Genomic DNA, 115,343 nt, shown 5'->3' with positions numbered 1-115,343 from the left:
AGCGTCATGTTTGCCGCCTTTATGATGCTTACCCTTGCCATGACCTTTATGATGTTTGCCATGGCCTTCATGATGCTTACCATGGCCTTTATGATGCGCTTCGTGTTCAGCCATTGGGGCTGATGTCGGGCCATTTTGGAGTGACTGGGCTTTTGCCACAGTAGCAGCATACTCTGAGTCTGAAATACGGCTAGCGCTGATACCGCTGTCTTGCGCTGATGCGACACCAGCTAGGGCGACCAACGAGGTAAAGACGATTGCATGCATTTTTTTCATGAAAAAACTCCTTGTTTAAGGTGAGTGAAAAATAAATACGATTACATCTTCTGGCTAATACATATTACTGGTTAAAAGTGAAAGTGACCATGATGTTTTGCAACAAATAGCAAAAAAATCACATTTTTATTGTGGTCTGCGATAGAGAGATCGGATTATTCCTGTTGTGTATCGCTGCATAGCTCATAGCCGCGTGTTTTTATATCATCTCTCAAATGCAGAAAGATGGGGAAAGAGCTAACTACGATCGAGCTCTAATTGCTGCCATAGTCGTGATAAATAAACATCGTCAAAACCTTCTTTGCGCAGCCCTTCCAGCGTATGCCATAAATAATCCCGTGAAGAGCCGTATAAGCCAGACGCATCGCGTAAGTGCGCAACCACGGTCGAATCGGGCAGGCGCCCGCAATAGCCGGGATGCTGGCGGTTCATGACAAAAGTGAGTGCTTTAACCTTGATGGCGTGTCTGCCATTCTGCTCAAAAAGCCGCAGTGGCAACCAACGCGGGAGGTAAGCACCTGTCAGCATTTCACGTCGCCATAACATTGGTAATTCGGTTTCTAAACTGGCCGCAGGAATGCGAAAGGCGATACCGCAGCAACTGCCGCCGCGATCCAGGCCCAGCACTAAGCCCGGATTGTCATGCGTTCCTCGATTGATACGTGAATATAAGTAGAAGCCGCGATGATAGCCGTGCAACCTGGCCGGACAGCGTTCGGTATGCTCCACCATCGGGTTCCAGATCAGTGAGCCATAACCAAACAGCCAGATATCTTCATGTGGTGCGGGGAGTGAGGTTAAAGCATTACGCCAGGATGCCTCTAAAGCATCCTCGCTGAGCAAGGCGGGCGCTCCGGGCGTGTTGTCCAGCATGGTCCGTATGCGGTTTTGTTCGAGATCTTCGCGAGTGATGCGTGATGGGGGACGGTTCATGCTCTATAGCATATGTCAAAAATCACATAAGGTAAAAATGCAGGTCAGAAAAGCCTGGTACCTTCCGACCTGCGCGATATCATTTTGCTGATTCTAATACTGTTTTTACTTGTGCCGCCTGCGGGATCGGTGCTACTGCACCATATCCGGTCGTTGATAGTGCTGCCGTCACATTGGCATAACGTGCTGCAGTAAACGGATCATCACCCGCCACCAGGCGCGCGATGAATGCGCCGCCAAAGCAATCTCCTGCGCCGGTGGCATCGATTGCATCGACCATGTAAGCCGGCACCAAACGACGCTCGTTTGGCGTAGCGACATAACAGCCTTCAGCGCCGAGTTTGAAGGCGATTAAGCCTATGCCATAGGACAATAGTTCATCCACAATGGCATCACGATCATCAAGGCCGGTGAGGGTGTTGATGTCATCCCAGCTTGGAAGGCAAATGTCGCACAGGGAAAACGCTTCGCGCATTTTGATACGAGCACGTTCTAGTGGCCACAAGCGTAGTCGCAGATTAGTGTCTAGCGAAGTTTTCACGCCATTTGCCCGCGCATGTCGCATTGCTGCCAAACCAGCATCGCAGGCGCTTTCGCTAATTGCCAGGCTGATGCCGGAAAGATGCAAGACCTTGGCCGCAGCAATGGAGTCCAGCGGCAATTGTGCGGCGCCATACAAACTGGCGGCCGAGCCTTTGCGCAAATAATCAAAGTGATGCCCGTCTTCCTGGTGCGAGACAAAATACACGCCAGTCGCGGCATCCGGATTAGTCTGGACATGCTGGTAATTGACTTGTTCATCCAGCCACAGCTCGCGCAATTTTTCACCAAAATGATCATTGCCAACAGCGCTGATATACCCTGTACGAGCACCTTGACGCGCAGCAGCGATGCAGAAATTAGACGTGTCGCCACCAAAACCTTGCAAGTACATTAGCGCATCGGTTTTACGCTGATTGAATTCCACCATAGCTTCGCCGTAGGCCAAAATATCTATAGTGGAACCGCTGTTATGTTTATTCATTTTATTGCTCGGACAGTTCATTTAATAAAGTGTAAAAAACGATTTGAATGTCAAATACAAGCTCAACAATTAAAACCTTCACCGTCATCCTCGCGTATGCGGGAATGACGATGGTTTTTAAATCGAAGATTCAAGCTTATTTAAAAGAAGGTCTGCACCACATCAATCACGTCATATTGCGGATTAATCACGGAAATTTGACGCCATTTGTCGAAGGTTAAACAAGGGTGAGAGATATCAAAGGCAATCATGTCGCCGACTTTAATATCGTCACCATCAGCCACTGTCATGTAAGCATGCTGATCCATCATGCCCGTTACCGCCCAATGCGATGGCGTGGCGCTGGGCGCAGAATTGCCGGGGCGATAGTGCAATGCCGGCAGCGGTAATCCTGCATCAAATGCGGCATCGCGTTTACCGAGAGCGATGATGGCTTTGCCAGATTCCGGAATGGATTGCACGTAGGCCCATAACTGCAATGCCGGTTGCAAGGTGCTGCGCATTTTGCGTGCGATGGGATTGCGAGTTTGAATCTGCTCTTGTGATGCACGATAGACGCCAACGTCGTGGGTTAAATAGCAGCCGGGACGTAGCACCACATCCAGTGGCAAACCTATGTCGGCTTTAGAAAACTCATCGGCCACAACGTCGTACCATGCAGTGCCTGCACCAGTCAAAATCACCGGAAGCTGTGCCGCATGTTCTGCAAATTTTCCTGCTTGCGCTAATTCTTTGGCGCAGTTGACGGCACGCTGTAAAAATTGGCGAATTTCTGCTTCTTCTTTCAATACGCCTTCATAAATTTCAATACCCGCCAGAACGACGTGGTCTTTCCAGCGTGCGATGGCTTCCAATACAGCGCTTTGTTGCTCAGCTGTGCGCACACCAGTGCGGCCGCCAACCGGACCCAATTCCAATAGCACGGATATTTTCTGCTGGTGCGCCTTGAAGAAGGCGCCGAGTAAATCCACGCCTTCAACTGAATCCACCAGGCAGTAAAAAGCGAAGGACGGATCCTTTAACAAATCCGCAATTACCGTCATATTTTGTTTGCCAACCAACTGATTGGCCATAATGATGCGACGCACGCCGTGTTGATAAGCGACACGGGTTTGATGCGCGGTTGCCAAGGTGATGCCCCAGGCGCCGCCGGCTAATTGGCGGGCGAATAATTTTGGCGCCATGGTCGTTTTGCCATGTGGTGCCAGTTTGACACCATACTCGGTGACGAACTGCTGCATCCACTCCAAATTGTGCTGTATGCGCTCTTCGTACAAGACCGCAGTTGGCAAGCTCACTTCTTCTCGCAACAAATTCCACTGTAATGATTTGACTTCGGACGCCGCCAGTGGCGCTTGATAAGCCCCTAAACCTTTGTGTAGCGGATCGATTACCGGATGTTGGTACGTGTCTTGGTAGTTTGTATCATTCATGATGAATTTCTCTTTTGCTGGTAAGGAGTGAGAATCAATGAGGAGTATTTTTCCTATGGGAAAAATTGAAATATCAGATCAATATAGTATATGTTACAAAGTAACACAAAGCTACTCGAGCATGCTAAAGTTCGGCCTCATAAGGCTTGTGCTTATGCAAAATTGCCGCAACGGCGTTAATCCTCTTCGTCGTACTTGAAGTATCGTCTTAGTAGTCGTGTCTTGCTGGAACAATTTTGCGTACGCCCTAACCATACGAATGAATGCCATGTCCGATATTCCTTCTCCAAACATTGCTGTAGACATCGTTTCGCGCATTTCCGCGCGTAGCGGGCAATTGCGTCTGGCGGAGCAAAAAGTAGCGCAAGTTATTTTAGGCGATCTACCGTTTGCCGCCAGTGCCAGCATTAACGTTTTGGCAAAGCAAGCCGATGTTAGTGTCGCCACTGTCACGCGTTTTGCCAAGGAGATGGGTTGCCGCGATGTGCGTGATCTGAAGTTGAAGCTGGCGCAGGCGGTCGCCATTGGCCAACGCTTTCTGCAAACAGAAATCCCACTGTCCGATGGTGAAGTGCCGCAGCCTGCACACCTGGCCGATATTATTTATGGCGACATTGCCGACATATTGGCAGTCAATCGCGCCATGCTGAATCAGAATGTTTTACAACGAGCCGCGCAATGTTTGCTGGAAGCGCGCATGATTTATAGCTTCGGCATGGGTGGTGGTTCGACCATGTTGTCTGACGAAGCACGTTATCGTTTGCTGCGTTTGGGGCGTCCAGTGGCAACTTATCACGATGCCATGTTGCAGCGTATGGTGGCTGCGACGATAGACAAAAGCGACGTGATATTAGTGCTGTCGACCACTGGAAATGTGCCTGAGCTACTTGCCAGTTGTGCGATTGCTAAAGAATATGGTGTGCAATTGATTGCCATTACTGCGCTGGGTTCGCCATTGGCAGCGATGGCCGATGTGTTGTTGCCGGTGAAATCGTTGGAAACCGATTTTATTTTCAAACCATCTTCATCGCGCTACGCCATGATGATGGTGCTTGACGTCTTGATGACAGAACTGGCTTTGCTGCAAAAAGAACATAGTCAGGAACTGCTGCGACGTCTGAAATTCACTTTAGATACGCATCGTGGCGTTGGCGGCAATGGCAACCGAGAGCCATTAGGAGATTAAGATGATGAAGACCAGCTCACAATTGGAAAAAACGTACGACACCATCATTCGTAACGTTACGCTGATCGACGGTAGCGGTGCTGCGACGAATGTGTCTGCCGATGTCGCACTGGCTGATGGCCGAATCAAACATATTGCGGCAGCAGGCGCAATGCATGACTGGCAAGCTACTCATCAAGTCGATGGCAGCGGTAAAGTGCTCAGTCCCGGCTTTATTGATGTCCACACGCATGACGATACCAATGTCATTCGTCAACCAGAAATGCTGCCGAAATTGTCGCAAGGCGTCACCACGGTCGTGGTCGGTAATTGCGGCATTAGCGCAGCGCCAGTCAGTCTGCAAGATCCGCATTCGATACCGCCTGATCCTATGAATTTATTGGGGACGGCAGCAGCGTTCAGCTACCCAACTTTTGCCAGCTATGTTGCAGCCGTCAATCAGGCGCAACCCTCTATTAATGTTGCCGCCCTGGTTGGTCACACGGCTTTACGCAGCAACCACATGGACAAATTAGATCGCGCCGCGACCGATGATGAAATTGCAGCGATGTGCGCACAATTAAGCGAAGCACTGACGCACGGTGCATTAGGTCTGAGCACCGGTCTGGCTTACGGCAATGCGATCAATGCTCCGACTTCGGAAGTGATGGCATTAGCCGCACCTTTGGCGGCCGCAGGCGGTATTTACGCCACGCATTTGCGTAGTGAGTTTGCCGATATTCTGGAAGCCATGGAAGAAGCTTTTCGCATCGGCAAACACGCACGTGTATCCGTGGTGATTTCGCATATGAAGTGTGCTGGCGTAGAAAATTGGGGACGCAGCGGTGAAGTGATGGCTGCGCTGGAGCAAGCACAGCGTTATCAGGTAGTTGGCTGCGATTGCTATCCCTATACTGCCAGTTCCTCCACGCTGGATTTGAAACAAGTGACAGACACCATAGATATTCAAGTCACATGGTCAGAACCTCATCCGGAAATGGGCGGAAAAATGCTGGCGGTGATTGCATCGGAGTGGCAGGTCGATTTGCTCGAAGCGGCGAAACGTTTGCAACCTGCTGGCGCGGTGTATCACTGCATGCAAGATGACGATGTCAATCGCATTCTCAGCCACCCGGCAACCGTGGTCGGTTCCGACGGTTTGCCGAATGACCCATTACCGCATCCACGCTTGTGGGGCGCATTTCCGCGGGTATTGGGTTATTACAGTCGTGAACAAAAATTGTTTCCGCTGGCGGTCGCCATTAACAAAATGACGGGTATGTCGGCCGAGCGATTTGGGCTGAAAGAACGTGGTTTGGTTCGGGTAGGTTATTGGGCCGATTTGGTGTTATTCGATGCAGACACGGTACGAGATGCGGCGACGTTTACCGACCCGATGCAGCCCGCCGACGGAATCGAAGCTGTATGGGTTAACGGTGTGTTGTCTTATCGCGGCGGTGCGGAGAAAGCCGCGACGGGCGATAGAGCAGGGCGGTTTTTAGCGCGGCAGTGAAAGTGTGAAAATTGACTGATTTAGTCCTTCTTCAAAATAGGGAGAAGGATTTGTTTTTATTTAACAGGAGAGAAAAAATGTCTATCAAACGCTACGGTGTAGAAGGTGGTTCCGGTACAGGCGGTCAGCATTTGCCATTTGCCCGCGCTGTCGAAGCCGACGGCTGGCTGTATGTGTCAGGTCAGGTGGCGATGGTCGATGGCGAAGTGATTGACGGCGGCATCGTCGCTCAGTCGCATCAAACGATTAAAAATGTCTTGAAAATTTTAGCTGAAGCTGGCTACGGACCTGAACACGTTGTCCGTTGTGGCGTCTGGCTTGACGATACTCGTGATTTTCAATCGTTCAATAAAGTGTTTAAAGAATATTTTGGTGCTAATCCTCCAGCGCGCGCTTGCGTACAATCGGCGATGGTTGTTGATTGCAAAGTGGAAGTGGATTGCATCGCATATAAGAAATAATTCGAAATAATTCGAAGCAGTTCGAATTATTTTGAATGAATTTTAAAAATTGATACGAAAAATAAACCGTATTGCATATAGCCAGTAACAACAAAAGCAAGACTGGCGTATTCAGACAGAGGAGAGGGTTATGGAGATGGTGCAAGGGAACATGTTGTTATTGTATGCACTGATCGCAGTCATGGCGTTGGTGGTACTGATCGCAAAATTCAAGATGAATCCATTCATCGTATTGATCGTGGTGTCGATTATTTTGGGCGCCGCAGTTGGCATGCCGATGGCTGGTATCGTCAAGTCGTATGAAACCGGGGTCGGCGGCGCGCTCGGTCATATTGCTTTGGTGGTCGGGCTGGGAACGATGTTCGGCAAAATGATGGCTGAATCAGGCGCTGCTGAACGTATCGCGAATACCTTGATCGGTGCCTTCGGTGAAAAAAACGTGCATTGGGCCATGATGGTGGTGGCCTTGATTGTGGGTTTGCCGGTATTTTTCGAAGTCGGATTCGTGCTGTTGATACCGATCGCATTCAACGTTGCCAAGCGCACTGGAACTTCGATGATTTTAGTTGGCATTCCTATGGTTGCCGGTTTGTCGGTAGTGCACGGTTTGATTCCGCCGCATCCGGCTGCCTTGTACGCCGTCACGGCATATAACGCTGACATTGGTCACACCATTTTGTTTGCGTTGATCGTCGGTATTCCAACCGCTATCATTGCCGGACCTGTATTCGCTAAACTCGTTTCGAAATTTGTTTTCCCAAATCCAGAAAATCCACTCCTGGCGCAATTTGTTGAAAAAGATAGCAATCGTGATTTGCCAGGTTTAGGTATCACTTTATTCACGATTTTATTGCCGGTTGTGTTGATGTTGTTAGGTAGTTGGGCAGACGTATTCTTCGCCCCAAAAACGTTCCTCAACGATTTTCTGCGCTTGATTGGCAATTCGGTTATCGCCTTGCTGATCGCTGCACTGGTGAGTTTCTACACCTTTGGTAAAGCCCGTGGTTTTGATCGCGAAGCGATTCTCAAATTTACCAACGAGTGTCTGGCGCCAATCGCTGGAATTACCTTGATCGTTGGCGCTGGCGCCGGCTTTGGGCAGATTCTGAAAGACAGCGGAATTTCAACGGCTATCGTTGCGCTCGCTACGCATGCCAACTTGTCGCCGTTATTGCTAGGTTGGTTCGTCGCTGCATTGATTCGTATCGCCACAGGTTCTGCCACTGTTGCCATGATTACCGCTTGCGGTATTGTGGCGCCGATTGTCGCAAGCGTTGGCGGCACGCGTCCTGAGTTGATGGTGCTGGCTACTGGTGCCGGCTCGTTGATTTTGTCGCATGTTAACGACGGTGGATTCTGGCTGGTCAAAGAATATTTCAACATGACTGTTGCTGAAACATTCAAGACATGGACAGTGTGTGAAACCTTGATTTCGGTATTAGCGCTGTTGTTTACGTTGGCGCTGTCTATGGTGGTGTGATCAACACCATCGATGATTGAGGAGTAGTTGTTATAGAGACCTGCAGTATGTGAGTACTGCAGGTCTTTTTACATCTCGCCCCAAATTGCATTCAATGCCGTCAGTGCCGCTAACCCGGCAGTTTCGGTGCGCAAAATACGCGGTCCCATCGCCAGCATGATGACGCCTTGCGCACAGGCGACATTTTCTTCTGCTTCAGTAAAGCCACCTTCAGGGCCGATCAGTAATGAAACCGATTGCGGCGGTTGATGACGCGCCCAACTCGATAGCGATTCTTCGCCGCGCGGCGAAAGCAATATGCGTTTATGCAAACCTTGCTGCGACACCCAATCGTTGAAAGAGGCTAACGGCGCCAGATGCGGCAAGCGATTGCGACCGCTTTGTTCGGCGGCAGAGACGATCACCGCTTGCCAGTGTGCTTGTTTTTTCTCAGCACGCTCCGCATTTAAACGGACTACGCAACGCTGCGCAGAGAGTGGTTGGATCGCCGTTGCGCCTAACTCAACTGATTTTTCGATAATCCAATCCAGCTTGGATGCTTCGGGCAGCGCTTGTGCCACAGTGATGGCATAGGGTAGCTCGACTTCACGTGATGAGAAATTTTTAATTTCAACGCTGACACGTTTTTTTTCTAAAGTACTGATGACCGCCGTGTATTCGCCGCCCTCGCCATTAAATAAAGTGATGGGGGAGCCGATGGCTAAGCGCAGGACTTGAATATGGTGAGAAACAGCCTCTGGTAATGGCAATGTGTTGCCAATTTCTAAAGTATTCTGGATGTAAAAACGGGGCATGGATAGATAATCAGATAAATAGTTAGGGTGCTCTAGGGGATGGTAGCGCAGAATCGGCCCGAGGTTAGCGGGGGTTTGGTAAAATAACGGACTTTGCGGCACGTTCGTAATTTGTGTTGTGCTGCGATTTGTCAATTTACCGTCTTCACCTTAAGATTATTCAGCGAAAAATGACCACCACCACACTCCCGACTACAAAGATGGCCAATGCGATCCGCGCTTTGGCAATGGATGCTGTACAAAAAGCCAACTCCGGTCATCCCGGTATGCCGATGGGTATGGCCGAAATCGCAGTGGCTCTGTGGGCCAAGCACTATCGCCACAATCCTGCCAATCCAAAATGGATTAATCGCGATCGCTTTGTATTGTCAAATGGTCATGGATCTATGCTGCAATACGCTTTATTGCACTTGACTGGTTATGACTTGTCTATGGACGAGATCCGTAATTTCCGTCAAATGCATTCCAAAACGCCAGGTCATCCAGAAGTTGACGTTACACCAGGTATCGAAACTACCACCGGTCCTTTGGGTCAAGGTTTGACCAATGCGGTTGGTATGGCGTTGGCGGAGAAACTGTTGGCGGCAGAATTTAATCGCCCGGAATTTTCAGTCGTCGATCACCATACTTATGCCTTCGTCGGCGATGGTTGTTTGATGGAAGGTATTTCGCACGAAGCTTGTTCATTGGCAGGCACGTTGCGTTTGTCGAAATTGATCGTTTTATATGATGACAATGGCATTTCCATTGATGGTCATGTTGAAGGCTGGTTCAAAGACGACACTCCAAAACGTTTTGAAGCGTACGGTTGGAACGTCATCCGCGCGGTTGACGGTCACAACGTTGAAGCGGTTAATGCGGCAATTCATCAAGCAAAATTGGCTGATAAGCCAACCTTGATTTGCTGCAAAACGGTGATCGGTCAAGGTTCGCCGAATCTGGCTGGCACAGATAAAGTTCACGGTGCTGCCTTAGGCGATAAAGAAATCGCCGCAGTACGTGCAGCGATCGGTTGGGAATACCCGCCGTTTGAAGTTCCAGCCGATGTATACGAGGCATGGGATGCGAAGAAACAAGGGCAGCAATTTGAAGGCGAATGGAATGCGCAATTTGCCGCGTACAGTGCTGCATTTCCAGCGCAAGCTGCAGAATTAACGCGTCGCATGAAGGGCGAATTGCCAGGCAATTTTGACGCAACACTCAGCGCTTATATTGCTACCTGCGTAGATAAAAAAGAAACCATCGCTACACGCAAAGCTAGCCAAAATGCGATCCAAGCGTTGGCACCAATTTTGCCAGAGTTTCTTGGCGGTTCGGCCGATTTGACCGGCTCCAATTTAACCAACTGGAAAGAATGCGTTGCAGTACGCGCAGATCAGTGGGGCAATCACATCAATTATGGCGTGCGTGAATTCGGTATGAGCGCAATGATGAACGGTATCGCGCTGCACGGCGGTTACATTCCTTTTGGCGCAACATTCCTGACTTTCTCTGACTACAGCCGCAATGCTTTGCGTATGGCTGCGTTGATGAAAGTGCGTTCGCTGTTTGTGTTCACGCACGATTCAATTGGTCTGGGCGAAGATGGTCCCACCCATCAATCAGTTGAACATGTTTCTAGTTTGCGTTTGATTCCGAATCTGGATAACTGGCGCCCATGCGACACGACTGAATCCGCGGTAGCGTGGGGTTACGCAGTCAAGCGTCACGATGGTCCAAGCACCTTGATTTTCTCGCGTCAAAACTTGCCATTCCAAGAGCGTACAGCAGCGCAAATCGCTGATATTCAACGCGGTGGCTATGTGTTACGAGATGCTGAAAATGCAAAAGCAGTGATCATTGCGACCGGCTCAGAAATTGAATTGGCGGTTAAAGCAGCGGATGCCTTAAACGCTGAAGGCATCGCCGTGCGCGTTGTATCGATGCCAAGCACCGACGTATTTGATCGCCAGGATGCGGCTTACAAAGCCAGCGTGTTACCACGTGGCGTGCCACGCGTAGCGATTGAAGCGGGTGTGACATCGTACTGGTACAAATACGTTGGTTTGGAAGGCGCAGTAGTTGGTATCGACACTTTCGGTGAATCGGCACCAGCTGGCGTGTTGTTCAAGCACTTTGGCTTTACGGTTGAAAACGTTGTGGCCAAAACCAAGATGATTTTGGCATGAACGTAGCTTCCAATAAAAAGGTCGCTAAAGACATCACCAATATCGTCGGAAACTTTACGGTACGCCGCGCCACTGTTGATGATGCCGAAGACATCGCGGCAGTGCGCATCGATAGCTGGCGTGTGACTTATCGCGGAATCATTCCAGATGCCTATCTGGACGGCATGACGCTGGCAGACAGCACAGCTATCTGGACGCGTGTATTAAGCGCTTCTTCAGATGCTGCTTGTGTTTTTGTGGCTGAAATTGAAGGCGAGATTGTCGGCTTCGCGGCAGGACATACGTTGAAAGAATCCAAGCTCGGCTATGACGGAGAGTTATCCGCCCTGTACCTGATTCCATCAGTACAACGCGCAGGCATCGGTCGCCGTCTGGTGGCACACGTTGCCACCGCACTGGCCGCCGCTGGAGCGAATAATATGTTGGTATGGGTGCTGACAGAAAACAAAATCGCTCGTGATTTTTATCTCAAGCTCGGCGCTGAGTTATTAGTCGAACAAGCATTTAATTGGGATGGACTGGATTTGAAAGAGGCAGGCTACGGCTGGCGCACCATCCGTGCTTAAACTGACGCAAACTTGCCCCGGCGGCGTTATCGCTCCTGGCCGTACGTTTGTACTGCCGTCGTCGGTCTGCCTTGCTGGGACAAGTTTGCGCAAGTTTTAATTTAGTTAGAAGATTTATTTTTACCTTAGGAGAAACAGCATGACAATTCGCGTTGCAATTAACGGCTATGGCCGTATCGGTCGTAACATCCTTCGCGCTCATTACGAAGGTGGCAAAAAGCACGATATCGAAATCGTCGCCATCAATGATCTGGGCGATCCAAAAACGAATGCGCATTTGACACAATATGACACCGCCCACGGAAAATTTCCTGGCACAGTGACAGTTGATGGCGATGCGATTGTGGTCAACGGCGACCGTATCAAAGTTTTTGCACAACGTAATCCAGCTGAATTGCCATGGGGCGAGTTGAAGGTTGATGTCGTGTTGGAATGTACCGGTTTTTTCACCACCAAAGAAAAAGCCAGCGCGCATATCCACGGCGGCGCCAAGAAAGTCATCATCTCCGCACCAGGCGGCAAAGATGTCGATGCAACCGTAGTCTATGGCGTTAATCACTCTGTCCTGAAAGCGACAGATACAGTGATTTCGAATGCATCATGCACCACCAACTGCCTGGCACCATTAGTTAAGCCATTGAACGACAAAATCGGTATCGAAAACGGTTTGATGACCACTATCCATGCCTACACTAACGATCAAGTATTGACCGACGTGTATCACGAAGATCTGCGCCGCGCCCGTTCTGCAACCATGAGCATGATCCCAACCAAAACCGGCGCAGCCGCTGCGGTTGGTCTGGTGTTGCCAGAACTGAATGGCAAGCTGGATGGTTTCGCGATTCGCGTGCCAACCATCAACGTTTCGCTGGTCGATTTGTCTTTCGTTTCAACGCGTGAAACTACGGTTGATGAAGTCAATGCGATTCTGAAAGAAGCATCAGAAGGCGCGTTGAAAGGTGTATTGACTTACAACGTTGAGCCGCTGGTTTCTGTCGACTTTAATCACAACCCTGCATCGTCGAACTTCGATGCAACGTTGACTAAAGTTTCCGGCAATCTGGTCAAAGTATCCAGCTGGTATGACAACGAGTGGGGTTTCTCCAATCGTATGCTCGATACAACCGTAGCGCTGATGTCTGCTAAATAAATGCTTTGGCTGCATACAATATGCAGCTAGTTCTATCAAGTGACAGAACATAAAAACGCCCCACAAGTTGGGGCGTTTTTTTATGGATGCGAATTTAATTTATCGTGCATAAGTGATCCAACGTAATCAATTTTAAAAATCCGTCATTCCCGCGAACGCGGGGACAACGCAGATTGGATTGAGGTAATTTTTATTAAACTGACTACGCTGCCTTACTTAGCATGTTTGTTTTTTATTTAAAATAAAACATAAAGCATATTTCATCGAAAAAACAGCAAGCGCGTAGCAAACGTATAGTCTGCCTCAGTTGCCATCAATCCCACCAGCACCAGCAAGCACAACGGCGGTATCAAAATGGCGAAGATCAACGCCAGTCTTTCCCATGCCATATGCATGAAAAAAGCCACGATCAGAGCCGCTTTCATTAGCATCAAAATCAAAATCAGGCCCCAGCGCAGATAGCTGTGGAAGTTGAAATAATCAACCAGATAGGAGAACGTACTGAGGACGAAGAGCAGCCCCCAGATTTTTAAATAAAAGCTGATCGGATGATCTTGTGTGTGCTGTTCTGCAGGCAGTTCGGCGGGCAGTTTAGTATCGGCGCTCATGATGATCACCTCCTTACCATAGATAAAACAACGCAAAAATAAATACCCACACCAAATCGACAAAGTGCCAATACAAACCAGCGATTTCAACTATCTGATATTTGCTACTGTGTTTGCCCGAACTGGCTCCCGCGTCCGATACGGTTTCATAGCGACCACGAAGCAAACGCGCTGCAACCACAAACAGATAGATCACGCCTGCGGTGACATGCAGACCATGAAAGCCGGTGATCATAAAAAAAGTTGAACCAAATTGTGGCGCACCCATGGGATTTCCCCACGGTCTGACACCTTCAACAAAAATCAATTTCGACCATTCAAATGCCTGCATGCCGACGAAAATCTCGCCAAAAACAGCGGTGGTGATCATTAAAGTCGCCGCATTAATGCGATCGCCTCTATGTGCAAAATGCACTGCCATCGCCATCGTGCCACTTGAGCTGATCAGGATGAATGTCATGATCGCTATTTGCAGTAATGGCACTGGCGTACCGCCTATGCTGAGTGAAAATACTTCACTTGGAACCGGCCATGCTGCTGGGCTGGCGATGCGCACGGTCATGTAGCCGGTTAAAAAACAACTAAAGATAAAAGTATCTGATAGCAGAAAAATCCACATCATCGCCTTGCCCCAAGATACCTTGAAGGCTTGCTGATCGGATGACCAATCCGCTACTAACTGGCGCCAGCCGGTGGTGGCTGTTCTGGTGGATGCAACAGTACTCGTATTCATGTGAACTCCTTGCTGCAGAGATCTGATTACAAATTCGACACAGTAAACGCCATCTTCGGCCTGTGTAAAAAGGGCGCTTCCTTTATGCCGTGCCGCAAATAATACGCACCAAATGCGGTGTCAATCCGCTCAACATTGCAAACAAAACCAACCAAACAATCAGTAAAAAATGCCAATACCGCGCACAGAGTTTGATACGCAAAGCCGACGGTGTTCGTATCGTGATGAACAATGCCACTAAACCGCCTAATACATGCAAACCATGCATCGCAGTCAGCAAATAAAAAAAGCTCGCGGCCGGATTGCCGCTGGCCGTGATATGTGAAGCCTGCAGTACTTTCCATACCCATAACTGGGCAAACAAAAACAGCACAGAGGAGCCCCAGCTTGCCATTAGCGGATAAGGTTTTTTTGTTCTATTGGCGACTGCTAGCAACGCGCTAGTGAGTGCGAGTAAGCCGGTACTCAGCCACAATTGCCAAGGTAACTTGATCATGGACCAGTCATTGCCATTCATTCGCATCACATAAGCGGCGATGAACAGCAAAAATAAGGAGCTGGCAACGGCAATGAAAAACCATAAAGCGACGCTGGTGTTGGTTTGTTTTCCTATGGTTAAAGTTGCGTTCGCGCTCATGCCAATACTCCCGCAGTATGGACCGCTTCATCATCAACGCCCGGCGCATTTTGAGGGATGAAATCTTCCGCCGCACCCGGTACGCTGTAGGTATATGGGCCGCGATACACCACTGGTAATTGCGGGCCCCAGTTACCGTGTTTGGGTGGGGTATCCGGTGTTTGCCATTCCAGCGAAGCTGCGCGCCAGGGATTGCTGCTGGCGCGTTGACCGCGGAAGGTGCTCCAGATCAGATTGAAGATGAATAGCAGCTGCGCCGTGGCGACGATCAGTGCAATAACGGTAATGAAGGCGTTAAGCGATTGCGCTGATTTCGGAATAAATTGATAGCCTTGATATGCATAATAACGACGTGGCATACCGAGAATGCCGAGATAGTGCATAGGGAAAAAGATCGCGTAAGTACCTAGAAATGTCATCCAGAAATGGATCTTGCCCAAGGTATCGTTGAGCATACGGCCAGAAACTTTTGGAAACCAATGATAGATGCCACCAAAAATTACCAGCAACGGAGATACGCCCATCACCATATGGAAATGCGCGACCACGAAATAGGTATTGGAAAGCGGAATGTCGACACTGACATTGCCCAGAAATAGTCCGGTCAAGCCACCGATCAAAAACGTGCTGATAAAGGCCAGTGCAAACAGCATCGGCACTGTCATATGTATGTCGCCACGCCATAGCGTCAAGACCCAGTTATAGACTTTGATCGCAGTTGGCACGGCAATGATCAATGTGGTGGTGGCAAAGAAAAAACCGAAGTAGGGATTCATCCCACTGACAAACATATGATGTGCCCACACCACCACCGAGAGCACGCCAATTGCCAGAATCGCCCACACCATGGTGCGATAACCGAAGATGCATTTGCGGGAGTGGACGCTGATCAAATCGGAGACGATGCCAAAGGCGGGCAAGGCAACAATATACACTTCCGGATGGCCAAAAAACCAGAACAGATGCTGGAACAAGAGTGGGCTACCACCTTTGTAAGCGCTGACTTGTCCCATTGAGACTAATGCCGGCATAAAAAAACTGGTGCCCAATGTGCGATCCAGTAGCATCATGATGCCGCTGACAAACAATGCAGGAAATGCCAGCAGCGCCAAAATAGTCGCCACAAAAATCCCCCACACTGTCAATGGCATACGCAGCAAAGTCATGCCTTCAGTACGCAGTTGTAAAACGGTGGTGACGTAATTCAAACCGCCCATGGTGGCCGCTACGATAAAAATAAGTAGCGAAATGAGCATCAAAATAATACCCCATTCATACCCAGGTGTTCCTGGCAAAATCGCTTGCGGCGGATACAAAGTCCAGCCTGCACCGGTAGGGCCGCCGGGCGCAAAAAAACTGGACATCAATACGATCACCGACAATAAATACACCCAAAAACTGAGCATATTCAGATACGGAAAAGCCATGTCGCGTGCGCCTATCATCAATGGAATCATATAATTGCCGAAGCCACCAAGGAACAAAGCCGTCAATAAATAAATCACCATAATCATGCCGTGCATGGTCATGAATTGATAGTAATGTGCAGCGTCGATAAATGCGAAACGCCCTGGAAATCCTAGCTGCAAACGCATCAGATTAGACAAGCCGACACCCACCAATCCCGCCAGAATAGCGACACTGGCATATTGGATCGCAATCACTTTATGATCCTGGCTCCACACGTATTTGGTCCAGAAACTCTGTGCATGGTGTGTGCTGCTATCGCTGTAGCTCATGGCTTTCCTTGTCGATTTGCGAACCACTGTTTAAGTCCGTCTCCCGCTTGCGGAAGGCGGACTTAAACATTCATTGTTTTGCAATATCTGCAGTTTGTTTAGTTTCAGACTTAATCCCATACGATTTAATCAATGCGATCAATGCTGCCAATTCCTCATCACTCATCTCTATCTTAGGCATGATGGGTGAATAACCTTTCACCGTGCGTGCTTGCGGGTCGTGGATGAAGTTGCGCAGATATGTTTCGTCGACCATGGCCGTTGAACCATCGGCCATGGTTTCAGTTTTGCCATATAAGCCTTTCCAGCTCGGCCCGACTCTGGCACTGCCATCGAGTGAATGGCAAGAGACGCAAGCTTTGGCGTTGTATAGCGCTTTGCCTTTTTCTATCAGTGGATCATTAGACATCGCAACATTTTGTGCTGCAGCCAAAGTCATCGCAAAAGTCGGCTGTTTTTTTAGCCATGCCTGAAATGTCGCGGGATCATCGACCACCACATAAGCGCGCATGTTGTAATGACCGACGCCACACAGTTGTGCGCACAGGACTTCAAAGCGCCCGGTTTTTGTGGGTGTAAACCAGAATGACGTAATCATGCCCGGCACCATATTCATACGTGCACGAAATTGCGGTACAAAAAAATCGTGCAGTACATCTTGCGAATGCAATAGCATCCGCACCGGTTGATTCAGTGGCAGATGCAATTCATTGGTCATGATCAGAATATTGTTTTGACTGATCGCATCGTGTGGATCCAGGCCAAATGGATTGCTGGCGCTGACCAACGCTACGCTGGTGCGTCCTAATTTTCCATCGGCACCAGGAAAGCGGAAATGCCATTGCCATTGTTGGCCAAGCACCTCTACATCGATAGCATTGGCAGGCGCTTTGATGTACGCCGCGTAAACAAATAAACCTGGCGCCAGCAAGCCGATGATGGCGATGCTGGTGATGGCGATGAGCCAGTATTCGAGTTTTTTGTTTTCCGGCTGGTAGGCGGCGCGATGATTGCTGCCCTTGCTATTCAGTTGAGCAGCATCGCCTTCTTTGCGATGACGAAAGCGCAGCAGGGTGTAGATGATGAATATATTGATGGCGACGAAGAAGATGCCGGTGATGGCGAAGGTGATGGTGAGGGTGTTGTCCATTTGCTGCCAGTTGGAGGCTAATGGGGTTGCCCACCATGGGGTGTAAAAATGGAATAGTAGGGTTGCGGCGACTATTATTATGAGGGAGATGGCCATTAGCATAGCAATTCTCTTTTCTCTTATCGCGGTTAGAGTTATTTAATACTTCTTCTACTCCGTGGTGCCATGCCGGTGGTAGACCGGCGGCTACTCACTTTCTTTGCTTCGCCAAAGAAAGTAAGCAAAGAAAGGCGACCGACAGCCGTTGCCCGCCGTAGGCGGGTTCCCAAAAGCGCTGATACTTATTCGGGAGGAAAGACCAACTCGCTACGCTCAAACATGTCTTCCCTCTTTTTCCGAATAAGTATCAGCGCTTTTGGCAACGTCAGCATCGGGGTACTTCAAAAGCAGCAGCAACTTCAACGGCTTTGTTGATTCAATTATCTTCTACCTATTTTTTTACCTCTCGTGGTTCCAATCTCCAATAAATCGCGGCGGTTGCTATCCCGAAAATCAGGTGCGCAATCAATGCTGCCCAACCTCGCATTTCGGCGAACCATGGGAACATGAATGACATGCCGTAAAAGTTGAAGAAGTACAGTAGTAATCCGAAAATCGCACCTGCCACGGCCGCTGCGCCCAGGCTGGAGTCCATGTGGAAAGGAGCGATGATCGCGCACAGTATCATGCCGAAAACGATACCCAGAACGTAGTGATTGATGAGTGCTATCGCGACGACCATGAGATTAAAATCGTTCGATACCAGAATGTCGCGTCCCATCACCATTGCAGCTATGGCGTGTGATGCCCCCCATGGTCCGGTATCGCTAACCACAGCGGACCACAGTAATTCGAGCACCATTAAAATTGCCCCAGCGGCAAATCCAGAAATCGCCGCTACTGTCCAGTTCGGCAAGCGACGTTCCAGATGGTGGGAATCCATATGCAGTTCCATGACAACCTCCTGAAGAAAACAGTCACCACAAAATCGGCGCGTATTTCAACTAGTCATAGGCTAAAGCGATATAGCTGTAAACCGTCATGCCTATGAACGGCAGTGTGGTGGTGTTAGTGTAGTACAGAAACAGTTTGATGACAGGAGGTAACTATCGTGCGCCGCAATATTTTGATCATATTTGATGATAGTTTGATACATGTCATCAAGCTAACTCGCAAGTCATCGCATAGGGTGGTTTGCCAGTTTGTCGCATCACCTCTACTTCAATTCCCAGGCTGTCTCTGATCAACGCCGGTGTCATGGTGATTTCCGGGGTGTCTTGGGCCAGCAGTGTGCCGTTTGCCAGCCACGCTAATTGATCGGCATAGCGTGCCGCAAGATTGGGATCATGCATGATTGCTAATACCCCGATATTCCACTCGGTGGTCAGTTTGCGTAGCGTTGTCAGCAAATGATGTTGATGTGCTAAATCGAGTGCCGCGGTGGGCTCATCCAATAGTAAATAGCGGGGTGCGTTGGCGCTGCTATCTGACGGTCGCAATTGCGCCAGTACCCGGGCAAATTGCACACGTGCTAATTCACCGCCGGATAAAGTGGTGACATCGCGTTCTGCTAATGCTGCTGCACCTGCTAACGCCAATACTTCCAACGCAATTGCGCGATCAGCCCAACTATCGCCGCCGCCATGCGGATACCGCCCGAGCAGTACAATTTCCATCGCCGTAAACGGAAAAGCAAACTGCACACTTTGCGGTAAGACTGCCCGCGCTTGCGCTAAGGCCTTGGCGCTAAAGCTATGTAGTAAAGCGCCATTGAGTGAAATGGCACCATCGAGTTGCACCTCATTGCCGGGCAATGACGGTTGAAATTCTCCAGACATCGCTTTGAGCAAAGTACTTTTTCCTGCTCCATTGCGTCCTAACAAGGCGACGATTTGGCCAGGCGCTATTCGTAGTGTTACCTCGCGCAAGATGTCACGTTTGCCGCGACGAATCGAAATGTTGGTGGCGATTAGCATGTGATCTTTCCCTTTAACTTTACAATCCTAATTGTCCGCGGCGACGCCACAGCAATACCAGAAAGAATGGCCCACCCAACAGCGCAGTCAATATACCCAATGGCATTTCAGCCGGCGCAGCAACAGTACGCGCCACCAGATCAGCCAGTAAAGTCAATATCGCACCAAACAACATCGCACCTGGTAGCACGACGCGTTGGTCTGGGCCGCAAGCGAGACGTATGCAATGTGGTGCGACTAAACCGATGAAACCGATAGTGCCGGTAGCCGAGACCAATGCGCCTATGCACAGTGCGCTAGCGATAAGGATGTGACGTTTGATAGTCAACACTGCGACACCTAAATGGAGAGCTTCAGTCTCACCCAACAACATGGCATTAAGCGCTGCGGAATGGCGTGCCAAAGCAGCCAAACAAAGTAAAACCACAGGAGTGGTAACGGCAATCAACTGCCATTGCGCACCCGCCAAACTGCCCAAATTCCAGAATGTCAGTGTGCGCAATTGATCATCGCTGGCGATATAAACTAGCAGGCCGATGGCCGCACCAGCAATGGCATTGATGGCGATACCCGCTAGCAGCAACAGCGGTAATGCAAGGCGTCCACGATTGGCGGCGATTCGATAGACTAGCATCGCCACAACCAAAGCACCGACAAAAGCGGCCACCATGGGCGCATAAATACCTGCGAAGATTAATGCTGCTGGCCACAACGCGGTTCCTAATACGATGGACAATGCCGCGCCCAGTGCTGCACCGCTGGAAACCCCAATCAAACCGGGATCGGCCAGAGGATTACGAAACAACGCCTGCATCGCACTGCCTGCCGCACCAAAACCACAGCCAACCAATATCGCTAGCAGCACACGCGGCATGCGGATATCCAGTAAAACTGCGCGGGCCTGGCTTTCTGCAGCGCTTAAGTCGTTACCCGGCCACAGTAAATAGGGAATATCGAATGGATTGATTTTGTATGCGCCGACAGCAGCACAAAGCAGGGCGGTTGCCAATAGTAGAAATAGTAACGACCACAAGATGATGCGTTGTCGCTGGTGGCGATTGGATAGTGTTAGTGTTGGCCGTGCAGTTTGGTGTTGCAGCGGCATAGTGATGGTGGATGGCATGGAAATAAAAGTAAAAATACCCCGTCATCCCCGCGCAAGCGGAGATACAGGGTTGCGCAAACATGGATTCCCACATTCGTGGGAATGACGTTTATGAAGCATAAATTTGCTTCGACAATTGCATCACCGCTTGCGGTAAACGCGGCCCAAAACCTAACAGTAACAGTGAGTCCATTTCTGCCGCAACTCGACGATTTTTGGCTGCAGGCGTGATGGAGATGCCGGGCGATTTAACTAATTTATCGACGCCACCAATCGCCGCCAATCCTTCGCGCGTAATCAACAAAACGTCGGGGGCAGCGGCGACGGCGCTTTCTGCCGTCAGCGGTTTGTAGCCTTTGAAGCCATCGTCGCCGCCAAGTACATTGACTGCGCCAGCGTAGCGGATCATGGCATCGGCCGCAGTGTCGCGTCCGGCTACCATCGCTTGTGTTCCACTGTTACTAAGAATGAACATCACACGTAATGGCTTTGCCGATTTATTTCTGTCCACTTCAGCTAAAGTTGCCTGCCACTCCATATCGAAGCGTTGCAGTAAATTTTTCCCGCATGGAGATAAATTCAAAGCCGCGGCCGTACCGCGTATCCGATCGCGCACGGTTTGCACATCATGGCCATTACCTAACTTGATCACTTGCACGCCGGCCGCGGCAATCTGCGCCAACGCTGCCGGCGGCCCGGCTTCGGCAGACGTTAATAAGAGATCGGGGCGCAAGGACAGCACGCCTTCTGCTGATAAAGCACGTTGATAGCCGATCTTCGCCAGAGACTGCGCGGCAGCGGGCCAGGTGCTGGTGGTGTCAGCACCGATCAACAATTTTTGCGCGTCTAGTGCATACACCACTTCGGTGATGGCACCGCCGGCGACGGCGACTCGCTGTGGCGTGATGGTAGTGGCTGAAGTGATGGGAAGCGCGGTGGCAGTCGATGCGGCACTTTTAGTCGCGGCCGTGACGACGCTAGGTAATGCCATGGCCACACCAAGCGCGCCGCTTGCCAGCAGCAAGCTTCGGCGTTGCTGAAACAGGGTTGAGTTCATGCTGATACTGATGTTGTTGTTAGCTCAGGCAAAGCAGCCACCATCTCGCGCCATACAGGCAATTCGGCTTGCCCCGGTTTGCGTACGCCGAATAGCATGGCGATGGTTTGTCCATCACGATCGAATAATTCCAACGAAGTGACGATGCCATCCAGAGTTGGTTTACTCACTACCCAGCTGCCAGCGATCATGTTTTCGCGCAGATGTAAATTGAATCCAGTATCCAGCACATTGATCCACGGGCCCATTACTTTGATGTTATTGACCGGACCGGAATGGATTTGAATCATGCCGCTATTACCGACAAACACCATGATCGGTAATGCTATTGCAGCGGCATTTTCTAAGATGGTTTTTAGCGCATCGTGATTTACCTGACGCACAAATTGCGGCGGTGCCAGACGCAATGCTTGCGTGCGGCTGAGTCTGAATTTGTTCAACAAGCCAAAGAATTGATGGGTGTCAGTCATTGCATTCCAGGCGGCCTGAAATGCGGTGACATCAACTTCACTATTTGGAATTTCTGCTTCAGTGGAAGGTTTTTCTTCTACCGAGATACCGGGCTGTTGATTGCCATCGCGATATTGCTGAACCAATTTTTCATAGGCTTCATGCTGACTATGTTCACGCAAAAATACTTTGTGTACTGCCGTGCCATGCCGATCGAAAAATTGCAGGCTTTTTTGGATGCCGCGTGGCGTTTCCTCGATGACTGCGCAACCGAATTTCCATTGGCTATAAAAAATTCTCAGATCGATGGCTTCACCTAACGCCAGGCCAACGTGGCCGTTGTGGCTCATCTTTAGGTACGCTCCATCTTTTTCATGGACTGCGCTGTCGTTGCGGGTGAGGGCCATGACGGAGCCTAGTTGTGGGACTTGCTCCATGATGTTGATGAAGTCAGGTTTCAGGCGAATGACTTCTGTGTTGTCGTGTTTGCCTATGCAGGTGGCGATGGCTTCGGCTTCGGAGATGCCGATTAGTGCGGCGGCTTCTCGGTTGCGGAGGTTTTGGGAGGATTTGGTTTTTAGGAAGGTGGTGCGTAGGGTGGTGTTTTGTGTAATGTTCATTTTTTCTCCTTGGATTGATTTATTCGGTAATTAATACGAGTGGTGCTCCGTGGTGCCATGCCGGTGGTAGACCGGCGGCTACTCACTTTCTTTGCTTCGCCAAAGAAAGTAAGCAAAGAAAGGCGACGCAGAGCCGTTGCCCGCCGTTGGCGGGTCCCCAAATGTGCCAACTGTCATTCGGATGGAAAGACCAACTCGCTGCGCTCAAACATGTCTTCCCATAATTCCCGAATGACAGTCGTCACATTTGGCAACGTCCAATGCGGGGCACTTCAAAAGCAACGGCAACTTCAACGGCCTTGATGATTCGACTAACTCTATTTTTTAATACTGCAATTTCAACCCCACATTAAAACTACGTCCGGGTGCTGTGTAAGCGTCTTTGACTGTTGAGCTGTCGGCCAGGCCGCGGACGTCTGACCAGTTCCAGTATTTGTTGTCGAACAGGTTGGATATGCCGCCGTATAACGTGGCGTATTTGTTGATGTTGTAGCCTGCGCGCAGATCCATGACCGTGGCCGATGGTGGGGCGAAGTCGGTTTTTACGGACATGTCGCTGCGATTTTTTCCTGCTTGGTATCTGATGTCAGCTTCGGTGAACCAGCGTTCGGTTGGTGCGTAGCGCAAACCTAGTACGGCCATGAATGGATTGATGGTGTCTAGCGGTTGACTGACGCCTTTGAGCTCGGTGGTGCCTTTGGTGTAGGCCATACCGGCTTTGACACCCAGGCCGTTGGCGAATTGCCAGTCTAGCCTTGCTTCCAGTCCGCTGATGCGAGCGTTGCTGGTGTTGATGTATTGAAAAACGAAGGGATCGACATAAGGGCGACCGCTGCCGCTAATGATCTGTTGTGAGATGAAATTGTTGTAGTAGCCGGTGAAGACTGCGGTGCTGTAGCGTATGACGCTGCGGGTATTGTCACCTTCGCCATCGTTGATTTTTCCACGCAAACCTAATTCAAACGTATTGCTGGTTTCTGGTTTCAGATCAGGGTTGCCGATAGTGACATAACCATATGTCGGGTTACCGAAGCTGTTGTTAACCTGATCTGGCGTCGGCGTACGGAAGCCACGTGCGTATTGTGCATACGGGATCAACGCCGGATTGATTTCATACATCACCGCTAAACGTGGCGATACTGCCTGTCCGCTGGACTTGGTCGGCGTGCCATCATATTCAGCATCGTTCTGTTTTGGTGTCAGACGATATGCGTCGAAACGGATACTCGGAATGAATGAGAAAGCACTGGCGGGAGCAAAGCGGATTTCATCTTGTATGAAAGCACCAAACAGGCTGTAGTCGGTATCAGGAAAGGCCTTGCTGGGGAAGGGTGCTTCGCCGACACCTGGCACGGTACCGTTGCGCAAGCCGCTGATTTGAGAGGTGCTGGCGTCAAAACCATACACCAATTTGTGCTCCAGAGACCCAGTGCTTACTGCGCTTTCTGCTTGTGCCGATCCACCGAAAATATTCTCGTCATAGCTATTGTCGCGGGTACGACTGGCTGCAGGCTTACGTTGTTCGTATGAAAATTGATTGTTACTGGCCTCTTGATAATAGATTTGTGCATGCGCTTTTTGGAACCATATGTTATCGCTGTCGGTGAAGCCGTAATCGAGGCTATAACGATTGCGTTCCAGTTTATCATCCGCGTTCAGCGCCAGAGTAGTTGGCGTGATGGCGGATAACACATTGGTGGTGGTTTCCTGTTCGTGATGCTCTACCGTTAAAGTCAGTTTGTCGCGCGCACTAACGTTCAATACCAACTTGCCAAGCAGCGAGGTTGCGCTGGCATCTTGCGGATTGGCGGCATCACGATTGGGGCCGACGATATCACGCTGGCCTTGCGATTTGACTTCATGCCCATCGCGTTTATTGGCGATCAACATACCTTGTATTTGTTCGTTACCAAATGCTGCAACAGCCGTGGTGGAAGTGCTGCGATTACTAGAATCGTAGGATGGACTGATCGAGAAATACGTGGACTTGTTGAAGATATTTAAAAAGTCGGATGGGTCTTTGGTGATGAAATTAACCGCGCCGGTCAGACCATCGCTGCCATACATGGTAGATGCCGGGCCACGCAAAATTTCGACTCGTTTGTACAGATCCATTTCGCCAAAATCGCCGCGCCCTGACTCCAATGGGCCGAACGAAAACGCACTCGGCAAGCGTATGCCATCTTCCATCAACAAAATCCGATTGCCCTCTAAGCCGCGAATATTGATGCCTTCATTGCCGCCGCGGCCGCCGGCTGTGGCTGCCGATGTTGGCCGATAAGGTGCACGCCGCACGGTGATACCGGCTTCATAGCGTAGTAAATCCTTGATGTCTTTTGCTTGTTGCTCTTCGATTGTTTCGGCGTTGATGACGGAAATGCTGCTGGTGGTGCGTGACACCGGCGTTTCTGAACGCGTAGCAGTGACGGAAATTTCATCCATTGCATGGTCCTGCATATTCGCGTTGTAAGCGTAAGTCGCCGGCGTAGCCGTTTGTGCGACTGCTGGCAAGCTTGCGGCAGTTGCTGACAGGATCAATAAACGTGCAGCAATAGCAAGTTGCGATGGTGTTGACGATGTTGACGATTTCGATGAGGGCGCTCGAAAGGGCGAATTGGTGTTGCAAATGGGCACAGCGTACTCCAAAGTCAATAATGGGCTTATTGGCTGGCGGCGCTGATGGGGCGGGGCTGGCTGAGGGTGATGCCGGTGAACTGGCGTGTCGAAATTTATTGCAAATGATAATGGTTATCATTTGCAATGGTAATAATGAACAATAAAAGCTTGATAACTAATACATCGGCAGCATCTTGAGGAAGCAATAGAGTTACGTTTGAAGGGCGAAGTACATTTTTCTAAAACAATTGAAGAATAATGGGGCGCAAATGAACGAAAACAAGCCAGTCAGTGGATTGACTATGCCAGTCTCCGAAATTGGCAGGACTAGCCCATTTCGATTTTTGATGCCCGCATGGAAAATGCTAGTTGCATTGTTTTCGACGAAGAAATCCTTAACCGATATTGCTTATACCAATCAGGAAGTAGCAGCACTTTTTCTAGCCGTTTCCAATAATGGCGAAGGTTGCGTGGATGATCAAACCTGGAAGGATCTCGATCTTGAGAAATATTGTGCAAGTCTGACATCTGGAGTCAGCATTCTCGGCCAACAAGGAATTCATTTGCGCCTACGGAAAAGGAGCGAGGATGATAATGCCATCGTTGCCTTACTAGACGATGCTGAACTGCGAGGCAATCTGAAAAATGCGTTTGACGCTATGCGCGGCCTTGAGTTTGATGTCAGCCCACTTGTGTTTGCCTCTCCAAAAGTAGCGATACCTTGGTGGGTAAAATTTTTACTTCCTTTTCAAATATTGCTGCTCCTTGCCATGCTGGCGCCGTCTTTATCGCTAATGATGTTGATACCTTTGGCGGGGCTTATTCTATTCACTTTCGTAATACAAGCATCATGGCTCACGCATATTGAACGACATGATGAAAAATTATTCGCGTTACGCACCATTCTTCATACTGGCTTGACACTTGCAAAGTTAGCCCCGCAACGTAACTATCCGATACTGCATTCCTTTTTGTCTCAGATCAATGACATTCAAAAAATCAAGCGCGATTTGAGTCGGCCAATAGTTGAAACAGGGAGTCAAATTACCAAACTGTATGCCGATTGGTTTTTCTTGAGAAATATCAGTCATCATTTCAAAGCAACCAGAATCATCAGGGAGAATCAGGGGCTATTGCGGCGCTGGTATTTATTGATTGCTAATCTGGAGGCTGATCTGGCGATGGCGAATCACATCAGCATGCAATCGCATTTTTGTTGGGCCACGCCACATCCCGGAAATTCGATATTGCTGAAAGACGTGATCAATCCGTTGCTTGTGAATGCATCGGCAGTTTCTTTTGCGACCGATGAAATGGGCGTCTTTTTATCTGGACAAAATGGCGCAGGGAAAAGTACTTTCTTGCGTACTCTTGGTTTGAATCTGCTGGTTGGACGTGCGTTTGGGTTCTGTTATGCCGACAAAGCGACTATTGCTATGCGTCTGGTGTACACCAGTATTCAAATTGAAGACTCTATGGCTGACGGTGAAAGTTTATATGTTGCAGAACTTAACCGTGCAAAAAAATTACTCGAATCGAGTAGGGGAGAGCACTCTGGAATATATATTATTGACGAGATTTTTCGCGGCACTAACCATTTGGAATCTGTTTCGGTTGCCGCAGCTTTGATCCATAAATTGACACAACATGCATTAGTGATTGTGTCATCTCACAATCTTGTTTTAGCACCGCTCCTGGCTAAATACCTTATTCCCATGCAAGTCATATCTGAGACTGGTGGTGTGGTGATTAAGCCGGGTTTACTAGAGAAACCAAATGGCATTGCATTGCTCGATACGATAGAAATGGATGAAAGTATTTCGAATAATGCACGCAGCGTATCTATCTGGTTAAGTTCGTATTTGGCACATCCGAAAAATTGTCCCGATTTGCTGCAGTAAACGAAGAGGTCGGAAAAGCCTGGCGCCTTCCGACCAACCTGATTCGACTTACGCAATATCCGTCACATTACAACAAAAAATCCAACTCACGATGCGCGTTCGCATACTGCGGAAATACTTGCTGCAACTTATTATCACCAATCCGCATATGCTTTTCCGATAGCGTTGCCAGCACCGAACGGAAGTCGGTGGTGACCGCAAGATCGCGTCCTTCGTTCAGCGATTTATCGTCTATCCCAGGCCAGTTGCCGTAAATTTTCCGACCGCGCACATTGCCACCTAATAACCACATCGCGTTGCCGTGACCGTGATCGGTGCCGCCGTTGCCGTTTTCACGGAAGGTACGACCGAATTCTGAAATGACGACGATGACCATATCGTTGAACGCCGGACCAAGTTCACGCGCCAGAGTGCTAAGGCCTTCTGCCAGTGGTTTCAGACGATTGGCCAACTGACCGGCGCCATTACCTTGATTGACGTGCGTGTCCCAGCCACCGACGGCGACAAAACCCAAACGAATGGCGGGATTGTCGCGCATTAAATTACCGAGTCGTGCGGTATCGATTGCCAAGCCATTCGGCAATGGTGCGCCGTTGTTGGCCATACGCTGTTCTGAGCTGTTGAGGTCAGCGAGAATTTCTTTGCGGGCCGCTAAACCATCCTGGAATGATTTTCCCAGCACGGCATCTTGTTGGTATAGCGCGCCAAATGCCTGTTGGAATTGTGGCTTATCGATTTGCGTCAGCCGCGTGGCGTCGCGGCCGGTCGGCATGTTGGCGACAACTGCTTTACCGGTCAGGATGCGCGGCATGGCTTCGCCCAAGGTTAATGCCTGCATCATTGAATCGTTATGCGCGGCACGAGGTGTATCGCTAAGCAAACGATTCATCCAGCCATCGGGAATATTGTGCTGGCCCGGTACGCCAGTTTCCATATAGTCCTGCGCCTCAAAATGCGAGCGGGACATGTCGGGCGAACCAGACGCATGGACGAAGGCCAATTGACCGCCGTCCCAATACGATTTCAACGGTTGCAAGGCTGGATGCAAACCAAAATAACCAGTCAAATCAATCGCGCCATTATTTGCACCGGGACGAGCAACGGCGATGGTTGGACGTGCCTGATAATAATGATGGTCACCATGCGGCACGACGACATTTAAGCCGTCTACCGCACCGCGCAGAAACACCACAATCATGCGCGGTGTGCCATCGCCGGCTGCAACAGCACGCGACGGCGAACTGCCATATGACAGTGGAGCATCAATTGGTGTGGCACCGCCGCTGGTAGCGGATTTTTTTCTGGCTTGTTGGTTCGGTGGCGCAACGACGCAGCCAGATAAGCCGACCGGAAGCAAAAGAGCACCACTGCCGATCAGTCCGAGTTGACGAATAAAATCACGGCGGCTTGTATGTTTGTTGTGTGGATTATTCATAGCTTACCTCTTCATGAATGCAGGGCCGCCAAGGATCATGCCGGCTTGCAGATTCGCCGGCGCGTCATTGATAATGGTCAGGCTACGTTGATCGAAAGTGGGCGTTAGTGTCTGAATTAATTGTTGCGGATTAAGCGGCACAGCATTGGCGATGTCAGCACTCGGTGGATTGCCATAGGCGATGGGAGATTTTCCATTGCTTAAACTAGTGACGAAATTAATCCGACGTAGTAGCGCATCCGAATTAAGCCAGGCTTCTTCAGAATATTTATAGCCTTCTGGCGTTAGCCAGCCATATAACGGTTGTCCCAACTGGTTGAGGACGTTATCAATCGGCTTGATATTGTTGACCGGTGTGGCGCTGGCACGTAGTGCAGAGACGACAAATTGATACGGTGTTTTAAATTGCGTCTGATAGTTTTCACGTGCCCAGAACTGCTGGCTGTCGAACAAGGTTTGCAGTACTGCTTTGATATCACCGTTAGTGCTTAAAAAGCGTTGCGCCAGTTTATCGACCAAGGCCGGATCAGGTTTGTCGCTGACAAAATATTGCACCAGTTTGGTTGAAATGAAACGTGCCGTGGCGGGCTGTTTCGCCAAAATATCGAGTGCTTGTTCGCCTTCCTGGACACCTGCTGGTCCGGTGCGGCCTTTGATGACCTGACCGAGGAATACTTTGTCGCTACTATCGTGTCGGCGTGGCGCAAAAACAAACGCAGGCTGGCTAGGATCATCTTTCATTGCTTTGTTATCGATAGTCCAACCGCTCAATATTTTTGCCAGCGCGATCACATCGGCCTGGGTATAGCCACCGTTGACACCCAAGGTATGAAGTTCTAATAATTCACGACCATAGTTTTCGTTCAAACCTTTGAATTGGCCTTTTGATTCTGGCGCGTTATTGCCGCTGCTGCGCCAGTTGTCGAGGTAATACAACATGGCCGGATGATGTGCAACCGATCCCAATAGTTGACGGAAATTGCCCAGCGCATTAGGACGCAGCGTGTCTTTTTCGTACTCAGCGTTCCAATAACGTACCCATTCCTTAGGCTCGTAAACGTTGAAGTGATTAAACCAGAATTCCGTCATCACTTCTTGTAGTTGACGTGGACTTTCAGTAGCTTGCAACAGTCGGGCCTGATGCGTTTGTGGCGTGATTTCTTGATTGGCGCGTTGACGTGCTTTATTTTTTTCCTCAGGCGTGGCGCCGTTGGGTGGGAAGGAAGGAGGGCCGTATTGTTGGAATAACTGACCTTGGGAAAGCTGATAGGTCGGCAAGCTGGCGAGTTGTTCCGCCAATGGTATCGGCAATGGAATACTGTCCGGTGCGAGCTGCTCGGCAATATAGCGTTTGACGCCCAGCTTGCGCACCGCATCGACATCGCCGGGGCGCGGCCCGTAAGCTAAACGGTTCAGCACGTGCAGCGCTTTTTCTTCTTCCGTCAGTGGTGCTGAATACGTTGCAGTTCCAGCATGCGCATTCAAGACACTGAACAACAGTGCACCACATATAACCGTCATAGAAATCAAGCGTAACGGCGGAGATGGCGGGCGACATTTTTGTGCGATAGACATGATATTTTGCATGCTAAACCATCCTTCTTAGTGTGATTGTTTAGCTTAACGTGTCAGATGGTTTTTAGTAGACAGCTAGTGTGTAACGCACTGTAAATGTTGATGTGATCGTTGGAAGTTTTAAGATTTACGTTATATAAATTTCAAAATAGACAATCAAATCTATGTGCATGGCTTGCTCATGAGTTAGTAGGGAATGCTATTCTTTGATGATATTTTGAATTTTGCTTTTCACTTCTTTTATATGGAGCGACACCATGTCATCACCCAACGAAGCGCGCCCACCATTTCCACCATTTACCCGTGAGACGGCAATACAAAAGGTGCGAATGGCCGAGGATGGCTGGAATAGCCGGGACCCTGTGCGCGTTTCTTTGGCATATACCAGCGATAGCAAATGGCGAAATCGCGCCGAGTTTCCGCAAGGACGCGCAGAGATCGTGCAGTTCCTCACGCGTAAATGGGAACGTGAACTGGAATATCGCTTAATCAAAGAACTGTGGGCGTTTGATAACAACCGGATTGCCGTGCGTTTTGCATATGAATCGCATGACGCGGCAGGGCAGTGGTTCCGTTCTTACGGAAATGAAAATTGGGAATTTGATGAGCATGGATTAATGCGATGTCGATTTGCCAGTATTAACGATCTGGCGATTGCGGAAGCCGACCGCAAATTTCATTGGCCGCAAGGACGTCGGCCAGATGATCATCCTGGACTAAGTGAACTGGGTTTGTAGGGTTAATAACCTAGTACGGCGTAAACGTCTTGCCGTTGGTGTAGTGGTGCTGAATGACGATCCGCGGGAGCCACGAATCCGATATGCTGGCCAATATCAAATTCATCTCGCGCTCGTTCAGAACACCAAGGCATGCAACAGCAGGATACTTTGAGGCAGGCTTGATAACATCTTTACGCGGCGTGCCGGAATTGAGCTCTGGCAAACCGCGCGGTTATATGAGACAGGAGTAGAATCAACGCCAAGAACGGCTTTGGTTGCAGGGTCAAAATATCACACGTCTATGTGTGCTTGATATTCCCCAAAGCCGTTTTGAAACGCGTACCCGCCAATCTCAAATGACCCTCAACATGACTTGATGCAAAAATGTCCTTTCTTTATCTTTCTTATGTGGAGATAACATGAAAAACTTTACTCTTTTGCTTGCTGTTGCCACTCTGCTTGGTGGCTGCGTAGTTCCTCCATATGGGCCAAGAGATGGCGGCGACCAGCATGGACATTATGACGACAGAGGTGGTTACGATCACAACGACAGAGGTGGTTATGATCGCGACGGTAGAGGTGATTATCCCAACGGGGGACAGGAATCCAACCATTAATAACTAAACATCCATGGTTTAAGACCCACTTCAATAAGTGGGTTTTAATTGGAAAAGAGTTATTTCCTAAGCTTCTTTGATACTGCGATGATTATTGCCGGGAGCGCAGGATGGACTCCCGCTAATTTCGTAGACGTTTTTCCGTTTCCGCGATCAGTTTGAACTGCATTGAATTACTGCGGCAGACGATTTGGCACTGCTATCGCGGATGTACCTGTTTTGAAATAACGCTTGCGATAGCCACGCATCGATTTCAATTCTGTGTAACGCGAATTACTCCGCATGCCATCCCAGTTTCGCGCAAATCGCCATGCGCACGAAGACTGTCATCAATGTCTTTTTCAATTTGATAGCGCCATCATTTTCTTGCGCAGCAGGGCAGCTCTTGCGACGACTTGGCTTACCTTATATTTCTAAGCGCCGGGCAAGCTCAATAACGCCATGACCGCGTTCTGTTATCCGTTTGATTGCTTCAATTTCAATTCTTCGATATTTCGCTTGTCTCCCATTACTCCTTTCTCTTTTCAGTATCAGCATTTTTAAATGTCTACTGAATCAGAAAGGCGTAGTCATGCGGTAGTCATCGTCAGATTGAGGAGCGACGGGATTGTTTCAAAGGCAAAAAAAATAAACGCGACTGTTGCGCTGGTTTGAGTCACGCATATTTTTCTATTATTTTCCGCACCATGCGGCATTTTTTGCTGTAATATTTTGCAAAAAACCGAACAATCAATCGGTTTTGTGTTTTTTGCGGATAGGCGCCTAGGTGAAATGCTGCTGCATTTCATTATTTGCGCTCACTTCAGAGTGACACCCTGATCTCGTCCTGCGGTCAACCTGGCCGGCGGGGCAATAACTAAGCGAAAAGGAGCAGTACATGAAAAAGAAGGCAATCATCGCCATCCTAGGTGGCGCAGGTATGATGGGGCAGGGCATTATTCGCGACCTGCTGTCAGACCGAACGATCATCGACATCGCCGAAGTACGGTTGTTTGATACCAATCGCGAACGGATGGCAGCGTTGCGTGAGCAGCTCGATGATTCCCGTCTCACGCTGCACGATCTGGATGTGGCCGATCCTGCAGCGCTGGCGCGCTCGCTAGCTGGTGCTGACATTTGCATCAACTCCGTCCCTACTTTGGCCGGGTTCCAAATGGATATCTTTGGTGCCGCACTGGCTGCAGGTGTCGACTATGTTGACCTCGGTGGACTGGGTACTTACACCGTCAAGCAGTTGGAATGGCAAGAGCGTTTCCGCCAGGCTGGCGTGGTGGCGGTACTGGGTGTGGGCGCCGATCCGGGCATGTCGAATGTGATCTGCCGCGCGGTAGCGGACGAGCTTGACGAAGTCGATAGCATCAATCTTTATTGGGCTGCCACACTGACCGGTAAGGAAAATCCGGTTCTGGTGCCGCCTTACAGCGTGTCGACCGTGTTGGCTGAATATGCGCATCCTTGCCTTCAGTTTCTGGATGGCCGTCATGTGGAATGCCAGCCTCAGACCGGTATTGAGGTGATTGATCTGCCACAGCCTTGGGGACGTTGCGAGTTCATGTACTCGATCCATTCCGAGCAGTTGACTGTGCCGTTGGCGGATGGCATTCGCCAGAAGGGTATCAAGGAATTTACCTGGAAGTTGCACCTTCCGAATCGCGAGCACGAGGCTTGGGTTGGCTTGGTCAAGGCCGGCTTCGGTGATTTCGACCGGACAGTGGACATCAATGGCACGGCGGTGCGTCCGTTGGATGTGCTCAATGCCGTCATCAACCGTAACATCGCTGAGAAGCAGGATCAGATACCGGAACAGCAGAGCCATGAGATCCACTTCGCCATCGGCCGTGGCCGCAAAGGCGGCAAAGCTGCCACAGCGCGCTGTGAAGTGTTGGTTCGCCCCAATGAAATGTACGAAGGTTATGTGGACGCGGCCACCTCGATGAACGCATCTATCGCGGTTCAGTTGATGCTGAGCGAGACGCGTCGGCCTGGCGTGTACGCGCCGGAAGCGTATTTCGATGTGAAGTCCTATTTCAGGGAAGCCGAGAAGCGCAAATTCGCGATCACATTGACGACGGACATGGCTTAATCGGACAGGGGGAAACATGCGCAACTTGCTCTATATTGACGGCGCCTTTGTTGAGCCGGCGCTCGGCGGTTTTCTGGAGGTGGTCGACCCGGCTACCGAGGAACCTTTCGCTGAGATCGCGGCTGGCACCGATGCCGATGTGGACGCTGCGGTGCAGGCCGCGCGTCGTGCCTTCGATCAAGGTCCGTGGCCACGGATGCCGGCTGCCAGCCGCGCGGCAATATTGCGCCGTGTGGCGACCGAGATCCGTGACAATCTCGTGCATCTGGCGCAGCTGGAAGTGCGAGACAACGGCAAGCCGCTGAAAGAGGCGCGCTGGGATATCGGCGATGCCGCATTCTGCTTTGATTACTACGCTGACATGGCCGAACAGGTCGAGGCGGAGGGCGAGACAGTGGTCGATGTTGGCGACGATCGATTCGTCGGTCGGGTGCGCAAGGAGCCGCTCGGCGTGGTGGGCGCCATCACGCCATGGAACTTTCCCCTGTTGATGGCGGTATGGAAGGTGGCACCGGCACTGGCGGCCGGCTGCAGCATTGTGCTTAAGCCATCCGAATTCTGTTCGCTCAGTTGTGTTGAGCTGGCGCGCTACTTCCATAAGGCAGGTCTGCCGCCCGGCGTTTTCAATCTGGTGACGGGTCTTGGGCAGCAGGCTGGCGCACCCTTGAGCGCGCATCCCGGCGTCGACAAGCTTGCCTTCACTGGCTCCCAAGCCACTGGTTCTCAAGTGATGCAGACGGCGGCGCGCGACATTCGTTCCGTCAGTCTGGAATTGGGCGGGAAATCTCCCTTCATCGTGTTTGCAGATTGCGATCTGGACAAAGCGGTCGAATGGATACAGTTTGGTGTCTTCTGGAACCAGGGCCAGATTTGCTCGGCGACCTCACGGCTGTTGGTCGAACGCCCTGTTCATGACGCTCTGCTGGCGCGCTTGAAGGCGGCGGCGGAGCGGATCGTCATCGGACCGGGCGATCTGGACGGCGTTCAGATGGGGCCAATAGTCTCGGCCGTGCAGCATCGCCGGGTCATGGAGGGTATCGCGCAAGGCGTTGCTAGCGGCGCTCGCTTGGTCACTGGTGGCGGTCGGCCGTCGTACCTGACACGCGGCTACTTTGTCGAGCCCACCATCTTCACCGATGTGCCGCTCGACAGCTGGATCTGGCGCGAGGAAGTGTTCGGACCGGTCCTTTGCATCCAGTCTTTCGACACGGAACAGGAGGCGATTGCGCTGGCCAACGACAGCCGCTTTGGCCTGGCGGGTGCAGTGATGTCGGATGATCTGGAACGCTGCGATCGGGTGGCCAGGGCACTGCGTGCCGGCGTGGTCTGGGTTAATTGTTCGCAGCCGACCTTCACGCAACTGCCGTGGGGTGGCTACAAGGCCTCAGGCATCGGACGTGAATTAGGGCGCAATGGCTATGAGGCATTTCTGGAGGTGAAACAGATCACTAGTTTCGATCATCGCCAGGATTGGAATTGGTACCAATCGACGGGAAATCCGGTTTGACCGGGCAGGCGACGGTGCACTCCGTGTTACGCCGCGCGCCTGCTTCCGGGTTTGTGGATTTAAATTCATAAAAGTGTCAAATATCGCTTGAAAACCGAACAATTACTCGGTTATAGTGATTCCGGTCTCGCTGAATTAAAAAAAGATGTTGTTCTTGCTCGTAACCGAATAAAACTGTCGACGCGGCAGTTTTATTTTAAAAGAAAAATGTCTGCGCAAAACGCACGCAATCAGATGGCAAGAACGACATTGAGAATGACAGCGACCCGGTGCTCGGATCGACGGCCGCTAAAGCGGTTAAAGAATCAACGTATGACAAAACTAAAAGTGTCTTGTCGGAATACCAGACCAGGGCACACCCATGATCAGATTGGAGACAATGAAAATGGCTTACCCAAATACTTACTTCCGACCACATCCGGCTGGCCTGCGCGCCAGCCCCTTGTGCTACCTGATTGCCTGCACGGCATGGCTGGCCACGGACCAGCCTCGCTCGACATCCAATAAAACATAATGACAACAAGGAATCGAATGTCGAACCAATCTGGATCAGCAGAAATTTGCTACCTGCCCGCCACCGAGGCGCTGCGCATGTTCCGCGAGCGGGAATTGTCGCCTGTCGAACTGCTCACCGCCTACATCGATCGAGCCGAAGAGATCGAGCCAGTGCTCAACGCATTTAGTGCGCAGCGCCGCGAGGAAGCGCTGGTCGTCGCGCGTGCCGCAGAGCATGCCTATGGCAGTCGCGGCGCCACGCTGCGTTCGCTCGAAGGAATTCCGGTTGCACTCAAGAACGAGCATACCTTGCGTGGCTGGGTCACTACCAAAGGCTCCTGGCTGATGGGCAATACGCCCGATGTCGTCAATGCACCTATCACTCAACGTCTGCTCGATGCCGGCGCGGCCATCCATGCGCAGACCAATGTGCCGGAGTTCTACATGGCACCATTTACGCGTTCGGCGCGCCACGGCGTCACTCGTAATCCATGGAATCTGGACATGACACCGGGTGGATCGAGCGGCGGCAGTGGTGCTGCGTTAGCGGCCGGTCTCACCTGCCTGGCGTCCGGGTCGGACATCGGCGGTTCAATCCGGATTCCCGCCAGCTATTGCGGCGTAGTGGGCCTCAAGCCCAGCTACGGCAGGGTACCGGTCACTCCGATCGCCTATGCGCTCCACACCATGAATCATATTGGCCCGATGGCGCGCACAGTGGCTGACTGCGCGCTGATGTTCAACGTCATCAACGGCCCACACGTGGTCGATCCCGCTACCGTCAGCCCCAAACTCGAGGTGCCGCTAACTTTCGACTCAGTCAAGGGTTTGCGCATTGCACTGTCCTACGACTTCGATTTCTGCGTGGTCCACCCTGATGTACGCAATGCGCTCGATCAGGTGGTATCGGCGCTGCGCGATCAAGGTGCCGTGGTTGAGTTGGTGTCCCTGGGTTGGGACATGCGGTCGGCTGACGCGGTCGAGCATCGCCTCGGCTACGAGACCGGGCGCGCTTTCGCCACGCGGATACTGAATCAGAATGAAGAGACCAGCGACTACATCCGCCACTTCGCCGCCACAGGTCTGAATATGACGGGCGAGCAGTATCTGGCCGCCAACGACATCATCGGCAGTATGTACGAATCGATGGCAGGTGTTATGGCTAAATACGATGCCCTGATCTGCCCGACTATGCAGAGCATCGGCAGTGCGGCGGAAGGGGAGAGGGACGCTATGGGTCAGTTGCGCACCGATTCCATGACTTTCCCGTTCAACCTGCTCAGTCGCCATCCGGTTCTGAGTGTGCCATCTGGAGTCGCCCACAATGGCGTACCAACCGGCGTGCAGATCGTCGGTCGCACCTTCGACGAGACTAACGTATTTCGAATCGGGGCTGCCGTAGAAGCGGCTATCTGGCAGGACAAACGGCCCGACCTATCGGCCATCGGTACCCATAAGCATGGAGTATTCTGATATGACAACCGCATCCCCGAACGAACAAGGCAGCAAGCTCAAACGCGAGCTAAGCTACCGCGACCTGGTGTTTTACGGCCTTGCCTATACCGCGCCAGTGACGCCGCTGACCATGGCCGGATTTGTCTGGGTTGTCTCTGGTGGCCTGCCTGTAATGGCCTACCTGCTCTGCGCGCTGTGCCTGTATTTCACCGCCAATAGCTATGCGGTAATGACGTCGGCGATGCCCAGCGCCGGTTCGGTGTACAACTTCGCGAGCAAGACGATGGGACCGTTCGCCGGTTTCATTTCAGGCTGGATGATTCTGCTTGACTATCTGCTGGTGCCTGCGTTTACCTACACCCTGGCCGCAGTGGGCCTGGAACAACTGATGCCGCAAGTCGATCGCGAAACCTGGGTCGTGATCGTTGTTGCCGTTACGACCCTCGTCAACTGGTTCGGCGTCAGCGTTACGGCGTTGGTCAGCAGCATCTCGGTCATACTGCAACTTCTGCTGGTGGCCGTCATTGTCGGGCTGTTGCTGTTTGCGCTGCATGGTGGAATGGGCAACGCGGCGCTGACGATGGCACCGCTGTTTGATGCGAGCAAGTTCCATGTCAGCAGCATGTTGGCCGCCACCGCGATCTGCGTAACGGGTTACCTCGGCTTTGATGCAGTCTCGACGCTGGCCGAGGAAGTCAAGGATAGAGACACCAGCCTGATCGGCAAGGCGATCCTGACTAACCTGGCCGTGACCAGCAGTCTTTTTGTGCTGGTTACTTGGGTGATCGGTAACGTCCTGACCGGTTTTCCGATAAGCGATCCGGCTACCGTGATCTACGACCTGACGACGGCCATTGGCGGCAAGGGAGTCACCGCCGCGATGGCCTGGTTCATGATACTGGTGGTGGGTGTGCCGAATGTGCTGCCGATGCAGGTGGGCGTGGCGCGGGTGCTATATGCGATGGGTCGTGACAAGACCTTGCCCTCGGTGCTGGCCAAAGTGAATCGACGTCACGGCAATCCGTATGTGGCGATGATTTTCTCGACTGCCGTATCGCTGGCCATTGCGCTGTTCATGAGCGAACGGATCAGCGATCTCGCGATCCTTATCAGCTTCGGTGCACTGAGCGGCTTCGTGTTCGTGCATCTTTCCGTGCTGGCCCACTTTGGCCGTCGTCCCGGTCGCAGCTGGTGGTCCCACTTGGCGGCGCCGCTGATTGGCATCGGGGCAGTGGTGATGATCGTGTCCAACCTGAGCAGCATGGCGCTGACCGTCGGTATCTGCTGGTGCGCCGCCGGTATCGTCTACTGGCTTGCGAAGCGCTACTGGAATGGTGCCGTGGACATATCTCCCAGCGAGTCCGGCAGCAATCCCGATGCATCCGAACCGCCGCAAACCACCTTATAAAATATAAAAAACTGAAAGAGACAACATGGCTCACTCTCCCTTGAAGCGTATCCTGTGTACCTCGTCCGAACGTTTCTTTGTCGACGATCAGATCCACGACGCCTTTGTCGCCGAGTTTGCCCGCCGCACCCGCCAGCTGCGGGTCGGCGACGGCATGGGCATGGCCGAGATCGGCCCGCTGGTCAGCAAGGCTGCACGCGATAAAGTGGCGCGTCTGGTGCAGGAAGCCGTTGAGCAGGGTGCACAAGTGGTCTGCGGCGGTCGCATTCCACCTGATTGCCCACCGGGTTGGTTCTATGAGCCAACCATCCTGACCGGCGTCACCCCGCAGATGGCCATTATGCGTGAAGAATGCTTCGGACCGGTTGCCGCCATTTGCCGCGTTGCCGACTTCGACGAAGCGCTACAACGAGCCAACGATTCGGAATTCGGTCTTGGCGCGTCGGTCTTTACGACCGACCTTGCCGAAGCCATGGAAGCTGCCAACCGGCTTGAGTCGGGCATGGTCTGGATCAACAACCCACTGATCGACAACGATGCACTACCTTTCAGCGGCAGCAAGATGTCCGGCCTCGGATGCGAACTTGGACGGCACGGACTGAATGCATTCCGTCGCACCAAGATGGTCATCCTCGACCACCAGCCGCGTATTCACGACTGGTGGTTGCCGCGCCCGGATGCATCCTTTTACCCGGCCGAAGCGGCCGCCCCTCAATGATTTCCCTTAGATTAGAAAACTGCATGCAAGATACTACCTATCTCTCCGCCACTGACCTCCTGACGCGCTTTCGCGACGGCAGCCTGGACCCGGTCGACTACTTTGAAGTGCTGGCCGTTGCCGCTGAACGCCAGCAAGCCACGATCAACTGCGCCGCTGGCCTGTTCTTAGAGCAGGGACGCAACATGGCGCACGAGTCGCGTCGCCGTTATGCTGAAGGCACTGCCCGTCCGCTGGAGGGAGTACCGGTCATCATCAAGGAGGAAACCAGCGTCAAAGGCTGGCCATGCCCGCAGGCCTCGCTCGTGTTCAAGGACAACGTGGCCGTCGAGAACCACCCGATTGTCGACAAGCTGCTCAACGCCGGTGCGATTCCCTTTTTTCAGGCAACCAATCCGGAGTTCTGTGTGCTTGGGCACACCTGGAGCAAGATGTATGGCGTCACTCGTAATCCATGGGCGCAGGCGTATTCCGTCGGCGGTTCCAGCGGTGGTTCCGGCGCGGCTTTGGCAGCTGGCGTCGCGCCGTTGGCGACAGGCAGCGACATGGCCGGCTCAATCCGCCTGCCGGCATCGCTGTGCGGTGTGTATGGTTACAAGCCGCCATCCGGACGGCTACCCTGTGCCCCCGGTTCTGAATATATGACACAGGCAGTGGTAGGGCCGATGACGCGCAGCTTTGATGATCTGGTGCTGATGCAGAACGCGCTGGGCGGTCCGCATCCCACCTCTTTCACGACGCTTCCGTACACCGAACTGCCTACAGAATACGGCGACCTGAGCGGCATGCGTATCGCTTACAGTCCGGCTTTCGGCCATCCGGCACTTGCGCGCGACATCGAACGGAATCTGCTGCAGGCGTTAGACGGTCTGCGCCAGCGTGGTGCCATCGTCGAGGAAGTTGCGCTGCGTTGGGATCTCGATGAAATCAACATGGTGCTGCTCGATGGTCTGCGCGCGATGTACGCTGACGAATTCATGACCGATATTTCGGATGCCGATGCGGAAAAGCTATGCAGCTATACCGCCCATATGCGCCAGCAAGCCAGCGAGGATCAACCTTCCATCATGCCGAGCGCGGTACTGGGCCAAAAATTACATCGCGACATGCAGGAGAAGGTCTGGAGCAAGGGTTATACCGCATTTATCTGTGCCTCAATGTTGACGACCGACCTGGCGGCCGATCAGGATCCGGTGGCGCAACCCTTTCTGGAGCTGGGCGGCCATAAGGTCGATGCCAATCTGGGATGGTGTCTGACGCCGGCCTTCAATCTGCTCAATCGCTATCCGGTGCTGGCAGCGCCGACTGGCTTGTCGGAGTTGGGTGTGCCAACCGGTATGCAGATTGTCGCCAATGCGTATGACGATGAGACGGTGTTCCGGGTCGCCTCTAATCATGCGCGGGCGGGCACGTCGCGACTGTTCGTCGATCAGTTCCCCGTGTTGGGCTAATCGCGCCCGGACGAATCTTTTTACCCGGCCCAGATAGCCGCAGCCAAATGAACAACCTACCATCAGGAACCGCTATGCAAGACACTACCTATCTCTCCGCCACTGACCTCCTAGCGCGCTTTCGCGATGGTAGTCTGAACCCGGTCGACTACTTCGAAGTGTTGGCCGTTGCCGCGGAACGCCAGCAGGCCACGATCAACAGCGCCGCCGGTTTGTTCTTGGAGCAGGGACGTGCGATGGCGCACGAGTCGCGTCGCCGCTATGCCGAAGGCACGGCGCGGCCTTTGGAGGGTGTGCCCGTCATCATCAAGGAAGAAACCAGTGTCAAGGGTTGGCCACGCCCGCTGGCCTCGCTCGTGTTCAAGGACGTTGTGGCCGTCGAGAACCATCCGATTGTTGACAAGCTGCTCGACGCTGGCGCGATTCCCTATTTTCAGGCAACCAATCCGGAGTTCTGTGTGCTTGGACACACCTGGAGCAAGATGTATGGTGTCACTCGCAATCCATGGTCTCAGGCGTATTCCGTCGGCGGTTCCAGCGGCGGTTCCGGTGCGGCATTGGCGGCTGGTGTCGCGCCGTTGGCGACAGGCAGCGACATGGCCGGCTCGATCCGGATACCGGCGTCGCTGTGTGGCATGTATGGTTACAAACCGCCGTTTGGAAGACTGGCCTGTGCTCCTGGTGACGAATATATGGTGCAGGCAGTGGAAGGGCCGATGACGCGCAGCTTTGATGATCTAGTACTGATGCAGAACGTGTTGTCTGGCCCTCATCCGGCTTCCTTCACTACGCTTCCCTATACCGCACTGCCAACAGAATACGGCGACCTGAGCGGCATGCGCATTGCTTACAGCCCGGCTTTCGGTCATCCGGCACTGGAGAGCGACATCGAGCATAACCTTCAGCAAGCGCTAGACGGTCTGCGCCGACGTGGCGCTATTGTCGAGGAAGTCGATCTGCGTTGGGATCTCGATGAAATCGGCAAGGTGCTGCTCGATGGTCTGCGTGCGTTGTTTGTCGACGAATTCATGACCGATATTTCGGATGTCGATGCAGAAAAGCTGAGTAGTTATACCGCCCACCTGCGCCAGCAAGCCAGCGATTATCAACCTTCCATCATGCCGAGCGCGGCGCTGGGCCAGAAATTACACCGCGACATGCAGGAGAAGGTCTGGGGTAAGGGCTATAGCGCCTTTATTTGTGCCTCGATGCTGACGACTGACCTGCCGGCCGACCAGGACCCGGTGGCCCAGCCGTCACTAAACGTCGGAGGCCATCAGGTAGATGCCTTTTTGGGATGGGTTCTGACGCCGCCCTTCAATCTGCTCAATCGCTATCCGGTGTTGGCAGCGCCGACTGGCTTGTCGAAGTTGGGCGTGCCGACCGGTATGCAGATTGTCGCCAATGCGTATGACGACGAGACGGTATTCCGGGTCGCCTCCAATCATGCGCAGGCGGGCACGTCGCGGCTCTTCATCGAGCAGTTCCCTGTAATGGGTCAGAAAGCATGAAGTCGTGTGGCATAATCGACACCTTATCTACAACTACTAAACTGATCCAACCTAGCATGGCCAATAAGAAATCTCTCGTCCCGTCAGAGTCGCCCGCTACCGGCAAGGCCAAAGCCAAGCCTGCCGCCAAGCGGCGCATTCCGCAACAGGAGCGTGGACACAAGACGATTGAAGTGATTCTGCAAGCCACCGGCGAAGAAATCGCACGCGGTGGGCTGGCCAAGCTGACCACCAAGCGCATTGCCGAAGCCGCTGGCATGTCGGTGGGCGGCCTGTACGAATACTTCCCCAACAAGGAAGCGGTAATCCATGCGTTGGCCAGCCAATGGCTCGAACGCGTCAAAGACGGCGTCGCGGCCGTCCACCCGACCAAGACTGGCTGTGTGGACTTGATCCGCTATCTGGGTATGGTCTATGAGGCGGTGCGGCCGCAGTACCAGCAGGTGTCGGGCGTGAGTGTCCTGATTTCCCTGCTCGCCTCGGTGCCGGAGCTAAAAGCGCTGGAACGCCAGATCGACCTGCAGGTCAACGCCTTGCTCACGGATGCGATCTCCTATCTGCTGCCGTACGTTGGGAAGGATCAGTGCAGCGCCGTGGCGCGGACTCTGACCATCCTTGATCATTACCTGTTGATCGAATCGAACATGCGCGATCCGGCACATGCCGCGATGTTTGATATGCACCATCGGATCTGCCAGCATGCGCTGGCGAGCCACTTTATCTTGATGAATGAACAGGCGAGGCTGGCGGCTGCCAGCGCCGAACCTCAGTCCGATCCCCAGCCAGTCTCCTGGCCAGCGCCACGGCCCGAAGCGCCGCCGGACGTCACCTAAGTTCCTTCCCTTTCTGTGGCAGACAGTCGGCGCGAGCACCGCGCCGTCCCGCCACAGGCACATCTAATCAACATCCGATTGTAGGCAACGCCCATTGGCGGCGGTGAAGGCCGCGCCATGCGGCTGTATCACGAGAATTGAGACAAGATCATGAACTCTAATAACGCTATTGCTTTCTCCAAAGATCAGCTCGCTTACGAGCCATATGCACGCTTCATGGTGACCGATATCGACGGTGTCTGTCGCGGTAAACACCTGTCAGGCGAAAAAATCGCCAGCATGCTCGAGGGCGGCGGCACCATCGCCAGTGCCGTCTTTGGTTGGGATATTCAAGACCAGTTATACGACAACGTTAGCTTCACAGGTTTCCATACCGGCCTTCCCGATATCGGCCTGGTACTCGATCCGACTACTGCGCGTCGTCTGCCATGGGACAACAACTGCTGGTTGATTCTGGGTGAACATACCCGGATCGACGGCTCAGCGTTGCCGATCTGTCCGCGCCAACTGTTGAAGCAGGTGCTGGCCAAGGCCGATGCCATGGGCTATTCGGCGCAGGTGGGTACCGAATTCGAATGGTTTGTGCTGTCAGAGACCGAGCAATCGGTGCGTGCTAAAAGCTATCGCAATCTGCAAACTGCGACGCAAGGCTTGACTAACTATTCGCCGTTTCGCATCAATGCCCAACAGGAGTTCGTGCACGATCTGTTCACCAATCTGAATGCTATTGATGTGCCGCTTGAGGCCATACATACCGAGGCCGGACCGGGTAATTTTGAAGCAGCAATCCGCTATGGCGACGCACTCAAGACGGCCGACCGCGCAGTTCTGTTCAAGGAGTCGGTGCGTGAAATCGGCCGCCGCCATGGCTTGCTCAATACCTTCATGGCCAAGTATTCGGAGGCATATGCCGGCTGCGGACAGCACCTTCATCAGAGTCTGTGGCGCGATGGGCAGAACTGCTTTTACGACGAGCAGGGCGAACACCGCATGAGCGAGACCATGCGCCACTTCATCGCCGGTCAATTGTATTGCCTGCCGCATCTGTTGCCGATGGTTGCGCCATTCATCAACAGCTACAAGCGTCTGGTGGGGAATAACCTGGCTCCGGTAAAACCGACCTGGGCGGTGGACAATCGGAATGCCTCGCTGCGCGTCATTCCCGGCAGCAGCAACGCCATGCGGATCGAGACCCGCACCCCTGGCGCCGATGCCAATCCTTATCTGGCGATTGCGGTAGCGCTAGCCTCAGGGCTGTACGGCATCGAGCACAAATTGGCGCTCGAACAGCCGCCGGTTTCCGGTGCCAACCACGGTGCCGAACAGGTCGAGCATCTGCCGCGCACCCTAGCCGAGGCGACGGCTGCAATGGATCGCTCCCCGCTCGCGCGCGCGCTGTTTGGCGAAGAATTCGTGCGCCATTTCGTGGAAACCCGGCAATGGGAGATCGCCCGCTTTAACCAGAGCGTGACCGACTGGGAACTGGAGCGCTATCTTGAACTCGCGTGATGCGCGCAACCCAGACCATTTGCAAGGGAAAAACAACATGACCAGCCAGCGTATTAATTCGTACTACAACGCTACCGTTAACAGCGATCTTAGTTTCCCGCAGCTGGAAGGTGAAGTCAGGGTTGATGTCGCCGTCATTGGCGGCGGCTTCACCGGCTTGGCCAGCGCCTTGGAACTGGCGGAGCAGGGCAAGAAGGTTGCTTTGGTCGAAGCCAATCGGATCGGTTGGGGGCAATCCGGGCGCAACGGCGGACAAGTCACGGGCAGCCTGTCGGGCGACGAAGCCATCCTGCGTCAACTTACCCGCCACGTCGGTGAGGACGACGCCGAGGCGTTCGTCTGGTATTTGCGCTGGCGCGGCCATGACATTATCCGCGAGCGCATCGAGAAATACGGCATCGCCTGCGACCTCAAGTTCGGTCATCTGCACACCGCTTACAGCCCCAGCCACATGCGCGCGATGCGCGCTACCTACGACGACATGGTTAGTCGCGGCATGGCCGATATGGTGGAGCTGGTCGAGGCAAAGGATATCGGCCGCTTCCTCGATACACCTCTTTACCATGGGGGAATTTACAACCGGAAGAACATGCACCTGCATCCGCTGAACCTGTGCTTGGGCGAAGCGCGCGCACTTGCCAGCCTCGGCGGCCATGTGTACGAAAATTCGCCGGTGCTTGAGATTATCCACGGCGCGACGCCGTCGATTCGCCTGCCGAAGGGTCGCATCGTCGCTGACCAAATTCTGCTCGCCGGCGACGTCTATCACAAGCTGGAACGACGCAAATTGAGCGGCATGATATTTCCCGCCGCCGGTGGGATAGTGACGACCGAGCCATTGGGTGATCTGGCGCGCCAACTCAATCCGCAGGATGTGGCGGTCTATGACAGCCGTTTTGTACTCGATTATTACCGCATGACTGCCGATGGACGCTTGTTGTTTGGCGGCGGTGCCAATTACTCTGGCAAACCGTCACGTGATATTGCCGCCGAACTGCGCCCGTGCATAGAACGCACTTTCCCGCAGCTGCGTGGAGTCAAGATTGGGTTCGAGTGGAGCTGCGATATGGGTATCGTGATCAATCGGGTTCCTCAGCTTGGCAAGCTGGCACCTAATGTCTGGTATGCCCAGGGTTATTCGGGGCATGGGCTGGCCACCTCGCATATCGTGGGCGAAGTGATGGCCAAGGCCATTGGGGGGAGAATGGAGGCGTTTGATGTGTTTCAGCGTTTCAGCCATATTCGCGTTCCGATGGGGGATAGCATGGGGCGGCAATTATTGGCGCTGGGGATGCGGTATTTTCTGATGATGGAAAGGTTTCGGTGAGGTGCAGGAGATTCCGCTTTGGCTTCGCTTTTCGCCTGGATCTGATCTGGAATCTGCAACTCTCGCGATGCACCACCACCACAACCGAGAGTGCACCCACCATTTTTACAATAAAACACGTAAGACGGAATGTGTTCAGGCACGTACAAGTATTGTAAAAAATCCGCACAACATGGGCAGCCGGGACTATTGCCTTCACCAAAAAATGGTCCCAGACAAATTCGATAACTAACAATTCGATAAGAAACATTATGCATCGTCCAATTATCATTCTTCCGGCATGTTCCCATCAAATCGGCGTTCAGCCGAGTCATGCTGCGCAGTCCAAATACGTCGACGCGGTTGTTCTCGGCGCAGATTGCGCACCTTTGATCCTGCCGGCGCTTGGAGAAGCTAGCGACCTTGAGGCTGTCCTTTCCGTCTGCCACGGCATTATGCTGACCGGATCGCCATCCAATGTCCATCCTCGTCATTACGACCAACATGTACTTAATCCAACGTTACCGCAAGATGCGGCGCGCGACGCGACCACGTTGCCGCTGATTCGTGCCGCGCTGGAACGCGGCCTGCCGCTGCTGGCCATCTGCCGCGGCTTTCAGGAGATCAACGTGGCGCTGGGTGGCAGCTTGCACCAAGCCGTTCATGACGTAGCAGGAAAGCACGATCACCGCGAAAACAAGGCAGATACATTGGAGCAGCAATATGCTCCGTCCCATGCTGTCGTCGTCGAGGCAGGAGGGCGTCTGGCCCAGATTTTGGGCGGTGCCGGTGAACTCAGCGTGAATTCACTGCACGGTCAAGGCATCGATCGCCTTGCCGACGGTCTGACGGTCGAGGCGCGCGCTCCCGATGGTCTGATCGAAGCCTTTTCCGTCGCCGCCGTGCCCGGCTTCACGATGGCGGTGCAATGGCATCCGGAATGGCGAGTCACCAATAATCCTGCATCAATGCGCCTGTTCGCAGCTTTTGGCCAGGCTTGCCGCGATTATCAAGCCAAGCATTGATGATAGCGAGGGGCGCGTGCAATTCGGCGTTGTCGGGCCTCTCCTGGACGGGTGCAATCGCTCTACAACTTCCGTTATCGTTTTTAAAATCCGAATAAATAATCGGTTTGACGTGGAGGGTATTCAGAGGGAGGCACGATGCCGCACCTTCTGAATTGTGAGCGCAAGGCTCTGTTCGGTTCGGTCGAAGCCGACTTTGTTGATGTCGATTGATTAATGGAAGTTAATGGCAGGCGGGTGCTTCCGTTTGATGTGCTCAATGTCATCATCAAACGCAGCAACGTCGAGAGGTAGTGGAAGAATTTTTAGTAGCAGAAGAAGCATGAAATCCTCTGTGATATCGGCCTCGGCCGGATAGCTTGCAAAGCTGTCAGCGCACGGTGTGAAGTGGCGATTTGTCCCGATGCGATTGGCGCCTCTACTGTGGCCCAGAAAGGGGCGCGGTGTTCGAGATTCGCACCAATTACGAGCGCCGCGCGCGCGCCTCTGGGGCTTTTGTATCTAAATTCACAAAGGTGTCAAATATCGCTTGAAAACTGAACAATTACTCGGTTATAGTGATTCCGGTCTCGCTGAATTAAAAAAGGATGCTGCTATTCCTTGAGCGTTTCTGTGCCGGAAAAATGAGATACGTGCAGGTGAAATACGCGGCTCTCAATGGTGCCGTTGTGTGTCGGATACGGTTCAACATTGATTTGTTTCAGGTCAGTCAGCGGTGTAGTGACAAGTTTGATCCGATTCTTGCAACGCGGGATCAGGCCGTAACAGATTACAACCGATAACCAGACCGCTCCTGTTTTCAATGCTGTCGGTTTCATCTCGTTTACTAGTTTCATTTTGTTCAGGCTGCATGCGATAAGTTACAACGACAATCATGAAACATATGCCAACGCCACTGGTAGAGGCGTTGGTTTAGTAGTGAGTAGCGGTTCCAGGAAAATACCACCTTTGTTTTTTAAAACAACGAAACAAGTGATGTCGATTTGGTACATCAGGGGCTAAACCAAAGTGTGCTCGCAGTAGTTGAAGAATGAAAAAAATAAGTTATAAAAATTTATAAAAACTAAAAGGAGATGGGATATGCGTTGGAAAAGTGCATGTATTTTGGCTGGAATATCGGCGCTGGCGGTTGGCAAGGCGTCGGCGTTGGATTTCGATAACGGGACTATTCAGGGCAATGTTATTTCAAACGTAACGGCTGGTCTCGGTATGCGTACCAAGGACCCGAGCTGTTCTTTGATAGGCGTGCCGGATGCCTATGGCTGCGGCGCGAATGTCAATACGGATGAGTGGGCAAACGGCGACAACGGAAACATGAATTACAAGCAGAACCAGTTGTTCACTGGATATCTGAGTCTGACCAGTGAGTTACTGCTAAAGATGCCATCCGAGGGTTTGAAGTTCCTCGCCCGCGGCACTGCATTTGCGGATCCAATGGCGCAAAGAACGCAAACGACTCCCTTGGCCGGCGATGCGCGCGCACAGATGGATTACCGGGGGAAAATACTCGACTTGTGGCTTCAAAAAGACTTGACTATCGACGATCAGGCCGCGCATTTCCGGCTGGGGAATCAGGTCATCAATTGGGGCGAGAGCATTTTCGCGATCGGCGGTATTAATGCCACCAATGCGGTGGATGTGCAGACCTTGTTAACGCCGGGAACGCAACTTAAACAGGCATTGCTGCCTGCGCCAATGCTCAGTTTCGCGAGCAGCTTGCCGGCTGGTTTTTCCACCGAAGCCTATTACCAGTTCCAATGGATGGGCAATACCTATCCCGCAGTTGGCAGTTACTGGTCTATGTCCAATAACTACGGTCGCGGTGCCATACCATTTTATTCAAACCCAAACAACTTTAATGTCGGCGGTCTGCCGGATCCCTCCACGGCATATCCGTACACCAACAAACTGCCAGGCAACAAACCGCAATATGGCTTGAAGTTTGCTTATAGTCCTCCGGGCGCAGAGGTTAACTTTGGCGCCTATTATGAAAGTTATACGGACAAGTCGCCAGTCATGAGTTCCATAGACGGCGGCCTTGCAGGTCAGTATTCGTATCAGAAAAATCGTGACATGTTCGGTCTCAGCATGAATTTCCCATTGGGACTTTGGGCAATCGCTTCCGAGTTTTCCTATCGGCCGCGTGATGCCGTTTCCATGTCCTCATGCTACCTCGCCGGAGGGCCGCCTGATTTGAATACGAACGCGGCGGCAGGTAATTGCAATCAGTTTATGGATAACAAGAGGTATCAGTTTACGCTTAACGCCTTGTTAGCCATGACGCCGTCCAGCCATCCTATGGTGAAGTGGCTGGGTGCTGATCAGGCACTTTTTACTGCTGAGGTGTCGATGATTGACTATCCTGGCATTGATTCAAACAAGCAGTATACAAGCACGATAGATGGACAAGCTGTATATCAATTGCCGGCCGCCGGAAGCAACGCGTGGCTTAATTATAATTCCGGACTTGGCTATCCGATCGGGGCGGGGCAAGGTACTGCAAGGTCTGCGGGATATACGCTGGACTTTAACTGGACCTATGACGGAACCGTTCTGCCTGGTTGGGGAGTGACACCAGGCGTCACTTTCTCCAACGCGTTTTCAGGGTATACGCCAAACTTCACCGCCAATTACGCGCGTGGTGCAAAGTCAGCCAATTTTTACGTGCTATTGGTCCAAAATCCGGCAACCTGGCAGGCTGGAATTAACTTTACAGTGTTCTACGGTGGCAACTCTAGTTATGCTCAGCCGTATGCCGACCGAAATTTCCTTGGCATGTATGCTACCCGGAATTTTTAATTCCGATGCGCCAGACCAAGTTGGATGATGTTTCAAACCTTTAAATAAATAAAAGGAACATAAGATGGAGATGAAAATGAAAACTGTCGCCGCCGTTATTGCCATGTGCATAGCGGGTGGCGCTTTGGCTGCTGATGTCGATAAACTTGGGACAGAATTGTCACCGGTTGGCGCAGAAAAAGGCGGCAATAAAGACGGCACCATTCCGCCACTCGGGGCCGCAAGTACGCCTAAGGCTGGCTGGGTTTATGGTAAAAACCGCGAAGACTATTGGGAATACGGCAAAGAGAAGCCGCTGTTCGCTATCGATGCCTCAAACGTCGATAAATATGCCGACAAAATGTCGCCCGCGCAGGTTGCACTGATCAAGCAGACCAAAGGATATCGGATGGAAGTGTATCCGAGTCACCGTAACTGCGGATATCCGGACTTCGGTCAGGCTAACACCAAGACCAATGCGACACATGCGAAGATCGGCGCTGACGGTTGGTCACTGGAGAGCGTAGTTTTGCCGGGTGTGCCGTTTCCGATGCCAAAAAAGGGAATCGAAGTGATTTGGAATTTCCTTTCTAGCTACAACGGCGTCGGTAGTGAAATGCCGAGCGGATGGACTTACGTCTCTCCACGACCAGGTTCAACGGAACCAATTTTAGCGGGTTGGGAATCAACGGTTTACACGCCGTCGGGCAAAAAGGGCGCAAGTACCTTGGAAGACATCAAAGGCTTCCAGTTCGGCTTGTATTATAGCTACACCAGTCCGGCTGCCTTCGCCGGTCAGGGGCTGGTTGCCAGCGCCTACTATAAAAAAGACAATGAAACCTTCTACTATTTTACCGGCCAACGTCGTGTGCGCCGTCTGCCTGCGTACAACTATGACGCGCCAGTCATCGGTTTTGAAAACCAGTATCCGGTCGACGCGACGAACTTGTATTCCGGTACCCCGGACCGTTTTGACTGGAAATTGCTGGGCAAGAAGGAAATGTATATCCCTTACAACAATTTCAAGTTCAGCGACGGAAATATAAAACTAAAAGACGCTTTTCAAGAACACACAATCAATCCGGCTCTCGGCCGTTATGAATTGCATCGCGTCTGGGTCGTAGAGGGAACTCTCAAGGCGGGCTTCCGCCATTCTGCACCGAAAAAAGTGATGTATTTCGATGAAGATACTTGGATTGCCGTATCCGGCGATGACTATGACGCTCAGGGAAAAATCTGGAAATACAAAGAAAACCAAAACATGCCGTCTTGGGAGCTTGGCTCATGTGTTGCGACTGTGCTGGATATGTACGACCTGAATAACGGCCGTTATGTCGCGGATAACGTCGCTTTTGGAACCGGCAAGGATCCGCATTGGTTAGCGGAGCCAGGAAGTGATCCGCGCATGAAGGAAAGCTTTTATACCGCTGAAAGTCTGAGAGCGATTAGCGAGCGTTAATAGCGTTAATACAGGCCGATGGCAAACTTCGCCGCACTGGGAATCTCGTGCATGGCGAGGTGAGTCTCGGTTTGTGCCGTATTTATCAGCATCAAATGGTTGGTTTTTCGAGAATAACATTCAAGAAATATCCGAAAAGCCAACCAGTAACCAGCAACACGGAGGAGATCGTAGTGCTAAACAAGTTAGTGACCAGATTTGAAAACTGGTTTTTCTCGCATCGCGCATTGACGTTAGGCGTCTTTGCCGTGATCACAGCGGTGATGGCGGTTTTCGCTGTTCAGTTGCGCATGGAGGCAGGCTTTGAAAAGCAGATGCCAGTTGGTCACGAATACATTGAGACCTTTAATAAATATAAGCAAGAGCTGTTTGGGGCAAATCGCATTACCGTCGTAGTTCGCGCGCGCAACGGCACGATCTGGACGAAGGACGGCCTGAAACGCTTGGCGGACGTCACCCAGGCAGTGCAGTTTCTGCCCAGCGTTGACCGCGTCAACGTATCGTCATTATGGACGCCGGGTACTTTTGTCAATGAAATTACCGAGGATGGTTTTAAGGCTGAACCCGTTATTGCGGGAAACATCACGCCAGATAGTTTGACACCTGAGATCATCGAAAATATTCGTAAATTGACAGGTGCGGGCGGATATATGGGCTCACTTGTCTCTCGTGACCAGCGCGGAGCGATGATTACTGCAGAGCTCAATGAAGTAGCACCGGACGGCAAAAAGCTGGACTACATCGACTTCAACCGGCTTCTGGAAAAAGACATCCGCAGCAAATTCGAAGATGATAAGTACGAGATTCAGATCATTGGATTCGCGAAGCAGATTGGTGATATCGCAAAAGGCGCTTCAGGCGTACTCGAATTCTGTGTCATTGCATTATTTCTGACTGCGTTGGCGGTGTACTGGTACTGTCATTCTTTGCGCCTGACAGTTCTGGTCATCATGTGTTCGTTGACATCGATGATCTGGCAATTTGGTGCTTTGAGGCTGATCGGATTCGGACTTGATCCGCTGGCCGTGCTGGTTCCGTTTCTGGTATTTGCTATCGGTGTTTCGCACGGTGTGCAGCAAATCAACTTCTTCGTTCGCGGTGTCGGCAACGGAAAATCAGTCATGACGGCCGCACGTGCAAGTTTCAGTGGACTCCTCATCCCGGGTGTGCTGGCGCTTATCACAGCGTTTGTTTCATTTATGACGCTGATGCTGGTGCCAATACCGATGATACGTGAGCTTGCCATTACTGCTTCGCTAGGCGTCGGATTCAAGATATTGACGAACCTGGTGATGCTGCCGGTTGCGCTTTCCTGTCTGAAATTTGACGAGGCATTTGCCAAGAAAGCGGAGAGAAAGCGTGCTCAGCGCATTCGATGGACAAAGATGCTGGCGTTTGTCGCGCAACCAAAGAATGCAGTCATTACGCTTTGCATTGCGTCGGTGGTTTTCGGTGTGTCTTTATATGAGAGTCGGGATCGGGTCGTTGGTACGCTACAGCCCGGGGCGCCGGAACTTCGTGCCGATTCGCGTTTCAATCTCGATGCAGTGTCAATCACACAGAATTTTGACATGGGACTCGACTGGCTTTCCATTGTGGTCGAATCGCCGCCCGATTCCTGCTCCAATCCTGCTGTTGCAACGTTTGTCGACAACTTTAGCAGCCACATGCGCAGCGTACCCGGCGTAACCTCAGTGGCGTCGTATTCCACTTTGCTGCGTACCAACAATCAAGGTGGTAACGAAGGCTACCCAAAAATGAATGTGGTACCGATTGATGGGGCCAACCAAGCGACCATGAGTGTCGACATCGGACGCCAGCGGGGATATTCAAATGCGGATTGCAGTATGACAGCAGTCCACATGTACCTGACCGATCACAAGGCAACAACAATCCAGAATGTGATCGCCGACATTAAACAGTACAGCGCAGAAAACGTCATTCCCGGCGTAAAAATCCGCCTTGCTGCGGGTAATGCGGGCGTGCTGGCAGCCACAAATGATGTACTGGAAAAGAGCGAGCTTCCGATGATGCTGTATGTGTATTTAGCGATCATCTTGCTGGTCTTCTTCGTCTATCGGGATTTCCGCGCCATGATTGCATGTTGCTTCCCGTTAGCGATCGGAACGTCGATTGGATATTGGTTCATGGAGAAATTTCAGATCGGCCTGACGGTCGCGACGCTACCCGTGATGGTGCTTGCGGTGGGTATTGGCGTTGATTACGCCTTCTATATCTACAATCGACTGACGTTGCATCTTGCGATGGGCGAAGATATTCATAGCGCGATGGAACACGCATTGGAGTTCGAAGGAATGGCGACGATTTTTACGGCACTGACGCTGGCGATTGGCGTGGCAACATGGTCGTTCTCAGCGCTGAAGTTCCAGGCAGATATGGGTAAGTTATTAGCTTTCATGTTCATGATTAACCTGATCATGGCGCTGACTGCATTACCTGCATTAGTGGTTCTGCTTGAAAAAATATTCCCGCGTACCAGCCCAGTTCGTGCGCCTGGTCTTTTCAGTCATTAATTCAAGGAGTCCAAGGTGAAACTGGTCTGCGTATTTTTATCTCGCATCGTTCCAAGTCAGAAATGGTTACTTAGTATTCCATTGGCTTGCACGATGTGGTTTTTCACTGATGCAACCTTTGCACAGGCTGCGCAGGGTGCGGCTTCGCACCCTGCCGAGTTAGTCGTGCCAAGCCTCAAAATTACCCCGGCCGTTGTTGGGCCGGGAGCGCAAACGTCAATGATACTGGCGGCAACCAAGGCGGGAAATCGCATCGTCGCCGTAGGAGAGCATGGCATCATCCTGTTGTCCGATAATGACGGGCATGCATACCGCCAGGCAAAATCGGTTCCTATTTCGTCGACGCTGACCTCGGTCAATTTCGTTGATGCGAAGGTTGGCTGGGCTGTGGGACATTGGGGTGCGATTCTCAAAACAGTCGACGGTGGCGAAACATGGAAGTTACAGCGCAGTGATATCAAGGTTGATCAGCCATTGTTTTCGGTCTATTTCAAGAATGACCATGAGGGATGGGCTGTCGGTCTCTGGTCGCTGTTTTTGGCCACGCGGGATGGTGGTGCAACCTGGAACAGTGTGACTCTTCCTAATCCGCCAGGCGCTTCCAAGGCGGACAGAAATCTTTTCAACATCTTTCCTGATCGCAGCGGAGGACTTGTCATCTCAGCAGAACGTGGAACGATCGTGCGCTCTGAGGACGATGGAGAAACCTGGTCATATATTGATACAGGTTACAAAGGGTCACTGTGGGCCGGTACTGTGCTCAACGATGGGACATGGATAGTAGGAGGATTGCGCGGATCAATTTTGCGCAGTACTGACCAAGGCCAAAGTTGGCAAACCTCTCAAACCGGCACAAAAAGCTCGATAACCCAAATCATTGCGGGAGAAGACGGCACCATCACAGCAGTTGGTCTCGAGGGTGTCGTTCTGACCAGCCGCGACAAGGGTCTGACATTTTCAGTCGCGCAGCGTCCAGATCGTGAGGACATTACAGCCGGGGTGATCGCGCCAGGTGGCAAACTGGTGGCGTTTTCAATGGACGGCCCAGTCAAATCCGACGGCGCCGCTGGCGAATAATACGCATAAGACTTTCCCAAAATCGTAGTCGACGACACGATTGTCGACTAGGAATTTTCGCACTGGATTATCAAAGGCATCAGTGTGGTGACCTGTATGCCCGCGATCACGGACACACAGGAGCACAGGGTCATCGAATAGCGGATCAACGAGCCACAAGGCGATGGCAGATTGAAGTCTGATCGTGGTCAGGATATCCGTCTGCACGGACCCGGCCGTGACAAATGCGCATACTCAGGATTGGACGCAAGCTGCACAACAAGCGCGCGCCTTACGCTGTAAGATTGAGTAGTGTCATCGAGAGTATCAACAACGCACAGGGATCGAACGCTGCCAACGCCGACAGACATGGATTCAACGTAATAACAGCGTTTACGCGATACTTGTTTGGGCTCGTTTAGCTGTTGTCGGAAAGAAAACAAGCGAGACCATTTGTCGCGTTAAACATCGGTTTCCTGATAAATTCTTATGACAGCAACTTAAAAATTCAGCCATTGCCATGCGGATTGCGTGGCGCCATTTGATGGCATTTTTTAGTTTTTTTAGTAAGCCAGAATTCAATGAATTTGTCGAGGGTATCATGGCTATACGCGAAAATTTCACCTACGCCGATATGGACTTATGGCTCAATGAAAAGCGAGTCACTGAAATTGAATGTCTGGTACCTGATTTGACCGGGGTTGCACGCGGCAAGATCATGCCGCGCACCAAGTTCACCGAAGATCGTGGCATGCGTATGCCGGAAGCGGTACTCGGGATGACGGTGACCGGTAACTATCCCGCCGGTGATGCCGCGTACGAGCGCGCCATTTCGGCCACTGATCGCGACATGATTTTGCGGGCCGATCCGAATACCATTGCGCTGGTGCCGTGGGCGGTTGATCCAACCGCACAGGTGATTCATGATTGTTATTTTTCCGACGGTTCGCTGGTCGATTTCGCCCCGCGTTCGGTATTGCGTCGCGTGCTGAAACTGTATGCCGACAAGGGTTGGACCCCCATCGTGGCGCCCGAGCTCGAATTTTATCTGACTGCCAAGAATACCGATCCCGATTTGCCGTTGCGCCCGCCGGTGGGTCGTAGCGGGCGGGCCGAAACCAGCCGCCAGGTTTACAGCATCGATGCGGTGAACGAGTTTGATCCGTTGTTTGAGGATATTTACGATTACTGCGAACTGATGCAACTCGACGTTGATACGCTGATTCATGAAATCGGTGCCGGTCAGATGGAAATCAACTTTTTGCATGGTGAGCCGCTGGGTCTGGCGGACAAGGTCTTCTTCTTCAAGCGGACCTTGCGCGAGGCCGCATTGAAGCACGATATGTATGCGACTTTCATGGCCAAGCCGATGTCCGGCGAACCCGGTTCAGCAATGCATATCCATCAAAGCGTGATTGACTCCAGGACCGGCAATAATATCTTCAGCAAGCCGGATGGCACCGCCTCCCAAGCGTTTTCGCATTACATCGGTGGGTTACAGCGTTACATGCCGGCCGCGATGGCGATTGTGGCGCCGTACGTGAATTCGTACCGCCGCATCGTGCGCCATACCGCTGCGCCGATCAACGTCCAGTGGGGCAAGGATAATCGCACAGTCGGATTTCGAGTCCCGGAATCCGGGCCGCAAGATCGCCGCATCGAGAACCGTGTGGTCGGCGCCGACGCGAATCCGTATCTGGCGTTGGCGGTGACACTGGCGTGCGGCTATCTGGGCATGACGGAACAACTGGAACCGGCCCCGATGATGGTCGACAGTGCGTATCACCTCGATTTTCAGTTGCCGCAAAGTTTGTCCGAAGCGCTGGAAGGCTTGCGCAACGAGACGAGCTTACGCCAGGTGCTGGGCGACCGTTTTGTCGACGTCTATGCGGCGATCAAGGATCTGGAACACGCCGAGTTCATGCAGGTGATCAGCCCGTGGGAACGTGAACATCTGCTGCTGCACGTCTGATATTCCTTAAAAGGAGACGCGGTGTGTAGCTGGGCATTAATACCAAGGTGAGACGTCGGTCTTCGTGCTTCACAATTTTTATAGTGCAGTAACTCGAGTTGAAGGTTGATCATGCATTCAGATAAATTCGCCCCAGTGGTTATTGACGCACCGGTTGCCGATCACTTCATCGCGCAAGCGCCAGTCAATACGCGAACGATTCAGGAGTTGGACGCGGCCCATTATCTGCACCCGTTCACCGATTCCAAGGCGTTGGCCAGCCGCGGTTCACGCGTCATGGTCAAGGGCGAAGGTATTTACATTTGGGATTCGGAAGGAAAGCGTCTGCTCGATGGCATGTCGGGCTTGTGGTGCATGAATGTCGGCTATGGCCGCAAGAGCATCGCCGATGCGGTGTATGCACAGATGCAGCAATTACCTTTCTATAATAGTTTTTTCCAGACCACAAATGTACCGGCGGTGCAATTGGCGGCCAAACTAGTCGAGATTTCGCCGCCGCAATTCAACCATGTTTTTTTTACCGGGTCCGGCTCCGAGGGCAACGACACCATCGTCCGCATGGTGCGTCGCTACTGGGACTTGCAAGGCTATCAGGATCGCCACGTCATCATCAGTCGCCACAACGCCTACCACGGCAGTACGATGGCAGGCGCTTCGCTGGGCGGGATGTCCGGCATGCACGAGCAGGGAGGCATGATTGCAGGCATCGTCCATATCGGTCAGCCGTATTACCTGGAAGGTGGCAAGGGCAAAACGCCGGAAGAATTCGGTATTGAAGCTGCTTCCTGGCTAGAACAAAAAATCCTGGAAATCGGTGCCGACAAGGTCGCCGCTTTTATTGGCGAACCAGTACAAGGCGCGGGCGGCGTCATCATTCCACCGTCCACTTATTGGCCCGAAATTCAGCGGATCTGCGACAAATACGGCATTTTGCTGGTTGCTGATGAAGTCATTTGCGGCTTCGGTCGCCTTGGGTATTGGTTCGGCTCCGAATATTTCGGCATTCAGCCCGACTTGATGACGTTCGCCAAGGGCGTGACCTCTGGTTATGTACCGCTGGGTGGCGTGTTGGTCGGCGATCGTGTGGCCGATGTACTGATTGAAAAAGGCGGGGAATTCAACCACGGCTTTACCTATTCAGGCCATCCGGTTGCCTGCGCTGCGGCTTTGGAGAACATCCGCATCATTCAGGAGGAAATGCTGGTCGAGCGGGTGCGGGATGATATCGGCCCCTACCTGAAGCAGAAATTTGAGGCGTTGGCCGATCACCCGTTGGTCGGCGCTGCGCAAGCCTGCGGTTTTGTCGCTGGTCTAAATCTGGTGCAGAAAAAGGCTGCGAATGTGCATGATTGCGTGCCATTTGATGCGAAGCTGGAAGTCGGGATGGTCTGTCGCGGCCATATGTTCAGCAACGGCATGATCATGCGCGCCGTCGGCGACCGGATGATCGTCGCGCCACCGCTGGTGATGACGCATGCCGAAATTGACGAAATGGTGGCTTTAATCCGCGTCTGCCTCGATGCGACGTTGACAGATATTACGCAGCGCGGTTGGCTGTAAACATTTTAAGGAGTTTCAAATGACGAACACAAGTTGGCATGACCGCGCTGCGGAATTGAAGTTTGACGGACGTGCTTTCATTAACGGTCAGCGAGTTGCGGCCCAGTCCGGAGCAACCTTCGACTGTATTTCACCCGTCGATGGTCGCAAGCTGGTCGATGTCGCCCGCTGCGATGCGATCGATATCGACACGGCGGTGACTGCAGCGCGGATGGCCTTCGAAGATCGACGCTGGGCCGGTCTGGCGCCGGCGGTGCGCAAACGCATCATGATCAAATTTGCCGATTTGCTGCTGCAACACAAGGATGAGCTGGCCTTGCTGGAAACGCTTGATATGGGCAAGCCGATCAAATACAGCCGTAGCGTGGACGTGCCTTCGGCGGCCAACTGCATCCGCTGGTACGGCGAAGCAATCGACAAGATTTATGACGAGATAGCACCGACACCCGACACCGCTCTGGCGTTGATCACGCGCGAGCCGGTCGGTGTGGTTGCCGCAATCGTGCCGTGGAATTACCCGATGCTGATGGCATCCTGGAAAATCGCACCGGCACTGGCGGTTGGCAACAGCGTGGTGCTGAAGCCATCGGAAAAGTCGCCGTTGTCGGCATTGCGGATGGCTGAAATCGCGCTGGAAGCGGGTATTCCACCAGGTGTATTCAACGTGGTGCCGGGTTATGGCCATGAGGCTGGCAGCGCGCTGGCCTTGCACATGGATGTCGATTGCATCGGCTTTACCGGCTCCACCCGGATTGGCAAACAGATCATGCAATACGCCGGACAATCCAATCTGAAACGGGTCTGGACCGAGCTCGGTGGCAAGTCGCCCAATATCGTATGTGCGGATTGCCCAGACCTGGATGCCGCCGTGCACGCGGCGGTGGGTTCGATCTACTTCAATCAGGGCGAGAGCTGCAACGCACCGTCACGCTTGTTCGTGGAGGAGTCGATCAGGGAGCAATTTATCGCCAAAGCGCTGGCGCTAGTGCCGAATTTCCAACCAGGCGATCCACTGAACGAAGCTACCGAGATGGGTGCCATCGTCGACCATATCCAGATGGACTCGGTGCTGGGCTTTATCACATCAGGGAAAACGGAAGGCGCACAACTGCTGGCAGGTGGACAGCGGGTGCGTACCGAGACCGGCGGTTATTACATTGAGCCGACCTTGTTCAATAACGTCAACAGCACGATGAAAATTGCTCGCGAAGAAATTTTCGGACCTGTGTTGTCGGTGTTTGGCTTCACCGATTTGAACGAGGCGATTCGCCAAGCGAATGCGAGCGCATTCGGCTTGCAGGCCGCAGTCTGGACCTCGGATATCCGCAAGGCGCACCAGACCGCGAGAACCCTGCGGGTCGGAACGGTGCACGTCAACCAGTACAACGACGATGACATAACGGTGCCGTTTGGCGGTTACAAGCAATCGGGTAACGGGCGCGATAAATCTTTGCATGCCTTCGATAAATATACGGAGCTAAAAACCATCTGGATCAGCATCACGTAAAACTCTCTGATCTGATTGACTCTGGCTCGTGCGTCATTCAAACCAGGGAAATAGTCACGTTTAAATTTTCTGCCTTCGGAGCGCCAGCGTCGCCCCTCAATTTGATGACGGCGACTGTATGACTTCTAAACAGTCTGTGGTCAAGCCGTCCTTGCACTGACAGAGCACTTCTGTCAGCCAGCTGGCGGTCCGGCACGACGTGGGTTGCAAGTTCATCTACCTCCAGAACAATAAGTCACGTTTCCGATAGATTTTTCGTTTGATACGTTCGTTCATCGCGATCCGTTATCTGTTTGATTTCCTCAGCGTCAAGTTCTGCGGCGAATCGGTTGTTCTGCACCACTCATCCTCTTTCTCGTATCTGCATAATTAAAAGTCTACTGAATTCAGCGACGTCGACATTCTGACCTTTCAAAATATCAGCGATCTCCATCGCGCATTTTTTATTGATCTCATCGAAATTTAACAGCTGCTACTCCTTCAATTTCTCCGATTTTTCCCGTTATCTATGGCGTGACGCAAGGCATTCATTTTGTGCGTTCTGAGATGTTGTCATTACCTCCATATTTTGCGCACTGACATGCCTTCGTACAGTAGATGAATACAAGCACGGACTAAAACTCGACAGTAACCTGCAAGGAATGCAAATGAATAAAGAGAATACAAACCACTTTTCACGAACGGCATTCGCTTTAGCGGTGTCAGTATTGGTAACCGGATGCGCTGGCGGGGGAGGTGGTAGTGACGGTGGTTCGCACAATACGGGTTCGGGAGGAAATACTTTAACCAACACACCGATAACTCCGCCGCCGCCAACGATTGTACCTCCTGGCGACTCAGGTACAGCTCCTCAAACACCTGTGCTGCCACCAACATCACCCGGGGCAAAACCACCACTACTGAACAGTCTTGATCCAAGTAATGTAACGGCTGCGCATGCCGCTGGCATTACCGGAGATAACGTCACCATTGGCGTAGTCGATACGGATTTTGATCTGAGCAACCCGCAATTCGGCGGTCGCGTTACTAAAACCGTCTATAGCCCGGGCGGTGCCAATGGCAATTCGCATGGAACGCAGGTAACAGAAATGTTAGCGGGCGATTCAACCGGCATTGCTCCTGGTGTGTTCGTTCAGGCTGCCGCGTCAGGAAGCAACAATAACGGCGTAACTCTTTACGCACAAATTTATACAGACCTGTTTGCAAAAGGGGTAAAAATCGTTAATCAATCGAGCGTTGTCGGTACTCTTGGCTCTCCGCCTTCGTTAGCAAGCTCGCTTTACACCATGTACACCCCCTTTGTTGCACAACAGGGCCTCTTTATCTGGGCGACGGGTAATGACGGCGATAAACAACCAGCACTGTCTGCTGCCATGCCCCATCTGTATTCAGACTTAGAAGTCGGATGGATTGCAGTGACAGCTGTCAATGCTGTCGGCGGTAAGGACGGATTTAGCACTATCGACACCGTAGCCGGAGAAAAATCGAGCTACGCAAATAGTTGCGGGGTTGCGGCAAACTGGTGCCTGGCGGCGCCAGGTGATTTTGTTTCACCATCGACAGGCCAGCGTGTGTATGGGACTTCGTTCGCTACCCCTGCAGTCACAGGAGCAGCTGCTCTCGTTCAGCAAGTCTATCCTTGGATGAATACCGACTTGATACGCCAAACAATTCTGTCGACCGCTACCGATATGCACGATACCGCTACCTATGGCTGGGGTCTTCTGGACGCCAGTAAAGCGGCAAAAGGGCCGGCATTATTTGATAAGCGCCTCACCCTGGGAAGCAGCAATTTCAACGCTATTTTTAACGACATCAACTCGGAATTTAGTAATGACATTGCTGGTGATGCCGGCTTACTCAAATCCGGAACAGGATCATTGAAGCTATCAGGAAAAAATACTTTCGCTGGTCTAAGTGAAATTGCAGATGGTACTCTCATCATTACCGGTTCGGTTACCTCGGGCGTGCAAATCGACCTGCAGGGAAATCTGGCCGGCGACGGTGGCCATATCGGCGGCAGCGTTGCCAATAACGGTACTTTAACAAACACCGGTAAAGGTTTGACTATCAGGGGGGATTACACCGCTTCACAATTCTCTGTGTTTTCTAATGATGCCGTTTCCAGGCTAACTGTTGGCGGCACAGCACACCTTGGCAATTCGCAATTGGTCGTTACTGATATAACTGATTATGTGACACTGCAACCTAAATCGAGCATCATTTTAACGGCTGGCGCTGGCGTGAATGGCACATTTAATGCCAATCCAATTTATGCGCCTATGCTTTCAGGGACGGTCACCTATGGTGCAAATGACGTTGATCTCTCTTTGCAGCGTAACGATGTGACGATCGTTGCGGCAAAAGCATTTGGTGCTGATGCCACACGCCGCAATAGTGCAGCGAATGTTGAGCAAGCATTGAAAGTCGCTGACAATATGGTCGCTAGCGGCAAGGCAGGCGCAACGACAAGCGCAGCATTTCTTAACAGCGCAATAGCGTTACAGCACAGTGCGAATCTGGAGTCCGTTGGCGTCACACTTGATAGTTTGTCGGGACAAATCTACGCTTCATCACAAGCACTGACGTTCCAGCAATCCGACGCAGTGAATCGTGATCTATCCAATCGCATGGCCGAATTTGGTAACAGCCAATTTGTCCGAGAAAAAACCGGACTGTGGGTAACTGCGCTTGGCGCTTCTGGAAAATTATCGCAATCGGGCTATTCAACCGGCAGTACATCACAATGGGGCGGTCAGTTCGGCGCGGATACCCATTTGAACGATAAAACTATCGTGGGTGCGGCAATTGCGTATTCGGACAGTAAGGCAACCTTTGATCGTTTCGGTGGTGAAGCGAAAAGCCAAAACGTCGGCGTCTCCCTGTATGGTCGCTACGCATTAAATGAACAGGGCGGGTATCTGGCAGGGCGTGTAGGTGGCGCATCGGTCGATAGCAAAGTATCTCGCACAGCAATCATCAACGGCGACGCTCAAGGCCTTCATGCCAAGCATGACGATACAGTTCTGTCTGGATACATGGAATCGGGCTACAAGTTCGCAGTGGCGCCAAATACTTCTGTTACGCCGTTTGCCGCTATTTCCTACGATCATCTGAACCGTGATGGATTCACAGAATCCGGTAGCGCATTTGGCCTGACAGCCAATAGTCAGACTTACCATCAAACAGCAGGTATCGCTGGCGTTCGCGGCAGTTCTGGTTTCCAGTGGTCGGCTGGACAAAGTTATTTGCAAGGCTATACTTCAGTTCAACAAACATTCACAAACGGCAGCTTAGACTTCAATGCTTCGTTTAATGGTGCTCCGGATGCGCGTTTCTCCGTACAGGGTATTGGTCTGGACAAAACAAGCGGTTGGATCGGTGTTGGTCTTACAACCACGGTCAATTCGACTTGGAACTGGTATGTTAATTACGACGCGCAGTTCGACAAAGGCGGCGTAAAGAACAACGTTGTTGCAGCCGGCTTACGGATGAGTATCCAGTAATAAAAATTGAATAATTTTTTCAAACACCCAGTGGCAACATGCACTGGGTGTTTTTGTATGTATTTCATTCGTAGAGCCAGTTGTATCCACAAAATGAGGCGTTGAATATCGTGACGATTACGTCAACGCTCATCGATCAACGCAAGCGCAGTTTATAACGTGCCGCCAGCGTGGCGATCACGCTCAACATGGCACCGCCGATTACATAGAAGGTCACCGCGAGCTTATTGTCGGTAACGGCGATCAGCCAGGTAATCGTCATGCCGGCAAAGCCACCGAAAATCATCACGGCAATGTTGTAGCTCAAAGACATGCCGGTGCCGCGGGTTTGAACCGGGAATATATCCGACAGCAGTGCTGGCATAGACGCGAAATACATGGTCATCAAAAGGCCGATGACGCCTTGTACCAGCAACAGGTTAACGAAGCTTGGGTTGAGTGAAAGCCACGAGAACAGCGGGTAACTCAGCAAGACGAACAAAACGCTGCTGCTTAGCATGAACGGTATGCGGCCGTATTTGTCGGACAACTGACCGACCACTGGTGAGAACAGCAGCATAATGACGCCAGCCAGGATGGTGGCACTGAATGAAGCGGTCGATGTCATGCCCAGTTGTTTGACTGCATAGGTTGGCATGTAGACCACCAGGTACACCGATACGGTTGCCATGACGACGCTGCCGGATCCGATCAGCAAACGCATTTTCTGGCTGGTCATGATGTCGCGCAATGGTGTGCCGGTAGCGTCGGCCTGGGCGAACTCAGGCGATTCTTCCAGGCTTTGGCGGATGTAGTAGCCCGCAGGTCCAATCAGCAGACCGAAGATGAACGGCAGGCGCCAGCCCCACGATTCCAGCTGCTCGGTGGATAGTTGCGACGACAGGATCGCGCCAAACAGCGCCGCCAGCACGATGCTGAGTCCCTGACTGGCGACCTGCCAGCTGGAAAAGAAACCTCGCCGATGCGGAGCATGCTCAACCAGGAATGCGGTCGAGCTGCCGAATTCGCCACCGGCCGAAAAGCCTTGCAGCAAGCGAGCTATAACGATGCCGGCTGGTGCCCACAGGCCGATTTGTGTATAGGTCGGCATGATCGCGATCATCAACGTGCCGATCATCATCAGCAATATCGACAGCGTCAGCGCAGACTTGCGACCGACCCGATCGGAATAGGCGCCGATGACGACTGCGCCTAACGGGCGCATGAAAAACGAGACACCGAAGGTGGCAAAGGTAATCAACAAGGAAACGGTTTGATTCTCGGTCGGAAAAAACAACTTGGCGATAGTGACCGCCATGGCACTGTAGATCAGTACATCGAACCATTCCAGCGCATTGCCAATGGAGGATGAAATAACCGCACGCCAGGTTTGCGGATGCTGTTTGAACGGTGTCGGGGTAATGCCGGTTGGCGTGCTGCCGATTGCTGTGCTGCTCATGGTTAAGTCTCCTTTTATATTATCTGACCAATGCGATAACCGGGCGTCGCAACAAACGTCGAACTGCAGTGGAAGTATCTGCGCCAGATCGCGCCTTTCGCTGCATCTTCATGTGCCACATTTGACTCGATTTCGTATGGTTTTGTATTGCCTTTACTACCTTTACGACTATTGCCATCTACTTTCTTACGGTTAGTGCACAACAAAAAAACACCCCAAAATAGGCAAAATACAAAAAAAAATCCCAGACATGATGCATACGTCCGGGATATTCCTTATTTCGAGAAAGACGGCATAGGGTCAAGCAGGCGCAGCAGAAACGCTTCACATTGCACCAATTGTTCCAGCGCGACGAATTCGTTCGGCCGATGTGCCTGCTCGATGCTACCCGGGCCGCAAACCACGGTCGGGATACCGGCGCGCTGGAACAGCCCCGCCTCTGTTCCGTAGGATACTGCGCCAGTGCTTGTGCTGCGCGATAACGAAATGGCAAGTTGCGCAATCGCGTCATGCTCTTTGGTGCTCAGTCCGGGCGCACTTGCCAGCCATTCGAAGGCAATCTTCGCATTCGGCTCCACCCGCTGCATTTCCGGCAGCAGTTGCGCAGCAAAATTCTGGACTTCCTGATAGAAGTGATCGGCTTCGACGCCAGGCATGGTGCGCGCCTCGAATTCGAATTCGCACTCCTTCGGGACGATGTTGGCGGCCAGACCGCCACGTATCAAACCGGTTTGCATTGTCGTATACGGCACGGTGAAACCGTAGTCACGCGTTTCCAGTTGCGCAAAACGATCAGCCATCTGGCGGATGTAGACGATGATGCGCGCTGCATATTCAACCGCATTCACGCCCAACGTGGTGTAGCTGGAATGCGCTTCGCGCCCGGTGATACAACAACGGAAACGATGTGTTCCTTTGTGTGCAATGATCGGTTGCATAGAAGTCGGCTCGCCCACGATGCAGCCGGCAGCCTTCAGGTTCAATTCCTGCAAATCAGCGATCAGGCCCTGCACGCCGATGCAACCGACTTCCTCGTCGTACGAAAAAGCGAAATGCAGTGGAGCATCCATCTTCGCAGCCAGAAATTTAGGTGCCAGCGCGAGTGCGGTAGCGATATAACTTTTCATGTCGCAGGAGCCGCGACCATATAGCAAACCATCTTTGATGGTTGCCTTGAACGGATCTGTGTCCCAGGCTTGGCCATCAACCGGGACCACATCGGTATGTCCGGAGATAATCAGGCCCGGTTTGCTGCCCTCGCCCAGAGTGGCGAACAGATTGGCTTTCTTGCCGCTGACATCGTAGGTCAGGCGCGAACTGACGCCGAGACCGGCCAGATAATCGCGTATCCATTCGATCAGGCCAAGGTTGGAATCGCGCGATACCGTTGGGAACGCAATCAGACTTTCAATCATTGTCAAGACGTCGGCGGACGGTCGCAGCAATGTGGGGGATATGGAGTTGTTCATAATTAAATCCTTTAGTCTTACTAACAAACATTAATGCTTATACATGAAGTGCGCTTCCCCCGCTTTTTAGTTTTTCCTGGTGCGAATTTTATCCCGGCAATTTCATCTGCTGCTCGTTAATGTCATTATTCGAGTTGACTACTGTTCTCCCATCTGCGTCAACACACTAACTCGCACCGACAAACTCTCATCACCGCCGCCTTGACGCACGCCACGCACTGGTGCAGCAGAATCATAATCGCGCCCGATAGCCAGGCGACAGTACGCCTGGCTAGCAAAAAGTGCGTGAGTGACATCAATGCTGACCCATCCGGTGAAGTCGGATTGCTGTACCCAGACATCGACCCAGGCATGGCTTTCGGCATGATCGCTGCTGCCGGCGTCTATGTAACCGGAGACATAGCGTGCAGGGATGCCTACTGCATGGCAGCAGGCGAGGAATATGTGCGCGTGATCCTGGCAGACGCCGCGGCCTAATGCTAGTGCTGCATCGGCGCTGGTGGTGACGATGGTGACGCCGCCTTCATAGGCAACTGCGGCGCAGATGGCTTCGGCTAGTTTGATGAATTGGTTGCTGTCTATGCTATTGCCGACGATGTGGTTTTGATCTGGCAGTAAATGTTGATGGGCAAAGGCGACGATGGTGGGCGTTGGCTGGGTTAATCGCGTCGGCACAGTAAAAACTAAGGGAGAAAAACTTCCTGGTTCGGTGAGTCGACCCAAGAACAACGGTGTAATTTCGACCACACCTTCGGCAATGATTTTGACTTCGTTATGCAGCCCGGTGATCGTCAGCATATGGCTCACGTTGTCATAGGCATCGACGAAGGGATTGCGTACACCAGAACTTCTGATATGCCATTGGCGCACATGCTGATGTGGTTCGGCACGGGGCGAAAGCCGCAACTGCTGAATTGTATAAGTCAGCGGGGCGGTGTAGTGATAAATCGTTTCGTGCCGAATGGTGAGTAACATTGCAGAGCCATTTCAAATTATCTAGCGGTGGGTGGCGCCATTGGCACCAGGAAGTCACGGCTGATGCGATTGCCGAGTTCAAATATACGCGCAAAAAATACCGTCAGATAATCGTGTAACCCGGCATCCAGAATTTCATCAATATTACTGAATTGCAGATCCGCGTGAAGCTTGCCGGCAAAACGCTCGGTATCCGCGGATACATCGTTGTGAACAGCTTTCAGATTCTCCGTCACGCCGTTCAGGCATGCCAGCAATGAGCGCGGCATGTCTGGATGCAGCATTAATAAGTCAGCAACGCGTGCCGGTGTGATGACATCGCGATAAACTTTGCGATAAATTTCGAAGGCCGAGACAGAACGCAAAATTGCCGCCCAATAATAAAAATCGATTTGCGGCTCTCTATTGCCATCCATCGCTTCAACATCATCCGTACCGCGCGGCTGTGCTGCTTGTTGCCCTTGCTGTTGGTTTCGTTTGGTATGGTGCTTATTGTGACGATGATGATTTTCTTTTGCGCCATGAAATTTCACATCGAGTATCCGCGCCGTATTGTCGGCACGCTCAAGGAAAGTGCCGAGCCGAATAAAGTGGAACGCTTCATCTTGCAGCATGGTGCCATTAGTGACGCCGCGTGATAAATGCGATCGATGTTTTACCCATTCAAAAAATTCCGGAGGATTCTTTTCCAATGCGTCGGTTTTAAGATATGCCTCCATTTTGAGCCAGGTCGCGTTCTGGATTTCCCACACTTCGGTGGTCAGCGCACCGCGTACGGCCCGCGCATTTTCTCGAGCTTGTTTCAAACAAGAGGCAATGGACGAAGGGTTGCTCAGATCACGCACCAAAAAATCAATCGCATCTTTGGCGTTGATGCTGTGATATTTATTATCGTAGGCGTGTTGTAATTCTGAAATGCCGAGAATGGCACGCCAGCCTTGTTCGATATCTTCTGCCGATTGCGGCATTAAGCTCGTTTGTACATGCACATCTAGCATACGCGCGGTGTTTTCGGCGCGTTCAGTGTAGCGAGCCATCCAGAACAAGTGATCAGCGGTGCGGCTTAGCATAATTATTTCTCCAAAATCCAGGTGTCTTTGGTACCGCCGCCTTGTGATGAATTGACGACTAAGGAACCTTCTTTCAATGCCACGCGCGTGAGACCGCCAGGTACCATGGAAACCGTTTTACCCGACAGCACAAAAGGGCGCATATCGATATGTCGTGGAGCGACACCGGATTCGACAAAAGTGGGGCAAGCGGATAAGGACAAGGTTGGTTGCGCAATATAGCCTTCAGGATTGGCGATGACGCGAGCGCGGAAGTCCTCGATTTCCTGTGCGGTGGAAGCGGGGCCGACTAACATCCCATAACCACCGGCGCCGTGAACTTCTTTGACAACCAGGTCTTTTAGATTGGCGAGGGTGTATGCCAGATCATCTTTTTTCCTGCATTGAAAAGTGGGGACATTGTTGAGTATCGGTTTTTCTCCCAGATAGAACTTGATCATGTCAGGCACAAACGGGTAAACCGATTTGTCGTCGGCGACGCCGGTACCAATTGCGTTGGCAAGCGTTACGCCGCCAGCGCGATACACAGACAGCAAACCGGGAACGCCCAAAGATGAATCGGGACGGAATGCCAGCGGATCGAGAAAGTCATCGTCGATGCGTCGATAAATCACATCCACGCGTTTTGCGCCGCGCGTGGTACGCATGTACACGGCTTCATCGTTGACGAACAAATCCTTGCCTTCGACCAGCTCCACACCCATTTGCTGCGCCAAAAACGCGTGCTCAAAATACGCCGAGTTATACATTCCCGGCGTCATCACGACCACAGTCGGATCGGTGACGCCAGCCGGCGCAACCGAGCGCAAATTATCCAGTAATAAATCCGGGAAATGCGCTACCGGTGCAATTTTATGGCGCGTGAAGACATCAGGGAACAAGCGCATCATCATCTTGCGATTTTCCAGCATGTAGGAAACGCCGGAAGGTACGCGCAGGTTGTCTTCCAGTACGTAAAATTCACCTTCTCCTGCGCGTACGATGTCGACACCTGCGATGTGCGCATAAATATCGGAAGGGACAGAAATACCTTGCATTTCCGGGCGATACTGGGCATTGCGAAAAATTTGTTGAGCGGGAATGATATTGGCTTTGACGATATTTTGATCGTGATAAATATCGTGCAAAAACATATTGAGTGCTTTGACTCGCTGCACCAAACCTGTTTGCAGTTCAGCCCATTCGGCAGCGTGAATGATGCGAGGAATAATGTCGAACGGGATTAGGCGTTCAGTGCCGGCATCGTTGCCATAAACAGCGAAAGTGATACCAACACGGCGAAAGATGATGTCGGCTTCCGCGCGTTTGCGAGCGATGGCGTCGTGTGTTTGTTCTCCCAGCCAGCGTGTAAATTCACCGTAATGTGGGCGTGCTGTATGGATGCCATCGGAATACATCTCATCGAAAAATTTTGCCATGATTTTGCTTTGCGGTTGTGTGATGGAAAACCAATATCAAGAATTTTCCTGACTATCTTCAATGAAGAATGGATGGTTGCAAAAACGATCATTAAATATTCGAATATCAATATGTGCAAAGACGCTATGTGCAGACTTGGTGCAACTACAGAGCAAACACTAAGATGCATGATCCATACAATACACAGAAAACAGATTGAGCAAGTTTTGAGCCAACAATAATGTTGTACTCACCAAATAGGACAATGAGTCGCTACAGCATTTGTATTTGGTATAATCAACGCTGTTTTTTATATTATCAATAACACCACCCATCTAATGCGGCGATTGCTTGTTATTCTTTTGATGTTGGTATTTCTGCCTTTGCAAGTTTTTGCAGGCGGGGTCGAGTCACATCTTAAGACTGCCGAGTTCCCTGCGTTGCAACTGTTACAGCTTAATCCAGACTATCAAGATAGTCTTGGCAGCAGCGAAGACAGCGCCAAAATTGATCTCGTCGATCTCTTGACCGATGCACACGCTGCCGAAGCCGCTGATCATGCTGATGAAGCGATACCTGCTTTAGTTTTTCATTTCACTCCACACACTACTTCCATTGCACCCGCGCGCAATAATGATCTCGCACGCGAACCGCCATTTCTTCCCTTACTTGCCCCACCACCTCGGGCGTAATCAGCCCACTCTCTAGCGTTACTTTCACGCAAGTGGCGGACTTCGTCCAATCACTTTGCGCTATGTGAATTTTTACGCGGATTTGTATTGCATCGATATTACGTCGTTAATGCGCCGGTATCGCTTGTTCAATACGTATTCCCATTTTGAATCATCGGCAAATGTGACCGTTTCACATAGATTTATTACAGTGTTTTATTTTCAGGAGATTGTATGAAAAAAATGTTTATTGCCTTGATGGTTGTGGCGATGACTTTGACCGCAGGTCTTTCCAACGCAGATGCCAAGCGCATGGGCGGTGGTGGCTCGTTCGGCAAAAAATCGCAAAGCATGAATCGTCAACAGGCTACCCCAGCACAAAATCAGGCCGCCGCTAAGGCAGCTCCACCTGCTGCCGCTGCCGGTGGTGCGGCTGCAGCTGCAGCAAAACCTAGCATGTGGAAAGGTATGCTAGGCGGCGCATTATTAGGTTTGGGACTGGGGGCGTTGTTGTCGAGCATGGGACTGGGCGGTGCCATGGCCAGCATGATCAGCACGATGTTGATGGTGGGATTGTTCGCGTTTGCGGCGATGTTCCTTTATCGCTTGTACCGTAAAAAAATGGACAACAACAATGGCGGGATGAAACCTGCTTTCGGTGCCGCCGGTGCAATGCCAAGCTTCAATAACAATTTCAATCAAAATGTGAATTCAACACCTGAAATTGGTTCAAGCTTACCGGCACAAAAGACGACCTTTGATGCACCGTCATCCAATGCGGCCACTTTTGGCGGATCGAACTTTGCATCATCGAATGTCGGCAGCAATGACATTCCAGTGCCAGCAGATTTCGATACGGCAGGTTTCCTGCGTCATGCAAAAATCAACTTTATCCGCTTGCAAGCCGCCTGGGACAAAGCGGATGAAAACGATATCCGTGAATTCACTACACCAGAAATGTTTGGTGAATTGAAGATGCAATTGCAAGAGCGTGGCGCGTCAGCAAACAATACCGATGTGCAAACCCTGGAAGCAGAATTCTTAGGTTTGGAAATGGTCGGTAGCGATTACATGGCTGGCGTTAAATTCTCGGGCATGATCAAAGATGATCCGACCAAGTTGGCCGAGCCGTTCAATGAAATCTGGAATTTGACCAAGCCAGGTAATGGTCAGGGTGGCTGGATGTTGGCAGGCATTGAGCAGGTTGCTTGATGTAAGATAGAAGAACCAAGTGCAGTAGTTGTTTAGTACCTGGTTGGTAGGCCTTAAAAAAACCGTCTGTGATTTTAATCATCGCAGGCGGTTTTTTGTTGATATTGCTATGTAAATTGATTGTCGAATTTAATTCTTTAAGTTTTTGAAAAAAGTAACTAATTCCTCTGCATCCGAGTACGCCACATTAAATCTAAACCAGGCTTGGTCCGGTGGTGTCAGGTGAAAGAAATCCCCTGGTGCGAGCCAGATGCCCTGTTGCCGTGCAAGATCAGCGATGTCGCGAGCAGTCAGTTTGCCATGTTCGAATTTCGCCCACGAAAACATGCCGCCGCGCGGAATCGAAAATGCTGTTAGTCCCGCTTCCAGCAAGCGTGCATGGACACTTGCTTGTGCGTGCAACAAGGTACTCGATAGCTGATCGACATGGCGCCGATGACGCCCTTCTGTCAGTACGTTGTGCACCAGGCGTTCATTGATTTCTGAGTTGGTTAAACTGAGCACCATTTTGGTGTGCACCAATTGCCGGGCCAATTCGGGTTGACATGCAATGTAGCCGACCCGGAGTGATGGCGCGATGGTTTTGGAAAAACTGCCGACATAAATGACGCGTTGCAGGCCGTCTAATGCCGCCAGCATAGGATCGCGATCTTGTCCAAGTTCGCGAAAAATATCGTCTTCTACTATCCAGAAACCGTGGCGCTCCGCAACCTGCAACACGCGCATCGCGCACGCCGGAGTCATAGAAGTGCCGGTCGGATTGTGCAGCACGCTGGCCGTGAAATAAAGTTTGGGTTGGTGTGTGCGTGCCAATGTTTCTAATAGTTCGACATCGACGCCACCGGGCGTGCGCGGGATGCCGATAATGTTGAGATCGGCCAGTCGTAACATGGCGATCAGATTGCAATAGCCGGGCTCATCAATGAACACCGTGTCGCCGGGTTTGAGCATCGTGCGGATAATCAAATCCAACGCTTGCGTGGCGCCGTGGGTAGTGAGTATTTGCGCAAGCGACACTTCCAACGACCAATGCGCCAGGAACTGACTAATTACTTGTCGTAACGGCACATAGCCATAAGGATGGCCATAGCCTACTTGCTGCGCCCCTGGTGCGCGAAAGATGCGTCGTTCCGCCTGATGCAAACCATCATCATCCAGCCACTTTCCTGGCAACCAGCCGCAACCGGCTTTGATGGAAACCCTTGCGTCGGCAAACAATTCGGATAGCAACCAGGCAGAGTCGATCACCGGATCAGGTGGATTGAAAACGAATGTGGGTAACGTTGGCGGCCCACTGTGAGCGACGAAAAAACCTGCCCCGCGGCGTGACGTCAGTACACCTTGGGCAACCAAACGTTCATAGGCTTCCACGACCGTTGAAGTCGCGACCCCAAGCTGTAAACCACATTGCCGCACTGCTGGCAGTCGTTCCCCGGAGCGCAATTGACCTTGCGCGATTAACTGGGTGAGGCCGTCGATCAGTTGATCGACTAAACCGATTGCTGAGCGACGATCGAGAACAATGTGCAGGGATGGCGACGGCGGGCGTTTCATATCATTTCATCTAATGTTGGCAATACAGTTTTTAGGCTAAAACAAAAGTGTATCTAACAATCTTAACGCTGTCTCGTGATAATCGATCTATCGACAAAGCATCGTTGCGACGAACCCGTTAATAGAACCTACTACTAGTTTAGGATGCCATCATGACCACGCCAAACTCTCCTGCCGATCTTTCAGCTTTCTGGATGCCATTTACGGCAAACCGTGATTTCAAGGCATCTCCACGCCTACTTGCTTCAGCCAGTGGGATGCACTACCAAGATGTAAATGGCCGTCAGATTTTGGACGGCACCGCCGGCTTATGGTGTGTGGCTTTGGGCCATGCACAACCGAAAGTTGTCAAAGCGGTACAGGATATGGTTGCCAAGCTGGATTTTGCGCCTACATTCCAGATGGGACATCCGGCTGCTTTTGAGCTGGCAGAACGCTTGAAGAAGTACACTTCCGATAAATTTAGCAAAGTGTTTTACACCAATTCCGGTTCCGAATCAGTGGATACGGCACTGAAAATGGCAATTGCCTATCACCGTGCTCGCGGCGATGGTACGCGTACCCGCCTGATCGGGCGTGAGCGCGGCTACCACGGCGTTGGCTTTGGCGGCATTTCAGTGGGTGGTTTGTCTAATAACCGTAAATTCTTCGGCTCACTGCTGACCGGTGTTGATCATTTGCCGCATACCCATAATCTTGAGCAAAACGCCTACAGCAAAGGTCAGCCAGAGTGGGGCGGTCATCTGGCCGACGATCTGGAGCGCATTGTTGCTTTGCACGATGCATCCAACATTGCGGCGGTGATTGTTGAACCGATTTCCGGTTCTGCCGGTGTGTTTATCCCACCAAAAGGCTATTTAAAACGCCTGCGCGAGATTTGCACCAAGCATGGCATCTTGCTCATTTTTGATGAAGTGATCACGGGCTTCGGACGATTGGGAACACCATTTGCTTTTGATTATTTTGATGTTGAACCGGATATCGTCACTACTGCCAAAGCGCTGACCAATGGCACCGTGCCGATGGGCGCAGTGTTTGCGAAGCAGCATATATATGACACATTTATGGATGGACCGGCGGGCATTGAATTTTTCCACGGTTATACCTACTCGGGACATCCAATTGCCTGCGCGGCTGGCTTGGCGACTTTGGATGTGTTTGAAAATGAAGGCGTGCTGGATCATGCGAAAAGTATGACTGGCTATTGGGAAGACGCCGTGCATAGTTTGAAAGGCCTGCCGCACGTAATCGATATCCGCACCATTGGTTTGATTGCCGGTATTGAATTGGCGCCTAGGGCAGGACAACCCGGCGCCCGCGCTTTTGAAGCTTTCAAACGTGCATTCGAGGATGGTATTTTGATACGCGTTACTGGCGACATCATCGCCATGTCACCACCACTGGTGCTAGAGAAGACGCATATTGATGAATTGGTCGGCAAGTTAGCGACGATTCTGAAGACACTTAATTAAAACTATTACTAACAAAGAAATCTCATGACAAACTTACCTATCGTTCCTCATTTCATCAACGGCCGCCAAGTTGACACGACTAGTGGCCTTTACGCCGATGTGTTTAATCCAGCACTCGGCAAACCAGTAGCGCAAGTCGCGCTAGGTACTGCGCAAGAAGTCGATATTGCTGTGGCTGCTGCTCATGAGGCATTCCCGGCGTGGTCCAACACGCCACCATTGGCACGTGCGCGCGTATTGTTTAAATATCTGCAATTGATGCAACAGAACGCCGACGAATTCGCCGCAGTATTGACACGTGAGCACGGCAAAACCTTTGCCGATGCGCAGGGTGAAGTGGCGCGCGGAATCGAAGTGGTCGAATTCGCAGTCGGTATTCCGCACTTATTGAAAGGTGAATTTACCGATCAGATTGCACGCGGCATTGATGCCTGGTCTATGCGTCAGCCATTGGGCGTGGTTGCCGGCATCACACCATTTAATTTTCCGGTAATGGTGCCGATGTGGATGTTCCCGATTGCGCTTGCATGCGGTAATACATTTATCTTGAAGCCCTCAGAACGTGATCCATCTACTTCGCTAATGCAAGCTGCAATGTTAAAACAAGCTGGTTTGCCCGATGGCGTGTTTAATGTTATTCAGGGTGATAAAACCACTGTGGATGCGTTGATCGACCATCCTGATGTGCAAGCAATTAGCTTCGTTGGATCGACGCCGATTGCTGAATCGATTTATCAACGCGGTTGCGCCAAAGGAAAGCGTGTACAAGCCTTGGGCGGCGCCAAAAATCATATGGTGGTGATGCCAGATGCAGACATGCAGATGGCGATTGATGCTTTGATTGGCGCGGCATATGGATCTGCCGGTGAGCGTTGCATGGCGATCTCAGTGGCAGTGGCGGTAGGCGATGCTGGTGATAAATTGGTTGCCGCATTGGCAGAACGCACACGTACCTTGAAAATAAATGATGGTATGGCAAAGGATGCGGAAATGGGACCAGTGGTATCGCAGGCCGCCAAGCAGCGCATCGAACGCCTGATAGGTCAGGGTGTGGAAGAGGGCGCTACATTAGTGGTTGATGGTCGCGGTCATAAAGTCGCAGGGCATGAAACTGGTTTCTTCGTTGGTGGCACGTTGTTTGATCACGTGACACCGGCCATGACCATTTATAAGGAAGAAATATTCGGGCCAGTCTTGAGTGTGTTGCGTGCTCCTGATGTGGCAACCGCGGTCAAGCTCATTAACGATCACGAATTCGGTAATGGCGTTGCAGTGTTCACACGCGATGGTGGTGTGGCACGTGAGTTTGTGCGGCAAATTCAGTGCGGTATGGTTGGCGTTAATGTACCGTTACCGGTGCCGATGGCGTTTAATAGTTTCGGCGGCTGGAAGCGCAGTATGTTTGGTGACCATCACATCTATGGTCCAGAGGGCATACGTTTTTACACCCGTCATAAAGCAGTGATGCAGCGTTGGCCTGATGCGTCTAAAAGCGCGGGCGCCGAGTTTGCTTTTCCACAGATGAAATAAGAACTGATTCCCTCTCCCGCCAGCGGGAGAGGGACGGAGCGATGACGCTTAAGCCGCTTGATGCAAAGTATGCGGCACAACTGTAACGTTGGTCAGCATATCTGTCACCAACTGTTCAATCCCAATCTCTGCTTGCCAACCCCAATCTGCACGCGCGTGTGTGTCATCCAGGCTTTGTGGCCAGGTATTGGCAATCTCCTGGCGGCTATCTGGTTGATAGCGGATCTCAAATTGCGGCAACTGCTGTTTGATTGCTTGTGCCAGTTCGTGTGGATTAAAACTTAATCCAGCAACGTTATACGAAGAACGAATACGAATTTTTTCGGCCGGAGCTTCCATCAATTCAATGGTGGCGCGGATGGCATCTGGCATGTAAATCATCGGCAACGTGCTTTCCGGACCGAGGTAGCACGAATATTTTTCCCCGAGTTTGGCAGCATGGAAAATCGCAATCGCGTAATCAGTGGTGCCGCCGCCAGGTGGCGATTTGTAGCTGATGATGCCGGGATAGCGAATGCTGCGCACATCAACGTTATATTTGTTGAAATAATATTCGCACAAGGATTCGCCAGCTTGTTTGCTGATGCCGTACATTGTGGTTGGATCCATCACGGTAAATTGTGGCGTATCGACTGCCGGTGTATGCGGACCGAAAGCAGCAATCGAGGATGGCCAGAATACGCGCAATGGTTTACCGGCGACGCCGCGTTCACGCGCCAGCTCCAAAATATTCAGCAAGCCATCCATGTTTAACTTCCACGCCTTCAATGGCGCTTGCTCGCCAGTCACTGACAGCAACGCTGCCAATTGATACACCTGCGTGATGGCATGACTGTCGACTACCTGTGCAAGACGCGCGCTATCGAGCACATCTACACGTTCATAACGCGCTGCGCCATAAGCGCTGCCGGCACTGATGTCGGCAGCGATAACGTTATCCGGACCGTGTTTGACGACCAGTGCTTCGACTAGTTCGCTACCGATTTGGCCGTTGGCACCGATGACTAAAATTTTTTCCATGACTGCGCTTCCTTATTCTTTAATTTTTTAACAAACCGAGTTCGCGACCGGCTTGTGCAAATGCGGCCAATGCCTGATCCAATTGTTCTATGCTGTGTGCGGCTGACATTTGCACCCGTACTCGCGCTTGTCCCATCGGCACGACCGGATAAAAGAAACCAGTTGCAAGTACCCCGAGTTCATACAAACGCTGAGCAAATTTTTGCGCAATCGGTGCATCGAACAACATCACAGGGACGATAGGATGTGTGCCGGGTTTGATAGTGAAGCCGAGCTTGACGATCTCGCTACGAAAGTGTGCGGTGTTGGCATGCAAACGGTCGCGCAATTCAGTTGAGCTGGAAAGCGTATTCAATACCGTCAGTGAGGTACCTGCTATGGAAGGTGCCAGCGTATTGGAGAACAAATAAGGGCGTGATTTTTGACGCAAGGTTTCGATCACTTCACGACGTGCTGCAGTGAAGCCACCCATTGCGCCACCCAGTGCTTTACCTAGTGTTCCAGTGATAATGTCGATGCGTCCCATCACGTTGTGATGTTCATGTGTGCCGCGTCCGGTTTTTCCCATAAAGCCAGAGGCGTGGCATTCATCGATCATGACCAATGCGCCATATTTGTCGGCCAGGTCGCAAATTTTATCGAGCTGTGCAATCGTGCCATCCATCGAAAATACGCCGTCGGTGACGATCACTTTATGGCGCTTGTCGGCAGCGGCTTTTAATTGCGCTTCCAGATCGGCCATGTCGTTGTGCGCGTAGCGAAAGCGCGCCGCTTTGCACAAGCGAATGCCATCAATAATGGAGGCATGATTTAAGGCGTCTGAGATAATGGCATCTTGCTCGTCAAACAGCGGTTCGAACACACCGCCGTTGGCATCGAAAGCAGCGGCATAGAGGATAGTATCTTCCATGCCGAGGAATGAGGAAATCGCTTGTTCCAATTGTTTATGCACGGTTTGTGTACCGCAAATAAAACGCACCGACGATAAGCCATAACCATATTGTTCAGTCGCGGCAATCGATGCCTTTACCATCGCTTCATCGCCAGACAAGCCGAGATAATTGTTTGCGCATAGATTGATCAAGGTGCGGCCATCGTCGCAGACTACGGTTGCGCCTTGACGCGATGAAATCACGCGTTCCGGCTTGTACAATCCCTGTTCGCGCAAAGCGTCTAGATTATTTTGCAAGCCAGTGTAAAAATCCGGTTTCGATGTGGTGCTCGGCATGGCATCTCCTAATATCTCTGGTTGTTTTTCTGTTAGCATGTAAATTCGATATGCAGAACAAAATATAAATAATTCTTTATATCGAACTCAAGTTCGATATATCGAATATTACTCGTAGTCACAAAACATCACAAGATGAAAAATCCACCTATTCAAAATACACCGCCAGAAGTTGGTGCAACTTTACAAAAAATGCGACTCAAGCGCGGTTTGACACTTGACGATTTGTCACGTGCTGCTGGTGTATCGAAATCCATGTTGTCGCAAATAGAACGTGAAAAAGCCAATCCGACCATCGCGGTGACGTGGCGGCTGGCCAACGCTTTGGGGGTGGGAATCGAAGAATTGCTGGCTACCGAAGCCGAAGAACTGGAAACCATCCATGTTATGGATCTACATGAGACGCCGACGTTGTCGGGTACACATGCCGGCTATGTGTTGCGAATTTTGGGGCCTATGGACCTGGCTGGAAAATACGAATGGTACGAGCTCACGTTGGCGGCGGAGGGTGTATTGACCTCGAATCCGCACGATCCCGGTACCATGGAGCACTTAACTTTGTTGCAAGGCGCGATGGAAATTACGGTAGGTGATCATAAGAGAAAACTCAAACTTGGCGGGACAGCGCGTTATCAAGCTGATAAAAATCATACTATCCGTAATACTGGCAAGACTGAGGCGCGAGCGTTGATGGTGGTGATACATCGCTAGACAGAAGTTATCCCTAACACTGAAGTAACATCGATGTTGAGGTTGATATCAGGGGGAAATGCAAAACATGAACACTGTAGAAATTGAAAAAATTCATGCCGAAATCAGCAAGCTCATCGCCGAAAGTGGCATGCTGAATGCTGAAATTAGCAAAATTAATGCTGAATCACGTTGGTATCCATTTGTGGTTATCGGCGGCATTATCGCAACTACAGCCACTGTCTTGGCAGACCTCACAGTCCTGATCAAAGCGTTCCTATAATTCAGCCTCATCAGAAGCAAGTTTCTATAAGCAACTCTCTTAACAAATAAGAGTCTGCAAATAAATTTGCACAATTATTGAAACAGCGCTTGCACAAACCACTGTTTTTTCATACAGTACTGTCTGTTGAATCAAATTCCCCACCATTTTTGCCGAAAGAACCATCATGGACGATAAGAAAACCGCTGCTAATTCAGAAAAAAGCAAAGCCCTTGCCGCCGCTTTGGCGCAGATTGAAAAGCAATTCGGCAAAGGTTCGGTCATGCGCATGGAGGACGGCGCGGTAGTAGAAGAGATACAGGTAGTGTCCACTGGCTCGCTTGGGTTAGATATTGCACTGGGCGTTGGTGGTTTGCCACGTGGCCGTGTGATCGAAATTTATGGTCCGGAGTCATCGGGTAAAACCACGTTGACCTTGCAGGCCATTGCAGAAATGCAAAAATTAGGCGGCACTTGTGCATTTATTGATGCAGAACACGCGCTTGACGTTGGATATGCGCAGAAATTGGGCGTCAACTTATCCGATTTGTTGATTTCTCAGCCAGATACAGGCGAACAAGCCTTGGAAATTACCGATGCGCTAGTGCGCTCTGGCGGTGTCGATCTGATCGTGATTGACTCGGTGGCTGCATTGACGCCACGCGCCGAGATCGAGGGTGATATGGGTGATTCTTTGCCGGGCCTGCAAGCACGTCTGATGTCACAAGCGCTGCGCAAACTGACCGGCAGCATCAATCGTACAAATACCATGGTGATTTTCATTAACCAGATTCGTATGAAAATTGGTGTGATGTTTGGCAATCCTGAAACCACTACCGGTGGTAACGCGCTGAAATTTTATGCTTCGGTTCGTCTGGATATTCGTCGTACCGGTTCTATCAAATCGGGCGATGAGGTAGTCGGTAACGAAACGAAAGTGAAAGTGGTTAAAAACAAAGTCGCTCCGCCATTTAAAGAAGCGCATTTCGACATCATGTACGGTGCAGGTACTTCACGCGAAGGTGAAATCCTCGATCTGGGCTCCGATGCCAAAATCGTTGAAAAAGCCGGCGCATGGTATAGCTACAACGGCGAACGTATCGGTCAAGGTAAAGATAATGCCCGTACCTATTTGAAAGAGCGTCCGGAATTAGCACGCGAAATCGAAAACAAAGTACGCGCAGCTCTGGGTGTGCCATTGTTAGAAGCAATCTCCGCAGCGGAAACAGATAAAGCTGCTGACAAGGCAAGCAAAGCGGCAGAAAAAGCCGCAGCGAAAGAAGCAGCGGCTGCCGCAAAAGTCGAATAATTATCAACGTAAATAGCTGCTTAATGACGCCGTTCTTACTAGTGTAAGAACGGCGTTGTGCATAGTACGCTTGCTCATGCATGATTGATGAGAGCGTAATCTGGAACAATTCACACCATCATGGCGAAACCAAAAATCAGTCTTAAAGGCAGAGCGTTACGCTACTTATCGGCGCGTGAACACAGCCGCCTTGAGCTCTCACGCAAATTAATGCGCTATGCGGAAGAGGGAGATGATGTTGAGGCGGTGTTGGATTGGCTCGAGGCTTCCAATTTTTTATCGCAAGAACGTTTTTCCGAATCCTTGATACATCGTCGTGCCAGCCGTTTTGGTAACAGTCGCATTCTTGCGGAACTGCAAACGCATAACATTGCACCGGACGCGATGGCCTCTATCAAAGCCGATTTAGCCGATAGCGAAACAGCGCGTGCGCGTGAAGTCTGGCGTAAAAAATTTGATCACCCACCAAATGACAACGACGAACGCGTGAAACAGATGCGATTTTTGTTGCAGCGCGGCTTTTCTCATCGTGCTGTGCAAGCGGCCATAAAAGGTGGAGAGGATGAGGAAAATTAAAGTGTTAGCGATTGCACGGGTGCCGATGACGATAAGTAATTCAAAATAACGGGTTTGAAAATTATTGTCGTCCCGGCGAACGCTGGGATCCAAGTTGTGCAGGATGGGTTCCCGCGTTCGCGCACTGCTCAAGGGCTGAGGGCATTGCTGGGCCTGCACTAGAGGATTTTCTCCGGCTGACAAACTTAACATCCGTCATCCTCGCGAACGCGGGGATCCATGTTACTTTGCTTAACAAAGTAAAGGATAAATCTCCTCAATCTTTGTCTTTCGTAAAATGGATCCCCGCCTTCGCGAGGATGACAGTGCTCCGTTGAGGTTTTCATTACTTGCATCAATAATTTTTGTGAACTACTGAAATAGTTAACATATTTATCCCGGACAGCAGTGCGTGTTCGCGGGAATGACGGGTTTATTTTCAAATTGCTTATTTGACATTGCTAAACTCAGTAAGCGCCATAATTTCTATCGACGACTGGCAATGTTATTGTGCGTCGCACACAAATCCACCAATTATTTCTAGCTGTGCTAAACTTTTGGGGTTTTTTGCAAACCGCAGGAGCGGCAGTTACCATAGAAACTGTGGTAACGACACGCAAAGTAGACCACAACATGCCCTTATCAACCTCTATCCCCCGCCGCGCACTGAAGCATACTCGCGCCATCCATATCGAAGCATTCGTTCGTGATGATGAGCTATGGGAATTAGACGCGCATATTACCGATACCAAAACCCGTGATATTGAATTGTCTTCTGGCACTTTGCCGGCTGGACAGCCTTTGCACAGCTTGTGGCTGCGCTTAACCTTAGATCGCCAGTTCACTATTGTCGCAGTGGAAACACATTCAGAAGCCGCGCCCTATGCGAACGAATGTGAAATTTCTCCAGCCTATAATCGGTTGATCGGTTTGAATTTGTTAAAAGGCTTTCGCTACGACTTGAAGCAGCGTATGGGCGGCGATAAAGGTTGTACACATTTGACCGAACTCGCGCAGCTATTGCCGACCGCAGCGATCCAGGCATTTGGCGGAGAGCGTGATAGTGCGGGCAAGTCGGTGTTTTCCATAGAAAATCAAAAACCATTCCAGCTGGACCGTTGTCATGCTTTGCGCACGGACGGTTCGGTAGTGGCCAAGTTTTATCCAAAGTGGGCAGTCACGCATGTAGAGAAAGAGCCTTTGGAAGTAAATCTATTAGAAAAAGAAAAGTCCAGTTAGCGCACAATAAGATGCGTGAAGGATGTGTTGTATATGTGTGCTTTTATTAACACAATTATTGCTAATTTTTGCATTACAAGTTTTTGAATTACAAATCCAACCAGCAAGTTCATTTAAAACAGTGTCAGAAGGGAAGCTCGTATGAAAATTCATGAGTATCAGGGCAAAGAAATTCTTCGCAAATTTGGCGTTACCACACCACGCGGTATTCCATGTGTGACTGTTGACGAAGCAGTCAAGGCAGCGGCAACACTAGGCGAGCAAGGCGTAAAAGTCTGGGTTGTTAAAGCGCAGATCCATGCAGGTGGTCGCGGTAAAGGCGGCGGTGTTAAGGTTGCTAAAACGCTGGAACAAGTTCGCGAATACGCGAATCAGATTCTTGGCATGCAATTGGTGACACACCAAACTGGCCCGGAAGGTCAAAAAGTACGTCGTCTGTTGATCGAAGAAGGTGCCGACATCAATCAAGAGCTGTACATCAGTCTGGTGACAGATCGTGTTACACAACACGTAGCGCTGATCGCTTCAAGCGAAGGCGGGATGGACATTGAAGAAGTTGCTCATTCACATCCAGAAAAAATCCACACATACGATATCGATCCGACTGCCGGTTTGACCGATGCGCAAGCAGATGACGCTTCCCGCAAAATTGGTGTGCCAGAAGGTTCAATCGCTGATGCACGCAAACAATTGCAAGGCTTGTACGCAGCATACATGGCAACTGATGCATCATTGGCAGAAATCAATCCTTTGAACGTTACCAAAGCTGGTCAGGTGATTGCCTTGGACGCTAAGTTCAACTTCGATCCAAACGCATTGTTCCGTCAACCGGAAATCGTTGCTTATCGCGATCTGGATGAAGAAGATCCAGCAGAAATCGAAGCATCGAAATTTGATTTGGCTTACATTTCACTCGACGGCAATATCGGTTGTCTGGTGAACGGTGCAGGTTTGGCGATGGCTACTATGGACACGATCAAACTGTTCGGCGGCGAGCCAGCAAACTTCCTTGACGTAGGTGGTGGTGCGACAACAGAGAAAGTAACTGAAGCCTTCAAAATCATGTTGAAAAACCCAAATCTGAAAGCGATTTTGGTCAACATTTTCGGCGGCATCATGCGTTGTGACGTGATCGCTGAAGGCGTGATTGCTGCGTCTAAAGCTGTATCGCTCAAAGTGCCACTGGTAGTGCGCATGAAAGGTACCAACGAAGAAATCGGCAAGAAATTGTTGGCTGAATCTGGTTTGCCTATCATCTCCGCCGAAAGCATGGAAGATGCCGCGAAAGCAGTTGTTGCGGCTGCTAAATAATAAGGAATAATTATGTCGATTCTGATCAATAAAGATACAAAAGTCATTACCCAAGGTATTACCGGTAAAACTGGTCAATTCCACACACGTGGCTGCCGCGATTATGCGAATGGCAAAAACGCGTTTGTTGCTGGTGTGAACCCGAAAAAAGCTGGTGAAGATTTCGAAGGCATTCCAATTTTTGCTAACGTAACCGAAGCGAAAAAACAAACTGGCGCGAATGTTTCAGTGATTTATGTTCCGCCAGCTGGCGCTGCTGCTGCAATCTGGGAAGCGGTTGAAGCTGAACTGGATTTGGTGGTTTGTATCACCGAAGGTATTCCAGTAAAAGACATGATGCTGTTGAAAGACAAGATGGCTAAAGCCGGTAGCAAGACTTTGCTGCTAGGACCAAACTGCCCAGGTTTGATTACACCAGACGAAATCAAAATCGGCATCATGCCAGGTCATATCCATAAAAAAGGCCGCATCGGCGTGGTATCGCGTTCAGGTACATTGACTTACGAAGCGGTTGGTCAACTGACTGCACTCGGCCTGGGTCAGTCGTCAGCAGTCGGTATCGGCGGCGATCCTATCAATGGTTTGAAACACATCGACATCATGAAGATGTTCAATGACGATCCTGAAACGGATGCAGTCATCATGATCGGTGAAATCGGTGGTCCGGATGAAGCGAACGCAGCATACTGGATTAAAGACAACATGAAAAAACCAGTAGTGAACTTTATCGCCGGTGTTACTGCGCCTCCAGGCAAACGTATGGGTCATGCCGGTGCGTTGATTTCTGGCGGTGCTGATACAGCGCAAGCTAAACTGGATATCATGGAAGAATGTGGCATCCTGGCGACTAAAAATCCATCGGAAATGGGTCGTTTGTTACAAGGTTTGCTGAAAAAAGCGTAATTTCTTTCGCTTGGATCGGTTGTACAAAAAAAGGAGCCTAGGCTCCTTTTTTATTTTTAGCGCTGCATAATTGCAATGTCGTCGGTTTGTCTTGCTGTATTGGTCAGAAACTAGGAAAATACTGTGAGGCAACTATTTTGTTTTGTTGTATTATATTTTGTTAAATTGCCATCATGTTAAAGCACCTAAAGTATTCATTTTTTGCCAAGACCGATGTTGGCAGGGTGCGTCCGCAAAATGAGGATGCTATCGCCGTGCGTGAGGGATTGCAACTGGCGGTGCTGGCTGACGGCATGGGCGGCTATAACGCAGGTGAAGTCGCCAGCAATATTGCGATTACGGTGATTCCGGAAGAGGTAGAGCGTCAGTTGCAGGAAAATGTCTATCATCATCCGGACGATCAGGTAGCGTTGCGACGTATGTGTTTGATGCAAGCGGTACGCAAGGCCAATGCAGAAATTATCTCGGCCGCAAGGAATGAACCTGCCTATCGTGGCATGGGGACGACGGTGGTAGTGGCGTGGCTGCAGCAAAACGCGATCTGTATTGCACATGTTGGCGATTCAAGGGTTTATCGTTTTCGCAGTGTAGAAGTTGCGCCTGAACATGCGAAAGATGCAGTTGAAAGTACGAATGAATTTCTGCAATTAACGCGAGATCATTCAGTGTTGCAAGAGCAAATTGAAGCGGGCCTGGTTGCCCCTGATGAAGCGCTGTACGCGCTCAATCGCAACGTGATTACGCGCGCTGTTGGCGTGGATTATCAACTGATAGTGGATGTCAATGAACATCCTCTGCAAGTTGGTGATATGTATTTATTGTGTTCAGACGGCTTGTCAGATCGCTTATCGTCGGCGGAAATGAAGGCCATTATTCGGGATGCGGACGGTGATCTTGGCCTGACGTGTGACAACTTGGTTCAGGCTGCGAATGCCGCTGGCGGGCAAGATAATATTTCCGCGATTCTCATAAAAATCAGCGGCGAAGAATAAACGATGCAGAAAGATAAGAAGGCAATGGCGAAGATTATCCTTAGCAAAGGCGGTAATTTCATTCAAGAAATGGAGATTACGAAAGAGCGCACCACCATAGGTCGTCGCCCGCATAATGATCTGGTGATCGACAATCTCGGCATCAGCTCTGAACATGCCGTCATTATCACTATCTATAACGATTCGTTTCTGGAAGATCTCAACAGCACCAACGGTACACAAGTCAACGGCCATCCGATTACCAAGCATTTTTTGCAGCACAATGACGTCATTCAACTGGCCAAGCACAAACTGCTGTATTTGAGCGAGGAGGATGATCAGTCTCAATTCCCGGAGTCGTTTGTAACGTTGCCCCCCAAGCCGGAAATCCCTGCCATACCTGCTGCCATCACTGTGCTTGATGGACCCAACATCGGCAAAAAAATGCTGCTGGTCAAAGAAAAAACCACGATAGGGCGCACCGGCGTTCAGGTTGCGTGTATCGTCCGCCGTACACAGGGCTACGCTCTGGCGCATATCGAAGGTATCGCTTACCCCCGTATCAACGGTGTATTAGTCAGCGCCGGTAAACAAGTGTTGAAAAATGAAGATGTGATTGATATTGCCGGAACAATGATGCGTTTTTCTCTGCTAGAGGCATAGACGCAAGTAAAAAAATATTAAGCGGGAAGCCGGAAAAGCGTGGCGATTTCCGGCATAGCCTTAAATTGGTTACCGTTTTTCGGAAGGCGCAACGCTTTTCCGAGCTACGCTGAAACTTAAATGAAGAGTCGCATTAAGTTTTTGATAATGAAAATTTGTGAGAATACCGGTCAGGGATGACGCAGCAAGTCATTCTTTCATCGTCCTTACCGGAGATTCCATGAAAGCATTTACTCTCAAGCATAGACCACAGCTTCAGCGCGGTTTTACCCTGATCGAATTAATGATCGTCGTCGCCATCATCGGCATTCTCGCCTCCGTCGCGATTCCGCAATACAGCAAATACCTCATCAATGCCAAGCTAGCCAAAGTCGCCAGTGTTGCCAGCCCGATTAAATTGGCGATTTCTCATTACTATCAAGTCAATGGCAAATATCCTCCCGCATTAGCATCCGGCGCCGATTGGACAGAGATTGGCATTGGACAGGCAGGCGGTGCCAATGTCACTACGCGAGAAGTGCAAAGGGTCGATATTTTGGCGAATGGCGTGATTGAACTTACGCTACAAGATATCAAAGCCAATGACATAGATGGAAAAATCATCAGCTTAACGCCGACAGTGGGAGATGTTGCGATGACATGGGAGGCAAATAGCACTTCAACAGATCTAGCGGTGGCAGACGCGCTAAAAAATTGGAAATAGCACGCGACTGAGTTTCCCTCTGCAATACTCCCTCTGACACTTGTGGGAGAAGGAGCTATCCGGAGATGCATCAAGTATAAGTTGTTCTTATGATCGGTAATAAATGCGCCTGCGGGCGCATTTTTATTCCCATACAAATAAACGTAACTACAAATATTTATTGCTTATCGCAATATTTATAACTACAATAAATAAAAATAATATGTGATCTCATCAAGGATGTTGCGAACATATATAAGCATGGTATTTCATTGCGGAGTGCTGTGAAGGTCGAATGGCATACAGCGTTGCAATGGCCGGATGTGCGAAATAATTATGGCGAGCAACGCCACAGTTGTTTGGCCTGGCTCAATGGTCGTATTTATTATGTAGCTTTTGTCGATAGAGAAGAAGGCCCCGCATCATCAGTCTGAGAAAAGCCAACACACGCGAGGTGAAATACTATGAACAGCAAACGAGAAATTATTTACCCTACAGATGAAGAAGACGCCGCAATTACTGCCGCAGCCTTATCCGATCCAGACGCATTGCCATGGACAGCTGAAGAGCTGGCCAAAGTAAAACCCACTCGCGGCCCCGGCCGTCCTCTCGGCAGCGGCAGCAAAGAACAAGTCACACTACGCCTGGATACAGATATACTCGCCGCTTTTAAACGCGATGGTGATGGCTGGCAAACCAGAATGAATTTTGCGCTGGGCGAATGGCTGCGGGAACACGGTAGTAGTACGGTCAATAGCAATACAGATAAATAAGCAGACAAGCAAGGTGTTGTATTGTGTTTGTATCATGCAAAACCTGACAATCTTTGTCATCGCCACCCCGCAAATCTGACAAAAACCCTCACTTCCCGGCGATATTCCCCGTAAATATCAGTAAATTCCGATTGGCATGATGATTGCTCTAAAGGAAGGGCAGTGAAGCTTTTACCCTTACTTAATGGAGAAACAAATGAAATCTATGAAAATGATGAAACGTGCACAAAGCGGTTTTACTTTGATCGAGTTGATGATCGTTGTAGCGATTATTGGTATTTTGGCAGCTGTTGCTTTGCCTGCGTATCAAGACTATACAGTTCGCGCTAAACTTTCCGAAGTTGTTATCGCTGGCGAATCTTGTAAGACATCAGTGACTGAATATCTGCAGACTAACCAAGCATTCCCAGCTTCAGCTGACGCCTATGGATGTACATCAATTGCGACAAAGTATGTTAATCAAGTTGTTCCAAGTATTACTACGGGCCAAATCGACACGACAATTCAAGGTACAAACATTGTAGGTCTGGATACAGCTGTGCTGACTATTCAACCAACATCGGATACTGCACGCATAACGGCACTCGCTACTGGCGCTACACCTATTGCTGGATGGTCTTGTGGGTCTACCATTGCTGCGACAATGTACAAGTACTTCCCAGCAAATTGCCGTCAAAAGGTTCTTGGTGGTATCTAATGTTTTGACACTGGGCGACACACGATGTGCTGTTTTGATAATCAGCGGTAAAGAATTTTGCTACCCAGGAAGATTTGTAAATACGCCGGTTAGGATGTAAAACGATGGCAGCCGTGAGTTGTTTCGCTTGATTGTTAATATTAAAAACACCCTCGGTATTAAAGGCTCGAGGGTGTTTTTTTGTTTATTATCGAAATGTTTTTTTGCGGTGCTCGTGGAAAAAACAAATTGAATCCATTGTGAACGTTATTTGATTTTTTATTCGCGGAATATGAAAAGAGTCACTGCAAGTTTGGTGCATTTATGCATCAGTATGTTAATAGTTTCCTGTGTCCTAGCGGTGGTCATGTTGATTTGGTATCCCCGCCCATATTTTGAGGCGCTGGGGGTTGGCAAGATGCTGTTGATTATAGCTTCAGTGGATGTGACAATTGGCCCGTTGATTACGCTGATTATTTATAATCCGAAAAAAAAGTCGCTAAAATTTGATTTGACTATCGTCGCGATACTGCAAGTGATAGCTATGATATATGGCATCAGCACTGTGTTTGGCGGGCGTCCTGTTTATGCAGTTTATAACATTGATATGTTTACTTTGGTATCGGCTGTTGATATCCCTGCCGTGGAATTGAGCAAAGCACGCAATCAATCATTGCCGATTTCCGGACCTCAAATAGTTGGTGCACGCCTGCCTGATGATCGGAAAGAGCGTGATCGAATCTTATTTTCGTCTGTGCAAGGTGGCCCAGATCTGCCGCAAATGCCGCAGCACTATATTTCATACCGAGCGGTTGCTAATGACGTGAAATTGAAGATGCTGTCGTTCGATAGGCTTATGAAACGTCAGCCGAAAGCGAAAGCTGGTGCAGTGCAAGCGTTGATTGCAGAGGCACTATCGAAGAAGAGCTTAGGTATCGCTGATGTTGGTTTTGTGCCGATGCGAGCAAAGGTGCAAGATTTGACAGTGGTTGTGCGGCGAAGTGACGCTAGTATCGTCGATATTTTACAGGTCAACCCTTGGGGGGATTTATAGACCATTGTCTGATGCCCGATGGTTGATAGTGTCACAATTATCACCCCATCCCACGCCCACCATCCTCCGCCGTCGCCATCTCAAACAAATCAAACACATCCTCATACAAAAACGATTTTTTGACTGGCGCGCGGTAGAGTTTTTCACCCGCGTACGCCAGAACCTTCTGCTCGCAATCATGTTTGGTGCGAGCGATGATGGCATCGGTTTTGTCGCCGTTGATCATCTCAGCGACCCAATAGGTAAATTTCATATTTTGTCCACCTTCCAATCGCCAGACTTCCCACCCTGTTTTTCCATCACTCGCACATCAGTCATCACCATTCCTCTATCCACCGCTTTGCACATATCGTAAATCGTCAACAAGCCCACTTGCACAGCGGTCAGTGCTTCCATTTCGACGCCAGTTTTGCCGACGGTTTCCGCTTGCGCAGTGCAATGGATGCTGGCGTGTTCAGCGTCTATGCTGAAATCCACTTTGACACGCGTGAGTGCCAACGGATGGCATAGCGGTATCAAATCGCTGGTGCGTTTGGTGGCCATGATGGCGGCGATGCGGGCGATGCCGAGTACATCGCCTTTTTTTGCATTACCTGATTCTATTAATGCCAATGTCGCCGGTAGCATGCGGATGGTGCCGCTGGCGACGGCGATGCGGTGGGTATCTTGTTTTGCGCCGACGTCGACCATGTGGGCCTGGCCGGTTTGGTCGAAGTGGGTCAAGGTGGGTGTAGTTGGTGTTTTGTTGGTCATGGCCGATTTGCTAATGAAATGGAAGTTATGCTCTGCTAATATCTGCACTTACTCACCATCATATCATCGTGCTTTTATTGATTGCCGACTATGTTTTTATCATCTATTCAATTTCGACGTTCATTACTAGTCTCGCTGCTGGCAGTTTGTTGCGGCGTGACGCCATTTAGTTCGGCGCAACAAAACTTGCCTATTTTGGGCGACGCTGATCGTGGTTCTTTATCACCGCTGATGGAACGCAAACTGGGTGAAGAAGTCATGCGAGATATTCGCCGTGATCCGGATTATCTGGATGATGCACCACTGTTGGAGTATCTGAATAATTTTGGCGGTATTTTGGTCGCAGCCCGGCCGGATGTACGAGGTGAGGCGAATTTTGACTTTTTCTTTTTTGCGGTGCGTGATCCGGTATTGAATGCTTTTGCGCTACCGGGCGGTTTTATTGGCGTGCATTCTGGTTTGATATTGGCAACGCAGAGTGAATCAGAGCTGGCGTCAGTGCTGGCGCATGAAATTGGTCATGTCACGCAACGCCATATTGCCCGAATGTTGGGGAAGCAAAAAAATGATTCTTTGGTGGCGTTGGCTGCCATGCTGGTGGGTGCATTGGCGATGCGCAGCAGCGGTGATGCCGGTGCTGCCATCATGATGGGCGGTAGTAGTTACGCGATGCAGAAACAGTTGAATTTTAGTCGTGATGCTGAACGTGAAGCAGATCGCATAGGCTTATCAATCTTGAGCGACGGTGGTTTTGACACCTCGGACATGGTGGTTTTCTTTAATCGTTTGCAAACTGCCACGCGAAATTATTCTGATGTGTTGCCGCCATATTTATTGACGCATCCATTAACCTCAGAACGGATCGCTGATATCGAAGCGCGGATTCGCGATCAACGTTATAAGCAGCACGCAGATAGTCTGGATTTTCAATTGATACGTGCGCGCGTGCGGGTGTTGCAAGACAGTTCCGAAAAAGCGATGAACGAAGCGCAGCAGATTTTTGATAATCAACTGGCGCAGGGTATGAAGCAACAAACCGTCGCCGCTAAATATGGCATGGCTTTTATCGCTTTCAAGCGGAACGATTTTGATAAGGCTGAAAAGCTATTGCACGAAGCACAGGCCGCAGCTGCACCACTTAAGCCGAGTTTTATTTTGACCGACCTGGGAATAGAGATTAAGTTGGGCGCTAATCAATTTGCGGCAGCGCTGAAATTGATTCAGGCGGCGCAACATCAATTCCCATTGTCGCGTACTTTGGCGCATCAATATGCCAGCGCTTTGATTGAAAATAAGCAGGCAGAGCAGGCAATCGTCTTTTTGCGTGAACAAGCTATTTTGTATCGACAAGATCCTGATGTGCAAACCTTGTTAGCCAAAGCCTACGCAGCGCAAGGAAAGATAGCGCTGCAGAGTATGGCGCTGGCTGAAGCGTTGGTGATTAATGGTAGTTTGCAGGAGGCGATTATTCAGTTGGGGATTGCACGCAAGGCGCCGGATGCGCGGTTTTATGAGTTGTCGGTGATTGACGCGCGGGAGAGTGAGTTGAAGGAGAAGTGGAAGGATGAGCAGCAGGCGATGAAGGATAGGTAGTTGGGTTTTTCTATTGTTCTATTGTGTTAGTTTGTTGGGGTGTTACTCCGTGGCGCCGGCAATGTCGGGGGTAGCCCGACAGCTAGTCACTTTTTCTTGCTTCGCCAAGAAAAAGTAACCAAAAAGAAGGCGACCGCAGAGCCGTTGCCCGCCGTTGGCGGGTCCCCAAAATTACGATCACCATTCGGGAGGAAAGACCAACTCGCCTTCGGCTCAAACATGTCTTCCCTCTTTTTCCGAATGCTGTTCGTAATTTTGGCAACGTCCAATGCGGGTACTTCAAAAACAACTTCAAAAGCAACTTCAAAAACAACTTCAAAAACAACTTCAAAAACAACTTCAAAAACAACTTCAAAAGCAACTTCAAAAACAACTTCAAAAACAACTTCAAAAACAACTTCAAAAGCAACAGCATTGTTGATTTTTACTAGATCGCTGTTTTATGCTTTTACAAGTTCACCATCGCGCAAACGCCACAATGTTAACGGATTGTCGTCTTGCAGCGCTTGTGGCAGCAAATCTGCTGGCAAATCTTGATAACAAACCGGACGTAAGAAGCGGTCAATTGCGGTTGCGCCAACTGATGTGCCTCGACTGTCTGATGTTGCTGGGAACGGACCGCCGTGGACCATTGCATGCGACACTTCAACGCCGGTCGGATAGCCGTTGACCAGGATGCGGCCTGCTTTACGTTCCAGTGTCGGAAGTAATTTTTTTGCTAGTACATGATCCACTGGATTCAGGTGCAAGGTGGCAGTTAGTTGGCCGGATAGGTGCTCCGCTACGGCGCGCATTTCTTCTTCATTGCGGCAGGCGACGATTAATGAGCAGGGACCGAATACTTCATCTTCCAGCTGTTCGCTGGCAAGGAAAGTTGCGGCATCGGTGGCGAATAATGCAGCTTGTGCCGCGCAGGGTGCTTGTGCAATTTGGCCTTGTGCCAACAGCGTCACTCCAGCGATCGCAACAAGACGCTCAACGCCGGCAACGTAGGCTGCATGAATGCCGGGTGTGAGCATCGTGCCAGCGGCTTTAGTCTGCAGCGCGGTTGCCGCTGCCTGCTTAAATTGCGAGAGCGGTTCACCTTCCAACGCAATCACCAAACCCGGATTGGTACAAAACTGACCGACGCCCATGGTGAGCGAATCTATGAAAGCTGCGCCCATTTGTGCCGCGCGTGCGGTCAGTACATCTGGTAACAAGAACATAGGATTGATGCTGCTCATTTCAGCATATACCGGAATCGGCTCGCGGCGTTGTGCGGCTAGGCGCATCAGTGCCAGGCCACCTTGACGCGAACCGGTAAAGCCAACTGCTTTGATGGCAGGATGGCTGACTAAAGCTTGTCCTAGCTGATTGCCATCGCCGAATAGCAGGGAGAAAACACCTTCAGGCAGATTGCAACTTGCAACGGCTTTTTGAATGGCTTTGCCGACCAATTCAGACGTGCCGGGATGGGCATTGTGCGCTTTGACGACGACCGGACAACCGGCGGCAAAAGCCGCAGCAGTATCACCGCCGCCAACCGAAAATGCGAGTGGAAAATTACTCGCGCCAAACACGGCGACGGGACCAAGCGGGATTTTGCGCAGACGTAAATCACTACGCGGTGGCGCGCGTTCTGGCAGGGCAGAATCGAGTGTTGCGGTTAGCCACTGACCATCACGTACGACCTTGGCGAACAGGCGCAATTGACCAACGGTGCGACCACGTTCACCTTCCAGGCGGGCAGCAGGCAAACCTGATTCTTGCGATGCGCGCGTGATTAATTCTGGGCCAATAGCGAGAATATTGTTGGCGATTTCTTCCAGAAATTGGGCACGTTGCTCTAGCGTGGTCTCACGATAAATATCGAATGCTTGTTGCGCCAGATTACATGCCTGATCGACTTCTTTCGTTCCACCAGCACCAAAGTCCGGTGCGATTTTTTCATTGGTCGCTGGGTCGATTGCGCGAAAAGTGCGTTCTGTTCCATGCACGGCATATTGACCGATCAGCATGTTGCCTGTGATGCTCATGTTTGTTCCTTGAGTTGTAACGAATTAAACCCTTCTACCGCAGGCGGAAGAAGGGTTGGGGTGAGGGCAGCCGCGAGAATCAGACGGGTGTTGATACCGCTCATAGATTTAGTTTCGATACGTATGTCGCATGGATAAATCTTGGCAAACTCCCTCATCTCCAATCTTTCTCCAGTCCGCGGGGGAAAGGAATGCAACTGAAAAATTTTACTGCGGCCCTTGTGCCACGATCAGTGCTTTCAGCTGTTCGCGCTCTTCCGCATTTAAATCAACCAATGGTGCCCGCACTGGTCCGCCATCATGACCGACGATAGTGGCACCAGCTTTGACGATGCTCACTGCATAGCCGGCTTTTTTGTTACGGATAGCCAAATAAGGCAGGAAGAACTGGTCAATCAAGCGGTTAGTTGTTGCATGATCGTTATTGGCAATGGCGTGATAAAAATCCATCGCCGTTTTTGGGATGAAGTTAAACACAGCCGACGAATACACTGGTACGCCCATGGCCTTGTAAGGCGCGGCAAACAATTCCGCAGTCGGCAGGCCGCCGAGATAGCTGAAGCGATCGCCCAGACGGCGGCGAATAGTGACCATCAGTTCAATGTCGCCGATGCCGTCTTTGAAGCCAATCAGATTGGGACAACGTGCTGCCAATATTTCCAATGAATCAGCATTTAAACGGCAGGCGCCACGGTTATAGACGACAACGCCAAAGCTTACTGCCTTACAGACTTCTTCAACGTGTGCCACCAAGCCATCTTGTGATGCTTCAGTCAGATAATGCGGCATCAACAAAATGCCATGTGCGCCTAATCGTTCTGCTTCTTGTGCATAGGCGATCGCCACGCGAGTAGGGCCGCCGGCGCCCGCAAGAATTGGCACTTTGCCACGGCAGGTTTCGACCGCCAAACGGACGACGTCGCTGTATTCAGTTTGTGTCAGCGAGAAAAACTCGCCGGTACCACCTGCTGCAAACAACGCACTAGCGCCATAAGGTGCCAGCCATTCCAAGCGCTCAGCATAAGTCTTGGGGCGGAAATTGCCTTCGACATCAAAGTCGGTAATTGGAAAGGAAAGCAATCCAGATGAAATAATCTGCTTTAGTTCTTGCGGGCTAATGTTCATGGTCTCGATATGTAAAGTTGATGAAGGGGTGTTACTAAGTTATACGTTATCGTACAACATGAAATTTGCTAATGCAAGCAGGGTATTGATGAGTTCAGAACCAATTGTTGTTGGATTTCTAGCGTGGAGCGTTGCAGAAGTGGGGCAACTTATTTCCCTGATGTCATCATTTCTTGTGCTTTGCGCAATCGTTCGCGACTGTTGCTTAGATGGGTGCGCATGGCGGCGCGCGCCGATTCTGGGTCTTGGCGCAGGATGGCATTGTAGATATCTTCGTGTTCGTGATGGACGCGATCCAGATAGGCGCTCGGATCGTCATGCGCCAGTTTGGCCGAATTGATGCGTGTGCGGGGAATGATGGTGGTGCCGAGATGGTGAAGGATGTCGACGAAGTAACGATTGCCGGTGGCTTGAGCGATTTGCAAATGGAATTGCACGTCGGCGGCGACCGTGTCGCCCTGCGTGGCAGCGCTTTGCTCGAAGGCGTGCAGGGCAAGCTGCATTTGTTTTAATTGCTCGCTGGTGCGACGTATTGCGGCGAGACTGGCGGCTTCCGCTTCCAGGCTGATGCGTAGTTCCAATATCGCCAAAATGTCTTGCATGGTGACAATGGTGGCAGGATCGATCTCCAGGCTATCGGTATTGCCAATGCGATTTTGCGCAGATGTATCCAGCACGAAAGTGCCAATGCCGTGCCGGGTTTCGACTAAGCCGCCCGCTTGCAGATGCGAGATGGCTTCACGAATGACGGTGCGGCTAACGCCTTGCAAGCGCATCAGCTCAGACTCTGTCGGCAATTTTTCACCCGCTTTAATATTGCCGTTGCGAATGCTTTCAGATAGGTCTGATACCACGCTTTGGGCGAGATTGCGGTGTTTTTTGCGTGGGGCGTCTGATGTCGAAAATGCATTCATTCGGCGTTATTTTGTAAGGTAATTAAATATGGTTGCTAAATTATTTTGTGCTGATTATACTACGATACAAGTCATACGATAACTGATGACATATGGCAAATTTAACGCGCCATAGAAAATAATAATAAAAATAAATGGGCGATGCGCTTGCTTTTCAATCGAAAAGTCGCGTCAGCACCATGAAAACAGGAGATGTAAGTGCAAATAAATAGTGCAGAAGTGAGCGCCGTTACGGATATCAATGGTAACAAGCGGCGCGGCAACATTCGTTACATGATTTTGTTCATGCTGTTTGTTGTGACTACTTTCAACTATGCGGATAGAGCGATTTTATCGATTGCCGGTGCATTGATGAAAGATGAGATGGGTCTTAGCCCGATCACCATGGGCTATATTTTTTCTGCTTTTAGTTGGGCCTATGTGCTGGGACAGTTGCCCGGTGGCTGGCTGTTAGATCGCTACGGTTCCAAGAAGATCTACGCCGCCAGTGTTTTCATCTGGTCGTTCTTCACCATGCTGCAAGGCGGGGTGCATTATCTTGGCGTGTTATGGGCAATTCCTGCTTTATTTCTGCTGCGCTTCATGGTCGGTTTGGCCGAAGCGCCATCATTTCCCGCCAATGGTCGCATCGTCGCCGCCTGGTTTCCCACGGCTGAGCGCGGCACCGCATCAGCGGTTTTTAACTCTGCGCAGTATTTCGCAGTGGTCTTGTTTACGCCATTGATGGCATGGATCACGCACTCCTATGGATGGTCGCAAGTGTTTGTGGTGATGGGCGCGGGCGGTATGGTCTTGAGCCTGATCTGGTTTAAAACACTGCATAGTCCAAAGCAACATCCGCGTATCAGTCGTGCCGAACTGGCCTATATCGAACAAGGCGGTGGCCTGGTCGATATGGATAAAACGACAGCCAAGAGTCAGGTAAATCGCGGCGCAAAACTGGCATATCTAAAACAGCTTCTCAGTAATCGCATGCTGTTGGGAGTGTATTTAGGTCAATACTGCATCAACACCATCACCTATTTTTTCTTAACGTGGTTTCCCATTTATCTGGTACAGCAGCGCGGTATGTCCATACTCAAAGCGGGCTTCGTAGCTTCATTGCCAGCAATTTGCGGATTCCTCGGTGGGGTGTTAGGCGGGATCATTTCGGATCGCTTAATCAAGCGCGGCGTTTCTCTCACCCTGGCCAGAAAAATCCCTATCGTCGCTGGTTTGCTTCTGTCGACCAGCATGGTGCTATGCAATTACGTCGATACCCAATGGTTGGTGGTTGGTGTGATGGCATTAGCATTTTTCGGCAAAGGAATTGGTGCATTAGGTTGGGCAGTAGTTGCCGATACCTCACCCAAAGAAATCATCGGTTTGACCGGCAGTCTATTCAACATGTTCGGCAACATCGCCGGCATCACTGCACCGATCGTGATCGGCTACATCATCAAAGAAACCGGATCGTTCGATCTGGCCTTGGTGTATGTCGGAGCCAATGCGTTGGTAGCCGTGTTTAGTTATCTGGTGATTGTGAAAGATATTAGGCGGGTGGAGTTGAAGCCGATTTAAAAATAAAGAACGTGAAAATAAAACAGAAATAGTTGAAGCAACAAGACTGTAGATTTTGATGTTGTTTTTGACGTACCTCGCATTGGACGTTGCCAAAATTACGGGCGGCATTCGGAAAAAGAGGGAAGACATGTTTGAGCGCAGCGAGTTGGTCTTTCCTCCCGAATGCCGCCCGTAATTTTGGGGACCCGCCAACGGCGGGCAACGGCTCTGCGACCGCCTTCTTTTGGGTTACTTTTTCTTGGCGGAGCAAGAAAAAGTGACTAGCTGTCGGGCTACCCCCGACATTGCCAGCACCACCGAGTGACGACCGTATTAGCTACAGACAGCATCACTAAATCAAAATCGAGATAACAATGAGCACCAAGCCACTCTACATCACCATGCACGCCAACGACAACGTAGCCATCGTAGTCAACGACGGCGGCCTGCCAGCCGGCACCGTTTTCCCGAATGGGCTAACGTTAAAAGAGCGCGTACCACAAGGTCACAAAATCGCATTATGCGATCTGGAAGAGGGGCAACCCATCATCCGCTACAACGTCACCATAGGTTACGCCACACGTGCCATTCTACAAGGCAGCTGGATAGAAGAATCCCTGGTGCGTATGCCGCCTGCACGCGAGCTGACGAATCTACCCATCTCAACGAATATTGCGGCATCGGCAGCGCCATTGGAAGGTTATACCTTTGAAGGTTTTCGCAATGCAGATGGTACAGTCGGCACGCGTAATATTCTGGCGATCAGCACCACTGTGCAATGCGTCTCTGGCGTAGTCGAGCACGCAGTAAAGCGCATTAAAGAAGAGTTGTTGCCAAAGTATCTCCACGTCGACGATGTGATTGGTCTTGAGCATACCTACGGTTGTGGTGTCGCGATTGATGCGCCGGGCGCTGAAATACCAATCAAGACGTTGCGCAATATCAGCATGAATCCGAATTTTGGCGGACAAGCGATGGTCGTCAGTCTTGGTTGCGAAAAATTGCAACCATCCCGGATGTTTCCTAAAGGTTCTATCCCGATTCAAAGCGCCGACGACAATGGTGATGTTCGCGTGGTTTGTTTGCAAGATCAGGAGCACATCGGCTTTAACGCCATGATCGCTTCCATCATGCAAACCGCCGAGGAACAATTAATCGTGCTTGATAAACGTCGTCGGGAAACTTGCCCCGCATCCGAGTTAACGGTTGGCGTGCAATGCGGTGGGAGCGACGCATTTTCTGGTGTAACAGCTAATCCAGCGGTCGGTTTTGCCAGCGACTTGTTGGTGCGTGCCGGTGCCACTGTCATGTTTTCCGAAGTGACTGAGGTGCGAGACGGTATTGATCAATTAACTTCGCGCGCCATCAATGCTGATGTAGCGGAAGCGATGATTCGCGAGATGGCATGGTATGACAATTACCTGACCAAAGGTGGCGTCGATCGCAGCGCAAACACTACACCCGGCAATAAAAAAGGCGGGCTGGCCAACATCGTCGAAAAAGCTATGGGCTCTATCGTTAAATCCGGCAGCAGCCCGATTGTTGGCGTGTTGTCGCCAGGCGATAAAGTTAAACAAAAGGGTTTGATCTACGCCGCGACACCCGCCAGTGATTTTATTTGCGGCACGTTGCAACTGGCCGCAGGCATGAATTTACATATCTTCACAACTGGACGCGGCACACCTTATGGTTTGGCTGCAGTGCCCGTTATCAAGGTGGCGACTCGCGATGATTTGGCGCGACGCTGGCATGATTTGATGGACATAAATGCTGGCCGTATTGCCAGTGGTACGGCGACGATTGAAGACGTTGGCTGGGAGATGTTTCACTTTATGCTGGACGTCGCCAGCGGCCGAAAAAAAACCTGGGCCGAGCAATGGAAATTACATAATGCGCTGACCTTGTTTAATCCCGCGCCAGTGACCTGAAAAAGCGATGTAGTTAAATCAGATAATCGCATAAAAAATGCACGAAGATGCATGAACAAGAGCAAATAAAAAAACGGTAAAACCATACAAATCATTATGGAGACGTCAGCATGGAATCTAAAAAAAAACCGAAAATACTTAGCTATTTAACAAAAAAATTGCGTCAGAAAAAGCGAATAACTTTTGCCAGTGTAGTGGCGTTCGCTATCGTTTTGGCCGGATGCAGTGGCGGTACCGGCGCCACAGGTGCTGCTGGTGTTCCTGGCGCTAATGGCGCGGCTAGCATTACGCCAGGACCATCGGGCGCGCAAGGAGCTACAGGTCCCGTTGGTCCTGCAGGTTCTGATGGCGCATCAGGTACTCCCGGTACCACCGGCGCTACAGGCCCTGCTGGTCCTGCAGGTTCCGATGGCGCATCGGGTACTCCTGGCGCAGACGGTACTAACCGTGAGGCCGGATATAAAGTTGGGTTGACTACTTTTGATCCCGCGTTACCACCAAAACCCGCGTTGCCGAGCGCCGATAAAGTTTGTAGCACGTTGACCGCCAATATCATGCAATTGCCAAACGGATTACCACCAGACAGCGCGGATGATCCGGCTTTGGGTGCGGCTAACAGCGCACCCGATACAACGCGGATCCAGACTGCACTTAATAACTGTGGCGCAGGTAATGCCGTCAGGCTGGTGACAGGACAGAGCGGTAATGGTGGATTTATTTCCGGGCCGTTGACATTGCCTAGTGGCGTGACCTTGTGGATAGATAAAAGTGCGACTCTCTACGCATCACGCGATCCACGCCAGTTTGACAAAGTTGCTGGCACACCGTCTTGCGGCGACACTTTCAGCGGCAGCAGTGGTTGCCTCGCTTTGATTACCGCAACTGCTACCAGTAATAGCGCCGTCATGGGCGACGGCACAATCGATGGCCGAGGTGGCAGTCGTTTGCTTGCTACGGCGGTCGATAATAAAGGCAATCCATTTTTGCGCGGCGACGGTAGCAATGTCAGTTGGTGGGATCTTGCGTGGCGCGCCAATAAAGTGGGGGATGCTGGCACCTCGCAAGGTAATCCGCGTCTGATACTTTCTACCTACAGCAATAATTTCACGGTGTATAAAATCAGGTTGCAGAATTCGCCGAACTTCCACATCGTCACCAGTGGCAACGATGGTGTTCTGGTATGGGGCCTCAAAGTGAACACGCCGAGCAATGCGTATCAACAGATGACCAATTATCTTGGTCAGCCTTACAGTGTTGATACGGCCAAAAATACCGACGCATTCGATCCCGGTGGTGCTGCACCGAAGACGATTAATAAAGTTGCCTACTCTGGTTTTAGTAACAATGTGGTACTTGCTTATTCTTTTATAAGCACAGGAGACGATGATTTTTCGCCAAAAGGCAGCTATCCAAACAGCAATCTCACGGTAGCGCATAACCATTTTTATAGCGGTCATGGCGTCTCGATCGGCAGCGAAACCAATGGCGGCGTCAGCAATATGCATGTCTACGACAATTCTTTTGACGGTGATGGCACCATCGAAAATCAAGGCTTGCGAATTAAATCCGATGCTAGCAAAGGTGGATTGGTGACAGGCGTGATCTATGAAAATATTTGTATGCGCAATCTCACCTTGCCGTTGGTTTTCGATGCGTATTACAGCACTAATACGGGAAGCAATATCCCTAATTTTCAGAATGTTTCTATTAACGGCCTGAACATTGTCGGTGGTGGCAGGCTGACCATGCGTGGCTATGACGCAGCACATACGCTACAGATTGCTTTTGATAATGTTGTTGCGTCAGGCGCGTTTACTTTTACCGCATCGCCATTAGCCGATGTGCATCCGCCGTTTTCGAATGCACAAATAACGGTAGGGCCCAATCGCATGGATTTGCCGTTTCTGGCATCGGCGGCGAACAATGTCAGCGTGACGAAAATCGTGGGAACAGCGTCTGCCTTGCCCGTTGATTGCAGTCATGCGTTTGTATCATTTCCATTGTAATTTTTTGAGGACTTACGCGAAACAGAGTTGCGCAAGTCCTATTTTTTTCACCCGGCGGGAGAACCCAAGTTGAAAATTCAGCAAACTCTTTTAACACTTACGCTTGTAATCATGAGCCTACAACCTGTTGTCGCCAAAACTATGGTGTATCTGTCAAACGCGGATAGCCGTGACATTTATGTGATGGAATTAAACCCACAGGACGGTAGCTTGTCTTTGGTAGAAAAAGTGCCAACCGGCGGTACGGTGATGCCGTTAGCGATCAGCCCCAATCATGAGTTTTTATACGCGTCGTTACGCTCAGAACCTTATTCAGTGAGCAGCTTTTCGATTGATCCGAAAAATGGCAAATTAGATTTGCTCTCGACCGTACCACTAGCCGATAACATGGCTAATCTGGCGACGGATAAAAGTGGCCACTTCTTATTGGCAGCGTCCTATTTGGGTAACAAAATTTCCGTTAACCCTATCGGCCAAAATGGTGAAATAAAAACGCCGCCTGTGGAAGTGATTAACACCGGAAAAAATGCGCATGCGATCGCGACCGATCCGAGTAACACACATTTATTCGCCAGCAATCTCGGTAGCGATGTGATTTTACAATTTAAGTTTGATTCAGTGACAGGGCGTGTAACGCCGAACACTCCGCCATCTGTTGCCACCAAAGCGGGTGCTGGCCCACGCCATTTTGTTTTTGATACCAAAGCACGTTTTGTCTATAGTACGAATGAACTAGACGGCACGCTTAACACTTATCGCTATGATGCCGTTACCGGTACCATGACCTTGCTGGTGACGGATTCATTGTTACCACCCGATTTCAAAGGTGGTGCGTTAGCACCAGCGGATATTCATCTGACACCAGATGGTCGGTTTTTATATGCGTCTGAGCGTACCTCCAGTACGTTAACCGGGTTTTCCGTGAATCCTGATAGTGGGAAATTAACACTGATCGGAAGTACTCGCACTGAGACTCAACCACGCGGTTTTAACATTGATCCGAGTGGTCGCTTTTTGTTGGCTGTCGGGCAAAAATCGAATGGTGTGAGCAGTTATGCGATTGATCAGGAGACTGGTACGTTGAAACTATTGCATCAATATCCGGTGGGGAAAAATCCTAACTGGGTTGAGATGATTGAATTGAAGTGAGCGGATAACTCTTTATGATCCCACTTGAAAAGAATCAATGATCGCAATCACCTACAAGACTGTCACATTGATTTTACGGCTGACGCGGATGCGTGATAAAACTAAATCGCGCTCCTAAATCAGTCGTCGTTAAGCGTTGTACCGGCAAGGATTGGTTTTTTCCTTGCCAGGTTAAGACATCTGCAGCGCCGACATGGGATGAGTGGTCTAGCCAGAGCATCAAGTTATCATCGCTACATGCAGCGCCATTTATTCGCAATCCACGTAGCCATTCCGCCATGTCTCTGTCATCTACAGCGGCAACTTTATCATCAGCAAGCAAGATCGGCTGACCCTCTGGCGTTAACATGACTGCGGTGAGGACAGGCATTGCCTCTCCCGTATGCAATAACCAACCTGCAGCAGGATCGGAGCGCACGATATAAGGTGTCAGCGCCAGATCGACATACACGCGCTGTGGGCCGTTTTGAAAATACCAGCAGCCTTGCTCATCGTGGCTGTAATTGCGATTAATGAAGCCCACTAAAGCAGTGTGCATAATTTTGTCGCCGGGTAGATTATTGCGCTGTGTGGTTTCGTCCCGCATACGCCATCCGCCGCGTGCATCCAAGGCTAACCAACCGTAACAGGCTGGCACATTTGGCCATTTGTTGATGGCTTGCTTGACGATGTCATCCATGGATACTTTATGCGGCCTCTAAAAACGCCACCATCCGTCGCGGCAGCCAGTCTAAGCGTCCTGGTGGCGCGCCATTCGCAAAGCCGACATGTCCACCCTGTGCTGGGTATTCCAATGTCACCGCGGCAGAGGCACTACGGGGTAAATGACGTTCCGGCAAAAAAGGATCGTTTTTGGCATTCAAGACCAAAGTCGGTACGATAATGTCATTTAACACGTGCTTGGCGCTGGCGCGATTCCAGTAATCGTCGGCATCACGATAGCCGTGTAATGGCGCTGTGACGAGGTTGTCAAACGCGTGCAGATCGCGCGCATAGAGCATTTCCTGACGGTCGAATAAGCGTGGGAATTGCTCTAACTTTTCTAATGACTTGGTTTTCATGGTGCGCAGAAAAACATGCGTGTAAATCATGTTGAATCCGTGCGACAGAGCCATACCACCACCGGCTAAATCCAGTGGTGCTGAAATTGCACAAGCGGCATCAACTATGCTGGCCGCTTGTTGTTGTGATTCGCCCAGCCAGCGTAGCAAGGCATTGCCGCCTAAGGAAACGCCAGTAGCGTATAGCTTGCTGAATTTCTTTTGCGCGCGCGTGTCGGCCAGGCGTCGTAATATCCAGTCAATTTCCGGGGCGTCGCCAGAATGATAAAAGCGTGGCGCACGATTAATCTCACCCGAGCAACCGCGAAAATGAGGCGCTGCGCCAGACCAGCCAAGTGCGGCAATATGCGCCATCAGCGAACGGCAATAATGACTGTCGGAGGAGCCCTCCAAGCCGTGAAACAACACCACCATCGGCTGTCCCGGCTGGCCGTCCACAAAATCGACATCGATAAAATCACCATCCGGCGTATTCCAGCGTTCACGGCGATATTTGACCGTGGGCTTGCTGATACAAGTGGATGGGTAAATGGTTTGCAAGTGGCCACCGGGTAGCCAGGCAGGGGCGATGTAGTGGGTGTTCATATTATTCTGCCGCTTGAAATTCAAGACTAAATCACTACTAAAATTGCTACGAAGAACTTATTTTGATCATACGCCGCTGTAGCGCACAAGGCTATAGGCGATGTGCAAATCGAGCGCATTTTCAACCATTAATGCAACATCGCGCTATTGCTCATCATTTCTTCCGGCGCCGGCCCTGGTGCAATGGATGCGTGATGTAGTGTTATACACCAGCCACGCGGCGTTTTGAGGTAAACGTTGGTGGCCAAAATATGCAATTCCTGTGGCGGATTGCCAGTCTGATGAATGTTCTCAATTACACTATGTATGCTGGTCGACATATTGTGGACCGTGTGCAATTGCCGGACGCTGACATGCACGCCACCACGTTCAAACAGGGCTTCGAACGTGGCGCGTATAGCTGCATGGCCGATCAGGCGTGGCGCATTAGGATGAACGCAGATAATTTCCTCATCCTCTGCCCACAATGCCATCATTGCGTCAATATCGGCGCGACCGAGCGCGTCGTAAAATGCGGCTTCAGTTTCTTCGGCGCTGCTGTGCATTAATTTTGCACGTGGCATGTTTAATGTCCTTTGACCACAGCGCCGGGCTTGAGTCGGTATTGCGTACTGCAATAAGGACATTTTGCGCTGCCGGTTTTTGTGATGTCTAAAAATACGCGTGGATGCGATGACCATACCGGCATCAGTGGATTAGGGCAGTGTGCTGGCAAGTCTTTGCCATCTAGTTCTACAAATGTTTCGCTTGTGTTTGCTGTTGTATTCATATGAGTCTTCTCCAGAATCCTCTATTGTAAATTAAACCGTCGGCTAGATGCTCACGCAAAACAGGGCTGGGTATGGCATTTTTTTGCTCTGAGTCTTATGGCGTAGATATCGGAAGCAGGATTAGGCTTGAACCACGATCTCCGAAGTTAATGCATTTCTTTTCGCGTTTTGCCTTTTCTGAACACAAAAATGTCGTACTCATCCTCGTTTTGCGTCAATCCTGTTTACTAAACCAGCGTCAGCCAATGCTGATATTTAGGCGCTTTGCCAGCCACTACATCAAAAAACAAACTTTGTATTTGTTCGGTGATGGGGCCGCGATGCCCTGCGCCTATGGTGCGATTGTCTAATTCGCGGATTGGAGTGATTTCGGCAGCAGTGCCTGTGAAGAAGGCTTCATCGGCACAATACATTTCATCGCGCGTGATACGTTTTTCGATGATGTCTATACCGTTATCACGCGCCATGGTGAGCACCGCGTCACGGGTAATGCCGTCCAGGCAAGAGGCTAAATCTGGCGTATACAGTTTTCCATTCTTGATGATGAAGACATTTTCACCGGATCCTTCAGAGACGTAACCCTCTGTATCGAGCAACAGTGCTTCATCGTAACCGTCGGTGAGGGCTTCCTGATTTGCCAGGATGGAATTGATGTAATACCCGCTGGCCTTGGCTCGTACCAGTGAAACATTGACGTGATGGCGAGAAAATGAGGAAGTTTTAACGCGAATACCTTTTGCCATGCCTTCCTCACCCAGATAGGCACCCCACGGCCAGGCCGCGATGGCGACATGGATGGTATTGCCTTTGGCAGAAATGCCGAGTTTTTCCGAACCTACCCAGATTAAAGGGCGGATGTAGCAAGATTCAAGTTGGTTTTCTTTGACTACAGTACGCTGCGCTTCAAATAGCGTAGCAAAATCAAAAGGTACTTGCAGCTGGAAAATTTTGGCCGAATTGAGCAAGCGCTGAGTATGTTCTTGCAGGCGGAAAATCGCCGTTCCTTGTGCAGTTTTATAAGCGCGCACACCTTCGAAAACGGCCATGCCGTAATGCAATGAGTGTGTCAGTACATGAATATTGGCGTCGCGCCAATCAATTAATTGACCATCTTTCCAGATTTTGCCATCACGATCTTCCATAGACATGGTGTTGTCTCCGAGAGTAATAACGTTTCAATTAAAATTTACGCAAAATCGCCGGAGCGGCGTTACTTCTCTGGCGCTGCAGTACTATTTTCGTTGTTGTGTCTTGCCGGAATAATTTTGCATAAATCGCATTAATTTTAGTGTAAACAATGTTTCACAACGGAAAGGCTGTCAAAACGGTGTTTTGATTATGGCGGGTAGAGTAAAATAACGCCTTTCTTTTAAAGTATTGCCTGATCGACATGAAATTCAATCGACTGAGCGCATTGATCGCCCAAAATCAATTACAAGGTAAGCGTGTATTTATCCGTGCCGACCTTAATGTGCCACAAAATAGTGATGGCAGTATTTCTGAAGATACCAGAGTGCGCGCTTCAGTGCCTGCTATACGGCAAGCGCTGGATGCTGGCGCTGCAGTGATGGTGACCTCCCATTTAGGACGCCCTACAGAGGGCAGCTTTCAACCGCAAGATACGTTGGCACCAATTGCCGAGCGCTTGTCGGCGTTGCTAGGTCAGCCTGTGAAACTACTGCAAAACTGGGTTGATGGCGTCGATGTCGCGCCTGGCCAGGTTGTTTTGTTAGAGAACTGCCGCGTCAATAAAGGTGAGAAAAAGAATGACGACGGCTTGGCGCAAAAAATGGCCAAATTATGCGATATCTATGTTAACGATGCTTTTGGTACTTCACACCGTGCTGAAGCAACCACCTATGGCATCGCTAAATTTGCACCTGTCGCCTGCGCTGGCCCTTTGCTGGCCGCCGAACTGGATGCGTTAGGCAAGGCACTCGACAAACCAGCGCGCCCATTGGTGGCGATAGTTGCAGGTTCCAAAGTGTCGAGCAAATTGACGATTTTAAAAGCCTTGGCCGATAAGGTAGATAATCTGATAGTCGGCGGTGGGATTGCCAATACATTTTTGCTGGCGGCTGGCTTCAAGATTGGCAAATCCCTGGTCGAAAAAGATTTGGTAGAAGAAGCCAAGGCTATCATCGCAATGATGGCGCAACGCGGTGCTTCAGTACCGATTCCGGTCGATGTGGTGTGTTCTAAAGAATTCTCGGCGGCTGCGACGGCAACGATTAAAGATGTCAACGACGTTGAAGATGACGACATGATTCTTGATATCGGCCCAAAAACAGCAGCGATCCTGGCAAACCAAATCACGCAGGCTGGTACGGTAGTGTGGAACGGTCCGGTCGGTGTATTTGAGTTTGACCAATTTGGCGAAGGTACCAAAACGCTGGCGTTGGCGATTGCAGATTCAAAAGCGTTTTCGATTGCCGGTGGCGGTGATACGCTGGCGGCGATTGCTAAATATAAAATTGAAGACAAGATTGGCTATATCTCAACTGGCGGCGGTGCTTTCCTGGAGTTTTTGGAAGGCAAGACGTTACCAGCTGTCGAGATTTTAGAGCAAAGAGCTGGCTGAATAATGTTCCCTCTCGCGCAGGCGAGAGAATGGCTTTAAACGAATACTGAGTCTAAGGGTTGTCATGCAAAGAGCTACCAAGATTGTTGCTACCATCGGACCAGCGTCAAGCGACGTTGATACACTCACACGCATGTTTAAGGCAGGTGTGGATGTGGTTCGACTGAATTTTTCGCATGGCAAAGCACAAGATCATATCGATCGCGCCACCATGGTGCGTGAAGTGGCTGCCAGTTGCGGTAAGCAAGTAGCAATCATGGCAGATTTGCAAGGTCCTAAAATTCGGATCGGCAAATTTGAGCATGGCAAAATTCAGCTGGAAAAAGGCGACAAATTCATTCTTGATGCCGATTGTCAAATGGGTAATCAGGATCGAATTGGCCTCGATTACAAGCCGTTACCGCGCGATTTGTTGGGTGACGATGTGCTGTTGCTCAATGATGGATTGATTGTGCTGGTGGTGGAAAAAATCATCGGCAACGAAATTTTTACCGTCGTTAAAATCGGCGGAGAACTGTCGAACAATAAAGGTATTAATCGCCAGGGCGGCGGCTTGACCGCGCCAGCGTTGACGTCTAAAGATATGGATGATATCAAGACGGCAATGAGTTTCAAGGCTGATTTTGTCGCCGTATCGTTCCCTAAAAATGCTACCGACATGGAAATGGCTCGTCAGCTGTGCAATGTCGCTGGTGAAGCTTACAACCATAAGCCTATGATGATCGCGAAGATCGAACGGGCAGAAGCGATTCCGCTGTTGCAGCAGATTCTCGATGCTTCCGATGGCATTATGGTAGCGCGCGGTGATTTGGCCGTGGAGGTTGGTAACGCTGCCGTACCAGCACTGCAAAAGCGCATGATCAAAATGGCACGCGCATCAAATAAACTGGCGATCACGGCGACCCAAATGATGGAGTCGATGATTGTCAATGCAGTACCGACTCGTGCTGAAGTGTCAGACGTCGCTAATGCAGTGTTAGATGGCACGGACGCTGTGATGACATCGGCAGAAACCGCATCCGGTAAATATCCGGTGGAGACAGTGGAAGCGATGTCGGCGATTTGTCTGGAAGCGGAAAAATCGGAAGACTGTCAGCTCGATACCGATTTTTTGAATGTGACGTTTACCCGTGTTGATCAATCAATCGCCTACGGCGCATTATTTACCGCGCATCATTTGCGCGTAAAAGCGATTGCGGCGATGACAGAGTCGGGTTCTACGGCATTGTGGATGAGCCGTCATAGCATTGACATCCCGATTTTCGCCATTACACCTAGCGTATCTACTCAGCGTCAAGTTGCGCTGTATCGCAATGTACGCGCATTTGAACTGGCCAAATCAACTGACCGCGAAGCGGTGTTGAAAGCGGCACAAGATATGCTGCTAGCAAAAGGTGTCGTGAAACGCGGCGATCTGGTGGTCGTCACCTGGGGTGAGCCTATGGGTCAGGTTGGCGGTACCAATGCATTGAAGATTATGAAGATTGGTGAATATTAATTCACCGTCGATTACAGAATTTATTACACTCGGAGTATCAATATGCCTCTCGTCTCTATGCGTCAATTGCTGGATCATGCTGCAGAAAACGGCTATGGTTTGCCAGCTTTCAATGTCAACAATCTGGAACAAGTTACCGCCATCATGGAAGCTGCCGATGAAGTTGGTGCGCCGGTCATTATGCAAGCGTCAGCGGGTGCGCGTAAATATGCTGGTGAAGCATTTTTGCGTCATCTGATTCAAGCTGCAGTCGAAGCATATCCGCATATTCCAGTGGTCATGCATCAGGATCACGGTCAATCTCCGGCGGTATGTATGGCAGCGATCAAGTCTGGCTTTACATCGGTGATGATGGACGGTTCGCTGAACGAAGATGGGAAGTCGGTTGCCAGCTACGAATACAACGTCGAAGTGTCGCGTAAAGTAGTTGAGTTTTCGCATGCAATTGGTGTCACGGTAGAAGCAGAGCTGGGCGTGCTCGGTTCGTTAGAAACCATGATGGGCGACAAAGAAGACGGTCACGGCGCTGATGGCAAGATGACGCGTGAACAATTGTTGACCGATGTTGCGCAAGCTGCTGATTTCGTCAAATTGACACAATGCGATGCGTTAGCGATTGCGATTGGTACTTCACACGGCGCGTACAAATTTTCACGCAAGCCAACCGGCGACATTTTGGCGATTGAGCGCATCAAAGAAATCCATACACGCATCCCTAACACGCATTTGGTAATGCACGGTTCATCTTCAGTGCCACAAGAATTACTGGCGGAAATTCGCGAATTCGGTGGCGATATGAAAGAAACCTATGGCGTCCCGGTGGAAGAAATTCAAGAAGGTATTCGCCACGGTGTGCGTAAGATCAATATCGACACCGATATCCGTTTGGCGATGACCGGTGCAATCCGTCGTTATTTGGTGGAGAATCCAAGTAAATTTGATCCGCGTGACTATCTGAAACCGGCACGCGAAGCGGCTAAGGCAGTGGTTAAAGCACGTTTCCTTGCATTTGGTTGTGAAGGTCAGGCTGCGAAGATCAAACCATTATCTTTGGAAAAAATCGCAGAGAAATACAAAAAGGGCGAATTGGCGCAAATCGTTCAATAAGCACATTTTGTTTTAATTCTTAAATAACCAGGCGGCTGATGAAATGCACCGCCTGGTTTCTACTTTTGGAATCGCTATGACTAGCTCGCAATTACCTTCTCTTTTTAAATCCACTATCAAATCTTTAAAATTACTCGGGCGCGGAAAAGTGCGTGAGAATTACATTATTGACGATGAAAAAATCTTGATGGTGACTTCTGATCGCCTATCGGCTTTTGATGTGATCATGGATCAGCCGATTCCTGGCAAGGGCCGAGTGCTGAGCCAGATGTCGGATTTTTGGTTTGAAAAATTGAAGGACATTGTCCCGAACCATTTGACTGGTATCGCACCGGAAACAGTGGTGGCGGCCGATGAGGTTGATCAAGTGCGTGGTCGCGCTGTTGTGGTAAAGCGTCTGGAGCCGATTATGGTTGAGGCTGTGGTGCGTGGTTATATCATCGGTTCAGGTTGGAAGGATTATCAAGCAACCGGCGCAATTTGCGGCGTGACTTTACCGCCAGGTTTGAAGCAAGCAGAAAAACTGGCAGAGCCGATTTTCACTCCCGCAGCCAAAGCCGCAATGGGCGAGCATGATGAGAATATCAGTTTCGAAGATATGGAGCGCCGCATCGGTACAGAGCTAGCGGCAACCATTCGCGATGTCAGCATTAAGCTATATAAAACCGCAGCTGATTACGCAGCAACACGCGGCATCATTATCGCTGATACTAAATTTGAATTTGGTCTGGACAAGAACGGCGTTCTTCATTTGATGGATGAAGTACTGACCGCTGACTCTTCACGCTTCTGGCCAGCAGACAGCTATCAGGTCGGCATATCGCCGCCATCTTTCGATAAGCAGTTTGTACGCGATTATCTGGAAACCATCACTGGCTGGAACAAAACTGCGCCAGCGCCGACTTTGCCGGCTGAAGTGATCGAAAAAACCGGTGCAAAATATCGCGAAGCATTGCAAGCGTTGACTGGTGAAACTCTGAAGGATTGATTATGGACGCAAATACTAAGCCACTAGTCGGCATCGTCATGGGATCATCCTCTGATTGGGATGTGATGCAGCATGCGGTGGCGATGTTGACCGAATTCGGCGTGCCACACGAAGCGCAAGTGATATCGGCGCATCGCATGCCTGATCAAATGTTTGCTTATGCCGAAACCGCACGTGATCGTGGTTTGCGGGCGATCATTGCCGGCGCTGGCGGTGCTGCACATTTGCCCGGCATGATTGCGGCAAAGACTATCGTGCCAGTGCTAGGCGTGCCAGTACCGTCTAAATATTTGCGCGGCGAAGATTCCTTGCTGTCGATTGTGCAAATGCCAAAAGGTATTCCTGTGGCGACCTATGCTATCGGTGAAGCCGGTGCAGCAAACGCAGCGTTGTCGGCGATTGCAATGCTGGCGTGTACCGACGATGTGTTGGCGGCAAAATTGTTAGCGTTTCGCGCCAAACAAACGCAAATTGCACTTGATATGAAGTTACCTCCTGTATGAATGCAAAAGAACCAGCAGCAATCGCAGCGATAATTCCCACTACCACACCGTCCACCTGGCTTGGCGTTATGGGTGGTGGTCAGTTAGGGCGTATGTTTGCACAGGCTGCGCAAGCGATGGGATATAAAATCGCTGTGTTGGAACCGGCGCAGGATTGTCCTGCAGCGCAGGTCGCAGACCGTCATTTTTTGGCGGACTATGATGATGAAGTTGCGCTGGCAGAATTGGCAACATTATGCGCCGCGGTGACGACCGAGTTCGAAAATGTTTCGTCGCATAGCCTGGCTTTTTTGGCAGAGCGTACTTTCGTTGCCCCTAAGGCGGCTTGTGTCTCCATCGCGCAGGATAGGATCGCGGAAAAGAATTTTTTCACTGATTGCAGCCCAAAATCAAAAGTACTCCCGGCACCGCATCAAGTAATCAATTCCGCTGCTGATATTGATAGTGTTCCTGAGAATCTATTGCCCGGAATTTTGAAAACGGTGCGTTTGGGCTATGACGGTAAAGGACAGGCGCGGGTTACTACGCTGGACGAATTGCGCAGTGCGTATGCGGATATGCAAGGTGTTGCCTGTGTGCTGGAAAAGATGCTGCCGCTGGCATATGAGGTATCGGTATTAGTCGCTCGTGGTGTTGACGGTGAGGCCGTGGTTTATCCGATTGCTGAAAATGTGCATAGAGACGGCATCTTGTTTACCACCACCGTACCGGGACCGAATGTTTCGGATGATTGCGCGAAACGGGCGCAAGATGCGGCGTTGTCCATTGTTGGCCAGTTGGGCTATGTTGGCGTGTTGTGTATCGAGTTTTTTGTGTTGCAAGATGGTTCTTTGGTGGTCAACGAAATGGCACCACGTCCGCATAATAGCGGCCATTACACAATGGACGCCTGCGTCACCGGCCAGTTTGCGCAACAAGCACGCGCCATGGCGCGTTTGCCATTAGGCGATGTGCGTCAGCACTCACCGGCGGTGATGTTGAATATATTGGGTGATGTGTGGTTTGATGGCGAAACTGATCAAGGCTCTGATCAAATGCGAGAACCAGCCTGGGAAAAAATTATGGGATTGCCGGGCGCTTACTTGCATTTATACGGTAAGGCTGAAGCGCGGCGTGGTCGTAAAATGGGACACATCACTTTCATTGCGCCATCATTGGCGCAAGCGCAAGCACAAATGGCGAAGGCTTGCCTGTTACTAGGCATCGCAACACCATGAATGTAACGCCGTTAGATCATCAACTGATCCAACTTGCAGCACGTAAGCTGGAAGAGGGCGGTTTGGTCGCTTTTCCTACCGAAACTGTCTATGGATTAGGTGCCGATGCAGAAAGTCCTGATGCGGTGGCGAGTATCTATGCCGCCAAAGGCCGTCCTGCCAATCATCCCGTCATCGTGCACATTGCGCCAGAAGCGGACATCAGTTACTGGGTGCGGGAATTGCCCCCACAAGCACAGCAACTGATAAGTGCATTTTGGCCGGGACCTCTCACTTTGATATTGCACCGTGCCGTGCATATTTCGGACGCGGTTTCTGGCGGTCAGGACACGATAGGCATACGTTGTCCATCGCATCCGGTGGCGCAAGCTTTGTTGCGTGAATTTAAAGGTGGTAACGGTGGTATTGCGGCACCATCGGCTAACAAGTTCGGCCACGTCAGTCCGACGACTGCACAGCACGTACGGGACGAATTCGGCGTGACGGATGATAGTCCTATGGTGTTGGATGGCGGACAAAGCACGGTCGGAATAGAGTCAACTATCATCGATTTATCAAGAATGGCGACGCATGGGCCGGTATTGTTGCGTCCAGGCGACATTAGTGCTGAACAAATTGAACGCGTGTTGGGGTTGACTGTACAGGCGCTGGACGCAGCCGCGCCGCGTGCGTCTGGTACGCTGGAATCGCATTACGCTCCGCATACACCCGTGCTGCTGGTGGCCTCTGATCAATTATCCATAGCCTTGCAGCAGCTGAGTTTGGCCGGTAAGCGTTTGGCTCTGATTGCGTACTCTGCTGCTGTGGTCGCGAATGACCTAAAAGTGGTGCAAAACAAATCTCCGCTGCTGGCCTACTTCACCATGTCAAATGAACCACATGCTTATGCACATGATTTGTACGCTGCGCTGCGCAGCATGGATCAGGCGTGTGCGGATGTGATTGTGGTGGAAACACCACCGCAAGAAATTGCCTGGCAAGGTATCAACGACAGATTGCGCCGTGCAGCGCATGATTCTGTTAACGCATTTTCCGCCGATTTAGCGACATAAATAGCTCCCAAAGGGTGTTCTACATTGCTGCTTCCCTTGGTCGTCCGTGCAGGACGTCGTTGTGCCTGCATGCCGTTTGAATTTCCGGCCACACCAATTACTCTTTCCTCGTCGGCGCGTATTGTCTAAACGGCGTTTTTGGCGGGCTTAAATAATAGCTGTTGCCTGATTTTAAAAATCTTTGTCGCAAATCGGCCATTGCCCTAGGCAAATGAAGTTAAAGCTGGCATAGTGGCGCAAAGGAATAGCACGTGCGTTCTTTTATGCGTAAGAATTTTTTATGCAGGGAAAAATAACAGAGCGTCATTTTGCTCCGTCATTGATGGATCAAGCTTTAGGCGCCACAAAATTATGTTTTACTTGAAAATAAGCAAGTAAACATATTAATTTAATACTAAAATACCGAACCCGAATTACGCATCTTTGGAGAAGACAGATGAAGAAACAAGTAAATGTATTAACGAAAATTGCTGCTTTAGCACTACTGGCAGTCGCTGCTGCGCCAGCAATGGCACAACAAGCTGGCGATACAGTGGTGAATGTAGGCTGGTTCCATTTGGCACCTCAGGATTCCAGTAAGAATATTTCGGTCAATAGCGCCTTCATACCTGGCATGACAATACCAAATACTGGTGCCAGCGTTAGTGATGCCGATACAATCGGCCTGCAAATCAATCACTTTGTTACTGACAATTGGGACATTTCAGCAGACTTAGGTATTCCACCAAAATTTAAACTGACTGGCTCAGGTATTTTGTCGGGAACCTCAATTGGTTCGGCTAAACAATGGAGTCCGGCACTTCTTGCCAAGTACTTTTTTGGTGACTCTTCCAGCAAATTCCGTCCATTCCTGGGCGCTGGTGCGACTTATGTCTGGTACTCGAATATTCAATTAACAGATCAATTCCAAAATCAACTTAGCGATCTTCTTACTTCGACAGCAGGTTTTGGTACTGGTTTTGGTCTGAAAAGCAGCGTTAAGCTAAGCAGCTCTTTTGCTCCTGTAGTCACCGCCGGTGGTGTTTATAACATCAATGACAAGTGGTCACTTGGCTTATCAGTTTCATACATCCCTTTGAAAACTAAAGCTGATATCACTACTAACACTCCGCTCGGCCCAGTGTATACAAGCACCAAGTTGACATTGAATCCTATCGTCAGCTTCCTGTCGGTTGGTTACAAGTTTTAAGTTAATTAAAGTAGCGCAAAACCCCGAATTTTCGGGGTTTTTTTATGTCTAAAACGAACTACTTTCAGAATCCGCTGCGCGAACCT

Annotated in this window: 98 protein-coding genes and 1 pseudogene (1 of these 99 cut by a window edge); 62 read left to right on the top strand and 37 right to left on the bottom strand. The window is 50.8% G+C overall.

Annotation, left to right across the window (positions count from 1 at the left end; all coding sequences use genetic code 11):
• The 4 genes from GEV47_RS15060 to GEV47_RS15045 all read right to left on the bottom strand — a co-directional run.
• Window positions 1-276, bottom strand: partial view of a hypothetical protein gene (locus tag GEV47_RS15060; RefSeq protein WP_153235554.1) — the 5' portion only. Its footprint begins 36 nt before the window's first position; only the first 276 of its 312 coding nucleotides appear in the window; its start codon is at window positions 274-276; its stop codon lies off the left edge, out of view.
• 237 nt (window positions 277-513) lie between these two features.
• Window positions 514-1,209, bottom strand: coding sequence for a gamma-glutamylcyclotransferase (locus GEV47_RS15055; protein WP_153235553.1), 696 nt, complete (start codon window positions 1,207-1,209; stop codon window positions 514-516).
• A gap of 79 nt (window positions 1,210-1,288) precedes the next feature.
• The gene (locus tag GEV47_RS15050) at window positions 1,289-2,233 is read right to left on the bottom strand and encodes a sugar kinase (RefSeq protein ID WP_153235552.1); all 945 of its coding nucleotides are present in this window, start codon (window positions 2,231-2,233) and stop codon (window positions 1,289-1,291) included.
• A 140-nt stretch (window positions 2,234-2,373) separates the two neighbouring features.
• Window positions 2,374-3,666 (bottom strand): amino acid deaminase, encoded by a 1,293-nt coding sequence (locus tag GEV47_RS15045; RefSeq protein ID WP_153235551.1) that lies wholly within the window; start codon window positions 3,664-3,666, stop codon window positions 2,374-2,376.
• Window positions 3,667-3,934: 268 nt separating this feature from the next.
• Here GEV47_RS15045 and GEV47_RS15040 point away from each other — a divergent pair, with 268 nt between their 5' ends.
• The 4 genes from GEV47_RS15040 (at window position 3,935) to GEV47_RS15025 (ending at window position 8,285) form a co-directional block, all read left to right on the top strand.
• Window positions 3,935-4,852 carry a MurR/RpiR family transcriptional regulator gene (locus tag GEV47_RS15040; protein WP_153235550.1) on the top strand — a complete coding sequence of 306 codons (918 nt, stop codon included), beginning with the start codon at window positions 3,935-3,937 and terminating at the stop codon, window positions 4,850-4,852.
• A gap of 1 nt (window position 4,853) precedes the next feature.
• Entirely contained in the window at window positions 4,854-6,344 is a 1,491-nt protein-coding gene (locus tag GEV47_RS15035; protein WP_153235549.1) for an N-acyl-D-amino-acid deacylase family protein, read from the top strand.
• A gap of 77 nt (window positions 6,345-6,421) precedes the next feature.
• Complete coding sequence (locus tag GEV47_RS15030) at window positions 6,422-6,805, top strand: RidA family protein (protein ID WP_153235548.1); 384 nt, start codon at window positions 6,422-6,424, stop codon at window positions 6,803-6,805.
• Window positions 6,806-6,935: 130 nt separating this feature from the next.
• Window positions 6,936-8,285: a GntP family permease gene (locus GEV47_RS15025; protein ID WP_153235547.1), complete on the top strand. Its 1,350-nt coding sequence runs from the start codon at window positions 6,936-6,938 to the stop codon at window positions 8,283-8,285.
• Window positions 8,286-8,353: 68 nt separating this feature from the next.
• On the opposite strand, the gene GEV47_RS15020 is transcribed toward GEV47_RS15025, so the two are convergent.
• Window positions 8,354-9,079: a 16S rRNA (uracil(1498)-N(3))-methyltransferase gene (locus GEV47_RS15020; RefSeq protein ID WP_153235546.1), complete on the bottom strand. Its 726-nt coding sequence runs from the start codon at window positions 9,077-9,079 to the stop codon at window positions 8,354-8,356.
• A gap of 170 nt (window positions 9,080-9,249) precedes the next feature.
• Between GEV47_RS15020 and tkt the strand changes: the two genes are divergently transcribed.
• From tkt to gap, 3 genes are all read left to right on the top strand, one after another.
• Window positions 9,250-11,247 carry a transketolase gene (gene tkt / locus GEV47_RS15015; RefSeq protein WP_228124717.1) on the top strand — a complete coding sequence of 666 codons (1,998 nt, stop codon included), beginning with the start codon at window positions 9,250-9,252 and terminating at the stop codon, window positions 11,245-11,247.
• Window positions 11,244-11,813 carry a GNAT family N-acetyltransferase gene (locus tag GEV47_RS15010; protein ID WP_153235545.1) on the top strand — a complete coding sequence of 190 codons (570 nt, stop codon included), beginning with the start codon at window positions 11,244-11,246 and terminating at the stop codon, window positions 11,811-11,813. Before tkt ends, GEV47_RS15010 begins: the two co-directional genes overlap by 4 nt.
• Window positions 11,814-11,952: 139 nt before the next feature.
• Window positions 11,953-12,963: a type I glyceraldehyde-3-phosphate dehydrogenase gene (gene gap, locus GEV47_RS15005; protein ID WP_153235544.1), complete on the top strand. Its 1,011-nt coding sequence runs from the start codon at window positions 11,953-11,955 to the stop codon at window positions 12,961-12,963.
• Between the two features lie 260 nt (window positions 12,964-13,223).
• Here gap and GEV47_RS15000 read toward each other — a convergent pair whose 3' ends face one another.
• The 11 genes from GEV47_RS15000 to GEV47_RS14950 form a co-directional block, all read right to left on the bottom strand.
• Window positions 13,224-13,571 (bottom strand): cytochrome C oxidase subunit IV family protein, encoded by a 348-nt coding sequence (locus GEV47_RS15000; protein ID WP_153235543.1) that lies wholly within the window; start codon window positions 13,569-13,571, stop codon window positions 13,224-13,226.
• A 13-nt stretch (window positions 13,572-13,584) separates the two neighbouring features.
• Window positions 13,585-14,304 carry a heme-copper oxidase subunit III family protein gene (locus GEV47_RS14995; protein WP_153235542.1) on the bottom strand — a complete coding sequence of 240 codons (720 nt, stop codon included), beginning with the start codon at window positions 14,302-14,304 and terminating at the stop codon, window positions 13,585-13,587.
• Between the two features lie 82 nt (window positions 14,305-14,386).
• Entirely contained in the window at window positions 14,387-14,941 is a 555-nt protein-coding gene (locus tag GEV47_RS14990) for a cytochrome c oxidase subunit 3 family protein (protein WP_153235541.1), read from the bottom strand.
• Window positions 14,938-16,680 (bottom strand): cytochrome c oxidase subunit I, encoded by a 1,743-nt coding sequence (ctaD, locus tag GEV47_RS14985; RefSeq protein WP_153235540.1) that lies wholly within the window; start codon window positions 16,678-16,680, stop codon window positions 14,938-14,940. Before ctaD ends, GEV47_RS14990 begins: the two co-directional genes overlap by 4 nt.
• 70 nt (window positions 16,681-16,750) lie before the next feature.
• Window positions 16,751-17,932: a cytochrome c oxidase subunit II gene (locus GEV47_RS14980; protein WP_153235539.1), complete on the bottom strand. Its 1,182-nt coding sequence runs from the start codon at window positions 17,930-17,932 to the stop codon at window positions 16,751-16,753.
• Window positions 17,933-18,260: 328 nt separating this feature from the next.
• Entirely contained in the window at window positions 18,261-18,764 is a 504-nt protein-coding gene (locus tag GEV47_RS14975) for a hypothetical protein (RefSeq protein ID WP_153235538.1), read from the bottom strand.
• A 205-nt stretch (window positions 18,765-18,969) separates the two neighbouring features.
• Window positions 18,970-19,785 (bottom strand): heme ABC transporter ATP-binding protein, encoded by an 816-nt coding sequence (locus GEV47_RS14970; protein ID WP_153235537.1) that lies wholly within the window; start codon window positions 19,783-19,785, stop codon window positions 18,970-18,972.
• 19 nt (window positions 19,786-19,804) lie between these two features.
• Entirely contained in the window at window positions 19,805-20,890 is a 1,086-nt protein-coding gene (locus tag GEV47_RS14965; RefSeq protein ID WP_407646264.1) for a FecCD family ABC transporter permease, read from the bottom strand.
• Window positions 20,891-20,999: 109 nt separating this feature from the next.
• Window positions 21,000-21,953: a heme/hemin ABC transporter substrate-binding protein gene (locus GEV47_RS14960; protein ID WP_407646263.1), complete on the bottom strand. Its 954-nt coding sequence runs from the start codon at window positions 21,951-21,953 to the stop codon at window positions 21,000-21,002.
• Window positions 21,944-23,017, bottom strand: coding sequence for a hemin-degrading factor (locus GEV47_RS14955; protein WP_153235534.1), 1,074 nt, complete (start codon window positions 23,015-23,017; stop codon window positions 21,944-21,946). Before GEV47_RS14955 ends, GEV47_RS14960 begins: the two co-directional genes overlap by 10 nt.
• 324 nt (window positions 23,018-23,341) lie before the next feature.
• Complete coding sequence (locus GEV47_RS14950; protein WP_407646262.1) at window positions 23,342-25,570, bottom strand: TonB-dependent hemoglobin/transferrin/lactoferrin family receptor; 2,229 nt, start codon at window positions 25,568-25,570, stop codon at window positions 23,342-23,344.
• 332 nt (window positions 25,571-25,902) lie between these two features.
• On the opposite strand from GEV47_RS14950, the gene GEV47_RS14945 reads away from it, so the two are divergent.
• Complete coding sequence (locus GEV47_RS14945) at window positions 25,903-27,534, top strand: MutS-related protein (RefSeq protein ID WP_153235533.1); 1,632 nt, start codon at window positions 25,903-25,905, stop codon at window positions 27,532-27,534.
• Window positions 27,535-27,601: 67 nt separating this feature from the next.
• Here the strand turns inward: GEV47_RS14945 and GEV47_RS14940 are convergent, their stop codons facing one another.
• Together GEV47_RS14940 and GEV47_RS14935 are read right to left on the bottom strand one after the other, a co-directional pair.
• Entirely contained in the window at window positions 27,602-28,969 is a 1,368-nt protein-coding gene (locus tag GEV47_RS14940) for a DUF1501 domain-containing protein (protein WP_153235532.1), read from the bottom strand.
• A gap of 3 nt (window positions 28,970-28,972) precedes the next feature.
• Entirely contained in the window at window positions 28,973-30,556 is a 1,584-nt protein-coding gene (locus tag GEV47_RS14935; RefSeq protein WP_228124716.1) for a DUF1800 domain-containing protein, read from the bottom strand.
• Between the two features lie 245 nt (window positions 30,557-30,801).
• Between GEV47_RS14935 and GEV47_RS14930 the strand changes: the two genes are divergently transcribed.
• From GEV47_RS14930 to GEV47_RS14870, 14 genes are all read left to right on the top strand, one after another.
• Window positions 30,802-31,281 (top strand): nuclear transport factor 2 family protein, encoded by a 480-nt coding sequence (locus GEV47_RS14930; RefSeq protein ID WP_153235531.1) that lies wholly within the window; start codon window positions 30,802-30,804, stop codon window positions 31,279-31,281.
• A gap of 401 nt (window positions 31,282-31,682) precedes the next feature.
• Entirely contained in the window at window positions 31,683-31,880 is a 198-nt protein-coding gene (locus GEV47_RS14925; protein WP_153235530.1) for a hypothetical protein, read from the top strand.
• 877 nt (window positions 31,881-32,757) lie between these two features.
• Window positions 32,758-33,963, top strand: a complete 1,206-nt coding sequence (locus tag GEV47_RS14920) for a saccharopine dehydrogenase family protein (RefSeq protein WP_153235529.1) — start codon at window positions 32,758-32,760, stop codon at window positions 33,961-33,963.
• A 16-nt stretch (window positions 33,964-33,979) separates the two neighbouring features.
• Window positions 33,980-35,470 carry an aldehyde dehydrogenase family protein gene (locus GEV47_RS14915; protein ID WP_153235528.1) on the top strand — a complete coding sequence of 497 codons (1,491 nt, stop codon included), beginning with the start codon at window positions 33,980-33,982 and terminating at the stop codon, window positions 35,468-35,470.
• A gap of 385 nt (window positions 35,471-35,855) precedes the next feature.
• Window positions 35,856-35,984 carry a hypothetical protein gene (locus GEV47_RS19740; protein ID WP_265588511.1) on the top strand — a complete coding sequence of 43 codons (129 nt, stop codon included), beginning with the start codon at window positions 35,856-35,858 and terminating at the stop codon, window positions 35,982-35,984.
• A 17-nt stretch (window positions 35,985-36,001) separates the two neighbouring features.
• Complete coding sequence (locus GEV47_RS14910; protein ID WP_153235527.1) at window positions 36,002-37,438, top strand: amidase; 1,437 nt, start codon at window positions 36,002-36,004, stop codon at window positions 37,436-37,438.
• 1 nt (window position 37,439) lies between these two features.
• Window positions 37,440-38,828, top strand: a complete 1,389-nt coding sequence (locus GEV47_RS14905; RefSeq protein ID WP_153235526.1) for an APC family permease — start codon at window positions 37,440-37,442, stop codon at window positions 38,826-38,828.
• A gap of 25 nt (window positions 38,829-38,853) precedes the next feature.
• Window positions 38,854-39,546 carry an aldehyde dehydrogenase family protein gene (locus GEV47_RS14900; protein ID WP_228124715.1) on the top strand — a complete coding sequence of 231 codons (693 nt, stop codon included), beginning with the start codon at window positions 38,854-38,856 and terminating at the stop codon, window positions 39,544-39,546.
• Window positions 39,547-39,569: 23 nt separating this feature from the next.
• Window positions 39,570-40,997, top strand: a complete 1,428-nt coding sequence (locus tag GEV47_RS14895; protein ID WP_194270674.1) for an amidase — start codon at window positions 39,570-39,572, stop codon at window positions 40,995-40,997.
• Window positions 40,998-41,071: 74 nt separating this feature from the next.
• Window positions 41,072-42,508 (top strand): amidase, encoded by a 1,437-nt coding sequence (locus tag GEV47_RS14890; protein WP_194270673.1) that lies wholly within the window; start codon window positions 41,072-41,074, stop codon window positions 42,506-42,508.
• 56 nt (window positions 42,509-42,564) lie between these two features.
• On the top strand, window positions 42,565-43,341 hold the full coding sequence (locus GEV47_RS14885; protein ID WP_194270672.1) for a TetR/AcrR family transcriptional regulator: 777 nt from the start codon (window positions 42,565-42,567) through the stop codon (window positions 43,339-43,341).
• 150 nt (window positions 43,342-43,491) lie between these two features.
• The gene (locus GEV47_RS14880) at window positions 43,492-44,850 is read left to right on the top strand and encodes a glutamine synthetase family protein (RefSeq protein ID WP_153235522.1); all 1,359 of its coding nucleotides are present in this window, start codon (window positions 43,492-43,494) and stop codon (window positions 44,848-44,850) included.
• Window positions 44,837-46,177, top strand: a complete 1,341-nt coding sequence (locus tag GEV47_RS14875; protein ID WP_228124714.1) for an NAD(P)/FAD-dependent oxidoreductase — start codon at window positions 44,837-44,839, stop codon at window positions 46,175-46,177. The genes GEV47_RS14880 and GEV47_RS14875 overlap by 14 nt, the downstream gene beginning before the upstream one ends.
• Window positions 46,178-46,428: 251 nt before the next feature.
• Window positions 46,429-47,181 carry a gamma-glutamyl-gamma-aminobutyrate hydrolase family protein gene (locus GEV47_RS14870; protein ID WP_153235521.1) on the top strand — a complete coding sequence of 251 codons (753 nt, stop codon included), beginning with the start codon at window positions 46,429-46,431 and terminating at the stop codon, window positions 47,179-47,181.
• 593 nt (window positions 47,182-47,774) lie between these two features.
• Here GEV47_RS14870 and GEV47_RS14865 read toward each other — a convergent pair.
• Complete coding sequence (locus GEV47_RS14865) at window positions 47,775-48,017, bottom strand: hypothetical protein (protein ID WP_153235520.1); 243 nt, start codon at window positions 48,015-48,017, stop codon at window positions 47,775-47,777.
• Window positions 48,018-48,261: 244 nt separating this feature from the next.
• Between GEV47_RS14865 and GEV47_RS14860 the strand changes: the two genes are divergently transcribed.
• The 8 genes from GEV47_RS14860 (at window position 48,262) to GEV47_RS14825 (ending at window position 63,553) form a co-directional block, all read left to right on the top strand.
• On the top strand, window positions 48,262-49,980 hold the full coding sequence (locus tag GEV47_RS14860; protein WP_153235519.1) for a DUF1302 domain-containing protein: 1,719 nt from the start codon (window positions 48,262-48,264) through the stop codon (window positions 49,978-49,980).
• A 76-nt stretch (window positions 49,981-50,056) separates the two neighbouring features.
• A complete protein-coding gene (locus tag GEV47_RS14855) occupies window positions 50,057-51,418 on the top strand; it encodes a DUF1329 domain-containing protein (RefSeq protein ID WP_228124713.1) in 1,362 nt (453 codons plus the stop codon).
• A 173-nt stretch (window positions 51,419-51,591) separates the two neighbouring features.
• A complete protein-coding gene (locus GEV47_RS14850) occupies window positions 51,592-53,952 on the top strand; it encodes an efflux RND transporter permease subunit (RefSeq protein WP_322741655.1) in 2,361 nt (786 codons plus the stop codon).
• Between the two features lie 15 nt (window positions 53,953-53,967).
• The gene (locus GEV47_RS14845) at window positions 53,968-55,029 is read left to right on the top strand and encodes a WD40/YVTN/BNR-like repeat-containing protein (RefSeq protein WP_322741654.1); all 1,062 of its coding nucleotides are present in this window, start codon (window positions 53,968-53,970) and stop codon (window positions 55,027-55,029) included.
• Between the two features lie 580 nt (window positions 55,030-55,609).
• A complete protein-coding gene (locus tag GEV47_RS14840) occupies window positions 55,610-56,980 on the top strand; it encodes a glutamine synthetase family protein (protein WP_153235678.1) in 1,371 nt (456 codons plus the stop codon).
• Between the two features lie 111 nt (window positions 56,981-57,091).
• Window positions 57,092-58,540 carry an aspartate aminotransferase family protein gene (locus GEV47_RS14835; RefSeq protein WP_153235517.1) on the top strand — a complete coding sequence of 483 codons (1,449 nt, stop codon included), beginning with the start codon at window positions 57,092-57,094 and terminating at the stop codon, window positions 58,538-58,540.
• A gap of 19 nt (window positions 58,541-58,559) precedes the next feature.
• Complete coding sequence (locus tag GEV47_RS14830) at window positions 58,560-60,047, top strand: aldehyde dehydrogenase (protein WP_153235516.1); 1,488 nt, start codon at window positions 58,560-58,562, stop codon at window positions 60,045-60,047.
• A gap of 647 nt (window positions 60,048-60,694) precedes the next feature.
• Complete coding sequence (locus GEV47_RS14825) at window positions 60,695-63,553, top strand: autotransporter serine protease (RefSeq protein ID WP_228124712.1); 2,859 nt, start codon at window positions 60,695-60,697, stop codon at window positions 63,551-63,553.
• Between the two features lie 136 nt (window positions 63,554-63,689).
• Here the strand turns inward: GEV47_RS14825 and GEV47_RS14820 are convergent, their stop codons facing one another.
• The 5 genes from GEV47_RS14820 to GEV47_RS14800 all read right to left on the bottom strand — a co-directional run bounded on the left by GEV47_RS14820 (window position 63,690) and on the right by GEV47_RS14800 (window position 69,923).
• The gene (locus GEV47_RS14820) at window positions 63,690-64,991 is read right to left on the bottom strand and encodes an MFS transporter (RefSeq protein ID WP_153235514.1); all 1,302 of its coding nucleotides are present in this window, start codon (window positions 64,989-64,991) and stop codon (window positions 63,690-63,692) included.
• Between the two features lie 275 nt (window positions 64,992-65,266).
• Window positions 65,267-66,460 carry an acetylornithine deacetylase gene (gene argE, locus GEV47_RS14815; RefSeq protein ID WP_153235513.1) on the bottom strand — a complete coding sequence of 398 codons (1,194 nt, stop codon included), beginning with the start codon at window positions 66,458-66,460 and terminating at the stop codon, window positions 65,267-65,269.
• A 138-nt stretch (window positions 66,461-66,598) separates the two neighbouring features.
• Window positions 66,599-67,435, bottom strand: a complete 837-nt coding sequence (locus GEV47_RS14810; RefSeq protein WP_153235512.1) for a transglutaminase family protein — start codon at window positions 67,433-67,435, stop codon at window positions 66,599-66,601.
• A gap of 17 nt (window positions 67,436-67,452) precedes the next feature.
• Window positions 67,453-68,505, bottom strand: a complete 1,053-nt coding sequence (locus GEV47_RS14805; protein ID WP_153235511.1) for an alpha-E domain-containing protein — start codon at window positions 68,503-68,505, stop codon at window positions 67,453-67,455.
• Between the two features lie 2 nt (window positions 68,506-68,507).
• A complete protein-coding gene (locus GEV47_RS14800; protein ID WP_153235510.1) occupies window positions 68,508-69,923 on the bottom strand; it encodes a circularly permuted type 2 ATP-grasp protein in 1,416 nt (471 codons plus the stop codon).
• Window positions 69,924-70,250: 327 nt separating this feature from the next.
• Between GEV47_RS14800 and GEV47_RS14795 the strand changes: the two genes are divergently transcribed.
• Both GEV47_RS14795 and GEV47_RS14790 read left to right on the top strand, forming a co-directional pair.
• On the top strand, window positions 70,251-70,595 hold the full coding sequence (locus GEV47_RS14795) for a hypothetical protein (RefSeq protein WP_153235509.1): 345 nt from the start codon (window positions 70,251-70,253) through the stop codon (window positions 70,593-70,595).
• A 213-nt stretch (window positions 70,596-70,808) separates the two neighbouring features.
• Entirely contained in the window at window positions 70,809-71,786 is a 978-nt protein-coding gene (locus tag GEV47_RS14790) for a Tim44 domain-containing protein (protein ID WP_153235508.1), read from the top strand.
• Window positions 71,787-71,915: 129 nt separating this feature from the next.
• Here GEV47_RS14790 and GEV47_RS14785 read toward each other — a convergent pair whose 3' ends face one another.
• Window positions 71,916-73,340: an aminotransferase-like domain-containing protein gene (locus GEV47_RS14785; protein WP_153235507.1), complete on the bottom strand. Its 1,425-nt coding sequence runs from the start codon at window positions 73,338-73,340 to the stop codon at window positions 71,916-71,918.
• Window positions 73,341-73,492: 152 nt separating this feature from the next.
• On the opposite strand from GEV47_RS14785, the gene GEV47_RS14780 reads away from it, so the two are divergent.
• Window positions 73,493-74,812: an aspartate aminotransferase family protein gene (locus GEV47_RS14780; protein WP_153235506.1), complete on the top strand. Its 1,320-nt coding sequence runs from the start codon at window positions 73,493-73,495 to the stop codon at window positions 74,810-74,812.
• Window positions 74,813-74,836: 24 nt separating this feature from the next.
• The gene (locus GEV47_RS14775) at window positions 74,837-76,342 is read left to right on the top strand and encodes a CoA-acylating methylmalonate-semialdehyde dehydrogenase (protein ID WP_153235505.1); all 1,506 of its coding nucleotides are present in this window, start codon (window positions 74,837-74,839) and stop codon (window positions 76,340-76,342) included.
• Window positions 76,343-76,390: 48 nt separating this feature from the next.
• Here GEV47_RS14775 and GEV47_RS14770 read toward each other — a convergent pair whose 3' ends face one another.
• The gene (locus GEV47_RS14770; protein WP_153235504.1) at window positions 76,391-77,362 is read right to left on the bottom strand and encodes an NAD-dependent epimerase/dehydratase family protein; all 972 of its coding nucleotides are present in this window, start codon (window positions 77,360-77,362) and stop codon (window positions 76,391-76,393) included.
• Between the two features lie 19 nt (window positions 77,363-77,381).
• Window positions 77,382-78,590, bottom strand: a complete 1,209-nt coding sequence (gene kbl, locus GEV47_RS14765; protein WP_153235503.1) for a glycine C-acetyltransferase — start codon at window positions 78,588-78,590, stop codon at window positions 77,382-77,384.
• A 135-nt stretch (window positions 78,591-78,725) separates the two neighbouring features.
• Here kbl and GEV47_RS14760 point away from each other — a divergent pair, with 135 nt between their 5' ends.
• From GEV47_RS14760 to tfpZ, 14 genes and pseudogenes are all read left to right on the top strand, one after another.
• Window positions 78,726-79,301, top strand: coding sequence for a helix-turn-helix domain-containing protein (locus GEV47_RS14760; RefSeq protein WP_153235502.1), 576 nt, complete (start codon window positions 78,726-78,728; stop codon window positions 79,299-79,301).
• Between the two features lie 67 nt (window positions 79,302-79,368).
• Window positions 79,369-79,563: a hypothetical protein gene (locus GEV47_RS14755; RefSeq protein WP_153235501.1), complete on the top strand. Its 195-nt coding sequence runs from the start codon at window positions 79,369-79,371 to the stop codon at window positions 79,561-79,563.
• 166 nt (window positions 79,564-79,729) lie between these two features.
• Window positions 79,730-80,851: a recombinase RecA gene (gene recA / locus GEV47_RS14750; RefSeq protein ID WP_153235500.1), complete on the top strand. Its 1,122-nt coding sequence runs from the start codon at window positions 79,730-79,732 to the stop codon at window positions 80,849-80,851.
• Between the two features lie 120 nt (window positions 80,852-80,971).
• Window positions 80,972-81,427: a recombination regulator RecX gene (gene recX, locus GEV47_RS14745; RefSeq protein WP_153235499.1), complete on the top strand. Its 456-nt coding sequence runs from the start codon at window positions 80,972-80,974 to the stop codon at window positions 81,425-81,427.
• A gap of 612 nt (window positions 81,428-82,039) precedes the next feature.
• The gene (locus tag GEV47_RS14740) at window positions 82,040-82,645 is read left to right on the top strand and encodes a DUF2889 domain-containing protein (protein ID WP_153235498.1); all 606 of its coding nucleotides are present in this window, start codon (window positions 82,040-82,042) and stop codon (window positions 82,643-82,645) included.
• Between the two features lie 135 nt (window positions 82,646-82,780).
• Window positions 82,781-83,956: pseudogene (sucC, locus tag GEV47_RS14735) on the top strand (ADP-forming succinate--CoA ligase subunit beta); the annotation flags it as partial.
• A gap of 12 nt (window positions 83,957-83,968) precedes the next feature.
• A complete protein-coding gene (gene sucD / locus GEV47_RS14730; RefSeq protein WP_153235496.1) occupies window positions 83,969-84,859 on the top strand; it encodes a succinate--CoA ligase subunit alpha in 891 nt (296 codons plus the stop codon).
• Window positions 84,860-85,032: 173 nt separating this feature from the next.
• Window positions 85,033-85,851, top strand: coding sequence for a PP2C family protein-serine/threonine phosphatase (locus GEV47_RS14725; RefSeq protein ID WP_153235495.1), 819 nt, complete (start codon window positions 85,033-85,035; stop codon window positions 85,849-85,851).
• Between the two features lie 24 nt (window positions 85,852-85,875).
• The gene (locus tag GEV47_RS14720; protein ID WP_153235677.1) at window positions 85,876-86,493 is read left to right on the top strand and encodes an FHA domain-containing protein; all 618 of its coding nucleotides are present in this window, start codon (window positions 85,876-85,878) and stop codon (window positions 86,491-86,493) included.
• Window positions 86,494-86,713: 220 nt separating this feature from the next.
• A complete protein-coding gene (locus GEV47_RS19605) occupies window positions 86,714-87,196 on the top strand; it encodes a pilin (RefSeq protein ID WP_153235494.1) in 483 nt (160 codons plus the stop codon).
• A 263-nt stretch (window positions 87,197-87,459) separates the two neighbouring features.
• Window positions 87,460-87,609: a BrnT family toxin gene (locus GEV47_RS14710; RefSeq protein WP_322741653.1), complete on the top strand. Its 150-nt coding sequence runs from the start codon at window positions 87,460-87,462 to the stop codon at window positions 87,607-87,609.
• A gap of 30 nt (window positions 87,610-87,639) precedes the next feature.
• Window positions 87,640-87,948 carry a BrnA antitoxin family protein gene (locus GEV47_RS14705; RefSeq protein ID WP_153235493.1) on the top strand — a complete coding sequence of 103 codons (309 nt, stop codon included), beginning with the start codon at window positions 87,640-87,642 and terminating at the stop codon, window positions 87,946-87,948.
• A 214-nt stretch (window positions 87,949-88,162) separates the two neighbouring features.
• Window positions 88,163-88,645: a pilin gene (locus GEV47_RS19735; protein ID WP_153235676.1), complete on the top strand. Its 483-nt coding sequence runs from the start codon at window positions 88,163-88,165 to the stop codon at window positions 88,643-88,645.
• 250 nt (window positions 88,646-88,895) lie between these two features.
• Entirely contained in the window at window positions 88,896-89,678 is a 783-nt protein-coding gene (gene tfpZ, locus GEV47_RS14695; RefSeq protein ID WP_153235492.1) for a TfpX/TfpZ family type IV pilin accessory protein, read from the top strand.
• Window positions 89,679-89,718: 40 nt separating this feature from the next.
• Here the strand turns inward: tfpZ and GEV47_RS14690 are convergent, their stop codons facing one another.
• Complete coding sequence (locus GEV47_RS14690) at window positions 89,719-89,931, bottom strand: hypothetical protein (RefSeq protein ID WP_153235491.1); 213 nt, start codon at window positions 89,929-89,931, stop codon at window positions 89,719-89,721.
• A complete protein-coding gene (gene moaC, locus GEV47_RS14685) occupies window positions 89,928-90,431 on the bottom strand; it encodes a cyclic pyranopterin monophosphate synthase MoaC (protein WP_153235490.1) in 504 nt (167 codons plus the stop codon). Before moaC ends, GEV47_RS14690 begins: the two co-directional genes overlap by 4 nt.
• A 90-nt stretch (window positions 90,432-90,521) precedes the next feature.
• Between moaC and GEV47_RS14680 the strand changes: the two genes are divergently transcribed.
• Both GEV47_RS14680 and GEV47_RS19405 read left to right on the top strand, forming a co-directional pair.
• Window positions 90,522-92,024, top strand: coding sequence for a beta-barrel assembly-enhancing protease (locus GEV47_RS14680; protein ID WP_153235489.1), 1,503 nt, complete (start codon window positions 90,522-90,524; stop codon window positions 92,022-92,024).
• A gap of 268 nt (window positions 92,025-92,292) precedes the next feature.
• Complete coding sequence (locus tag GEV47_RS19405) at window positions 92,293-92,445, top strand: hypothetical protein (RefSeq protein WP_194270671.1); 153 nt, start codon at window positions 92,293-92,295, stop codon at window positions 92,443-92,445.
• 19 nt (window positions 92,446-92,464) lie between these two features.
• Here GEV47_RS19405 and GEV47_RS14675 read toward each other — a convergent pair whose 3' ends face one another.
• The 3 genes from GEV47_RS14675 to GEV47_RS14665 form a co-directional block, all read right to left on the bottom strand.
• Window positions 92,465-94,042, bottom strand: coding sequence for an aldehyde dehydrogenase (NADP(+)) (locus GEV47_RS14675; RefSeq protein ID WP_153235488.1), 1,578 nt, complete (start codon window positions 94,040-94,042; stop codon window positions 92,465-92,467).
• Between the two features lie 207 nt (window positions 94,043-94,249).
• Window positions 94,250-95,167 carry a 5-dehydro-4-deoxyglucarate dehydratase gene (gene kdgD / locus GEV47_RS14670; protein ID WP_153235487.1) on the bottom strand — a complete coding sequence of 306 codons (918 nt, stop codon included), beginning with the start codon at window positions 95,165-95,167 and terminating at the stop codon, window positions 94,250-94,252.
• A 149-nt stretch (window positions 95,168-95,316) separates the two neighbouring features.
• A complete protein-coding gene (locus tag GEV47_RS14665; RefSeq protein ID WP_153235486.1) occupies window positions 95,317-96,081 on the bottom strand; it encodes a FadR/GntR family transcriptional regulator in 765 nt (254 codons plus the stop codon).
• Between the two features lie 273 nt (window positions 96,082-96,354).
• Here GEV47_RS14665 and GEV47_RS14660 point away from each other — a divergent pair, with 273 nt between their 5' ends.
• The 4 genes from GEV47_RS14660 (at window position 96,355) to GEV47_RS14645 (ending at window position 102,706) form a co-directional block, all read left to right on the top strand.
• Window positions 96,355-97,641 carry an MFS transporter gene (locus GEV47_RS14660; protein ID WP_153235675.1) on the top strand — a complete coding sequence of 429 codons (1,287 nt, stop codon included), beginning with the start codon at window positions 96,355-96,357 and terminating at the stop codon, window positions 97,639-97,641.
• Window positions 97,642-97,997: 356 nt separating this feature from the next.
• Window positions 97,998-99,551: a galactarate dehydratase gene (garD, locus tag GEV47_RS14655; RefSeq protein WP_153235485.1), complete on the top strand. Its 1,554-nt coding sequence runs from the start codon at window positions 97,998-98,000 to the stop codon at window positions 99,549-99,551.
• A gap of 110 nt (window positions 99,552-99,661) precedes the next feature.
• Window positions 99,662-101,557, top strand: a complete 1,896-nt coding sequence (locus GEV47_RS14650; RefSeq protein ID WP_153235484.1) for a glycoside hydrolase family 28 protein — start codon at window positions 99,662-99,664, stop codon at window positions 101,555-101,557.
• A gap of 111 nt (window positions 101,558-101,668) precedes the next feature.
• The gene (locus tag GEV47_RS14645; protein ID WP_153235483.1) at window positions 101,669-102,706 is read left to right on the top strand and encodes a lactonase family protein; all 1,038 of its coding nucleotides are present in this window, start codon (window positions 101,669-101,671) and stop codon (window positions 102,704-102,706) included.
• A 73-nt stretch (window positions 102,707-102,779) separates the two neighbouring features.
• Here GEV47_RS14645 and GEV47_RS14640 read toward each other — a convergent pair whose 3' ends face one another.
• From GEV47_RS14640 to GEV47_RS14620, 5 genes are all read right to left on the bottom strand, one after another.
• Window positions 102,780-103,385 carry a DUF2946 family protein gene (locus tag GEV47_RS14640; RefSeq protein WP_153235482.1) on the bottom strand — a complete coding sequence of 202 codons (606 nt, stop codon included), beginning with the start codon at window positions 103,383-103,385 and terminating at the stop codon, window positions 102,780-102,782.
• A gap of 7 nt (window positions 103,386-103,392) precedes the next feature.
• Entirely contained in the window at window positions 103,393-104,352 is a 960-nt protein-coding gene (locus GEV47_RS14635) for a YheT family hydrolase (protein ID WP_153235481.1), read from the bottom strand.
• A gap of 128 nt (window positions 104,353-104,480) precedes the next feature.
• Window positions 104,481-104,915: a YybH family protein gene (locus tag GEV47_RS14630; RefSeq protein WP_153235480.1), complete on the bottom strand. Its 435-nt coding sequence runs from the start codon at window positions 104,913-104,915 to the stop codon at window positions 104,481-104,483.
• 2 nt (window positions 104,916-104,917) lie between these two features.
• Window positions 104,918-105,121, bottom strand: coding sequence for a zinc-finger domain-containing protein (locus tag GEV47_RS14625; protein WP_153235479.1), 204 nt, complete (start codon window positions 105,119-105,121; stop codon window positions 104,918-104,920).
• Between the two features lie 228 nt (window positions 105,122-105,349).
• On the bottom strand, window positions 105,350-106,270 hold the full coding sequence (locus tag GEV47_RS14620; RefSeq protein WP_153235478.1) for a branched-chain amino acid transaminase: 921 nt from the start codon (window positions 106,268-106,270) through the stop codon (window positions 105,350-105,352).
• 242 nt (window positions 106,271-106,512) lie between these two features.
• Here GEV47_RS14620 and GEV47_RS14615 point away from each other — a divergent pair, with 242 nt between their 5' ends.
• The 8 genes from GEV47_RS14615 to GEV47_RS14580 all read left to right on the top strand — a co-directional run bounded on the left by GEV47_RS14615 (window position 106,513) and on the right by GEV47_RS14580 (window position 115,257).
• Window positions 106,513-107,703 (top strand): phosphoglycerate kinase, encoded by a 1,191-nt coding sequence (locus GEV47_RS14615; RefSeq protein WP_153235477.1) that lies wholly within the window; start codon window positions 106,513-106,515, stop codon window positions 107,701-107,703.
• A 64-nt stretch (window positions 107,704-107,767) separates the two neighbouring features.
• Window positions 107,768-109,201 carry a pyruvate kinase gene (gene pyk / locus GEV47_RS14610; protein WP_153235476.1) on the top strand — a complete coding sequence of 478 codons (1,434 nt, stop codon included), beginning with the start codon at window positions 107,768-107,770 and terminating at the stop codon, window positions 109,199-109,201.
• A 42-nt stretch (window positions 109,202-109,243) separates the two neighbouring features.
• Window positions 109,244-110,308: a class II fructose-bisphosphate aldolase gene (fba, locus tag GEV47_RS14605; RefSeq protein WP_153235475.1), complete on the top strand. Its 1,065-nt coding sequence runs from the start codon at window positions 109,244-109,246 to the stop codon at window positions 110,306-110,308.
• A gap of 76 nt (window positions 110,309-110,384) precedes the next feature.
• A complete protein-coding gene (locus tag GEV47_RS14600) occupies window positions 110,385-111,296 on the top strand; it encodes a phosphoribosylaminoimidazolesuccinocarboxamide synthase (RefSeq protein ID WP_153235474.1) in 912 nt (303 codons plus the stop codon).
• Window positions 111,297-111,298: 2 nt separating this feature from the next.
• On the top strand, window positions 111,299-111,799 hold the full coding sequence (gene purE, locus GEV47_RS14595) for a 5-(carboxyamino)imidazole ribonucleotide mutase (protein WP_153235473.1): 501 nt from the start codon (window positions 111,299-111,301) through the stop codon (window positions 111,797-111,799).
• Window positions 111,796-113,016 (top strand): 5-(carboxyamino)imidazole ribonucleotide synthase, encoded by a 1,221-nt coding sequence (locus tag GEV47_RS14590; RefSeq protein WP_153235472.1) that lies wholly within the window; start codon window positions 111,796-111,798, stop codon window positions 113,014-113,016. The genes purE and GEV47_RS14590 overlap by 4 nt, the downstream gene beginning before the upstream one ends.
• Window positions 113,013-114,068, top strand: coding sequence for an L-threonylcarbamoyladenylate synthase (locus tag GEV47_RS14585; RefSeq protein WP_153235674.1), 1,056 nt, complete (start codon window positions 113,013-113,015; stop codon window positions 114,066-114,068). The genes GEV47_RS14590 and GEV47_RS14585 overlap by 4 nt, the downstream gene beginning before the upstream one ends.
• 436 nt (window positions 114,069-114,504) lie before the next feature.
• Entirely contained in the window at window positions 114,505-115,257 is a 753-nt protein-coding gene (locus tag GEV47_RS14580; protein WP_153235471.1) for an OmpW/AlkL family protein, read from the top strand.
• Window positions 115,258-115,343 lie beyond the last annotated feature (86 nt).

Origin of the sequence: Glaciimonas soli, assembly GCF_009497155.1 — a bacterium.
Taxonomy (GTDB): Bacteria; Pseudomonadota; Gammaproteobacteria; order Burkholderiales; family Burkholderiaceae_D; genus Glaciimonas; species Glaciimonas soli.
This window is presented reverse-complemented; position numbering and strand designations above follow the sequence as displayed.

What these genes read in the sequence shown, in the direction of transcription:
- GEV47_RS14915 (WP_153235528.1), top strand. Translation starts at nt 33,980, where the DNA reads ATGCGCAACTTGCTCTATATTGACGGCGCCTTTGTTGAGCCGGCGCTC.
- purE (WP_153235473.1), top strand. Translation starts at nt 111,299, where the DNA reads ATGGACGCAAATACTAAGCCACTAGTCGGCATCGTCATGGGATCATCC.
- GEV47_RS14965 (WP_407646264.1), bottom strand. Translation starts at nt 20,890, where the DNA reads ATGCCGCTGCAACACCAAACTGCACGGCCAACACTAACACTATCCAAT.
- GEV47_RS14675 (WP_153235488.1), bottom strand. Translation starts at nt 94,042, where the DNA reads ATGAGCATCACAGGCAACATGCTGATCGGTCAATATGCCGTGCATGGA.
- GEV47_RS14585 (WP_153235674.1), top strand. Translation starts at nt 113,013, where the DNA reads ATGAATGTAACGCCGTTAGATCATCAACTGATCCAACTTGCAGCACGT.
- GEV47_RS14835 (WP_153235517.1), top strand. Translation starts at nt 57,092, where the DNA reads ATGCATTCAGATAAATTCGCCCCAGTGGTTATTGACGCACCGGTTGCC.
- GEV47_RS14725 (WP_153235495.1), top strand. Translation starts at nt 85,033, where the DNA reads ATGTTAAAGCACCTAAAGTATTCATTTTTTGCCAAGACCGATGTTGGC.
- GEV47_RS14600 (WP_153235474.1), top strand. Translation starts at nt 110,385, where the DNA reads ATGACTAGCTCGCAATTACCTTCTCTTTTTAAATCCACTATCAAATCT.
- recA (WP_153235500.1), top strand. Translation starts at nt 79,730, where the DNA reads ATGGACGATAAGAAAACCGCTGCTAATTCAGAAAAAAGCAAAGCCCTT.
- GEV47_RS19605 (WP_153235494.1), top strand. Translation starts at nt 86,714, where the DNA reads ATGAAAGCATTTACTCTCAAGCATAGACCACAGCTTCAGCGCGGTTTT.
- GEV47_RS19740 (WP_265588511.1), top strand. Translation starts at nt 35,856, where the DNA reads ATGGCTTACCCAAATACTTACTTCCGACCACATCCGGCTGGCCTGCGC.
- GEV47_RS14660 (WP_153235675.1), top strand. Translation starts at nt 96,355, where the DNA reads ATGATTTTGTTCATGCTGTTTGTTGTGACTACTTTCAACTATGCGGAT.
- GEV47_RS15025 (WP_153235547.1), top strand. Translation starts at nt 6,936, where the DNA reads ATGGAGATGGTGCAAGGGAACATGTTGTTATTGTATGCACTGATCGCA.
- GEV47_RS14955 (WP_153235534.1), bottom strand. Translation starts at nt 23,017, where the DNA reads ATGAACATTACACAAAACACCACCCTACGCACCACCTTCCTAAAAACC.
- GEV47_RS14900 (WP_228124715.1), top strand. Translation starts at nt 38,854, where the DNA reads ATGGCTCACTCTCCCTTGAAGCGTATCCTGTGTACCTCGTCCGAACGT.
- GEV47_RS14840 (WP_153235678.1), top strand. Translation starts at nt 55,610, where the DNA reads ATGGCTATACGCGAAAATTTCACCTACGCCGATATGGACTTATGGCTC.
- GEV47_RS14615 (WP_153235477.1), top strand. Translation starts at nt 106,513, where the DNA reads ATGAAATTCAATCGACTGAGCGCATTGATCGCCCAAAATCAATTACAA.
- GEV47_RS14945 (WP_153235533.1), top strand. Translation starts at nt 25,903, where the DNA reads ATGAACGAAAACAAGCCAGTCAGTGGATTGACTATGCCAGTCTCCGAA.
- GEV47_RS15040 (WP_153235550.1), top strand. Translation starts at nt 3,935, where the DNA reads ATGTCCGATATTCCTTCTCCAAACATTGCTGTAGACATCGTTTCGCGC.
- ctaD (WP_153235540.1), bottom strand. Translation starts at nt 16,680, where the DNA reads ATGAGCTACAGCGATAGCAGCACACACCATGCACAGAGTTTCTGGACC.
- GEV47_RS14970 (WP_153235537.1), bottom strand. Translation starts at nt 19,785, where the DNA reads ATGCTAATCGCCACCAACATTTCGATTCGTCGCGGCAAACGTGACATC.
- GEV47_RS15000 (WP_153235543.1), bottom strand. Translation starts at nt 13,571, where the DNA reads ATGAGCGCCGATACTAAACTGCCCGCCGAACTGCCTGCAGAACAGCAC.
- GEV47_RS14995 (WP_153235542.1), bottom strand. Translation starts at nt 14,304, where the DNA reads ATGAATACGAGTACTGTTGCATCCACCAGAACAGCCACCACCGGCTGG.
- recX (WP_153235499.1), top strand. Translation starts at nt 80,972, where the DNA reads ATGGCGAAACCAAAAATCAGTCTTAAAGGCAGAGCGTTACGCTACTTA.
- GEV47_RS14810 (WP_153235512.1), bottom strand. Translation starts at nt 67,435, where the DNA reads ATGTTACTCACCATTCGGCACGAAACGATTTATCACTACACCGCCCCG.
- GEV47_RS14705 (WP_153235493.1), top strand. Translation starts at nt 87,640, where the DNA reads ATGAACAGCAAACGAGAAATTATTTACCCTACAGATGAAGAAGACGCC.
- GEV47_RS14925 (WP_153235530.1), top strand. Translation starts at nt 31,683, where the DNA reads ATGAAAAACTTTACTCTTTTGCTTGCTGTTGCCACTCTGCTTGGTGGC.
- GEV47_RS19735 (WP_153235676.1), top strand. Translation starts at nt 88,163, where the DNA reads ATGAAACGTGCACAAAGCGGTTTTACTTTGATCGAGTTGATGATCGTT.
- GEV47_RS14785 (WP_153235507.1), bottom strand. Translation starts at nt 73,340, where the DNA reads ATGAAACGCCCGCCGTCGCCATCCCTGCACATTGTTCTCGATCGTCGC.
- GEV47_RS14860 (WP_153235519.1), top strand. Translation starts at nt 48,262, where the DNA reads ATGCGTTGGAAAAGTGCATGTATTTTGGCTGGAATATCGGCGCTGGCG.
- GEV47_RS14650 (WP_153235484.1), top strand. Translation starts at nt 99,662, where the DNA reads ATGGAATCTAAAAAAAAACCGAAAATACTTAGCTATTTAACAAAAAAA.
- GEV47_RS19405 (WP_194270671.1), top strand. Translation starts at nt 92,293, where the DNA reads ATGCGGGTACTTCAAAAACAACTTCAAAAGCAACTTCAAAAACAACTT.
- moaC (WP_153235490.1), bottom strand. Translation starts at nt 90,431, where the DNA reads ATGACCAACAAAACACCAACTACACCCACCTTGACCCACTTCGACCAA.
- GEV47_RS14910 (WP_153235527.1), top strand. Translation starts at nt 36,002, where the DNA reads ATGTCGAACCAATCTGGATCAGCAGAAATTTGCTACCTGCCCGCCACC.
- GEV47_RS14640 (WP_153235482.1), bottom strand. Translation starts at nt 103,385, where the DNA reads ATGGATGACATCGTCAAGCAAGCCATCAACAAATGGCCAAATGTGCCA.
- GEV47_RS14820 (WP_153235514.1), bottom strand. Translation starts at nt 64,991, where the DNA reads ATGAGCAGCACAGCAATCGGCAGCACGCCAACCGGCATTACCCCGACA.
- GEV47_RS14880 (WP_153235522.1), top strand. Translation starts at nt 43,492, where the DNA reads ATGAACTCTAATAACGCTATTGCTTTCTCCAAAGATCAGCTCGCTTAC.
- GEV47_RS14775 (WP_153235505.1), top strand. Translation starts at nt 74,837, where the DNA reads ATGACAAACTTACCTATCGTTCCTCATTTCATCAACGGCCGCCAAGTT.
- GEV47_RS14635 (WP_153235481.1), bottom strand. Translation starts at nt 104,352, where the DNA reads ATGAACACCCACTACATCGCCCCTGCCTGGCTACCCGGTGGCCACTTG.
- GEV47_RS14870 (WP_153235521.1), top strand. Translation starts at nt 46,429, where the DNA reads ATGCATCGTCCAATTATCATTCTTCCGGCATGTTCCCATCAAATCGGC.
- GEV47_RS14645 (WP_153235483.1), top strand. Translation starts at nt 101,669, where the DNA reads ATGAGCCTACAACCTGTTGTCGCCAAAACTATGGTGTATCTGTCAAAC.
- GEV47_RS14620 (WP_153235478.1), bottom strand. Translation starts at nt 106,270, where the DNA reads ATGTCTATGGAAGATCGTGATGGCAAAATCTGGAAAGATGGTCAATTA.
- GEV47_RS14625 (WP_153235479.1), bottom strand. Translation starts at nt 105,121, where the DNA reads ATGAATACAACAGCAAACACAAGCGAAACATTTGTAGAACTAGATGGC.
- GEV47_RS15045 (WP_153235551.1), bottom strand. Translation starts at nt 3,666, where the DNA reads ATGAATGATACAAACTACCAAGACACGTACCAACATCCGGTAATCGAT.
- argE (WP_153235513.1), bottom strand. Translation starts at nt 66,460, where the DNA reads ATGAACAACTCCATATCCCCCACATTGCTGCGACCGTCCGCCGACGTC.
- GEV47_RS14720 (WP_153235677.1), top strand. Translation starts at nt 85,876, where the DNA reads ATGGCGAAGATTATCCTTAGCAAAGGCGGTAATTTCATTCAAGAAATG.
- GEV47_RS14830 (WP_153235516.1), top strand. Translation starts at nt 58,560, where the DNA reads ATGACGAACACAAGTTGGCATGACCGCGCTGCGGAATTGAAGTTTGAC.
- GEV47_RS14800 (WP_153235510.1), bottom strand. Translation starts at nt 69,923, where the DNA reads ATGGCAAAATTTTTCGATGAGATGTATTCCGATGGCATCCATACAGCA.
- gap (WP_153235544.1), top strand. Translation starts at nt 11,953, where the DNA reads ATGACAATTCGCGTTGCAATTAACGGCTATGGCCGTATCGGTCGTAAC.
- GEV47_RS14935 (WP_228124716.1), bottom strand. Translation starts at nt 30,556, where the DNA reads ATGCAAAATATCATGTCTATCGCACAAAAATGTCGCCCGCCATCTCCG.
- GEV47_RS14975 (WP_153235538.1), bottom strand. Translation starts at nt 18,764, where the DNA reads ATGGAACTGCATATGGATTCCCACCATCTGGAACGTCGCTTGCCGAAC.
- GEV47_RS14890 (WP_194270673.1), top strand. Translation starts at nt 41,072, where the DNA reads ATGCAAGACACTACCTATCTCTCCGCCACTGACCTCCTAGCGCGCTTT.
- GEV47_RS14990 (WP_153235541.1), bottom strand. Translation starts at nt 14,941, where the DNA reads ATGAGCGCGAACGCAACTTTAACCATAGGAAAACAAACCAACACCAGC.
- GEV47_RS14895 (WP_194270674.1), top strand. Translation starts at nt 39,570, where the DNA reads ATGCAAGATACTACCTATCTCTCCGCCACTGACCTCCTGACGCGCTTT.
- GEV47_RS14630 (WP_153235480.1), bottom strand. Translation starts at nt 104,915, where the DNA reads ATGCCACGTGCAAAATTAATGCACAGCAGCGCCGAAGAAACTGAAGCC.
- GEV47_RS14825 (WP_228124712.1), top strand. Translation starts at nt 60,695, where the DNA reads ATGAATAAAGAGAATACAAACCACTTTTCACGAACGGCATTCGCTTTA.
- GEV47_RS14980 (WP_153235539.1), bottom strand. Translation starts at nt 17,932, where the DNA reads ATGCTAATGGCCATCTCCCTCATAATAATAGTCGCCGCAACCCTACTA.
- GEV47_RS14805 (WP_153235511.1), bottom strand. Translation starts at nt 68,505, where the DNA reads ATGCTAAGCCGCACCGCTGATCACTTGTTCTGGATGGCTCGCTACACT.
- kdgD (WP_153235487.1), bottom strand. Translation starts at nt 95,167, where the DNA reads ATGAACATTAGCCCGCAAGAACTAAAGCAGATTATTTCATCTGGATTG.
- GEV47_RS14780 (WP_153235506.1), top strand. Translation starts at nt 73,493, where the DNA reads ATGACCACGCCAAACTCTCCTGCCGATCTTTCAGCTTTCTGGATGCCA.
- GEV47_RS14940 (WP_153235532.1), bottom strand. Translation starts at nt 28,969, where the DNA reads ATGAATAATCCACACAACAAACATACAAGCCGCCGTGATTTTATTCGT.
- GEV47_RS14930 (WP_153235531.1), top strand. Translation starts at nt 30,802, where the DNA reads ATGTCATCACCCAACGAAGCGCGCCCACCATTTCCACCATTTACCCGT.
- GEV47_RS14760 (WP_153235502.1), top strand. Translation starts at nt 78,726, where the DNA reads ATGAAAAATCCACCTATTCAAAATACACCGCCAGAAGTTGGTGCAACT.
- fba (WP_153235475.1), top strand. Translation starts at nt 109,244, where the DNA reads ATGCCTCTCGTCTCTATGCGTCAATTGCTGGATCATGCTGCAGAAAAC.
- GEV47_RS14790 (WP_153235508.1), top strand. Translation starts at nt 70,809, where the DNA reads ATGAAAAAAATGTTTATTGCCTTGATGGTTGTGGCGATGACTTTGACC.
- GEV47_RS14855 (WP_228124713.1), top strand. Translation starts at nt 50,057, where the DNA reads ATGAAAACTGTCGCCGCCGTTATTGCCATGTGCATAGCGGGTGGCGCT.
- GEV47_RS14755 (WP_153235501.1), top strand. Translation starts at nt 79,369, where the DNA reads ATGAACACTGTAGAAATTGAAAAAATTCATGCCGAAATCAGCAAGCTC.
- GEV47_RS14580 (WP_153235471.1), top strand. Translation starts at nt 114,505, where the DNA reads ATGAAGAAACAAGTAAATGTATTAACGAAAATTGCTGCTTTAGCACTA.
- GEV47_RS14690 (WP_153235491.1), bottom strand. Translation starts at nt 89,931, where the DNA reads ATGAAATTTACCTATTGGGTCGCTGAGATGATCAACGGCGACAAAACC.
- GEV47_RS14665 (WP_153235486.1), bottom strand. Translation starts at nt 96,081, where the DNA reads ATGAATGCATTTTCGACATCAGACGCCCCACGCAAAAAACACCGCAAT.
- GEV47_RS14740 (WP_153235498.1), top strand. Translation starts at nt 82,040, where the DNA reads ATGCCCTTATCAACCTCTATCCCCCGCCGCGCACTGAAGCATACTCGC.
- tkt (WP_228124717.1), top strand. Translation starts at nt 9,250, where the DNA reads ATGACCACCACCACACTCCCGACTACAAAGATGGCCAATGCGATCCGC.
- GEV47_RS14770 (WP_153235504.1), bottom strand. Translation starts at nt 77,362, where the DNA reads ATGGAAAAAATTTTAGTCATCGGTGCCAACGGCCAAATCGGTAGCGAA.
- GEV47_RS15055 (WP_153235553.1), bottom strand. Translation starts at nt 1,209, where the DNA reads ATGAACCGTCCCCCATCACGCATCACTCGCGAAGATCTCGAACAAAAC.
- GEV47_RS14865 (WP_153235520.1), bottom strand. Translation starts at nt 48,017, where the DNA reads ATGAAACTAGTAAACGAGATGAAACCGACAGCATTGAAAACAGGAGCG.
- GEV47_RS14680 (WP_153235489.1), top strand. Translation starts at nt 90,522, where the DNA reads ATGTTTTTATCATCTATTCAATTTCGACGTTCATTACTAGTCTCGCTG.
- kbl (WP_153235503.1), bottom strand. Translation starts at nt 78,590, where the DNA reads ATGCCGAGCACCACATCGAAACCGGATTTTTACACTGGCTTGCAAAAT.
- GEV47_RS14590 (WP_153235472.1), top strand. Translation starts at nt 111,796, where the DNA reads ATGAATGCAAAAGAACCAGCAGCAATCGCAGCGATAATTCCCACTACC.
- GEV47_RS14905 (WP_153235526.1), top strand. Translation starts at nt 37,440, where the DNA reads ATGACAACCGCATCCCCGAACGAACAAGGCAGCAAGCTCAAACGCGAG.
- GEV47_RS14920 (WP_153235529.1), top strand. Translation starts at nt 32,758, where the DNA reads ATGAAAAAGAAGGCAATCATCGCCATCCTAGGTGGCGCAGGTATGATG.
- GEV47_RS15035 (WP_153235549.1), top strand. Translation starts at nt 4,854, where the DNA reads ATGATGAAGACCAGCTCACAATTGGAAAAAACGTACGACACCATCATT.
- garD (WP_153235485.1), top strand. Translation starts at nt 97,998, where the DNA reads ATGAGCACCAAGCCACTCTACATCACCATGCACGCCAACGACAACGTA.
- GEV47_RS15030 (WP_153235548.1), top strand. Translation starts at nt 6,422, where the DNA reads ATGTCTATCAAACGCTACGGTGTAGAAGGTGGTTCCGGTACAGGCGGT.
- pyk (WP_153235476.1), top strand. Translation starts at nt 107,768, where the DNA reads ATGCAAAGAGCTACCAAGATTGTTGCTACCATCGGACCAGCGTCAAGC.
- GEV47_RS14885 (WP_194270672.1), top strand. Translation starts at nt 42,565, where the DNA reads ATGGCCAATAAGAAATCTCTCGTCCCGTCAGAGTCGCCCGCTACCGGC.
- sucD (WP_153235496.1), top strand. Translation starts at nt 83,969, where the DNA reads ATGTCGATTCTGATCAATAAAGATACAAAAGTCATTACCCAAGGTATT.
- GEV47_RS15050 (WP_153235552.1), bottom strand. Translation starts at nt 2,233, where the DNA reads ATGAATAAACATAACAGCGGTTCCACTATAGATATTTTGGCCTACGGC.
- GEV47_RS15010 (WP_153235545.1), top strand. Translation starts at nt 11,244, where the DNA reads ATGAACGTAGCTTCCAATAAAAAGGTCGCTAAAGACATCACCAATATC.
- GEV47_RS15020 (WP_153235546.1), bottom strand. Translation starts at nt 9,079, where the DNA reads ATGCCCCGTTTTTACATCCAGAATACTTTAGAAATTGGCAACACATTG.